This is a genomic window from Mesorhizobium sp. M0016 (assembly GCF_040324035.1).
GTDB lineage: Bacteria > Pseudomonadota > Alphaproteobacteria > Rhizobiales > Rhizobiaceae > Mesorhizobium.
In genome coordinates, this window is the sequence record NZ_JAMYVM010000003.1 from 1 (window position 1) to 111,818 (window position 111,818).

The window sequence follows — 111,818 nt, forward strand, 5'->3', positions numbered from 1 at the left end:
AGGCATTCCAGTCACCGTCGCAGTGGTCGAGCCGACCGGGTCGGAAGTGCAGATCATCGGCCGCACCGCCGGCGGCGACGAGATCGTCGCCAATTTCCGCGAACGCCATGCCTTCACACCGGGCGAATCCATACGGCTCTCTGCCGCGCCTGGCCTGATTCATCTCTTTGACGGCAAGACCGGAACACGATTTGAAGCGCGTAACGGATGGTAAGGACCGCATAGCGAGGAAGATAAACCGGAGGAGACGACCATGAAATTCACGAGACGCGATGTAATCCGCACGACCGCAGGTGCCGCGGCGGGAGCCCTGGGAAGCCGCTTCGTCGGCTCGCCGGCTTTTGCCCAGGAGGGCTTGAAATACAAGCCCGAGGAAGGCGCAAAGCTGCGGCTGCTGCGCTGGTCGCCCTTCGTCAAGGGCGATGAGGATCAATGGCTGGCCAACACCAAGCGCTTCACCGAGGCGACAGGTGTCGAGGTTCGTGTCGACAAGGAAAGCTGGGAGGACATTCGCCCCAAGGCAGCGGTCGCCGCCAATGTCGGTTCCGGCCCGGACCTCATGTTCGTCTGGTTCGACGACCCGCATCAATATCCCGACAAGCTGCACGACGTGACCGAGCTCGGCGAGTATCTGGGCTCGAAATATGGCGGCTGGCACGACGGACCAAAGCAATATGCGACGCGGGACGGCAAGTTCGTCGGCCTGCCGCTGGCCACGATCGGCAATGCCATCGTCTATCGCGAAAGCTGGGTGAAGGAGGCCGGCTTCTCCGAATTTCCGAAGGACACGGCAGGCTTCCTCGAGCTTTGCAAGGCGTTGCAGGCGAAGGGACATCCGGCCGGCTTCACGCACGGCCACGGCGTCGGCGACGGCAACAATTACGCGCACTGGCTGCTGTGGAGCCATGGCGGCCAGATGGTCGACGAGAGCGGCAAGGTGGCGATCAACAGCCCCGAGACGCTAAAGGCGATCGGATACGCGCAGGAACTCTACAAGACCTTCATTCCCGGGACCGAAAGCTGGCTCGACGTCAATAACAACCGCGCCTTCCTGGCCGGCGAACTCGGCGTCATCGCCAACGGCATTTCCGCCTACAATACGGCCAAGATCAACAAGGACAACGATCCGAAACTGGCTGAGATTGCCAAGGACATCCGCACCACCAACCTGCCGATCGGTCCTGTAGGGAAATCGGTCGAACTGTTCCAGGTGACCACCGCCGTCATCTTCAACTACACGCCCTACCCCAATGCGGCCAAGGCCTATCTGCAGTTCATGTTCGAGGATCCGCAGATGACCGACTGGATCACCTCCTCGGCGGGCTATTGCTGCCAGACGCTGAAGGCCTTCGACAACAATCCAGTGTGGACGGCCGACCCGAACAATGCCGCCTATGCCAAGGCCTCGGCGACGCTGCGCCCCAACGGCTATGCCGGGCCGCTCGGCTATGCCTCGGCGGCGACCATGGCCGACTATGTCCTGGTCGACATGTTTGCCAAGGCGGTGACCGGCCAGGCGACGCCGCAGGAGGCGATGGAGGAGGCGGAGAAGCGCGCCAACCGCTACTACCGCGTTTGATCACGGCACCGCCGGGCAGCGTCTAGTGCGCTGCCCGGCCCGTCGCACAATCCCATGGCGGCCGTTGACGCCGTGACCTGATTCCCCGATGAGGAGCCCTCGATGGCCGTGCCGTCCGTTGCCGCCCAGCCGCGTCCGTCGATGCTTTCGCGGATCTCCGAAAGCCGCAACGCGCTGGGCTTCGGCTTCATGCTGCCGGCGGCGGCGCTGCTGCTGGTCTTCCTGACCTATCCGCTCGGGCTGGGCGTCTGGCTCGGTTTCACCGATGCCCGGATCGGCCGCCCCGGCATCTTCATCGGCGTCGAGAATTATCAGTACCTTTGGAATGACACCGTCTTCTGGCTCTCCGTCTTCAACACGCTGCTCTACACGGTCAGCGCCTCGATCCTGAAGTTCGTGCTCGGCCTCTGGCTGGCGCTCATCCTCAATGAAAACCTGCCGTTCAAATCGTTCTTCCGCGCGATAGTCCTGCTGCCGTGGGTGGTGCCCACCGTACTGTCAGCCATCGCCTTCTGGTGGATCTACGATTCGCAGTTCTCGATCCTGTCCTGGGCGCTGCAGCAAATGGGCCTGATCGACCACCGCATCAACTTCCTCGGCGATCCGGAGAATGCGCGCGCTTCGGTTATCGCCGCCAACGTCTGGCGCGGCATTCCTTTCGTCGCCATCACGCTGCTCGCCGGCCTGCAGACCATTCCGCAGTCGCTCTACGAGGCGGCCACGCTCGACGGCGCCAGTCGCTGGCAGTTGTTTCGTTATGTGACTCTGCCGCTGCTGACGCCGATCATCGCCATCACCATGACCTTCTCGGTGCTGTTCACTTTCACCGATTTCCAGCTGATCTACGTGCTGACCCGGGGCGGACCGGTGAATGCCACGCATCTGATGGCGACATTGTCTTTCCAGCGCGGCATTTCCGGCGGCCAGCTTGGCGAGGGCGCGGCCATCGCGGTGGCCATGATCCCGTTCCTGCTGGCGGCGATCCTGTTCAGCTATTTCGGCCTGCAACGCCGCAAATGGCAACAAGGCGGCGGAGACTGACATGGTCAAGACGGCCGCGACAAGGAAGGCGAAACGTGGGGATATCGACGAAGGCGGCATGAGCTACCTGCAGAGCCTGCCGCGCCGCGTGGTGACGGTCTATCTGCCGCTGCTGGTGTTCGTCTTCGTGCTGTTGTTTCCGTTTTACTGGATGACGATCACGGCGGTTAAGCCCAATCTCGAGATGACCGACTATGCGCAGTTCAATCCGTTCTGGGTGGTGCATCCGACATTGGAGAATATCCGCTATCTCCTGTTCGAGACCTCCTATCCGGGCTGGCTGCTCAACACGATCATCATCTCGACCGCCGCTACTTTCCTGTCGCTGCTGGCGTCGGTGTTCGCCGCCTATGCGATCGAGCGGCTGCGGTTTTCCGGGGCGCGGCAGGTCGGCCTCGGCATCTTCCTCGCCTATCTGGTGCCGCCCTCGATCCTGTTCATTCCGCTGTCGGTAATGGTGTTCAACCTCGGGCTCTACGACACGCCCTTCGCGCTCATCCTTACCTATCCAACCTTCCTGGTGCCGTTCTGCACGTGGCTGTTGATGGGTTACTTCCGCTCCATCCCGTTCGAACTGGAAGAATGCGCGCTGATAGACGGAGCGAGCCGGTGGCAGATCCTCACCAAAATCGTGCTGCCGCTCTCGGTGCCGGGCCTGATCTCCGCCGGCATATTCGCCTTCACCCTGTCATGGAACGAGTTCATCTACGCGCTGACATTCATCCAGTCCTCGGAAAACAAGACCGTGCCGGTGGGTGTGCTGACCGAGTTGGTGCGCTCCGACGTCTACGAATGGGGGGCGCTGATGGCGGGAGCGCTGATCGGCTCGCTGCCGGTGGTGGTGCTCTATTCGTTCTTCGTCGAGCACTATGTCTCGTCGATGACCGGCGCGGTGAAGGAGTGACGCGCCGGCTCACGCAAGGCGACCGGCGCGGTCAGATCGCGCCGATGATGCCGCCGTCGACGCGGATGTTCTGGCCGGTGATGTAGCCCGCACCTTCGGAAGCGAGGAAGGCGATGGTCGCGGCGATCTCCTCCGACGTGCCGTAGCGCTGCATCGGCACGCTGTCGCGGCGCTCCTCGGTGGCCGGCAGGCTGTCGATCCAGCCGGGCAGCACATTGTTCATGCGCACATTGTCGGCGGCGTAGGTGTTGGCGAAGATCTTGGTGTAGGCGGCAAGCCCGGCGCGGAACACGGCGGATGTCGGGAACATCGGGCTCGGCTCGACCACCCAGGCGGTCGAGATGTTGATGATGGCGCCAGCCCTCTGCTTGACCATCTGCGGCGCCACGATGCGCACCGGCCGGATGACGTTCATCAGATAGACGTCGAGACCGGTGTGCCACTGCTCGTCGGTGATTTCGAGGATCGGCGCGCGTGGCCCGTGGCCGCCGCTGTTGACCAGCACGTCGATGCGGCCGAAGCGCTCGAGCGTCAGATCGGCGAGCCGCTGCAGATCGTCATTCGACTGGTTGGAGCCGGTGACGCCGAGGCCGCCAAGCTCCTTGGCCAGAGCCTCGCCCTTACCGGAGGACGACAGGATCGCGACCTTGAACCCGTCCGCTGCCAGCCGCTTGGCCGCCGCCGCGCCCATACCGCTGCCACCGGCGACGACGACTGCTACTTTTTCTACACTCATCTCGATTTTCCTTCGCACGGGTTGGCGGGACTCTGAAGCCCATGTTTCCGACCTTCGAGCAATGCTATAAACGGTGTTGCCATCTGGTTCGAACCAGAAAGCCTGAAATCAAGCTGTAGAAAAACTCCTGCATGCCTGAAGCCTTCCTGAGCCTGCCACCATTGAATGCGCTGCGTGCCTTCGAAGCCGCCGCGCGTCATCTCAACTTCCGCATCGCCGCCGAAGAGCTGAACGTGACGCAAGGGGCGGTGGCGCAGCATATACGCGGGCTGGAGGCCGATCTCGGCACAAAACTCTTCGACCGGCTGCCGCGCGGCCTGGCGCTGACCGATGAGGGCCGTGCCTATATGCCCAACATCCGCCGCGCCTTCGAGCTGATCTCGGAGGCCACCTTGCTGCTGCGGCCCGAACCGGCGCGGCTGACGATCAGCGTCACGCCGAGCTTTGCCACCAAATGGCTGATCCCCAAACTGCCGGAGTTCGTCGCGCACAACCCGCTGGTCGATTTGCGAATCCTGGCCAGCGAAAGCCTGTCGAGTTTTCAGGCCGATGGCGTCGACATTGCGGTCAGGCAAGGCCGCCTGCCCTCCGGCGCCGGCCTGATGGTGGATCTTTTGTTTCCACAGCAGATCATCGCCATCTGCAGCCCTGCCCTGCTGCCGACCGGCGCGAACGAGATCGCGGCGGCCGATATCCAGCATCACGTCCTGCTGCACGACGCGCACAATCTGTGGCCGGAATTCATGGAGAGAGTACTCGGCCTGAGGATGGCCACCGAGGCCAAACGCATGCGCTTCAACCAGACAGGCCTCGCGATCGACGCCGCCATTGCCGGCCAGGGCATCGCGCTGGCCAGCCGGTTTCTCGTATCCGCCGACATTGCCGCCGGCCGGCTGGTGCAGCCGATCAACGCGGAGATGCGGGGGACGCACGATTTCTATGTCGTGATGCCGCGCAAGCAACGGCACCCAGAACCGACGCAAGCCGTGCGGCAATGGCTGCTGGATGAGGGCGATGCGGCGCGGCTGTGATGGATAGCCGATCTCGCCGCAAGGCGGGAGATCCGCAGCTTGGCCGACGCCGCCCCTTCAGCCTCGCCGAGCAATGTCGGCCGCCACTGCCTTCGCCTCGCGTCCAATTTCCCTGAGCAGACCGGTGACCGGATTGTAGAAGCCGACGAGGTAGAGGCCGAGTTGCGAGGCGCGGGCGTTGACGCCACTGCGCTCCGGCTGCAATTCCACGGGCAGAAACTTTTCGTAGCCCGGGCGATAGCCGGTGGCGAGGATGACGGCGTCGAAATTTTCCTGACTGCCGTCGGTGAACGCAGCGCTGCGCTCGGTGAAGCCCGCTATGTCGGGCGCGATCTTGATGGCGCCTTTGGTGATGGCGTCGACCGTGCCGACGTCGATGACCGGGATGCGGCCGACTTCGTCGATCTGTTGCAGGATGCCCTGCTTCGGCCTGACGATGCCGTATTTCTCGAGCTTGCCCAGCGCGAAATCGAGGATGATCGGAAACATCCAGTCGTTCAGCGCCTGCGGCATTGGCCGGCTGGCGATGCCGACCATCTGGATCGGCACGCCAAACAGCTGGCGCGGCACGATGTGGACGCCCTTGCGCACCGAAATGGTCGGACGCGCGCCACTTTCCGCCAAGTCGAGCGCGATCTCGGCGCCGGTGTTGCCCATGCCGACGATCAGCACCGAGCGGCCGGCAAAAGGCGCCGCTTGCGTATAGTCGGCGCTGTGCAGCACCTCGCCCTTGAAAGCCTCGATGGCAGGGAGCCGGGGGATGATCGGCTCGGCATTGTTACCGCTGGCGATAACGACATGGCGCGCCTTGAGGTTGTCCGATCCTGTCTCGACCAGAAAACCGCCGTCCCCGAGGCGAATGGCTTTCACCGTCACACCGAAGCGCGGGCGCAGATCGAATTTTTCCGCGTAGTCGTCGAGATAGCGGACCACCATTTCGCGCGGCACGTAGCGCGGATAATTTTTGGGAAAGGGCAGGAACGGCAGCGACGAGAACGACTTGACCGTATGCAGATGCAGCCGCCGATAGTGCCGCCGCCAGGCGGGCGCGATCTCCTGCGATTTTTCGAGCAGGATGAAATCCACTCCTGCCCGCTTCAGGCAGGCACCGACCGCAAGGCCGGCGGGCCCGGCGCCGACAATAACGACAGTGGTGTCCAAGCGATTCTCCTCCCGCTAGCTCCTTAGGCTACGTGTAGAAGCGCAGGCGGGACAAGGCGCGCCTCACCTTCTCCCCTTGTTGGAGAAGGTGGATCGGCGCGCTAGCGCCGAGACGCCTTCGCATCGCGGCGCGCACGCTGCGCATCCTGTCCGGTCTCGGCTCACCCCCGGTGACGAATGTCTATCCCGGCAATCGCCCATGCTGTCGGACGGGCTGCCTGTCGCCGGCCGCACCGCGGTCGAAGAGCTCTACGTGCATGGCGGCATGGGGCCCAATCGGCATGCATGCCGCCCCCGCCACCGCGCGCTGGCTGGAAGAGGCCGTGGTTCGGGCGATGGCAATCCGAAGCAGACATGGCTCCGGCCACAGCGATTTGCGGGATGGGAAGGGTGAGGCTGCGCGACGTCGTGTCGATCTAGCCCGCCATCGGCCCGAAGGGAGGGCTGGCCTTGCTCGCTAGCCGATATGCTCGGCGCGCAGCTTCTTCTTTATCTGCTCCATGCCCGCCTCGCCGCCCGCGGCCAGTTCGTCGGCGATCCTTGCCAGCTCGTCATCGGCGTTGCGGTACTTGCTGCCCCAGGCGCCGAGCGTCGCCAGCACCGGCAACAGGTCGATGCCCGCCTCGGTCAGCTTATAGATCGCCTTGAGCTTGTGCGTGGGGTCGTCGCTTCTTGTGACGATGCCCTCATCCTGCAAGGTCTGCAGCCGCTCGGCCAGGGTGCGCGACGAGATGCCTTCGCCTGATAGCAGGAACTCCCGGAAGTGCCTTTTTTCCGCGAAAATCATGTCGCGGATGATCAGCAGCGTCCAGCGGTCACCGAGCAATTCGAGCGACAGGCTGATGGGACAGCCGGATCTTTCCCTGGTCGACATTTAAATGCTTCCATTTTTAAATCACTTTACTATTGACATCATTTTTCACTCATGTCAATGGTTCCGAAAGTAAAGCAATAACCAACGCCGCCTGACCTGGCGCTGGTGACACCAGAGCTCAATCAGGAGAACGACGATGAGAAAACTGATCCTGCAGATGCAGATATCGGTCGACGGTTTTGTCGGCGCGGCCGGCGATGAGCACTGGCAGCTCTGGGAATGGGGCGCCAACTGCCCGTGGGACGACGACTTGAAGCAGGATTTCAACGCGGTGTTCGCCGGCATCGACACCATTCTGCTCAGCCGCAAGATGGCCGAAGAAGGCTATCTAACCCATTGGGGCAATGCGGCAAAAAACTATCCGCGCGATCCCTTCTACGCCTTTGCGCAGCGCATCGTCGAGGCGCGCAAGGTGGTGCTGAGCGACAAGCTCGCGGCATCGCGGTGGGAGCGCACGACGCTTGCCAGCGGCGACCTGCCGCGCGAGGTCAAGGCGCTGAAAGCTGAAGGTGAAGGCGACATGGCGGTGTTCGGCGGCGCCGGCTTTGCCTCGGCGCTGATTGCAGCGGGACTGGTCGATGAGTTCCAGCTGTTCATCAATCCGGCCGCGCTGGGCGACGGCGAGCGGATTTTCGACCGTGGCGGCTTCCGGAAATTGCGCCTGCTCGGCTCTAAAGCCTATGCCTGCGGAATGGTGGTGAACCGCTACGCGCCGCCAATGTGAAGCAGTTCAGCGATTGAATCCGTGGACCGCTTCAACTCTTTGTTTTTACGAGAACTCCGGACGGATCACCGCAACCCACTCCTCGTGAACCTGCGCTAGAAATTGATCTCGACCGAAGCGGCACTTCGCTTTGCCGGCCCGTGAAACACCGCCTCGATGTTGTTGCCGTCGGGGTCGAGCAGGAAGGCGGCGTAATAGCCGGGGTGGTAGGGCCGCTCACCCGGCGCGCCATTGTCGGCCCCGCCGGCATCGAGGCCGGCCCTATAGAAGGCATCGACCATGGCGTTATCCCTGGCCTGGAAGGCCAGATGATGGCGCCCGGTCAGTTGTCCCCTCGCCGCCCGGCTGTCGAGGCTTGAGATGAACAGCTCGTCGGCCCAGAAATAGTCCTCGGCCTCGCCGCCGATCGGAATGCCGAGCATCTTGAAGACGGCTTCATAGAAGCGCCGGCTCGCCGCGAGGTCCCTGACCACCAGCTGGACGTGGTCGATGAGGCGGCCGCGATGCAGTTCCATGAGCGATATCTCCCGTCGCGAGACCACAAAGCTAGTGCCGCGGAGCGGCTCGTCAATTCGGCAGTCTATCTTGTCGGCGCGCTTGGCAGCCTTACGCCCCTGCTTTTGTCATATCCGCATGGACTTCCACGCAGACCGGATAAAAAATGCAACCGGATTGTCGGATTCGAAATCCCGCCAACGTCCTTCGGACGCAAGCGGCGCAACGGAGCTGGAGCGAGTGGCGCCGCATCGAAACCGATCTCGGGAGAAGAGCATGAACAATTCCTACCGTTGGGTGATCGTCGCGTGCGGCGCGCTGATGACCTGTGTGGCGCTCGGCGCGATGTTTTCGCTGGCGATCTTCCTCGAGCCGATGGCGCTCGACACCAACTGGTCGCGAACCGGCATTTCCAGCGCCATGACGCTGAATTTCTTGGTGATGGGTGCAGGCGGTTTCGCCTGGGGCGCCATCTATGACCGTGTCGGCGCCCGCCCGGTGGTTTTTGCCGGCGCGGTGCTGCTCGGCCTGTCGCTGGTGGTGGCGAGCCGAGCCCAATCGCTGCTAGTCTTCCAGCTGAGCTATGGCGTCATCGTCGGGCTGGCGGCCAGCGCCTTCTTCGCGCCGATGATCGCGCTGACCACCGCCTGGTTCGAGACCCATCGCAGCCTGGCCGTGTCGCTGGTCTCGGCCGGCATGGGCGTGGCGCCGATGACCATCTCGCCCTTCGCGCGCTGGCTGATCACCGCCTACGACTGGCGCACCGCCATGTTCGACATCGGCATCATGGCCTGGGTGCTGTTGCTGCCGGCCGTCTTCCTGGTGCGCCAGCCGTCGACGGCGGTCGCGGCAGCGGATGGCAGCGCGCCCGCGCCTGCCGCGGCCCCCGGCATGTCAGTCGGCCAGGCGCTGCGCTCGCCGCAATTCCTGGTGCTGGGCATGACCTTCTTCGCCTGTTGCGCGGCGCATTCGGGGCCGATCTTCCACATGGTGAGCTATGCCATGTCGTGCGGCGTGGCGCCGATGGCAGCCGTGTCGATCTACAGCGTCGAGGGCCTTGCCGGCCTTGGCGGGCGCGTGCTCTACGGCGTGCTCGGCGACAGGTTGGGCGCCAAGCCGGTGCTGATCGTGGGCCTCGCCATCCAGGCGGTGGTGATCGCCGCCTATCTCGCCGTCGGCAATCTCGAGCAGTTCTATCTCCTGGCGATCATCTTCGGCGCCACCTATGGCGGCGTCATGCCGCTCTATGCGGTTCTGGCGCGCGACTATTTCGGGCCGCGCATCATCGGCACGATACTTGGCGCCGCGACCCTGTTGTCCAGCCTCGGCATGTCGTTCGGCCCGCTCGCCGGCGGCATGATCTTCGACGCCTATGCCAGCTATTCCTGGCTGTTCATCGGCTCGGCGCTGATCGGCCTCGGTGCTGCCGGCATCGCCATCGCCTTCCCGCCGCAGCCCGGCCGAGAGAGGCTGCAGGCGGCATGAGCGAAATTTCCCCTCGAGGGGAAATACTCATCACCCTGTCCCCGTTCCCGAGCGCAGCTCTTCCCTGCCCTCGTCGTCGCGGCTGAGCCTGGCGTCCGAGATCAGCACCACCGGGCATTGGCAGCGCTGCAGCACGCCGGTAGTCGTCTCGCCGAAGAAGAGTTCCTCGCCAGGGCGCCGCGCCACGCCCATGACGATCAGCGCCGCCCCCCTGCCGGCCTGGCGGGCAATGGCATCGGCGGCGGCGGCCCGGCTGCGGATGGCCGTCTCGATCTCGACGCCATAGCGGTCGGCTAGTGCGACGGTATCCTTCAGCACCGCCTCCCTGCGGCGATGCGAGACAGTGTCGCGCGGTTCGTCGCGGCCGACGCGCGCGACATAAAGTATCTTGACCCGCGCACCCGTGACCGCTGCAATCGCCAGCGCCATTTCGGCACCCCGGCGGGCGATCGCGGTGCCGTTGACCGGAACCAGAATCTTCCCGCCTTCAGGTCCTAGCCTTGGCTGCTGGCGGCCGGCGCGGGGCGCCTTCAGCACCAGGCATAGCGGGCCCTCGAAGGCGCCGGCGATCTCATTGATGCGGCGGGCAAACCCACCTTTCGACGTGACCGCGCGGCCGAGCCCGATCAGCAGCAGCCCATAGCCTTTGCGCGCCTCCTTGGCAACCGTTTCGGCCGAAAGCTCGGCCTCGTGGCGCCGCGTGACAGGCGCCGCGCGGGCCAGCTCCTCGTCCGAACTCCTGGCGGCCTCGCGGCTGTCCTCGGCACCCTTTTCGATCGGCTCGAGCTTCGCATCCGTGCCGGGCTCGGCCTCCTCCCCCTCGCCTCGGGCATGCAGCACCGTCGTCGGCCTGCCGGCGCCCACGACTCCTGCGAGGTAAGCGGCAAAGCGGCCGACAACGCCCTCATCGGTCACCACCAGCAGTCGTTCCAGATTGGCGATGAAGCCGCGTTGGTCGATCTCCTCGCGCTCCAGACGCTTCTTCTCGTTCTCGCCCATCGGCAAGCGGCCGAGTGCCCAACGCAAGGTCGGCGGCATGGCGAGCGTGGTGATGACGGCCATGGTCACGATCATGGTGAAAAGATTGTGCGACAGAACGCCGATCGACAGGCCAATAGAGGCGACGATGACTTCGGTCGAGCCGCGCGCGTTCATGCCGCAACCGACGGCGATGCCTTCCTTGCGGCTCATGCCGGCAAGCTCGGCGCCGATGAAGGCGCCGGCGAATTTGCCGAAGCTGGCGATCAGCACCAAAGCGGCCGTGAGTAGCGCAAGCTCGTGGTCGACAAGCACGGTGAGATCCGCCGAAAGGCCGGCGACGCCGAAGAAAACCGGCATGAACAGCGCCATGATGACGCCGCGCAATTGCCCTTCGATATGACGCGACAGGATCGGCGATTCCCCAACCAGTATGCCGGCGACGAAGGCGCCGAGCACGGTGTGGACGCCGATCAGATCGGTGATCAGCGCCATTGCGCCCATGATGGCGAGAATGACGGTGACGACGGCGTATTCGCTGCGGAACGTATCGTTGGTCCAGCGGATGGCGTCGAAGACGATGCGGCGGCCAATCGTGAAGGAAAACCCCATGAAGGCGGCGACGCCGACAATGGTGAAGGCAAGGCTGCCGAGCTCGATGCGCCCCTTGGTGGCGATGCCGATGGTGATGGCGATGATCACCCAGCCGATCGTGTCCTCGATGATGGCCGACGAGACGATGATCTGACCGAGATCGCGGCGCATGAAGTTCATCTCGCGCACCACCATGGCGACGATCTTGACCGAGGAGATCGACAGCGCCGTGCCGAGGAAGAGGCCGGCGACAATGCGCTCGGTTCCGTCGGCCAGCAGCGAGGCCGGCATGAACTGTGCGGCGGTGAAGCCGAGCGCGAAAGGCACGGCGACGCCCGCGGCGGAGATGGAAAAGCACGCACGGCCGACCCTGCGCACCAGCCGCAGATCCGTCTCCATCCCGGTGAGCAACAGAAGCATCAACACGCCGAGCTGGGCGATGGCGCTGATCATGCTCTTTTGGGTGGCGTCGCCTGAAAAGATCACGCGTTCTGCTTCCGGCAATAGCCAGCCGAGCAGCGATGGCCCGAGCAGGATGCCGCCGATGAGCTGACCCATCACCGCCGGCTGGCCGAGACGCTCCAGCAATTCGCCGATGCCGCGGCCGACGAGAAGCAGAAGGAGGATTTCGAGAACGAAAATGCCCTCGCTGGACATGCCGGTCTTTTCGGCTGCCAACGATGCGGCCGGCATGAATGCGAAAGCTGCCGCGGCAAGCCCGATCGAGCGGCCCCGGTTGACCACGAAGGACATGCACCCCCTCATTGTGCCCGCTATAACGTTTTGAGGGCGAGATCGGTTGCACGCCACGCTCCCTTGGCGCGCCGCAGGTTCCTCCTTACCTGAATCGCATAACGGGCCTATCTGACTGCGGATAAACCGCCGAGACCCGGGCCGGCGACGGAACATTTTCAACCAATTGCGCGTTGCGCGGATGGGGATGACCGGCGTCGTTTCGGCCGGCCATGGCGTTGGGAGGCGCGTGGCAAGGGATGTCCCAGGTCAAGACCGTGAAAACCGACGAAGCGGCTGCAGCGCCGCGGGCCTCTGATGCGTTCGCGCTGAAGCTCACCTCATCGGAATTCGTGGCCACCATGTCGCATTTCCACCGCGCCGAAATCGCCCGCATGGCCGGCTGGCGCGACCGGCTGGACCGTACCAGCAACTGGGTGATTACTGTCGTCGCCGCCATGCTCTCAGTCTCACTCTCGACGCCCAGCGCCCATCACGGGGTGCTGCTCTTTGCCATGCTGCTGACCACGCTGCTGCTATGGATCGAGGCGCGGCGCTATCGTTTCTTCGACGTCTACCGGGCCAGGGTGCGCCAGTTCGAGCGCTATTATTTCGCGCAGATTTTCTCGCCGCAGCCCGACTACGCCTCCAACTGGCTGGCCATCGTCGGCGAAGGCCTGCGTTCGCCGCGTTTCCTGATCTCGCAACGCGCGGCGTTGGTGCGCCGGCTGCGCCGCAACTACATTTTCATGTACACGATCCTGATGCTGGCGTGGGTGCTGAAGATCACGACGCCCAGTCTGCAGCGCGAAGGGTCGCCGATAGGCTTCGGCGCGTCATTTCTCGACGCCGCGCGCGTGGCGCAGCTCGGCCCGGTTCCAGGCATCTATGTCGTGTGCATGGTCGGGCTATTCTATGTCGGCCTACTCGCAGCCGCTTTCCTCATCTCAAGCGACGAGGGCGAGCTTTCGCATGGCACCGTGCATGTCTAAGAGCGGCCTCGAAAAGCGCAATCTGCCGCGGTGATCTTCAGCAGACATTGTCGACCATCAGGGCGGTCGCTTCCGACCGGCTTGCGGCTTCCTCAACCGGAAGCCGTGCGCGATGGCGCTTGTAGGCGGTGAGCGCGATGACCAGCACGCAGCATACGGCGTTCAGCCAGTTGATCGCCGCCAGAGCGGGATCGTTCAGATTGATGTGGGCGTACAGTCCCGTCGTGGCGTTGGCGCCTGTCCACAACAGCCAGGAAGCGTAGGAAATCGCCGACGCCCCGTGCCTGTCCCGGGCCACCCGCACGATCTGCGGCAGGTAGGACACCACGCGCAAGCCATTGAAAATAGTGAAGAGATAAAAAGACAGATCTGCAAGTGTCATCCGAAACCCCTGTCATGGCCGGACGTCCCATAGCGTTCCTTGCAGTGGCGGCATGTGAGCCCGTTCACATGCCGGCTTCGATTTTCCTGTTGCGGCCCGGCACCCGGATTCTTTCGCCATGTGGGCGTTCGCCGTGAGCCAGCCCGACGAGGTCGACATGAACCAGATCCTGTTTCGGCCGACGGCGCGGGAGTACTAAACAGATCTCGTGCTTGGGCAAAGTTCGGGTTGACCGCTGCCAAGAGCGCGGCGACTATCCCTGCAACGTGCAGGAGGACATGAGAATGGACGAACCCGATCGCTGGCGGCACATGGCGAGCGCGCCCAAGGACGGCAGCCGCATCCTGGTCACGGTCAGGCCATCGGAACAGGGGCCGGCCGAGGTCGACCTCGCTTACTGGTCGCGCGCCGACCAGTTCGGCACGGAGGGCTGGCGCTCTTCCGATTCGTCGCCAGGACGGGTGATCGAATACCCCGAACCGGAGTTGAAATGCTGGATGCCGCTGCCGACGGCCAATCTGAGCCGGGCTTCAATGCCAAGTCCGTGGCAAGGCGAAGACGTCCCGCTGCTCGACGGCTCCGGGATATGATCTCGGCGGGATGACCGTAGGAAATACGCTGCCGGCCCAATACTTGACGGCCTTACTTCGGCCGACGCACTGATCGCACCATGCCGCCGGGGCCGCTGCCGCAGAAGAAGCGGTCGCCGCCGTCGGATTCGAGCCCGGAAACGCCCACCCCTGCCGGCATGTCGAGCCGTTCCAGCACCTTTCCGCTTTGCGGATCGACGCGCCGGACATCGCTCTGGTCGCCTTCCCAGGTGCCGTGCCAGAGCTCGCCATCGACCCAGGTCACTCCGGTGACGAAGCGGTTTGAGTCGATGGTCCGCAGGATTTTCCCGGTCTCGGGATCGATCTGGTGGATCTTGCGCTCCCGGTTCTGCCCCACCCAGAGCGTGCCCTCGGCCCAGGTCATGCCGGAATCGCGGCCGCCGCCGGGCGCCGGGATGGTGGAGAGCACCTTGCCGGTATCCGGGTCGATCTTCTGGATGCGGTCCCCGGCGAGCTGAAACAGATGCCGGCCGTCATAGGCGGTGCCGGCATGGGCGGCGACATCGATCGAGCGCAGCGTCTCACCGCTTGCCGGATCGAAGGCGGTCAGCCGCTCGCCCGCGGCAAACCAGACATTCTGCCCGTCGAAGCTCACGCCATGCACGGTGTCGACATCAGGAAAGGGCCCGTATTCGCGCAGGATTTCCGCTGATGAATGTTTCATGTCCTGGTCCTCGATCATGGTCACCTTTCCTACCCGTTCGGCAGCGGCGACGGGAGTAACAAGGTGGTCGTGAAACCAGCGACCGGCGGCGTCATCCAGCGCCGCGCCCGGCCGTGGCCGAAGGACTGCACTTTGCCGGTCTCGGCCAACTGCTCGAGCGCCCGCTGTACGCTGCGCTGTCCGGCGCCCAGCGCCAGCGCCAACGCCGAGCTGGCCCAGGATTCACCATCAGCCAGGAAGGCCAGCACCGCGGCGTGCCGCTCCTCGATCGGCCGCGCCAGCACCGCCACGGAGCCTGCTTCGCGCGGCTTTAGCGCAAAGCCCTGGCTGGTCGCGCCTATGCCCGCCAGCGGCCGCAATTCGGCTCGGAGCCGGCCGATCTCGACCCGCAGCCTGGCGCGATGCGATTCATCGGCATGCCGGCCGCCAAAGGCGCGGGCAATCAGCGTCGCCCTCGGCACATCCGCCGGCCAGGCTTCGGCAAGCGCGCGCGCCAGCGCAAACAGCACCGGCCGCGTTGCCAGCGAGATCGTTGCTTCCTGCTTGTGCACGATATAGCGGAACGTATCGACGACCAGCGCGCGTGACGCCTGCAGCGCCTCGACCTCTTCGAGCAACAGCGGATGCTCCTCGCCGCCTGCGATCAGCCGCGCCGCCGGCGTCTCCAGCGCCAGGAAGGCGCTGTCGACCTCCGCCATGAGACCCGGAATGCCGGCCCGGCGGGCGGCATGGCGCGCCCACTCAAGGGCTGCGCGCGCGGCCTTCGTCTTCAGGCGCCGCATGGCGATGCCGGCAACCGCGAGTTCATGCGCGGCGCGTGAGGCCGGCGGAAGCGGCGACGGATCGAGCCCAGCCAGCACGTCTTCAGCTTCGTCGAGGCGGCCGATCAGCAGCAGGCGGCGCACTTTGAGATGCCCGGCATGCGCCGCGTTCAGCCGGTCGCCATGCTTTTCCAATGTCGACCGCGCCGCGTCGAGCGCCTTGGACGGCCAGCCGAGATCACGCGAAACAAGCGCGATCTCGGCTTCGGCGACAACGCACCTGGCGCGCGCCACCGCCTCCTTTGGACCGAAGGCACGGCCGGCCCTACGCAACAGTACTTTGGCGCGATGGAAATCGCCGAGCTGCGCCATGGCAATGCCGCGCAACGCCAGCGCCGGGGCATCCTCGCGCAAGGCGACGCGGTCGAGTGCCGCCAGCGGGTTGCCCGCCGCCAGCGCCAGCCCTGCCGCGGTGATCAGCGAGTCCATGCAAATCCCGTCACATTTGTAACTCCCACCGCTCCCCTTACCGGCCCTAACTTAAGTCACCACCGCCAAGCAGCAAGCCGCGGACGGCGACCTAGCCATCTGGACTGGTTGAAGACGCCCAGGCCTGCGTTGGCGGCAATATTCGCATTCGCTAGCCTGAGCATCTCAGACAGTCGCGTTAAGCTTCTCAATAAGGAAAAACCGACCATGCCTGCTTCCGAGGACTTCGAGCCCACCGTGCGGCCTCGCCACCCCTGCTGCGGTGGCCCGCCTGCAAATGCCGTCACATTTGTAACTCCGCCCTCGCCGCCTCGCGGCCCTAGCCTGCCTCACGATCAACAGGCAACGACAAGCCACAACGGCTCAACAACTGGCAAAGGAAACAAGCAATGACCAAGCACGTGGCAATGAAGACCCCACCGGTCGTTTCAAGGCAGGAATGGGAAGCCGAGCGCGAAAAGATGCTGGTGAAGGAAAAGGCAACGATGCGCGCCAGGGACGCGCTGTCGGCCGAGCGCCGGCGCATGCCATGGATGGAAGTAGACAAGGCCTACGTGTTTGAGGGTCCCAACGGCAAAGCGAGCCTGCTCGATTTGTTCGAGGGCCGGCGGCAGTTGATCGTCTACCGCGCCTTCTACGAACCCGGCGTCCACGGCTGGCCCGAACATGCCTGCCGCGGCTGTTCGCTCGGCGCCGACCAGGTCGGCCATCTCGCCCATCTGAACGCCCGCAACACCACGCTTGCCTATGCCTCCCGCGCGCCGCAGGCCGACATTGCCAGCTTGAAGCAGCGGATGGGTTGGGAGATGCCCTGGTACACAATCACCGACAGTTTCGACAAGGATTTCGGCGTCGACGAATGGCACGGCCACAACGTGTTCATCCAGGACGGCAAGAAAGTGTATCGCACCTACTTCATCAACAACCGCGGCGACGAGCAGATGGGCACGGTCTGGAGCTACCTCGACGCAACGCCGCTCGGCCGCCAGGAAATCTGGGAGGATTCGCCCGAAGGCTATCCGCAGACCGAGCTCTACAGCTGGTGGAACTGGCACGACAATTACGACGCCGCACCCGACAAGACGTGGGAGGAAGTGTCGGCGGCTGGCGAAGCCGCGTTCCGCAACAAGGACGGCAAGTAAGGACCTGGAGCGGCGCCCATCCAGCTTGGTTTCCTGTCCCTCACGGGACAGGAAACCCGGGCATTGATCATCAAGGGATTACGACCATGAGCGATATCGGCACAGGCACCGGCAGTGAGGTCCCTCAACGCTCCGATGCAGTTTCTCTCCGCACCGCCGACTGGCTGTGCCTCGCCGCGGCCCCTGTTTTCGCCGTGATGGCGCTGCTTACCTGCATTCACGCTGGCGACGGCGCCATGTCGTGCCTGGGGGCCGATGCCTCCCCGCTCACCGGCATGCCGCTGATGTATCTCTTGATGAGCGCCGTCCATCTGGCGCCTTGGCTGCGCGTGATTTCCGGCCGGCCGGTCCGGCGATAGGCTGGACCGCCGCCGCCATGCTAACGCTCTTTACGTCGGAGAGAGACTATGAAGCTGGTCAGGCTGAGAGCGCCGGGCGGGTTGGACAAGCTCGACCTGGTCGAGGAGGATCAGCCCCGGCCTGGGCCGGGAGAAATGCTGGTCAGGATTCGCGCCTGCGCGCTGAACATGCGCGACGATTTCGCCGTACAAGGCAAGGTGCCGCTCGCCGACGGCCGCGTGCCGCTGTCGGATGGCGCCGGCGAGGTGATCGCGATCGGTGACGGCGTCGACACGTTCAAGCCGGGCGACAGCGTCGTCAGTGTTTTCTACCCCTGGTGGCTGGCCGGCGACATGAGATCCGATACAAGCCGCGACATTCCCGGAGACAGTTTCGACGGCTTCGCCAGCGAGTATGTGTGCATGCCGGCGCAGGCCTTCACCAAGGCGCCGGCGGGCTATACGCATCTCGAGGCGGCAACGCTGACCTGCACGGGCGTCACCGCCTGGCGCGGCCTGGTGACATGCGGCAAGGTAAAGCCCGGCGACACGGTGCTGATCCTTGGCACCGGCAGCGTGTCATTGTTTGCGCTGCAATTTGCCAAGGCCGCCGGCGCAAGGGTCATCGCCACGTCGTCCGATGAAGAGAAGCTGGAGAAGCTCAGACGACTCGGGGCCGACAGCGTCATCAACTACAAGGCGGTGCCGGAGTGGGGCGGCAAGGCCAGGGAACTGACGGACGGACGCGGCGTCGACCATGTGATCGAGGTCGGTGGACCGGCGACGCTGGCGCAGTCGATAGCGGCCTGCCGGACAGGTGGGCATATCGCACTCATCGGCGTCCTGACCGGCTTTGCAGCAGAAGTGTCAGTCCCGGCGCTGTTTTCAAACCAGATCCGCATCAGCGGGATTTCCATCGGCAGCAAAGCCGACCAGCAGGACATGATCCGTGCCATAGAGGTCAACCGCCTGAAGCCCGTCATCGACAGCAGCTTTCCACTGCAGGACATCGCCGCCGCCTTCAGGCATTACGAAGCGCAAAGGCATTTCGGCAAGATCTGCCTCGAGCTTTAGACCCTGCGATCGGCATTCCTACCCAGCGGCCGGCGCCAGCGTCCCGCTTGCCATCAGGCCCCAGAGTTGATCGGCCGTCAGCTGTTTGGCCGAGCCGTCGTAAGCCACCCTGCCGAGGCTGAGCACGACGATCCTGTCGGCCAGCGCCCTGACCGTCGACAGGTCGTGCGTGACCAGGATGACGCCGGTGCCGCTGGCGGCGATCGAACGGATCAGCTTGACGACCTGCGCGGTCTGCTTGACGCCGAGCGCGGCGGTGGGCTCGTCGAGGCAGATCAGCTTGACGTGATCGGCAAGCGCGCGGGCAATGGCGATGGACTGCCGCTGGCCGCCCGACAGCGAGCGCACCAGAACGTTTTCGTCGCGAAGCGTGACGCCCAGCGCGGCAAGCCGGGCACGACACTGCTCGGCGGCCTTTCGGTCGTCGCGAACCGGGAAGACACCGAGCCAACGCCGCGTTTCCTCACGCCCGAGGATCATGTTGTGGGCGACGCTGAGGTTTGGGCAGAGCGCCAAATCCTGGTAGACCGTCTCCAGGCCGGCGCCGCGTGCATCCTGCGGGCTCCTGAAGGAAATCGGCTGGCCCTCGAGGGTCATCGCGCCGGCATCGGGCTGGATGGCGCCCGAAATAATCTTCACCAGCGTCGACTTGCCGGCGCCATTGTCGCCGAGCAGACAGACGATCTCGCCTTTGCCGACCGTGAAGCTCGCCTCTTCCACGGCCGTCAGCGCGCCGTAGGATTTGCGGGCGCCGGCAATCGAGAATGCCGGACCTTGCGGGGCTTCTGCATTGCCCGCCGTCACGGCAGGGCCGGCCGAGGCGACGGCACCATTGTCCGCCACCGTGAAGTTGGTCGCGGCCGCCCGAGCGCGCCGGCCGCGAAAACCGATCGCAGCCTGGTCGGCCACCAACGCCAGCAACAGCATGCTTCCCACCGAAATGGATTGCCACCATGATTGCAGGCCGACGAAGATCAGTCCTGCATTGAGGATGCCGATGGTGGCAACGCCGATGGCGATGCCGAGCGGCCGTCCGGAGCCGCCGGAAAACGCAACGCCGCCGAGGATCGCGGCGGTGAGCACGTCGAGCTCGAAGCGAACGCCGATGGTCGGCGTGATGCTGCCGAGACGACCGGCGATCAGAACCGAGACCAGGCCGATCAGCAAGCCATTGGCCGCGTAGAGGCTAACCACCGTGCGTCCCACAGGAATGCCGCAGAGTTCGGCCGCGCGCGGATCTCCGCCTATGGCGTAAAGCCTCAAGCCGGTGATCGTGCTGGTCAGGACAAAGGCTCCGGCGACAAAGACAGAGGCGGCGATGATCACGGTGTACTGGATGCCGAAGATCTTGCCCCGCCCCAATTCGAGCAGAGCCTCGGGAAAACCATAGACCGCGGTGCTGGAGACGACGAAGGCAAGGCCGCCATAGAGCGCCAGCATCGCCAACGTGACGATCAGCGGCGAGATGCTCAGCCTGCGCACCAGCAGACCGTTGAGCAGACCGAGCAAAAGGCCCAGACCCAGGCCGACGCAGATTGCCAGCAGCGCGCTCTGCGTCGCCACCGCAACCTTGGCGGTGATGATGCCGATCAAGGCGACCATGCTGCCGATGGAGAGGTCGACATAGCCGGCGATCAGCAGCGCGGAGGTGCCGAGCACGGCGATCAGGATCGAGGTCGAGTTGACGCCGATGACGACGAAATTGTCGAGGCTGAAGAACGATTTGTTCAACAGCGAGAAGGCGACGATCAAGCCCAGCGCGACCAGCGCCAGCCCGATGCGGCCAGACGCTTCGCCCGGTGCCTTGACGCCCGGCAGCAAGGATGAAAACCGGCCCGTTTGCAGCGGTGTCGTCCCCGTTCGAAGGCTGTCTGTGCTCATGCTTGCCTCTGCTGAAGCGGGCGGTTTCAGGTCAGGCTGAACCCGCCCCTATCGCGGGAAAAACGGGCGCTACTTTGCCTCGGACGACCAGGGGAAATTCACATACTGGTCGCGCGTATCGTAGCAGATGTTGCCGTACATCCTGAGATAGATGTCGCGGCGCTTCGGGTCCTTGTAGACCGCGGCCGGATCGGCCACGTCGGCCTCGTATTGGGCCATGTAGTCGCTGGTCAGCGCCACGGGGAGGATATCCATCGCCTGCGGGATGCTCTTGCCCTCCAGCCAGTCGGCGGCGTGCTGGCCCATGGCGTAGGCGAAGACCGGCGACGCCAGGCTGATGCTTGCCTTGTAGGGACCGCCGCCTTTCTTGATCGCGGCGACCGCCTCCGGCTCGCCGTCGATGCCGCCAAGGAACTGGTCCGGCCGCGCCTTGCCCGCCGCTTCCAGCGCAGCCAGCGCGCCGAGCACGACGGTGTCGGCGCCGAGCACGACATCGACGTCGGGATGGGCCTGGAGAATAGTGCTCATCGTGGCAAAGCCGCCTTCCTTGTTGACGGGATTGGGCGAGATGTCGGCGACGATGGTGACGCCTGGCATGGCCTTGAAGATGTCGCGCATGGCGGCAAAGCGCGGCGCCAGGAATTCCATGCTGTCATGCGACAGGATGACGACATTGGCCTTGCCGCCGAGCTTGTCCTTTATGTAGGCCGCGGCCGCTTCGGCCAGCACCTTGCCGGTCTCGTATTGCGGCGCGTTGAGCAGCGACGTCGCCGGCGGCGGCACGATGGTGCCGACATAGGCGCCCGACCAGATAAGCTCCTGCAGGCTGCGGCTCATCGAGGCCGGGTCCACGGGGGCTGCGACCAGACCGCCGATCTTGGAGGCGAGAAACAATTGCACCTGCTCGACCCCCTTGGCGGCGTCATTGTTGGCAAGCGCGCGGCGATATTCCAGGCCGCGATCCTTGGCGGCGGCGGCCAGGCCGCGGTCGACGCCCTGCATGAATTCACGCTCGTTGTCCTGCGCGAAGGCCAGCACCTTGCTCAGGCCGGGCGGTGGGCTGCAGGCCGGCGCCTTCGGGTCGAACGGCGCAAATACCGCCGGCTTGGTGAGCCCGGCCGGGCCGTCCTGCGCGCTTGCCAGGACGGTACCGCCCGCGAGCACAGCGGCAACGCCGAGCAGCGTCGCCAGCATCATGTTCCTGTCAGATCGCATTTTACTTCCTCCCTGTCGTTGTTTGTTGCCGCGCTTCGTAAGCCTCGCGGTCGCTACTCTTCCCAGTCTCCCCAGATACCCACCTTCCCGCTTGCAAGTCAAAAGTTTTTCCAGTGGAATTAATTAATCAGAGATAGTCGGGTGACTCGCCCACGCGATCACGCCTTGGCGATCAGCGACTGGACGGCTTTGGCCAATTCCGTGCCGAGCACGCGATGCGCGTCGCTGTCGAGGTGAATGCCGTCTACCGCGCTCGATTCGACGACGTCGCCGGCGTTGAAGAAGGCGGCGCCGGCGCGCCGGGCCGCATCGCGGAACAGGCCGGCAAAGTGCATCGACTTTGAAGCGCCGCCCAGGAACATCTGGCCGAACCAGTCGACCTCCAGCATCGGCGGCGGCGCTACTATCAGGACCGCGGGCGCCACGCCCGCGGCGCCAGCTTCGCTGCGCAGCACAATTCTGGCCAAGATCTCAATAGAATCAGCGACATCATTCGGCGTTACCGAGAACCTATGCTTGAGATCGTTGGTGCCGAGCATCAGGATGACGAGGTCGAGCGGCATATGCGTTTCCAGGCACACCGGGAGCGATTTGAGCCCGTTCTTGTGGAGACCTTCGATCGGATCGTCGTGCACGGTGGTGCGCCCGCCCTGCCCTTCTTCGATCACATCCCATCCGCTGCCGAGCTGGCGGCGCATGATGCCCGGCCAGCGCCGGTCGGGCGTGAAGCGGCGCCGTCCGACGCGGGCCAGGGTGGGAATGGCGCCATAGGTATTGGAATCGCCAAAGCACATGATTGTCCGGGTCTGCGTCACGGCATTGCTCCTCCAGGCTTGCATACTTTGAACGACAGCAGGCCGGCCGGCGTCAACTACATTTTTCCATCGGGTGGATTTAAGTGTTGCCTTGCCGTGCCCGCATTGCTACGTCAGCGCCTTGATCGGCTCGCCTTGCGGCCAACCTCCTTGCGCAGGGGAAAGCGTGACCGGCACCAGCTTCTTCAGTCTCGAAAAGATCGCCGAAGGCCGCAGCGGCGGAACCACGCAGGCCGAGAGCCGCGTCTACAACGAACGCCTGATCGTCTCGCTGATCCGCCGGCACGGCCAGCTGGCAAAGACCGATTTGACGCGGCTGACCGGGCTGGCCGCGCAAACCATCACCACCATCGTCAACCGCGCCGCCGACAACAAGCTGCTGCTGCGCCTGGAGCCTTTGCGCGGACGGCTGGGGCAACCCTCGGTTCCCTTTGCGTTGAACCCGAAAGCCGCCTATGCCTTCGGCCTCAAGGTCGACCATCGCAGCGCCGATGTCGCGCTGGTCAATTTCGTCGGCGACGTGATCGCGTTCGAACGCACGCTGTTCGACTATCCGACGCCCGTCGAGGTGATGAAATTCGCCAGGGGCGCCATCGCGCGCATGTGCCGCAAGCACAAATCGATAGAGAAAGACCGCATCGCGGGTCTTGGCATCGCCTCGCCATTCCATCAGTGGAACCTGAGCGAAGAGGGCGCGGTGCCGGCGAGCAGGCTGGATGCCTGGAAGGAAATCGACATTCGCGCCGAACTGGACCGGGCGTTCGACTGGCCGGTGTTCCTCTACAACGACGCCACGGTGTCGGCCGCGGCCGAACTGATGTTTGGCGCCGGCGGATCCCGCGCCGACTTTCTCTACGCCTATGTCGGGCACTTCATCGGCGGCGGCCTGGTGCTCGATCATCACTTGTTCCCCGGCCGCAACAAGCTGGCCGGGGCGCTGGGCGACATGCCGGTGCCCGCGCCGGGGCGCAAGGGCGACCAGATGACGCCGTTGCTGCGCGTCGCTTCGCTGCATTCGCTGGCCGGCAAGCTCAACGTCCAGGACAATGGGGGCGAGGACGCCGGCCGCATCTGGTCGTCGCCCGACGACTGGGGCGACCTTGGAGAGCCGCTCACCGCGTGGATCGATGAGGTTTCGGACGGGCTTGCCTATGCCGCCCGCAGTGCCGTTGCCTTGCTCGACATCGACAATGTGGTGATCGACGGCGCCATACCGAATGGCGTGCGCAAGGAGATCGCCAAGGCCATGCGCAGAAAGCTGGCACGGATCCTTGTCGATCGCCCCGAGCCGTTCTCCGTCATCGAGGGGACGTTTGGCCATCTCGGCCCCGTTATCGGCGGCGCCAGCATTCCGTTGCTGGTGAAATATTCGAACGACAAGGAACTGCTCTTCAAGGAATAGGCGCGCAGCCGCCGGCACCAGGCATTTCCCCAAAGCAGCGAACTGTGAGACTTGTCACATACCTGCTCGTGAAGCGCGTGCTACTTGCACTCTGCGGTCGGTCGACGCCGAAAGAAATCGCCTGCCATGGTCTGGCGGTGACGGGCCTTTCACTTTATGCTGTGGCAGGTTGCATACTCTCAACGGACCTTGATGCCGCAAGCGGTGTTCTCGTCGGCGTCAGGCCGCGACCAGGAGTTTTGTCATGCTCCGACTTTGCGGATTCATCGCGGCCTTCATCCTTGCCGGCCTCACAAGCTTTGAGGCCTGCGCCGATCGAAGGGTCGCGCTCGTCATCGGCAATTCCGATTATCGCGACATCCCGGCGCTGAAGAACCCGGCCAAGGATGCCCAGGACGTATCAGCCACGTTCCGGCTGGCGGGCTTCGAGGTTTTCGTCGCCGAGAATCTCACCAAGCAGCAGTTCGAAGGCCAGTTCCGGGACTATCTGGCCGCCGCCGACGGCGCCGATCTCGCCGTCGTCTACTATTCCGGGCACGGCTTTCAGATCGGCGGCGAGAATTTCCTGATACCGGTCGACGCCTCGTTGAAGAAGGCGGCCGATATCGAGGTCCAGGCCATCAAGCTCAACGACGTGCTGGAGCAGCTGCGCTCGAAGTCGAAGATCCAGGTGATCATCCTCGATGCCTGCCGCAACAATCCCTTCCCGCGCAACAATTACTGGCTGCGCGACCAGCTTGTCACCGCCGGCAATACCGGGCTGGCGCAGGTGCGAAGCTCGCTCAACACGCTGATTGCCTTCGCCACCGAACCAGGTGCGGTCGCCTATGACGGCAGCGGCGACCTGAGCCCGTTTTCATCGGCGTTTTCGCGGCGCGCGCTGGCGCCGAACCAGGAGATCCGCACGGTCATGTCAGCGGTGCGCCGCGATGTCGTGCAGGCCACCAACGGGATGCAGGTGCCCTGGGAAAATTCGTCGCTGATCGATGACGTGGTGCTGGTGCGCCGCAACAACCGGCCTTCGCTGCCGCCAGTGCTGGAGAAGGTGGTGCTGTCGGGGGTCGGTCCTGTCGCTCTCGGCCTGCCGGAGCCGGTCGATGTCGATGGCGGCGCTATCAGCGTCAGCATCGAACGTCCGCCAGCAATGGGCCGTCTGGTGCTGGACGGCAAAGACGTCGCGGTGGGCGAACCGATCGCCGGCAAGGACCTGCCGCGCCTGCAAATGGATGTCCCCAAAGGGGCCGCCACGCAGGACGAGGTGGATATGCTTGCCTATGCCACGCATGACAACTGGGGCGGCGGAAGCCAGGGCATATTGGTGTTCCGCGTCAAGAGCGGCGAAGGTGCGGCGGGTCAGCAGATCATGGCTTCGCTCGAGGCCGAGCAGAAGCAGCAGGTGCTGGAGCGCGGCATCCACATCACCGGCGCTGCCGAAGCAATCGAGAACCGCAAGCTTGATATTCCCGTCGGCGTCGGCCCGGTCGCGCTCAATCTGGATTTCCCCACCGACGATCCGGCGGTCAGCCTGAAGGTCTCGGGGTATCCGGCAACGGGAACGCTGTCATTGCCTGATCGAACCTTGTCGCCGCAATCCAGCCTTCTGGCCGGTGAAGTCGACCATCTCCGTTACGAGCCGCAGATCGGCGCCGGCGCGCCGGTCGAGGTCGGCTTCGAAATCCGCGCCGACAGCAGCTCCGCCAAGCCGGCGACGATGAAACTGTCGCCGACGGTCGAGGCTTGCGACACCGCCGCCGGCGAGCCTCTCGACCTGCAAGGCGTGGTGCCCGGCCTGCTGCCGAACGAGATCGGCGCCGGTGCGGTGGCAGCCTGCGAGGCGGCGGTGAAAACCTATCCAGACGTCGCCCGCTTCCACTACGAGCTCGGCCGCGCGCTGCTTGCGGCAGGCCAGGTTAGAGAGGCCAGGACAGCCATCGAGGAGGCCGCCAAGAAAGGCCATGTCCGCGCCGTCTTCGAACTCGGCTATCTCAACGCAACCGGAACCGGAACGGCCATCGACCGCACCCAGGCCAACGCTCTCTACAAGGCTGCCGCAGACAAGGGCGATCCTTACGGCATGACCTCGTGGGGACGCGCGCTGTTCAATGGCTATGGCGTCAACCGCGATACGGCCAAGGGCCTCGACCTGCTGCTCAAGGCGGCGGCCATGGGGCACACCTATGCCATGAACGATCTTGCCGCCATCTTCACCGAGGGCCGCAACGGCGTGCCTGCCGATCCGGCCCGCGCCGTCGCCTTCCTGCAAGCGGGGGTGCAGCGCCAGGACATGTATTCGATGAACCTGCTCGGCCGCAATTACCTCGCCGGCCAAGGCATCGACAAGGATCCGAAGACGGCGCAGGCGCTGTTCCAGCAGGCCACCGATCTTGGCCAGCCCTACGCGCCCGGCAGCCTCGCCCGCATGTACAGGGATGGCGCCGGTGTGCGCCAGGACCCGGCGGAAGCGCAAAGGCTGTTCGAACTGGCGACCACGCGCGGCGATCCGTCGAGCGCCTATGATCGCGCGGCGCTCGAAATGGCGAAAGGCGACAAGGCCGATCAGGCTGTCGCGGTGCGCTTCCTGGCATTCGCCGTCGCGCTCGATCTGCGCAAGGAGCTGCCGGACGCCAAAAAGGGCCTGGCGCAGTTCGGCACCAAGCCGAAAACGGCAGCTTTGGACGCCCTGCGTCGAGAGCTCAAGTCGAAGATCCCCCCGTCCGGTTCGCTGGACACGCAACTGGTCAATGCGGCCCGGGGGGTCTGGGAAGAAGCCAATCCGCGTCGGGATTTGTTCTGAACAATAAGGAGGCCATGGTGGGCAAGGCATTCAAGCAGACATTCGGGCAGGCATTCATCGGGATAATTCTATCCGGCGTTCTGGCCGGGCTCATGGGCTGCACCTCGGTATCGCCGATGTTTGAGCCGGCACCGCCGGCGAAACACCGCAAGGTGGTTCGCGTAGCACCTCAGCCAAAGGTGGTCAGATACAACAAGGCGACCACCGGCAAAGTGATCAAGCCGGCGGAAGAGACCCCGCAAAAGCCGCCCGTGATTCCTTCTCTCGGCGGCAGCGGAGGCGGCGGTGGGGCTGGCGGCGGCGGCGGCGGTTGGGGATGAGATCGTCGACCAAGGGCGCTGCACTCAGCGGCCCCAAAGGTTCTTGCTAAGATCCGCATGAGCCTTGGACAACGTCAAGCCGAAATCGTCCATCCCTGTCGCGGCATCGGTTGGCCAGCGGACAATTCGGCGCAGCGCTGCACGGAAAAGGCAGCGGACGAACGCTGCCAGTGCAGAGGCCACGACCGCCGCCGGATCGAGTCTGCGAGCCGCCAATGCCCGATGGGCCTGTTGTGTTTCGAGATAGCGGGCCAGCGCAATATCGTGACGCGATGGTGCGCCAAGCTCCTGCCGGTCGCGCCCGGGGTCGTCATGCCAGATGGGCCACTCGGTCGGGCCAGGGTGATGCACGGTATCCTCCTGCGAAAAGAGATCCAGTGCGAACAATCTCCTCAAGCGCCGTGAGCAACGCGTGGGAACCTGCGTGATGGAATCGTGAAAAGCGCCTCGGCGGCGGAATAAGTGTTGAAATGGAGTGAGCTTGAGCGGATCGTCGTCGCGCTGTGACCGTGGCGGATCCGATGACCGGACCTTATCTTCACCTGCTGGGTGGTTTCGACTTTGCCGGCGTCGGGGCCACGGTTCCAGCCATCAGCCGCAAGGCGCGTGCGATGGTCGCCTATCTCGCGCTGCAGTCGGGGCATTCGCAGTCGCGCGAGAAGCTGGCGACCCTGCTCTGGGGCATCAACAGCGAGGCGCAGGCGCGAATGAGCCTGCGGCAAGCGGTATCGTCTGTCAGGAAGGCCATGCAGACGTGCGGCGGCGGCCGCTTCCTCACCGATGGCAACAGCGTCGCTCTGCATCTCGACGGCCTTGATTTCGACGTCGCGCGGTTCGAGGCGCTGGTCGCCAGCCCGGCACCCGAAGACCTCGAACTGGCGCTCAATGTCTACCGCGGCGACCTGCTCGACGGCTTCGGCCTGAAGGAGGAGCCATTCGAGGACTGGCTGAGGATCGAACGCGAGCGGCTGCGGGCACTGGCCGTCGTGGCGCTCGACAGGCTCGTCGCGCATTATGCAGCGACGAACGATCCTGCCGCATGCGTGCGCGCGGCGGCGCGCCTGCTGGCCATGGACCCGTTGAGGGAGGATGTCCACCGTGCCCTGATGCGCGCCTATGCGGCGCAAGGCAGGACCAATCTCGCGCTGAAGCAATATGAGCACTGCCGCACCGCGCTTCTACGCGATCTCAAGCTGCAGCCGGAGCCGGAGACGCGGCAATTGTTCGAGACGCTGCGCACACGCCGCACAATGGCGCCGGCACGGCCACCCACGACTGATGCGGATGACGCTACCGGCTTCAGCCACGAACTCGCGCCCCCCCCGACCCACTATGTCAAATCGGCCGGGATCAACATCGCGTATCAGGTGACCGGCGACGGTCCGGTCGACCTGATCCATGTGCCGGGATGGGTCTCCAACCTCGACCACGCCTGGGGCTCGCCGCGGCTTTCGCATGTGCACCGGCGGCTCGGCACTTTCTCGCGCCTAATCCGCATGGACAAGCGCGGCACCGGGCTCTCGGACCGCAATGTCGGTCTGCCGACCCTGGAAGAGCGGATGGAAGATGTGCGGGCAGTGCTGGATGCGGTTGGCTCGAAGCGCACGGTGCTTTTCGGCAGCTCCGAGGGCGGCCCGATGTGCATGCTGTTCGCGGCGACCTATCCCGAGCGCACAGCGGCACTCGTGCTCAATGGGGCCTACGCCCGCGGCAGGTGGTCACAAGACTATCCGTGGGCGAAGACAAGCGAGCAGGTGGAAGAGGATCTGGCGATCGTCGAGAAAGAATGGGGAGCGGCGGCGGATATGAGCAACGCGGCGCCCAGTCTGATGAGCGACACGTTCGAGACAGAATGGTTCGCCGCCTATCTCAGGAATTCTGCCTCGCCCGCCGACGCGATCGCCCTGTGGCGCTGGGGAGCCGAAATCGATGTTCGCGACATTCTGCCTGCTGTCCATGTTCCGACACTGATCATGCAGACGACTGGCGACGGCTGGGTGAAGCGGGAAGAAGGACGTTACCTGGCGACGCACATCGAGGGCGCCCGATACATTGAGTTCGCCGGCCGCGACCACGTCATCTGGGGCGAGAATTCCGATCGGATCGTCGACGAGATCCAGGCTTTCGTCACCGGCGCCTTGCCGGCGGCCCCAGGCGAACGGCTGCTTGTGTCGGTGCTGTCCCTCGACATGACGGGTTCGCCTTTCGGCATCGACCCGGCCGAGCGGCACGCCGAAGCGCTCCGTGGCGAACTCCTCGCGGCCGAAGGCAGAGAGATCAGCCGATCGGACGGCAAGGTGCTCGCGGTGTTCCAGCGGCCAACGCGGTCGATCCAGTGCGCGATCGCCATCCGCGATCGCTTGCGGCAATCCGGTGTCGAGGTCCGCTCGGCGGTGCATATCGGCGAGTGCGAGCAGCGGGGCCATCAATTTTCAGGCGCGGCGATCGAACTGTCATCGCGTCTGCTTGACCATGCGCGGCCGGGCGAAATCATCGCATCAAGGACGGTGCGCGATCTCGTGGTCGGCTCCGGCCTGCGGTTCGAGGAGCGTGGCGAAATGGCGGCAAGCGGGCTGCCCGGCGCGTTTCGGTTCTATGCGGTCGATGGTTCGGCTTGAGCCGCTAGGTCACCTCTTCCCTGCCCCGAACCGCAGCCCGTCCATCAGCAGCTTGACCAGCCGGCGCGAGCGGTCGCGCCAGTCCTTGGTGTCGGGGGCCGAGTAGATGCCGCCGAGTGCGTGCAGCACATCGGAGGCGTCGACGTCGCTGCGGATCGAGCCTTCGGCCACCGCCGCCTCGACCAGTTGCCGCAAGGCCAGCGACACCCGGCCCGACATGTCGGAGAACACGGCGGAATTGGTGTTGAACAGGATGCGCAGGCTGGCCGCAAGGCCGCGCTTGGTGGCGATGTAGTCGACGAAGCGCTGCATCCACTGTTCCAGCGCCACATCGGCCGAATGGTGGCTGGCGAGATCATCGGCCGCCGCGCAGAGCGCCTCGACTTCACGCCGATAGACCACCTCGACCAGATGCTCGCGGGTTGGAAAATGCCGGTAGAGCGTGCCGATGCCGACGCCCGCCTGGCGCGCGATCTCCTCCAGCGAGGCATCGACGCCGTGCTCGGCAAAGGCCGCTGCCGCAACCTCGACCAGCCGGTCGCGGTTGCGCTGCGCATCGGCGCGCAGCGGCCTTGGCGCTGCGGCTTCGCGCCTCTCGTCGGCAATTGCTTGCGACTGCTCGGTCAATTTTTTCTCCACTGTCGAAATATGGGGGCTTGAACCCAAATGGGTAAGCCCCCAACTGAATAAAAGGAGGCGCCTCCGTTTTAGTGGAGCAGCCTCATCATATAATCAGGGGAGCCGGTATGTCACGTGTTGAGATTGTGAAGACTGAAGCATCCCCTGCCCGCTGGAAAGTCAGGGCGGCCGAGCTGTCAATCTCCCCCCTCGTGGGGGAGATGTCCGGCAGGACAGAGGGGGGCCCTGTCCCGCCAGCCTATCGAGGCCTGACCAACACCCGCTTGGAAAAGGTCTATTTCGATGGATGTAAATCGGGAACGTCGCATTCCTTCGCGCCCCCCTCTGCCCTGCTGGGCATCTCCCCCACAAGGGGCGAGATTAGGCGCACCGTCGCCTCTTCCCTTTTCCTCTCCCACTCGGACGCCATTTCAATCCCCTAGCGTCAAGCAACTGGAGCCAGACGCCCATGAGCAGCCAGACCATCCACCTCACCATCAACGGGCACGACCATGAACTGCAGGTCGAGCCGCGCGTCACGCTGCTTGACGCCTTGCGTGATCGCCTCGACCTGACCGGCACCAAGAAGGGTTGCGACCAGGGCCAGTGCGGCGCCTGCACGGTGCATGTCGAGGGACAGCGCGTGCTGGCCTGCCTGACGCTTGCAGCACAAGCCGAAGGCCGCGAGATCACCACCATCGAAGGATTGGCCGGCGACGACGGCACGCTCAACGCGGTTCAGGCTGCTTTCCTCGACCAGGATGCTTTCCAGTGCGGTTACTGCACGCCCGGACAGATCATGTCGGCGGTGGCCTGCATCCGCGAGGGCCATGCCGGCTCGGATGACGAAATCCGCGAATACATGGCAGGCAATCTCTGCCGCTGCGGCGCTTATCCGCACATCGTCGCCGCCGTGCGCCAGGCGGCACTGGAGGTCGCGTCATGAGGGATTTTTCGTACATTCGCGCCGATACACTCGACGCCGCACGCCAGGCAGCCGCCGTGCCCGGCGCCATGCTGCTTGCCGGCGGCACGACGCTGGTCGATCTCGCCAAATGCGGCGTGGCCGAACCCGAGAGCCTGGTCGACATCACCCATCTCAAAGGGCTCGACGCCATCAAGGTCGACGCTGACAGTGCCATGATCGGCGCGCTGGCCAAGATGAGCCTCGTCGCCGACAATGCCGAGATCAAGAGCCGCTTTCCCGCGGTCTCCGAAGCGCTGTGGCAGGCGGCTTCCGCGCAGCTGCGCAACATGGCGACCATCGGCGGCAATCTGATGCAGCGCACGCGCTGCCCCTATTTCCGCGATCCCGCGAATTTTTCCGCCTGCAACAAGCGCTCGCCCGGCAGCGGCTGCTCGGCGATCGGTGGCGTCACCCGCGGCCATGCCGTGCTCGGCACCAGCGACGCCTGCATCGCCATGTATCCCGGCGATCTCGCCACCGCGCTGGTCGCCTTCGACGCCGTGGTTCATCTTGGCGAACGCCAGGTTGCCGTCGACGACTTCTTTCCCCTGCCCGGCGCCACGCCCGACAGGGAACATGCCATCCAACCGGGCGAGATGATCACGGCCATCAGCATCCCGGCTTCAGCCGCCGCCCGGCGGTCGACCTATCTCAAGGTTCGCGACCGGCAGTCCTATGAGTTCGCCGCTGCAAGCGCCGCAGTCGGCATCGACTTCGAAGCCGATGGCCGCACCATTCGCGACCTGCGCGTCGCGCTGGGCGGCGTCGCGACGAAGCCGTGGCGGGCGCACGCCGTCGAAGCGGCGCTGAAGGGCAAGGTGCTCAGCGAAGACAGGGTGCGGGCGGCCAGCTTGCTCGCCGTGGAAGGGGCCATCGACCACGGCGCCAACCACTACAAGATCGAACTGGCGCCGCGCGTCGTCGCCCGCGCCATCCTCAAGACGGGAGCCATGGCATGACCATTCACGACCCCAGGACACGGCACGGCGATGCTTCGGACGGCACTGCCGATCAGGTTGGCGGGCGGCTGTCGCGCGTCGACGGCCCGGCCAAGATTACCGGTGCGGCAAAATACGCCGTCGAGCAGCAGCTCGACGGGCTAACCTACGGCGTCCTGGTCGAAAGCACGATCGCGTCAGGCAAGGTGCGCTCGATCGACACGTCAGCCGCCGAGGCGGCACCTGGTGTGTTCAAGGTGCTGACGCCGGACACCATCATGCCGCTGAAGACTGCATCGGACTGGTTCGGCACGCCGCCGCCGGACAAACCCTACTGCCCGCTGGCGCGCGACATCACCTTTTCGGGCCAGCATGTCGCCGCGGTCATCGCGGAGACTTTCGAGCAGGCCGTCGCGGCAGCGGCGATGGTCAAGGTCAGCTATGACCAGACGCCGGCCATCGTCGACCTCAGCGACGCCAAGGCCGGCGACGGCATTCCGATCGCCGCCATGACCAAGGAATGGGGCGATGCGCAGGCCGCTTTCGCCGCTGCCCCGGTGCGCGTCTGCGGCGCCTATAACACGCCGCGCGAATACCAGGCGCCGATGGAGCCGCATGGCCTCATCGCGCGCTGGGAGGGCGATCGGCTGACCGTGTGGGAACCGAGCCAGTGGCTCGACGGCATGGCCCGCACCTATGCCGAATGGTTCGACGTGCCGTTCGAAAATGTACGGCTGGTCTCGCCCTATATCGGTGGCGGCTTCGGCTCCAAGGCATTGGCGCTCGGCCATGGCGCGGTGGCGGCTGCCGCAGCAAAAATGCTGGGACGGCCCGCGAGGGTGGTGATGACGCGGCCGCAGACTTTTACCGGCTATGGCGGCCGCGCCGCGACCCGCCAGACGGTGACGATCGGCGCCGACCGTGACGGAAAGATCCAGTCGATCGTGCATCGCGGCGTCAACGAAACATCCATAGACGGAATGTGGGTCGAGCCGTTGGGCGTCGTCACCTCGATCATGTATGCGACGCCCAACTTCTCCTCGAAGCAGAATGTCGTGCGGGTGAATTCGGTGGTGCCCGGCGCCATGCGCGCGCCGGGCGAAAACCCTAGCGCCTTCGGCATCGAAAGCGCCATTGACGAGCTCGCCTATGAGGTCGGCATCGATCCGCTGGAGATCCGGCTGAGGAATTACGCCGAGCAGGATCCGCACGCAAAAAAGGCTTGGTCGACGCGGCAGTTGCGCGAGGCTTTCGCGGCTGGCGCCGAACGCTTCGGCTGGGCCCAGCGCACGCCCAAACCGCGTTCGATGCGCGACGGCAACCAGCTGATCGGCTGGGGCGTCGCCGCCGGCACCTATCCCGTGCGGCGCGCTTACGGCGAGGCCATCGTTCGTATCCTTGCCAACGGCTCGGTCGAGGTCGAAAGCTCCTCGATCGACATGGGCCAGGGCACCTACACGATCCTGGCGCAGACGGCGGCCGAAACGGTCGGCGTGGCGGCCGACCATGTCGTGGTGAAGCTCGGTGATTCCCGGTATCCCCGCGCCGGCGTAGCCGGCGGGTCGCGGCTGGCCGGCGTGATGACGGGCGCGGTCTACAAGGCGGCGACATCGGCGCTCGACCAGCTTGTCGGGCTGGCGATCAGCGATCCGCGCTCGCCCTTCCACGCGCTGCAGGCCAACACGCTGGTCGTCGCCAATGGCCGCATCAGGTCGCCGCGCGGCGATGGTCCCGATGTCTCGATCGCCGACCTGCTGGCCAGCGTCGGCCGCGACCGCATCGAGGCCACAGGCGACACCATGCCGGCGAACTCGACCGCCGAGGATCGCTACAAGAACTACACCACCATCGCGGCGGCGCTGCCGCACACCGAGGGCGACTATTCGCGCCACTCCTGGTGCGCGCATTTCATCGAGGTGCGCGTCGACGAGGATTTCGGCACGGTGCGCGTGTCGCGCGTGGTATCGGCGCTGGATTCCGGCCGGCTCTACAACCCCAAGCTGGCCGAAAGCCAGTGGAAGGGCGGCATCATCATGGGCATCGGCCAGGCGCTGCTTGAAGAAGGCATTGTCGACCGCAGGCATGGCCGCATCGTCAACAACAATCTCGGCGACTATCTGGTGCCGACCAATGCCGACATCCCCGATATCGAGGTCATCTCGGTCGGCATTCCCGACCTGCACTCCTCGGTGCTCGGCGGCAAGGGTGTCGGCGAACTGGCCATCGTCGGCGTAGCGCCGGCGATCGCCAACGCGGTGTTCCACGCAACTGGAAAAAGGATACGCGACCTCCCGATCACGCTGGAGAAGTTGATCTAGGAAGCGGCGTGCGTAATCTCCCCCCTCGAGGGGGAGATGTCGCCGAAGGCGACAGAGGGGGTCGCCTCTCGTAGAGCGCCAACCTCCTTCCGCCGCAGTAGGTCGAGCCCGGTCGGACCACCCCCTCTGCCCTGCCGGGCATCTCCCCCTCAAGGGGGGAGATTGGCAGCTCGCGCGCCTCGGCTACCAGTCGAGCTTGAACGCAAGTTTGCCGAAATGCTGCCCGCCTGCCGACATGTGCGCGTAGGCTTCGGCCGCCTGCTCCTGGCTGAACACCTTGTCGACGACCGGGTCGATGCGGGCGGCGGCGATGGCGCGGACGGCGGCGCGAAGGTCAGATACCGACCCGGTGTTGTTGCCGACCACCTTCAGCGCCTTGATGATGATCGGCAGCAGGTCGACCGTGGCCTCGGCGCCGGTGACGAAACCGATGGTGAACAGCGTGCCGCCAGGCGCGGTGGCGTTGACGGCGCGGGCGAAGGTGGCGGTGCCGGCGGTCTCGACGACGAGGTCGGCGCCGAGGCCGCCGGTCAGTTCCAGCACCTTGCCGTCCCAGTCGGGCGTCGCGCGGTAGTTGATGAGATGATCGGCGCCGAGTGCCTTCGCCCGCTCCAGCTTCTCGTCCGACGAAGAAGTGATGATGACGGTTGCGCCGGCGGCTTTCGCCAGCTGAAGGGTGAAGATGGAGACGCCGCCGGTGCCGAGCAGCACGACGACCGAGCCCGGCCCGACATCGGCGGCGCGGACGGCGTTCCAGGCGGTGGTCGCGGCGATCGGCAGGGTCGACGCCGCCTCGAAAGAGAGACGAGCCGGTACCGGCACGAGCGAGTTGGCCGGCAGCGCGACATATTCGGCGAGCGACCCCGGCAGCGAAATTCCGCGCATCTGCGTCATCTCGTTAGGCCGGGGCGGACCGCCGATCCAGCGCGGCTTGGCATGGGCAACGACGCGATCGCCGACGGCGAAATCCGTAACGCCCTCCCCCAGCGCGACGATCTCGCCGGCGCCGTCGGCGACGGGAATGAGCGGAAAGCCGGGCACACGATAATTGCCGCTGGCCACCGCCACATCGACGAAATTCAGGCTCGCGGCGCGCTGGCGGATCAGCACTTCGCCGCGCTGCGGTTCAGGCGTGGCAATGGTGGTGGCGCGAAAGGCGTCCAGCTTGGCGGCGGTCAGTTCGATGGCTTTCATGGCTCACGCATTCCTGTTTAAGGGGTCAATCGTCAGGATTGAGTGAAGCTATCTGCTGCGCTACAAGCAGATAATCCGGAATTTTTACATTTGAGTCCTGTGCTTTATGCAGCAATCACACGACCCCGCCAGCCTTGCCGAAATGGCCGCCTTTGCGGCCATCACCGAAGCGCGCTCCTTCACCAAGGCAGCGTTGCGCGTCGGGCGCGACTCGACGGTTCTGTCACGCCGCCTGCAATCGCTGGAGCAGCGGCTCGGCGTGCGGCTGCTGCACCGGACCACCCGAAGCGTATCGTTGACGGAGGCGGGAGCGGAGTTCCTGATACGCGTCCGCGCCATCCTGGCCTCGGTAGACGAAGCCGAGGCTGCTGCTTCCGCGCATGCCAGCGGGACGCCGCGCGGCTTGCTGCGGCTGGCGCTGCCGGGAACCTTTGGCCGTATGTGGATCGGGCCGCTGCTGCCGCAATTTCTAGCGACGTTCCCGGATGTCAGCATCGAGGCCGAGTTCTCCAACCGGTTAGTCGATCTCGTTGCAGAGAACTTCGATGTCGCCGTCCGTCTCGGCGCGCTGGAGGACTCGCGCCTGGTGGCGCGCAAGATCGCGACACGGCGGCGGTTGCTGTGCGCTGCTCCCTCCTACCTCGCCCGCCGGGGCACGCCGGAAGCGCCGGAAGCGCTCACAGAACACGCCTGCCTCGGCTTCTCCGGCTTCCAGACCTTTCCAACCTGGGAGATGACCGACAGTTCGGGACGCCGCGTCAACGTCGACGTCTCGGGGCCGATGGTGTGCGACGATGCCGAGGTGCTGGTCGAAGCCGCGGTGCAAGGCCTCGGCCTGATGATGAGCACCGACTGGCTTGTCGGACGCGAACTCGCCGACGGACGGCTGGTGCCGGTGCTGGCGGACTGGACGCTGGCCGACGAAGGCGCGGTCTATGTCGTCATGCCCTCGGCCAAGGGACAAGCCGCCAAGACACGCGCCTTCGCCGAGTGGATCGGCAAGCGCTTCGCGCCGGAGCCGCCCTGGACGTCGAGGCCGGTCTCAAAGGCTTGATCAATGGGGCGCGCCGGGGGCTAAGACGGCATATGCCGCTGTCACCAGGCCTTTTGTCCTGTATGATCTCGTTGAATGTAGCTTGGGAGGGGATCATGCAAAGTGCATTGGCGAAGTTCATGATGGCAGGTTCCGTTCTGGCCGCGCTGCAAGCCGCGCAGCCGGCTTTTGCCGCGTCCTGCAACTGGAGCGCCAAGATGGAAGAAGACGAAGGCGGCAGCGTGCTGACGGCTTCGGTGTGCGGCGGACCGAAGGCCGATGCGCATCTGATGCTCGTCTGTTTCGACAAGCCGGTGCTGAGCTACGATCTGGGTGCGGCCGGCCAGCAGCTGGAACCCGGCATCAGCGCTTCCTTCACCTTCAAGGGCGGTGACAAGAGCGTGACCAAAAAGCTCGACCTCGAGGCCATGTATAATTACTTCACGGCTGAGCTGAGCAAAGACGATCCACTGCTCGGCCTGTTGCGCAGCAAGGGCGACGTCACGGTTACGGCCGACAAATATGGCGAGAACAGCTTTCCGCTGACGGGCTCGAGCGCTGCGATCGGTAAGGTGCTGGCGCAGTGCGGCAAAAGTTCGGCCGGCGAAGCGGACTGAAGCTCCCTACTTTCGACCACGCAGCTTGGTCCCGCGCCTCCATCAGGGCAAAGCCAAGCAGGTTCTCGCCGCGCCCGGTTTGCCGTTTCGCTCATCGACGGGGGCACGGGTTTGGAGGCGGCAATATGCGGCCTGAGTTTTCAACGCGAGCTGCGCTTTCCCTCCGGTGTCGCCACCAGCGAGGCGGCGGCGGCATTGGCCGTGGCGATCGCCGCTTCCATCGGATGGCCACGGGCGAGGCCTGCCGCGAAGGCGCCGACGAATTCGTCGCCGGCGCCATGGGTGCTGACGACCTTGACCGGGACGGCCGCCAGTGCGAAGGCCGCGCCGGTCCGGTCGCAATAGGCGACACCTTCGCCGCCGGCGGTGACGATCGCCGAGGGGTAGGCATCGATCAGCCGCCGCGCGGCTTCGGTTGCGCCGGCGAGCGTATCGACAACCGGAACGCCGGCCAAAAATTCCGCTTCGATGGCGTTGACGATGACGATGTCTATCAGCGCGGTCAATTCGGCCGACAGTGTTCGCGCCGGTGCGGCGTTGAGCACGACGCGGCCGCCGGATGCCTTCACCGCGCGCGCGGCAGCGATGTTTGCGGCGTCGGGCACTTCGTTTTGCAGCAACAGCACTGCCGTCTGTACCACCACCTCCCTTGCTGCCACGACGTCATCATCGTCCAGCGTGAGATTGCTGCCGGAGACGATCACCGCACCATAGTCGCCATCGCTGTCGAAGATCGCCACGCTCATGCCGGAGCCTGCGCCTGCCGCCACGCGCACGAAGCGGCGATCGAGGCCAGCGCGATCGAGATTGGCCAGCAGCGCCGTGCCGAAATCGTCGTCGCCGACGGCGCCGATCATCGCCGCGCGCACGCCGGCGCGTGCCGCCGAGACCGCCTGGTTGCCGCCCTTGCCGCCGCATTTCGGCTGCCAGGCATGGCCGGTCACAGTCTCGCCCTTGCGCGGACGGTCGGGCGCGTCGACCATGATGTCGTAGTGCAGGCTGCCGAAGACGGTGACCAGCGGAACCGTCATGTGCCCCGGTCTTTTCGTTTCGAGGTGACCGCCGACATGGTGCGGCCGAGATTGCGCTCCGCCGCCTGGTAGTCGCGCTGCGCCACCGCCACGAACAGCGCGTCGAGGATGTTGAGCTGCGCGATGCGCGCCGCTGCGTTTTCGCCCATCAGCGGCGATCCCTGCGCCGTCGAGCACAGCACGATGTCGGCAATCCGGGCCAGCGGCGAGTTGTCGTAGTTGGTGATGGCCAGTGTGCGGGCGCCGCTCTTGCGGGCAAGATGGATAGCGTCGATGACGGCCGACGTGTTGCCGGAATGCGAGAAGCCGACGGCGATGTCGTCGGCGCCGAGCAGCGAGGCCGACATCAGCATCATGTGCGAGTCATCATAGACAGACGCGCGGATGCCGATGCGCAGGAATTTGTGCGAGACGTCGCGGGCGATCTGGGCGGAGCCGCCGACGCCATAAAAATCGCGGTTCCTGGCGCGGTAGAGCAGATCGGCGGCACGGTCGAAATCGTCCATGTCGAGGATCGCGAGCGTCTCCTCCAGCGCCTGGATCGAGGTGCGGAACACTTTCTGCACGATCTCGGCCGAGCTGTCGTCGACCGACAGTTCCTGGTGCATCTCGGCGGTCGGGAGGCGGCTGTATTCATAGACGGCGGTGCGGAAGTCGCGGTAGCCGGAGAAGCCGAGTTTCTTGGCGATCTTGACCACCATCGCCTCCGACACGCTGGCCTCCTCGGCGATCTGCTTCAGCGGAATGGTCTGGTCGAAACCGCGCCGGCCGAAGACGGTTTCCACCACCTTGGCCTCAAGCGGGGTGAGATGCGGCATCATCATGCGGATGCGCGGCCCCACGGCTTTCAGATCGAGATTGCTCAACGTCATCCACGTCCCCTCGTCTCCGGCCCGAGCATGGCTTCCTGGACGATAGCCTGCGACGTCACGGCGTCCTGACTGTCCATGGCGGCGGACAGGCGGTTATCCTTCTCCAGCCGGTCGACAACGCGCAGCAGGCGCTTGACGGTGGCGATGTTGACTTCGCATTCGCGCACCGGATCGAGCCCGGTCATGTCGGGGAAGGTGTCGAAGTAGATGGCGCCGGCGTAGCCGTCGCGGCGGATCTGGCGCAGCAGTTCGATGGTCTGCAGCGTGTGCACCGCGCCGACCATCAGGCCGTCGTCGCGCTTGGCATAGCCATCGTTGAGATGGACGCCGAGCAGCTTGCTGTGGCGAGCGATCAGCGCCGCTGCGAAGGCCGGCTGTTCGTCGGCATAGAGCACATGGGCGAAATCAAGCGTGACGCCGAGATTGGGTAGGCCGACCTCGCGGATCGCCAGCAAGGTGGTCGCGGCATCCGGCATCAGCGAGTAGGAGCGCGGTTCGTTCGGCTTGTACTCCAGGCTGATCTGGCAGCCGGGATCATGCGCGGCAACTTCACGAACCCCATCGATTTCGTGTTGCCAGAGCGTCGCATAGTCAGTTTGAAATGCATAGTCGAAGCCATCCTGGCCCAGCCACAGCGTCATCAGACTGGCGCCGGCCGCGCGCACCGCATCGATACCGGCCTTGGTCAAGTCGATGGCTTCGCGGCGCACCGCCGGGTCCGGATTGGTGAAGGCGCCGAGCTTGAAGGCCGGATTGGAGTAGTAACGCATGGCAAAGCCATTGATGGAAAGCCCGAAATCGCCGAGCTTTAGGGCGATTTCAGCCGGCTTTTCACTGACATGGTCGGGGAAATTAAGATCAAGGTCGGTCAGCCCGTCGACCTTGGCCGCGCGGGCTGCCATCTGCAGCATGGACGGCTTGCCGGTAAGATCAGGCCATTCGGCTTGCGGCCGCGAGGCGAAGGAATTCAGGCGGGTGGCGAAGCGACTGTTTGTCATGATGGACCTTTCAGTGATTTACTTCATATAAATACGAATATTTGTAAAGTTCTCATTTGCGAGGCGGTTTGTAGCGCGCAACATCCTGCTTGGCCGAGATCTTCGGCTGCGCCTCTGCGTCCATGCCGGGAGTTTCGAGTCCCGCAACGGTGCGGATGCTGGTGCAAGCCCTTGCGCCCTGCCTGCCGATTGACCAATCTCGCCGACACTGTCATGAGCCGCGGTTGGGGGATCGCACATGCCAACGCTTTATCAACTGAAACCGGCCTTTCAGGCCAGGCTGCGGCCGCTGGCCGACCGGCTGGCCGATGCCGGCGTCACCGCCAACCAGATCACGCTTCTCGCCGCCGCGCTCTCCACCGCCACAGGCCTGGTGGTCGCGGCCTTTGCCTTCCATCTCCTGGTGTTCCTGTTGATGCCGGTGGTGCTGTTCGTGCGCATGGTGCTCAACGCCGTTGATGGGATGCTGGCCAGGGAACATGGACAAGCATCAAAACTCGGCATGTATCTCAACGAACTCTGCGACGTCGTCTCGGACCTGGCGCTGATCCTGGCCTTTGCCACCTTGTTCCCGGCCTGGGGTGTCGTCGCCTTCGCTATTACCGCCATGCTGGTCGAGTTCGCCGGCGTGCTTGGCGTTGCCGCAGGCAGCGGGCGCAACTATGCCGGGCCGTTCGGCAAGAGCGACCGAGCCCTGGTGCTCGGCGTCATCGGCTTTCTCCTCGCTTGCGGCCTGTGGGTGGCGGGGATCGCGCCGTTTGTGTTTCCGATCATGGCTACACTGTCGGGGATAACCGCCATCAACCGGATACGCAGCGGCCTTAGAGCGGGCGGCACCTGATGCCAAAGCGTCAGGCACCCGACCGCCAGAGGGAAACCATGATCCACCAGACCATCGCCGCCGTAGCACCGGCAAGCCTCGAGCGCGTCGCGCAGGAGCGCACCTTCAAGAGCCATGACGGCACCGAGATCTTCTACCGCTACTGGCCGGCCGTTGGGCAGACGCCAAAGGGTGCGATCCTTCTGTTCCATCGCGGCCACGAGCATGGCGGCCGCATGGCGCATCTGGTCGACGAACTCGCCATGCCCGATCATGCCTTCTACGCCTGGGACGCGCGCGGCAATGGCCGCTCGGCCGGCGAGCGCGGCTATGCGCCGTCCTTTGCCGCCCTGGTTCGTGACATCGACTGCCTGGTGCGTGAGATCGGCCGGGATTGTTTTGGCCAGCGCGACATCGCGCTGATCGCGCAGTCCTTCGGCGCCGTGCTGGCCGCTGCCTGGGTGCATGACTATGCGCCCGACATCCGCGCGCTGGTGGTGGCTTCACCGGCCTTTTCGGTCAAGCTCTACGTGCCCTTCGCCAAAGAGGGCATTGCGCTGTGGCAGAAGCTCAAGGGCCGCTTCTTCGTCAATTCCTACGTCAAGGCGAAGTTCCTGACGCATGATGCCGACCGCATCGCTTCCTTCGACGCCGATCCGCTGATCACGCGACCGATCGCCTCCAACATCCTGGTCGAGCTTTACGACCACGCTGCCCGCATCGTCTCGGACGCGCGCGCCATCACCGTGCCGACGCAGCTCTTGATCTCCGGCAGCGATTGGGTGGTGCGGCATGGACCGCAGCACGAATTCTTCGTCAATCTCGGCAGCAGCGCCAAGGAGCGGCATGTGCTGCCCGGCTTCTTCCACGACACGCTGGGCGAGCGCGATCGCAAGCAGGCGCTGGACTTGATCCGGCCGTTCCTCGAAAAGCAATTTGCCACGCCGGAGAAAACCATCGACTTGCTTCAGGCCGACCGCGCCGGCTACACCCGCGACGAGGCCGAGAGGCTCGCCTCGCCGCTGACGCTGTTGTCGCCCAAGGGAATTTTCTGGGCGATGAGTCGCGCCTCGATCCGCATGGGCGCCTGGCTGTCTTCGGGCATGAAGATTGGCATCGCCACCGGCTTCGATTCCGGCTCGACGCTCGACTATGTCTACGAGAACGACGCGCGCGGCACCGGCTTCATCGGCCGCATGATCGACCGCACCTTCCTCGACGCGATCGGCTGGCGCGGCATCCGCCAGCGCAAGCTGCATCTGGAAGAGCTGATCGGCAACGCCGCCGCCAGCCTGATGGCAGCCGGCCGTCCCGTCCACATGCTCGACATCGCCGCCGGTCACGGCCGCTATGTGCTCGATGCCGTCACCAAATGCACTGAACCGCCAGCAAGCGTGCGGCTGCAGGATTATTCCGAGCTCAATGTCGGGTTGGGTTCGAAGCTGATCGCCGAGCGGCAGCTGCCGACCAGCGTCACCTTCCATCAGGCCGACGCCTTCGATGCCGACATGCTGGCTGGGTTGACCCCGGCGCCGGACCTCGCCATCGTCTCCGGGCTCTACGAATTGTTCGCCGACAATGCGCTGATTTCCCGTTCGCTCGGTGGACTGGCCAGCGCCATGCAACCCGGCAGCCTGCTCGTCTACACCAACCAGCCGTGGCATCCGCAACTGGAGATGATCGCGCGCAGCCTGACCTCGCATCGCGGCGGCCAGGCCTGGGTGATGCGGCGGCGCACGCAGGGCGAAATGGACCAGTTGGTGACGGCTGCCGGTTTTGAGAAGATCGACCAGCGCATCGACCAATGGGGCATCTTCACCGTTTCGGTTGCACGGCGCGTCTGAGACCATGGCCCTGCCTGTCACTGACCCTGCCCCGGCGCGGGAACCCTATTTGGGCATCGTGCTGAGGGCCGCCCTTTGGCTGGCGCTGCTGGCGCCGTTCTTCTATTCGACCTATGGCTTTGCCAACTGGCTGGCGTCGCGGCGCGACCATGTCGGCAGCATCGTGTTTGCCTGGGAACACGCCATCCCTTTCGTCGCCTGGACGATCGTGCCCTATTGGTCGATCAATCTGTTCTACGGCCTATCGTTGCTGCTCAACACGACCAGGCGCGGTGTCGACCGGCTCGCCGGCCGTTATCTCTCGGCGCAGATCATTGCCGTCGCCTGCTTCATCGCGTTCCCGCTGACGGCGACATTCGTGCGGCCGGAAACCACCGGCCTGCCGGGTTTCCTGTTTGCAGTGCTCGGTGGTTTCGACAAGCCGTTCAACCAGGCGCCATCCCTGCACATCGCACTCCTGGTGATCATCTGGGACCATTGGCGTCACGTTCTGGCACGTCACCGTCTCGGCGGCATTCTCCGCCCGGTCTGGCACGTCTGGTGTTTTCTCATCGGCGCCTCGGTGCTGACGACCTGGCAGCATCATTTCATCGACATTCCGACCGGCGCCCTGCTCGGCCTGTTTGCGCTGTGGCTGTTTCCGTCCAAGGGCGAGCTGCCATTCTGGGGTTTTCGGTTGACCGCCGACCCAAGGGCGCGGCGGCTGGCGGGTTATTACGGGCTGGGGGCGGCCCTTGCCCTGACCGGCGCTGCCGAGGGCGCGTTGGTCTCCGCCGATTTTCTCATCCTGTTGTGGCCGGCATTGGCGCTGGCCATCGTCGCCTTCGGCTATGCTGGGGCCGGCGCCAAAGTGTTCCAGAAGGCAGCCGATGGTAGCGTCTCACTGGTCAACCGTATCCTGCTCCTGCCCTACCGGCTTGGCGCCCGGATCAATGTGTGGGTATGGACCCGCCAACTGGCGCCGCAAGCGGAGATCACCGACGGTGTTTTCCTCGGCCGGTTTCCGAGTGCCGACGAGGCCAACCGCTTCGGCACAGTGATCGACCTTGCCGGCGAGATGGAACGGCCGCGCGGCGTGACCTGCCGCTGGATCAGCTACGCGATGCTCGACCTCGTGGCGCCGCCTCACGACAGGCTGGAGCGAGCGGTGGCGGCGATCGAGCTGGCGCGCCGGCGCGGCACCGTCCTGGTCTGCTGCGCGCTCGGCTTCCAGCGCAGTGCAGCCGTCGTCGCCGACTGGCTGGTGGTGACGGGGCGCTCGTACACAGCTGCACAGGCGCGCAAGAAACTCGCCGCGTCGGGCAGGCCCGTGCACCTTCAGATCGGGCTGGATGAACCGGGGCTGGAAGAACCGGGGCTGGAAGAACCGACATGAGTTGGCCGGCATGAGTGGCGACAATTTTCCCGAGAAGGCCGAAATATTCGCCGCCGGGCTGATGGTGCAGGCGGTGTGGCCGATCCTGCTGGTGGTCGCGGCTGTGATGGCAGCGCCGGTCATCGGCCTGGTGGCCGGACCGCAGACGACAGCGCTGTCGGCGGCGGCCTGGCTGGTCGCGGCGGCGAGCGCCGTGGCCACGCTGGCTCTTTCGGCCTTGCTTTTGTTCGATGCGCTGCTGTTCCGGCTGATGGCAAGCCACGCCAGCGAGGCCGCCGGGGGTGCTGCGGTCGACGATGTGCTGACGCGCATGCGCCTGAAGCCCACCGCTGCCGGCGGCCGCTCGCTTGACCGTCGCATTGCAGGCACGCGCCGCCTGCTGACAAGGCAGCGCATAGCACTCGCCATGTTTGCTGCGGCATCCCTTTTCGCAGCGTTTGTTTGAGCCATGACAAAGCTCCACCTTCGCGCCAACACCTTCACCTTGCTGCAGACGGTGACCTCGGTCGGCCTGTCGGCGGCGGCCTGGGTGGTGACCGGCGTCAGGCCAATCTGGAACGGCAGCCAGCCGTCGGAGCGGCAGCGCATCTACTTCGCCAACCATGCCAGCCATGGTGATTTCATCCTGCTGTCGGCCTGTCTGAGCGAGAAGGTGCGCGCCCGGACCCATGCGATCGCGGCGGCCGAATATTGGGGCAAGTCGCGGCTGCGCCGCTTCATCGCGCAGGACATGCTGTCGTCCGTGCTCATCCACCGGCAGTGGACCGACGAAACGCAACACCCGATCTCGATCATGCTGTCGGTGCTCGACGACGGCCACTCGCTGATCCTGTTTCCCGAAGGCACTCGCAATACGACGGAGGCGGATCTGCTGCCGTTCCGCTCCGGCCTCTACAATCTGTCGATGGCGCGGCCCGATGTCGAACTCATCCCGTGCTGGATCGAGAACATGTCGCGCGTGCTGCCCAAGGGCCAGTTCCTGCCGGTGCCGCTTCTGTGCCGCGTCGTCTTTGGTCCGCCGGTGGCGATCGCGCCCGGCGAAGAACGCCGCACCTTCCTCGAGCGCGCGCGCCAGACGCTGCTGTCGCTCAACCCGCGTCCCGATCGGGACCACTAGCATGACCAGGCAAAGAGACTTCGTATGACACTGCCGCCAATGCATGAAACCGTCATCCTGCTGGCCGGCCTGATCTGCGTGCTGACCATGGCGAGCATCGTTGCCGGTATCCTCTCATGGCGGGCGCCGAAGCCGCTGCCCTCGACGCTCGTCAACTTGAACCAGCGCATCAACGCCTGGTGGGTGATGGTGCTGGCGATCACCGTCGCCTTCTTCTTCGGCCGCACCGGCATGACCATCCTGTTTGCGCTGATCTCGTTTGCCGCGCTGCGCGAGTTCGTGACGCTGACGCACAGCCGGCGCAGCGACCACTGGGTGCTGCTCGGCATGTTCGGCATCATCATTCCCTTCCAGTACTGGCTGGTGTGGACCGCCTGGTACGGGCTCTTCACCATTTTCATCCCCGTCTACTGCTTCCTCTTGATGCCGGCGGTCACCGCGCTCAACGGCGACACCGAGCGCTTCCTCGAGCGCGTGTCCGCGCAGCAATGGGCGGTCATGATCTCGGTCTACTGCGTCAGCCATGTGCCGGCGCTGCTGACCCTCAACGTGCCCGGTTTCGAGGGCCGCAACCTCCTGCTCATCGCCTTCCTGATCATCACCGTGCAAGGCAGCGACGTGCTGCAATACATTTTCGGCAAGCTGTTCGGCCGGCATCCTTTGTCGCCGTCCGTTTCGCCATCAAAGACTTGGGAAGGGCTGATCGGCGGGCTGGTGTCATCGAGCCTGCTCGGCGCCCTGCTGTCGTTCCTGACGCCGTTCTTGCCGCTTGCGGCGGCAGGCGTCGCCCTCATCGCCTGCCTGATGGGGTTCCTCGGCGGGCTGGTGGCGTCGGCGATCAAGCGCGACCAGGGCGTCAAGGACTGGGGTCACCTGATCGAGGGTCACGGCGGCATGATGGACCGGGCCGACAGCCTGGTCTTCGCCGCCCCGGTGTTCTTCCACATCGTCCGCTATTTCTGGACGTGAGCTAAGCCGTTCAACCGCGGATGGCGCGGCCTGCCTGCTGCAGCAATTCGAAGGCGGCGAAGCGCTTGTCGTGCCAGGGCACGAGGTCGCCACCGGCCGGGCGATAGATGTCGCCGATGCGCGACATGCCGGTCATCGCCGCGATCGCATCGGGAAATTTTTGCGCCGCCACCGCAGCCAATATGGCTGAGCCGAGCAGCACCGGTTCGGGCGAGGTCGAACCGGCGACGGTCAGGCCTGTGGTGTCGGCCAAAAGCTGACGTACCAGCTCGCTTTGCGCCGCACCGCCGCTGACGACGATAGTGTCGATGGCAATGCCTTTTTTGGCCATCGCCGCCAGGATCTGGCGAACGCCGTAGCCGATGCCCAGCAGGCCGGCGACATAGAGCGCGACCAGACTGTCGAGGGACGTGTCCATGCCAAGCCCGGCGATCAGGGCCTTGGACTCGGGATCGGCGAAGGGCGAGCGGTTGCCGAGGAATTCCGGCACGACATGCAGTCCATCGGCTAGGTGCGCTACTGCGGACAGGTCGGTGGACTGTTTCGCCGCCTGCTGACCAAGCCAAGCGGTCAGGCCGAGACCTTCCGCCTTGGCTTTTGCGGATGCCTCAGCCGTGGCCGGATGGAAAGCGACGAGGTGGTCGATTGCAGCACCCGCCGCCGATTGCCCGCCTTCATTGAGCCAAAGCCCCGGCACCATCGAGGAAAAATACGGACCCCAGACGCCGGGCACGAAGGCTGGCTCGCTGGTGCTGGCCATGGTGCAGGCCGAAGTGCCGAACACATAGGCCATGCGCGACTGCAAGGTGCCGACCGAGCCCTGCCCGCCAACCGTGCCGACGCCGCCGGCATGGGCATCGATCAGGCCGGCCGCAACCGGCGTTCCCGGCAGCAGGCCGAGATCGGCCGCGGCGGCCTCAGTCAGGCCTTGGGCAAGTGCCGTGCCGCCTTCGACGATTTCGGTGCCGATGCGGGCAAAGCCTTCATCGGCGAGCGCGCCGAGGCCGACGGCACGGAAATAGGCGTCGTCCCAGCGCCGCTCATGGCCGAGATAGGTCCATTTGCAGGTCAGCGTGCAGATCGAGCGGGCCAGGCTGCCGGTCGAGCGCCAGGTCAGATAGTCGGTCAGGTCGAAGAAATGCTCGGCCGCGGCAAAACTTTCGGGCAGGTTTTCCCGCAGCCACAGCAGCTTCGGCGTCTCCATCTCCGGCGAGATGGTGCCGCCGACATAGTCGAGCACGGCGTGCTTGCCGGCATTGATGCGCTGCGCCTGGTCGAGCGCGCGGTGATCCATCCAGACGATGATGTTGCGCTGGCTGTCGCCGGAACTGCCGACCGGCAACGGCGCGCCGTCCTTGCCGACCACGACCAGCGAACAGGTGGCGTCGAAGCCGATGCCGGCAATGTCGCGCCCAGCGAGCCCCGACTTCGTCACCGCCTCGCGCACGCTGGCGCAAACCGCACGCCAGATGTCCTCGCTCGACTGTTCGGCGATTTCACCCGGCTCGATGAACAAAGCAATGTCGCGCTTCGCCGAGGCAAGCATGGTGCCCTTGCTGTCGAACACCCCCGCCCTGGCACTGCCAGTGCCGACGTCGATGCCGAGGAAGTGGGACATGGGGAACCTCAGAAGTTAGGCAGTAGGCAGTAGGCAGTAGGCAGTAGGCGAGATGGTCAGCAGTGAACCGTCAGTTGCAAGAGCCTCTCCCCATTCCCTGCTGCCTAATGCCTATTGCCTCACAAATCATTGCTCTGCGGCAGGATCACCAGGTCCCGGATGGTGACGTTGCGTGGCCTAGTCAGCATGAACAGCACGGCTTCGGCGACCTCGACCGGTTGTATCAGGCCGCCCTTGGCCAGTTCATCCTCAAGCTTGTCCTTTGGCCAATCGCTGATCAGCGCTGTCACCACCGGCCCCGGCTGCACCGCGCCGACGCGCAGGCCATGCGGGGCGACCTGGCGGCGCACCGTATGCACGAAGGCCTGCACGGCGTGTTTCGAAGCTGTGTAGATCGGCTCCCAGACCACGGGCACCAGTCCGGCGATCGAAGACGTGACGATGATGTCGCCGGTCTTGCGCTCGACCATGTGCGGCAGCACGGCGTGTATGGAACGGAACACCGCATTGATGTTGAGATTCAGCATGCGGTCCCACACATCGGGGTCGCCTTCGAGCACCGGGCCTCCGACATAGGCGCCGGCATTGGCGTGGAAGATATCGAGCTGGCCGGCCTTGTCCAGGATTTGCGGCATCATCGTCGCGACGCTGGCCGGCTCCATCAGATCGATCACCAGCGGGATCGCGTTGGGACCGAGTTCGGTGCAGACGCTTTTCAGCGCGTCGGCGGCGCGGTCGACGAGCACAACGCGAACGCCGGCGGCAATCAGCGCTCTCGCGCATTCCAGGCCTATGCCCGACGCGGCGCCGGTGATCGCCGCGACCTTTCCACTCAAATCCTGAGCCATTCTATCCTCGTATCGATTGCGGTTGCGTTCAGGCGCGGCCGTGGGAAACCCGCGAGCGGCGTGCCAGGGAGTCGACGATGACCGCAATTGCCAGAACGGCGCCGGTGATCATGTAGCGAAGCGACGATGACAGATCGAGCAAGGTCAGCCCGCTGGCGATCGACTGGATGACGATGATGCCGAGCAGCGCGGAATAGGCGCTGCCACGGCCGCCAAACAGGCTGGTGCCGCCTATGACCGCCGCCGCAATGGCGTTGAGGTTGACGTCGCCGGTGCCGGCCTGCTGGCTGGCGGAGGCCAGCCGCGCCGCCGACAGGACGCCGCCGAGGGCGGCAAACATCGAGCACATGACGAAGGCGCTGAGGTAGATCGAGCGCACCTTGATGCCGGCCCGGCGCGCCGCTTCGCGGTTGCCGCCGACGGCGGTCATCGAGCGGCCCCATTGGGTGCGGGTCAGCGCATAGTTCATCGCCACCACCAGGCCGACGAACAGGCCGAACATCCACGGTATGCCGCGCGCCTGGTTGAGATAACCGACGATCAGTTCGAGCAGGATGGTCAGGGCGGCGACGCGCACGATGAGGCCGCCGACAGACGGCGCCGACAAATTGACGGCCCGGCGGCGGCTGACGGTGCGCAGGCCGCTGATCAGCATGATGATGCCGGGCAATGCCGCCAGTGCATAGGACAGCCAGTCCGGCATGACCAGCAACTGGCCGAAATTCACCAGGTTCGAGCCATAGGGCAGATTGATCGAGCCGGTGGAGCCCAGAATATACAGCTGCAGGCCGAGCACGGCGAGCAGGCCGGCGAGCGTCGAGACGAAGCTTGGCATGCCGAGCCGGTTGAACAGCAAGGCATAGAGCGCGCCGATGAAACCGCCGACGGCAACCGCGGCGAGGATGGCGAGCGCCACCGGCCAGCCCTGGTTGACCCACAGCGTGCCCACCATGGCCGAGGCAAAGCCGCTGATCGAGCCGACCGACAGGTCGATCTCGCCGACCATCAGCACGCAGACGATGCCGAGCGCGATGACGCCGACGGTCGAGCAGTCGAACAGGAGATTGACCAGATTGCTTGACGAAACGAACACCGGGTTGAGCGCGGTGAACACGCTCCAGATGATGACCAGGCCGACGATGACCGGCAACGAGCCGAGGTCGCCGGAGCGGACTCGGTCGAAGAAGGCGCTGATGGCGCCACCGACGCCGGCCTGGTGCTTGACGCGGACGTCGCTGCGGTCGAGCGCCGTCGACGAAGAGGTGTCCTGCTTGGGCTCCGCGCTCATGGCCGCTGCTCCTGGTTGTGCGCTTGTTCGGCGGCCTTGCGCCGTTCGGCGCGGCGCGACACTGCATTGTTGGCGGCGCCGGTGATGGCGCTGACCAGTTCCTGGTTCGAGGCGTCGGGTTCGAAGACGCCGTTGTTGCGGCCGAGCCTGAGCACCACGATGCGGTCGGCGACGGCGCGCACGTCCTCCATATTGTGACTGATCATCAGCACGCCGAGCCCACGCTCGCGCACCCGGTCGATGAGGTTCAGCACTTCCGCCGTCTGGGCGACGCCAAGAGCGGCGGTCGGCTCGTCGAGCAGGATGACCTTGGGGTCGAGCAGCAGCGAGCGGGCGATCGCCACGGTCTGGCGCTGGCCGCCGGACAGCGAGGCGACCGCCTCGCGGACGCTTGGAATACGCGCCGACAATTCGTTGAGCAGCGTCCAGGCGCGAATTTCCATCGCCACCTCGTCCAGCCGCAGCGGGTTGATCTCCTTGCCGAGAAAGATGTTGGCGACGACGTCGAGGTTTTCGCACAGTGCGAGATCCTGGAAGACGGTGGCGATGCCGAGCGTCAGCGCCGCACTCGGGTCAGGCATGGTCACTTGCTTGCCACGGAAATTGATGGTCCCCGAGCTCGGCTGGTGAACGCCGGCCAGAATCTTGACCAGCGTCGACTTGCCGGCTCCATTGTCGCCGACCAGCGCCACCACCTCGCCGGCATGGACATCGAGATCGATATCGGTGAGCGCCGAAACGGCGCCGAAATTCTTCGAGATGCCGCGCAGGCTGAGCACCAGCTCGCCTGCCGAAACCGGTCCGTCAGAGATGTCAGACATGGTGGCAAACCTTTCCGGATGGGCGGTCAAGAGTGACTGCGGACTTCCGGCCGCCGCAAGGGCGGCCGGAAAGCAGGATCAGGATTCTAGGTCATCTTTTATGCATGTCGTTATCCCAAAACCGCTGCGCGATTTTGGGCGACCTGCATTGTCACTTTGTGATGCCGAGCTTCTTGCAGCCTTCGGCATAGCGGTCGACGCAAAGCTCTTCGGCGGTGTTGATCTTCTTGTCGATGATCTCGGCCTTGAGGTTTTCCTGCGTCACCACCGCCGGCGTGAACAGCTGCGACGGGGTGTCGTAGAGGGTCATTTCGGCCTTCGGCGTCTCGCCCGACAGAAGCTGGACGGCGACGTTGGCGGCAGCCGCCGCAACGATCTCGCTCGGCTTGGAGATGGTGTTGTACTGGTCGCCGGCGATGATCAGCTGCAGGGCGGCGATGGTCGCGTCATTGCCGGTCACCGGCGGCACCGGATCGACTCCGGCGGCCTTGAAGGCGGCGATGGCGCCACCACCGGTGCCGTCATTGGCCGCAACAACGCCGACGATCTGCGTGGAGAAGCGGGTGATCTGGCCGCTTGCCCATTGCTGCGCCTTCGGCGGCGCCCATTCCGGCGTGTCGTATTCGGCAAGGATCTTGTAGCCGCTGTTGTCGAGGCTGGAATGGATGCCCTTCTTGATCAGCCCGGCGGCCGCGTCGGTCGGCGATCCGTTGATCTGCAGCAGGCCGCCGCTGGCGGGGTCGACCTTCAGCGCCTTGAGGTGTTCGACGAGCGAGTCGGCAATGGCCTTGCCGATGCCTTCATTGTTGAACGAGACGTAGAAGTCGGCAGGTGCGGTCGGGATCGGGCGATCATACGCGATGACCTTGACGCCCTGGCTCTGCGCCAGCTTGACCAGCGAGGCGGCGGCAGTCGAGTCGACAGGGTCAAGCACGATCGCCTTGGCGCCTTGCGAGATCACCGAGTTGAACTGCTGCTGCTGGCGCGAGGCGTCGGCATCGGCGTTCTGGTAGATCACCTTGCAGCCGGGGCAGAGTTTTTTCATCTCGGCGACGAAGCCGGGATAGTCGTGCTGCTCGTAGCGCGTCGAGGCCTGGTCGGGCATCAAGAAGGCGACCGTGGCGTCGGTAACCGGGGCGGCAAAGGCAGCGGTGCCGCCAAGAAGAGAAAGAGTGAGCGCGATGGCTCCCGTCGATTTCCAGGCAAATCTGGTCATTTCGATAGCTCCGTTTCAAGGAATGGTTTCATGAAGCCCTGGACACCACATGGCGCCGGGCCTTGACTGCAGTCGGGCTGTTGCGAGGAACAACGGAGCACTTGATCCGTGCTGCGCATCCTCTTGATATCTCTGGATTTCGGGACAAGCGATCTCCAGCACGGGACGCCTCCAACGCACCCCGCGTTCTTACCTCAGTAAATGTCTAGGCTCCTCCCGGTCCTCCCTGTTAGGCGGCAATCTCCGCGCTGATGTTTTCCGCCAGCAGGGCCCTGAAGCGCGAAGGCGACATGCCTTTCTGGGTCAGGAACTGGCGGTTGAAATTCGAGATGTTGTTGTAGCCGGCGGCATAGCAGATCTCGGTGATCGGCATGTCGGCCTCACTCATCAGCAGCTGGCAGGCAAGGTTGATGCGCAGCCGGTTGACGTACTGAACCAGCGCCATGCCGGTATGACGGCGGAAGCTGCGCGAAAACGCGCTCGGGCTGCGCCCGGCAATCGCCGCCAGATCGCTTTCGCTGAACGGCTCGGTCAGGTTGGCGTTGATATAGGCAAGCGCCTTGTTGACGCCGGCCGACATGAAGCCTGAGGGATCTGGCAGATAGCTGGCGCTGGTGAGCGTCCGCACATCGGCGGCGCGGCTCAGAATGTCGATGAGCTCCATGAACAAAGCGATGCGACGCACGCCTTGCGCTTCGACCAGTTCGGCCAGCACAGGTGCGGTGAGCTTGGCGGTAGCGATGGAGAACAGCGCGCCGCGGCGGCTGAGCTCGAGAATGTTTTCACAACCGGCAAGTTCCGGCAACGCGGCGGTGGCGTCGGCAATGAACTCTTGCGAGAACTGCACGACGCGGCCGCGCAGCGGCACGCTGGCGCCTGCCGGCACGTCGCTGACCCAGTTGTGCGGCAGGTTCGGGCCGGTGAGCACGAGATTGCCGGGCTCGAACTCGCCGATGAAGTCACCGACGAAATAATGGCCCGTGGTGGCGACGACGTGATGGATTTCGTATTCGGGGTGGAAGTGCCAGCGCACCGTGTGGAAGGGGTAGCCGTGGGCCCAGGCCTTGAACGACTCGCCGCGTCTGATCTGGACGACTTCCAAGTCCGGATTCATGTCAGTTCCTCCCGGCGCCGGTCCGGTCATGCGACCAGTTGCAGTGCCATCTCCCGCAGGCCGCGTTTGCCGCTCTCTGCAGTGATCGAAGCTTAGGCGGCAATTCATGCAGCCGCCACCACGGTGTGTCCACCTCACTGATACTTTTTTGACGTTTTTGTAGTCAAGGCGATACGTTTGCGAGTACGCGGGAGAGATCAGGCCCCGCTTGCGAGACGGTGACGACGCAAACGATGTCGCCGGCGGCGAGAGCTGGTCGCTCGATTTCGGCTCCGTCACAGTGATAATATGCAAAGGGAGCGGATCGGCATGACAAGGACGTTCACCTATTCCGGCAGCCCTGCGCATATTGTCTTCGGCAATGGCGCGTCGTCCGAGGTGGGCACCTGGATCGAAAAACTCGGCTGCAATCGCGCGCTGGTGCTGTCGACGCCGCATCGGGCTGCCGACGGCGAGGCGCTTGCCAAATCCCTCGGCGCGCTGGCGGCCGGCACCTTTTCGGGCGCCGCCATGCACACGCCGGTCGAGGTAACCCAAACGGCAATGGCCAAGGCGACCGAGGTCAACGCTGACTGCGTTGTCGCGCTTGGCGGCGGCTCGACCACCGGTCTCGGCAAGGCGATCGCCTGGCGCACCGACCTGCCGCAGATCGTCATCCCGACCACCTATGCCGGCTCGGAGGTGACGCCGATCCTCGGTCAGACCGAGAACGGCGAAAAAACCACAATGCGTGACGCAAGGATCCTGCCGGAAGTGGTGATCTACGATCCAGAGCTGACCGTCGGCCTGCCGATAGCGATGAGCGTCGCGTCAGGACTCAACGCCATGGCGCACGCGGCCGAAGCGCTTTACGCGCAGGATCGCCATCCGATTTCCACCCTGATGGCGAAAGAAGGATTGCGCGCCATGACGGCGGCGCTGCCGGTGTTGACCAAGGAGCCTGGAAATATCGATGCACGCGGCGATGCGCTTTACGGCGCCTGGCTGTGCGGTACGGTGCTCGGCGCCGTCGGCATGGCGCTGCATCACAAGATCTGTCACACGCTCGGCGGCTCTTTCGACATGCCGCATGCCGAGACGCATGCGGTGATGTTGCCGCACACGATCGGTTTCAACGCCGTCGCGGTGCCCGACTTGTTGAAGCCGGTCGCCGACTTGTTTGACGGCAGCGCCGGTAGCGGTCTCCAGGATTTCGCCAAGGCGGTCGGCGCGCCCCTTACATTGAAAGAACTCGGCCTCAAGCAGGCCGATCTCGACCGCGCCGCCGAGATTGCGACCAGGAACCCATACTGGAATCCGCGGCCTTTCGACCGCGCCGCAATCCGCGCCCTGTTGCAGGACGCGTGGGAGGGAAGGCGTCCGCAAAACTGACGGCAACAAGCAAGGAACTTACCCGCCGCGAATTCATCAGGATACCGCCACGACCGGTGTGCTCGCGGCGGCCTCGCGGTGCCGGCGATCGCCTGCCCTTTCGCATATAGCCGACAGGCATGAGTGGCTCCGCCTGAACGGCGCAGGCCGCTCACGGTTTTGTGCGCGTGAAAAACTGCGCGGCTCGAAAAGCCCATTGACATCAGCCGTATTTTCGACGCAAACGTTATATTGTTACTGTTATACAGTTACACAGCCCGCCTCTCCGGCGACATACATTTCAGACTGCAAGGAGACCACGGATGCGTCGCATTCCCTTTCTCGCCGCGCTGCTCGTCGCGGTGCCGCTTTTGACCGGCACGGCTGCCCGCGCCGAAGACAAGCTGACCATCGTGGCGGCCGAGAATTTCTATGGCGACCTTGCCCGCCAGATCGGCGGCAGCAACGTCACCGTCACCAGCATCCTGGCCAATCCCGATGACGATCCGCATCTGTTCGAGACCAGCCCGTCGACGGCGCGCACCATCGCCGACGCCAAGATCGTCATCTATAACGGCGCCGACTACGATCCGTGGATGGACAAGCTGCTGTCGGCCTCGACAGCCAAGGATCGCACGACCATCGTCGCCGCCGACCTGATCGGCAAGAAGTCGGGCGACAACCCGCATCTGTGGTACGACCCGGCGACGCTGCCGGCCATCGCCAAGGCGCTGAGCGCCGACCTTGCCAAGCGCGATCCGGCCAATGCCGTGTATTATGAGACGAACCTGAAGGCATTCCAGACCTCGCTCGAGGCCATTGACAAGGAAATCACCGACGTCAAGAACACCTATGCCGGCACCGAGGTGACGGCTACCGAGCCGGTCTTCGGCTACATGGCGGAAGCGCTCGGTCTCAAGATGCTGAACTACGATTTCCAGGTGGCCTTGATGAACGATGCGGAGCCGAGCGCCACGCAGGTGGCGGCGTTCGAAAACAGCCTGAAGGACGGCTCGGCCAAGATCCTGTTCTACAATTCGCAGGTGACCGACGAGGCAACGACAAGGCTGCTCGACATCGCCAAGCAGAACAAGGTCACGGTCATCGGCGTCACCGAGACGGAACCGGCGGGCCAGACGATCCAGACCTGGTTCGGCGGCCAGATCGACGCGGTCCAGAAGGCGCTCGCCGCCCGCACACAATGAATGTGACTGCGAATGAATGTGACTAAATGAACGCAATCGAATTCGACAAGGTCACGCTGACCTATGGGGGACGCCGGGTTTTATCCGACGTCTCCTTTTCTCTACCGCAAGGCGCCTTTGTCGGCCTGCTCGGCGCCAATGGCGCCGGCAAGACGACGATGCTGCGCGCCATTCTCGGCCTGATCAAACCGGCCGGCGGCGCCATTTCGGTGCTTGGCAAATCGCCGACGCGCGGCAACGCCGACATCGGCTATATGCCGCAGGCGCGGCGCGCGCTTGGCGATGTCGGCGTCAGCGGCCTCGACTTCGTGCTGAGTGCCGCCGGCGGGCATCGCTGGGGCTGGCCCGTCGCATCGGCTGCCGAGAAGGAGGCGGCGTGGAAGGCTCTTGAAGAGGTGGGCGCCGGCGACCTTGCGCGGCGGCCGCTGGGCGAGCTTTCCGGAGGCGAGCGCCAGCGCATCCTGATCGCGCAATCCTTGATCGGCAATCCGCAACTGCTGCTGCTCGACGAGCCGCTGATCAGCCTCGATGCAGGCCATCAGCGCGCGATCATCGACCTGGTGCATCAGATCGGCGAGCGGCTCGGCATTGCCGTGCTGTTCTGCTCGCACGAGATCAACCCGCTGCTGCGCGCCGTCGACCGCGTGCTCTATCTCGGCAACCGCAAGGCGGCGATCGGTTCCGTCGACGAGGTCATCAGCGGTCCGGTGCTGTCGAAACTCTATGGCACGCATATCAATGTGGTGCGGGTTGCCGGCCGCATCTTCGTCATGGCCGACGATGTCGAACTGGAGAGCGGGGCGCATGTCCACGATCTTTGACTATGAATTCATGCGCAACGCCTTCTATGCCTGCACCATCGTCGGCATCGTTTCGGGCGCGGTCGGCTATTTCCTCGTGCTCCGGGGCCAGACCTTCGCCGGTCATGCGCTCTCCCATGTCGGCTTTCCCGGCGCCACCGGCGCCGGCCTGATCGGGCTGTCGCCGTTTCTCGGCCTCACCGTGTTTACCGTCGCCGCCGGCATCGGCATCGGCCTGCTCGGCGAACGCGCGCATCGCGACGTCGCCATCGGCATCGTTTTGACGCTGTCGCTCGGCTTGGGCTTGCTGTTTCTGCATTTCTACACCGCCTTCGCCTCGCAGGCGACCAACGTGCTGTTCGGCAATGTGCTGGGCATCAGCCTGCGCACCGTTATCGTGCTTGCGGTGCTGGCGGTGGCGATCCTTGTCGCGCTTTTGCTGATCGCGCGGCCGCTGCTGTTCGCCAGCCTGCAGCCGGAACTCGCCGAAGCGCGCGGCGTGCCGCTCACTCTTGTCTCGACCCTGTTCATGGTGCTGGTCGCCGTCGCCACGTCCGAGGCGGTGCAGATCGTCGGCGTGCTGCTCGTCTTCGCGCTGATGGTGGCGCCTGCAGCCACCGCGCTCAGGCTTACTAGCGGCGTCGGAGCCGGCGTGCTGACGTCCATCGCGCTTGCCGTGATCATCGCCTGGATCAGCCTGACGCTCGCCTTCCTGACCGACTGGCCGACGAGCTTCTGGATCACGGCGCTGGGCGCGGCGGCCTATGTCGTCAGCGGCATGGTCCGGCGCCCGTCGGTCCGAGAGACTCAGAGCGCCGACGCCGGCCCCTGAGGCTTGCCCTCCGGCGGGTCGATCGGGCCGGCTGGAGTGCAAAACTGACGTGAGGGAAATACACCCAAAAAAAGTCAGGTTTACAAATCGGCTCCTGAAACGTTTCAGCCGCGAAAGACAAATTCATCCAATCGCCTAGATCGCGACCTCTGTCGCGCCAAAGGGCCGCTCCGGAGCGGCCGGAACACCCGGAAAACCGCCATTTCAAGCGCATTTTGTAGCGGCGAATGGCGTCCGCGCGGCCGGTTGGAAGCTGGCCGGGAGGTGCAAAGGCGACCCCCCGCGGCCATCGCGGGCGGCGTTGACAGACCGCGGTGCTGCATGCGTATAGCAAGCCATGGGTCACGCCATGGCCGTGGCGGTTGAGACGGGGCTGGGGGGTTTCGTAACAACAGCATTGACGGCCCGGCGCCGGACGGGCGGCATGCACTCTCGAAGTGCGCCGCTCGCTCTTGGCTGACGCGCCGGCGACCCGGCAGCAGTCCTGGCCTGCGTTATCTCGACCAGGCTCCGCAGAACGCCATCGTCTCAGCTTTTCGATCCGCATCGGTTCGAAGCGAACGAGGTGACGCCCTCTTAACCGATATTCGCTTCGCTACGTCCCCCTCCCCCTGCTGGGCGAGGGGGACGCTGGCGATGAACCGCGCCGGCCGACGTGTATCGGCACCGATCAGGCACTCCTGACGACGCGATCAAGCAAGCCTGACGACGAGCCGATCAGGCGACCCTGGCGACGTCGATCAAGCAAGCTTGACTACGTCGATCAAGCAAGCTTGACGACGAAGTGCTTGGTTACCGGCTCGAGGATCTGCCAGGTGCCCTTGAAATCGGCTTCGACCACGAACGCATCGCCCGGACCGACCTCGACAGGCGTGCCGCCATCGGGCGTGATGATGATGCGGCCGGCGATCATGTGCACGAACTCATAGTCGGTGTAGGTGGCGTGATAAGTGCCGGGCGAGGCCCGCCAGGTGCCCGACAGCACCTTGCCGTCGGCGGTGGTGTGCTGCACGGCGGTCTGCATGGTCGGCCGGCCCGCGACAACGATCCAGCCCGGTAAGTCGCCGCCCTCGGCATGCTCGACAGCGCCGAATTTGAAAATGGTGGTGTTGGTCATGGGAGGCTCCGTTTGAATTGCATGGCTGCCGGTTGGATAGCCGATGCGTGTGACGGGGGCAACGCAAGGGCCGACCCCGGATGTCGGAGATTTGGCGAAGGAGGCGGGGACCTAATCTCCCCCATCGAGGGGGAGATGTCGCCGAAGGCGACAGAGGGGGTCGCCGCGCGTGGAGCGCCTGCCTTCACTTGCAGGATTGGGCCGAGTCCGGTCGAACCGACCCCCTCTGGCCTGCCGGCCATCTCCCCCTCAGGGGGGGAGATCAGCGGCGTCGCCTCCTCCAATGTTGCACTGCGTTAGATTTGTTGCATTGCGATATCGACCCATAGGGCGGAGTCTTGGTCCGACTGTGAACGGTTGCAGCGCCGTGTCCCGTTGGGCGCAAAGCTGCCGCACGTATGATCCCGGCGCGATCGTTACTCGCCGAGGCGGGGTCATGCACCAGCACGAGGTGGCAAATCGTGTCAGCATCGTTCCGGCCCGATATCGAAGGACTGCGTGCCTTGGCGGTGGCAGGCGTGATCGCCTTTCATTTCGGCTTCACCGGCCTGCCCGGCGGCTTCACCGGCGTCGACATCTTCTTCGTCATCTCGGGCTATCTGATCACAAAACACCTGCTTGCCGAAATCACCGAGACCGGGCGGCTCAACCTGTGGCGCTTCTATGCCAGGCGCGCTCGGCGGCTGTTGCCGGCGTCGCTGTTCGTCATCCTCGCCACACTGGTGGCCGGCGCCTTCATCCTGTCGCCGGAGGAACAATCGCTCTATTCCAAAGGCGCCATGTTCGCCTCGGCCTACATGATCAATCTGTGGCTGATCCGCTGGTCGTTTGATTATTTCGCCGCCGATGCGGCCAGCAACCCGTTTGTCCATTTCTGGTCGCTGTCGGTGGAGGAGCAGTTCTATGTCGCCTGGCCGGCGCTGCTTGTGCTGGCGGCATGGCTGCGCCCCGGCAAGCGCGGCGCGATCCTGGTGATCGGCATTGCCGGCCTCGTCTCGTTCGCCGTCTGCGCGTGGCTCACCACGGTCTCGCAGCCCTGGGCCTTCTATTTCTCGCCGCTACGCGCCTGGGAGTTCGCCGCCGGCGGGCTGGCCAGCATGGTGCCGCAGCAAGTCTGGCAAAACCGCCCGCGGCTCGCCACGCCGCTGGCGTGGCTCGGCCTAGCGCTGATTGCCGGCGCCTATCTTTCCTTCAGCGACGAAACGCCCTTCCCGGGTTTCCTCGCCCTGGTGCCGGTGGCCGGCACCGTGCTGTTGCTGCTGGCAGGAGCGGCGCACGCGCAGCAGGAGAGCGCTAAGAAAAGCCCGATCGAGGCACTGGCGCTGGCGCCGCTGCAATGGGTCGGCAAACTCTCCTACTCGCTCTATCTCTGGCACTGGCCGGTGATCGTGTATGCCACGATGCTGACGCCGGAACTTTCGCCGCTGCAGCGGCTCGGCTGCTTGGCGCTGACGCTGGCGCTGTCGGGGTTCACCTATCATGTCATCGAAAACCCGATCCGCCGCAATGGCTGGCTGATGGCCAGTGCGGCGCGGGCGCTGGTGCCGGCCGTCCTCCTGACCGGCACCGGCGTCGCAGCCGCCTACGCCAATGCCAGGCTTGCCGTCCACGATCTGGACCCTGAGCAGCGCAGCATTGCCGCCAGCGCCGCGCAGCCGTCCACGGCGCGCGCGGCCGGCTGTATTCTCTCCTTTGAGACGGTGACGCCGAAGGCCTGCGTGTTCGGCAACAAGGACGCCGGGCGCTCGATTGCGCTGTTCGGCGATTCGCATGCCGACCACTGGTCGACGCCGCTGATCGACGCGGCGGCCAAGAACAATTATCGCCTCGTCACCTATCTCAAATCGTCCTGCCGTGCCTCGCGGGTGACGACCTGGAACTGGCGGCTGAAGCGCGACTACACCGAATGCGACCAGTGGCGGGAGCAATCGGTCAAGGACATTATCGCGTTGCACCCGCACATGGTGGTGATCTCGGAATTCTCGATCGGCAATGTGATGAAGGAATCGCCCGAGGAACTGAAGCACGCCGATTGGAACGAGGAGTGGAAGGCCGGCCTGCGCTGGACGCTGGCGGCATTCAGCCGGGCCGGGATCAAGGTCGCGGTAATCCGGGACGTTCCCTACAATGGAAGCTATGCCGACAAATGCGTGGCGCGGGCGCTGTGGCGCGGGCAGGTGCCTGAAGTCTGCGACACGCCGAGGGACGCGGCGGCGAACGACGACATCGCCGCGGCCGAGCGCGACGTCGTGCGCAGCGTGCCCGGCGCCACCTATGTCGACCTGACCAGCCAGTTCTGCGACGCCCAAACCTGCCACGTGTTCATCAACGGCCAACTCGCCTTCCGCGACCGACACCACCTGGCGACGCCATTTGCTGAATCACTGGAGCCGGTCTTGGAGAAGGCGGTGTTTTAGGGGGCGGCGAGGTAGGGGGACCTGACGGCTGACCGCTCAGTTGATGCGAGCTATGCCACAAACACATCCTCTCGATGGTGAGCGAGGTAAGCCTGTGCGGCGGGGTGAAGGTGCTAGTGCGCCAGACGGCGGGGGCTTCGGCAAAGCCGAAACTCTGCATCACCAATTGCTCGAAACCGAGCCGCCGCAAATCAGTCTTGTCGACGCGCTGGGATATGAGGACCTGCCCGCTATCTTCAAAACTGATGAAGCCACGGTCAAAGAGGTGGTCGGCATCAGGCGTGAGGAGCAGCCCGTTCATGCCGTCCAAGCGCTCCTGCGCGGAAGCGCATAAGCGCCAAGGCTTGATGTGGCTTGCAATCAGCAACGAGGGATTGGTGACCCCTGTGAGTCGGCACGAGCGCTCCATGGCTTCGACATTGGAACGAAATTTACCTTGGCCGCGACGAGCTTGAATGACGCTCGTCTTTACAGTGTCCTCGAGTTGGAGGTCGTCTCGGATACGGCGCTCAACGACGTCCTCTAAAATTTCATTGACGACTTCGAAAGTGAGACTGTTTGCGCCACCACGCCTCAGAGCTTCGCGGTCGAAAGCTGTACCCGCGACAATGGTGTGAAACACCTCTTGCGATACGCTCGCGAGATAGGCGTTTTGACGGCCTGATCCGGAGTTTGGGTCGATGGGCGAATATCGGGGAGGCAGAAGCGGACCCAATTCGCCAATTATGTCCGACGGGCGCACCGTCGGCAGGAGCGGCGCCCAATACACCGGGAGAAGCCAACCTTCCTCGTTCCAATTGGCTCCAGTGTTCTTGAACTCCGGTGGTTTCGGTGCTGTGAATGCATACTCCGCTACCCGACCAATATAGCGCACGGCTTGACCGAAAAAAGACAACACGAGGTCACCAGGTGTCGCCCGACGCATATTTTTGTAGAACTCGCTGCGTGCCCCATTCTTCTGAGTTTTGGGCGACCAGAGATATTGCCCGTCGATCTCTTGGCAGGCGGTCTGACTGTGATTTACCCACCAGAATTGCGACATCGTTTTTGATTTTAATAGTTGCCGTCGGCTGGGTAAGCTCTATTCGAGACCTGTCTCGCCTACAAGCATGGAGCCGACCTTATTGCCAGGTGCGACAGGCGGCGTAACTGCATCTTTCGGCGAGACGCCAAGAAGAGCGTAGGGCGACGATAGTCGCCGCCCCCACCCCACTTGCAAATCGCCCCCCAAATGCCATCTAGATCACAGGCGCACCGCCGGTGCGCCTTAGCCACGGAGCTTTCACTTGACGCAGCGAAGCGGCAGTGCGGATTTGCCGCTGCATGGCGGGCGGGTTCCGAACTGGCTGGGCGATCGCATGACGCGGCTGGGCGCTGTGCTGTGCGAGGCGATCATCCATCACTATGGCCGCGACGAGCTGTTGCGGCGGCTGGCGCATCCGTTCTGGTTCCAGTCTTTCGGCGCCGTCATGGGCATGGACTGGCACTCCTCGGGCATCACCACCTCGGTCGTCGGCGCGCTGAAGCGCGGGCTGAACCCGATGTCGCGCGAGCTCGGCATCCATGTCTGCGGCGGGCGCGGCGCGCATTCGCGCAAGACGCCGCAGGAGCTGACCGCGATCGGCGAACGCGTCGGCATCGATGGCGCGGCACTCGCCACCGCCAGCCGCCTGGTCGCCAAAGTGGACAGTGCGGCCGTGCAGGACGGCTTCGACCTCTATCTGCACGGCTTCATCGTCACCGACGACAGCCGCTGGGTGGTGGTGCAGCAAGGCATGAACGGCGACAGCCGCCAGGCGCGGCGCTATCACTGGCTGTCGGAAGGGCTGACAAGCTTCGTCGACCAGCCGCATGCGGCGATCGAGGGCGAGCGGCAGGGCGAGATCGTCAACCTGACCGACCATCGCGCCGCGCCGTCACGTAGCGGCCAGATCGACCTGTTGAAGACCATGAGCCCGGAACGGATCCTCGACGAGCTTGCCGTGCTGGAGCCGCCGCCGAAAGCAGCGCCTGCGAAACCGGCGGCGCAGCCGATGCTGCCCAATCTGGTGATGCCGGCGCATCACGACGTGCGCGAGAGCGACATCGTCATGCACCGGCTGCACGGCAACATTTCCGCCGCCATCGAAAGCGGGCCGGCCGACTTTCCCGAGCTGCTGCTGGTGCCCGGCGTCGGCGCGCGCACGGTGCGGGCGCTGGCCATGGTGGCGGAAGTGGTGCATGGCGCGCCCTGCCGCTTCTCCGATCCGGCGCGCTTCTCGCTCGCCCATGGCGGCAAGGACCGCCACCCCTTCCCGGTGCCGCTGAAAGTCTATGACGAGACGATCGCGGTGCTGAAATCGGCCGTCGGCAAGGCCAAGCTCGGCCGCGAGGAAGAGCTCGGCGCGCTGCAGCGGCTGGATGGCGAAGCGCGGCGGCTGGAGCGCTACGTCACCGGGCCAAGCCTTAAGGAGATCGTCGCCGGCGAGTTCGACCAGTCGCATCTGCTTGGAGGGCGCAGTGTGTTCGGGTGGGAGGGGGCGGCGGAAAGCGACGACGGTTCAGACAGGGGCCGCCAGTAGCTGCCTGTCCATCATGCAGAGATAGTGCGCGGCCCATAGAAACACGTGCTCGGCTTGTTTTGATAATGCTTGCAAAGACCCATTTCTCAAGTGATGCTCTGCCAGGCGAGGCTCGGCATGAAGACATTCGCATGGACGTTGGTTTTCGTGCTGCTGGCGATTGGCGGCGCGATCGCCCAAACGACGCCTGAGCCTGCCATACTGGCATATACACCGCCGATGCACTTCGTCGTTGTACGCAACAGCACGCCAGGATGCGAGCCGACATGCCCGGAATGGATTTCGGCGGAAGGTCACATCGTGGCCGGCACGCCAGCTTTGCTGAAGGCTTTGCTGAAAAAACTCGGCCCCCGCAAATTGCCTTTGGCGTTGAATTCCCCGGGCGGCGAGACCGATGCGGCGATGGCGCTTGGCCATATGATCCGCGCCAGCGGGCTCGACACGATGGTTGGCAAGACGGAGTTCTCCGAATGCGCGCCAGACACAAAAGCCTGCGGGCCGGGCGACCTCCGCTTCGGCGTCGCCAACCCCGTCGGCGCAGTCTGTTCGTCAGCTTGTACGATGGTTCTTGCGGGCGGCGTACGGCGCCTGGCAGACAGCCGCGCCTTTGTCGGCATTCACCGGATCATGCTGCCGGCCGCCAAGAAGATCCACGGCAAGAAGACCATCGTCCTCGTTCCGATACCCAAATGGTATGAACGCAAGGTCGACAGCTATTTCACCGAGATGAAAGCAGGTTCGTGGATCGTATCGGCCATGCAAAAAATACCCGACGACAGCATACGATACCTCGTGACATACGAACTTTTGGACCTGAATCTGATAACCGAAACCGGTCACGGCGACACCCGCACCTCCATCGATATCTGCAAGACCACGCCGCCGGCGGGCAACTGCCGAACGGTCAGGCAATAGGAATAGCGGGCCACGTAGGTCGTCGAAGCGCCTGTTTCTCAACAGCAACCCTTCACTTTACGCTGCGCCCTTCAACAGGTCTTCCGGCCGGCCCTCGACGAGCGCAGCAATATAGCTTTCCAGGCTGGTCGTGCCGCGCTCCGGGTTTTCCGGCTGCATCGGCTTGTCCTGCGTGGCCCCGGTCATGCGGGCATAGGACTCGGCCGCCGCTTTGGAGAAGCCTAGTTTTTCGTAGGTTTCTGTCCAGCGCTCCCGCGGCACCGTGACCACGCGCACGTTTTTGCGCAACGCCGCACTGAAGGCTGCGGCGACATCGGCGGCGGAGTAGCGCCGAGGACCCTCGATATAGTGCGTGCCGGTCTTGTCCGCCGGCTCCAGCAGACGTCTCGCCGCAGCCTCGCCGAGATCCTGCGGCGCAACCATCGGCAGCTCGAAATCCGCCGGGAAGAAGGAGGTGATGACGCCGTCGCGCCGCGCCGTCTCCAGGGCCTGATCCCAGTTGCTCATGTAATAGGCGGCGCGGTTGATGCTTGCCGGAATGGCCTGGGCCTTCAGCTTCTGCTCGAGGCCGTAAAGGACGGTGAGATCGCCGACACCCTCGCCGGCCTGCGCGCCATAGGTCGATTCCGCTACCACTTTTTCGAGGCCGGACCCCTCCAGTGCCGTCGCAATGGCGCCAACCGTCTTGCGCTCCTCGGCGTCGGTGTCGGTCGATGGATCGGCCGGCGGGTTGAGCAGAAACGCCCGCTTGCCGCGCCGCAAGACTTCACGCAGCGCCTCGACATCGAGCACATCGGCAACCGCGGCCTCCGCGCCCTGTTCAACCAACCATGCGGCCTTCGACTCGTCGCGCGTCACCACCGTGACATCCTCGCCCTGCCGCAACAGCGCCATTGCCGCCGCCGAGCCGACATGGCCGGTACCTCCAAGAATGACATGCATGGTCTCGTCCTTCCCTTGCTGATTCATGCCGGATTAATGGCTGGGGCGGCGAAGGGTTCAAAAATCGGGGGATGATGCTGACAGGAGGTGACGCCGGCCTTCCTCGCAATGCACGGCGCAGGGGTCGTTCGCATCTTGCAAAATTATGGAACGAGGTCGTGCCCAGCGAGTTATATTAGCGCAACCTTGAATAGGAGGCAGCTATGAGAAAGCTCCTGCTTGCTTCGGCTATCGCTATCACTTCGGCGGCGGCGACGATCGCCCCGGCGAATGCCGGCGGGCGCGTCGTGATCGGCATCGGCAACGGCTACTATGACGATGACTACAATGACAGCTATGGCGACCATTACGATCGCTACGCTCCTCGCCCCTACTACCAGTATAATGCCTACGATAACGGCTTCAGGTACCACAGGTATCACAGGCACCATCGCCATTGCCGCATAGAGTTGGTCAAGCATTGGCGCCATCATCACAGGATCGTCGAGGAAATTCGCGTTTGCGAACGGTGATCCGATAGGGTGAAACCGGTTCGGCCGGCATCTGCCGGCCGGCGGCTTCACTACGCGGCTGCCGGCCTTATCGCGGCTTCCGCATCATCATCATCCCGTAATCAACGGCCAAAAGGTCGAGCCCGACCTTCAACAGCTTCACCACCACATCGCGTCCCTCGCCGGTGCGCTCGGCGAGCGCCTTCACCGACTGGCCTTCGAGACAGATCTGGCGGACCACCTCCGCCACTTCCCAGTGGGCCATGGCGGCGATGGCGTGGGTGTGGGCGCGGCCGGCGTTGAGCACGCGGTCGGGGATGCCGCCATTGATGCGGCCGCCGTCGATGCGCTCTTCCCACGGCATCGGCCGCAGCCCGTCACGCGAGGCGCGCTCGAAATCGTCGCGAAACCGCTGGCCGGCCTCGCGCTGCTGGCGGGTCAGCGAGGTGATGCCGACCAGCGGATCGACATTGCGCACCCGCACGATGCCGCCGGTCGCGGTGTAGCCGTCATTGGAGACCTCGTAGACGCGCCGCGCCTCTTCGGTGCCGACGCTCAACCGCTTGCGGCCGAAGCGATCGTCCTTCAGCGCGAAATCATGGCCGATCTCGCGGCGGATGCGCACCTGCTCGGCTTCGCCTATGGGGAGTTTTGGTGGCTGCCGTTTCTGCGCGGTGTTTTTGCTCATCGGGGGATCCTTGTGGGATTGGGTTGTTGAGCCGGAAGGTTGGCGTTCCTTCGCGCCCCCCTCTGCCCTGCCGGGCATCTCCCCCACGAGGGGGAGATTGGCAGTTTCGGCGGCTGCGCCTCTGCAACGTTGGCAATTGGGGAAATCGGCGGCGATATCCGATCGCCCCCCTCGTGGGGGTTGAGGAGTGGTCCGCGAAGCGGACGGAAAGCCAATTGCTTGGCTTTCCGAGCGACGAACGTCCGGCAGGACAGAGGGGGGCGCTGTCCCGCCGGCTTTCCATCATTGGTGGGGTCGTCCGGAGGCGAGGAACGGAGCCCAGCCGCTCACACCACCTCGCTCACCGGTCGGTGGAAGCGCGCCTGGTGGTATTCGCAGTAGCTTTTCAGCGCCCTTGTGCGCAGGCCGCAGCACAGCATCTCGAGCCCCGGCCGACTGCCGGGAGCATCGTTGTCGGGGTCTTCCTCCAGCGTCAGGTCGAGCGGCGCGCGGCAGCGGTCGAACAGGCAGTCGATGAAGCGCATGGCGGCGACATGCGGCTGGCGCCCGAGCGAGGCAGGGCGCGGCGCCGGCACATTGAAGCGGTAGATTTCGCCGTCCACCACCAGCCGTCCTTCGGCCGGGGTGGAGCGCGCCGGACGGGCTGGCAACAAAGGCCTGGCCGGCGTGTGTCTGGCTTGCCTGGCGACCGGTGTGGCCGGTGCGGCCTGCTTCGAAACTGCAGGCCACCTTACCGGCTTGCTCGGCTGAACCGGCAGAATCCCGGCCGTGTTCTCGTTGGCTGCAGTCTTCCCCGTCGCATTCTTCCTCGGTCGGCCGCCGGACCTGCCGCCTCTAGGGTTGGCGAAGCCGATGGTCTTCAACGCGCTGTTGCGGTGGACGATGCCGATGATGGCATTGCGCGAGACCGGGCTGCCGCGCAGCGCCGTGAAGCGGACGGCGATCCCTGTGGCCGACAGGCCATCCCTCAGCCAGACGGCGATCTCCTGCAATTCGGTGTCGGAATAGGCAGTCATGTCGGTATCCATTGATTGCGCGCGCAAAGACCGAGCGCCGGCCCCGAGGGCCCACGGGAAAAATCAGAGCGGATGGTCGGTGCGGTCAGCCGATACTGACGGCCGGCAGCGAGCCGGCGAGATGCCGCAAGGCGGCTTCGGCGGCAGCTTTGGTGATGGCGGAAACTGCCCTGCCCGTCAGCCGGTCGAACAGGATGACGGTGCCGTCTTCCGTGCGGATGCAGGAAAGGCCCTGCCCGCCGGAAACAGCCCTTGGCGCACCGGCGGCGCCATGGGCTGAAGAGGTGGCCGGAGCCGGGAGAGGAGCGGCTCCGGCCGTTCCGGTCGATCGGGGGGACGACGGTTCGACCGGATCCGGGGCAGAAGCCCCGGTTTGCGTCCGGACCGGGGAGGAGGACAGCCCGGACGATGGGAGAAAGCTGAGGATGTCTGCGGAAACGCTTGCGATTTGTTCGATCATGCGCTAAGCGTACGATATGTACGAAACGTACGCAAGCGAAATCGTACATATTGGACGATAAGTTTCAGGCAATTTGTACGATGCAGGAACCGAGGCACAGATTGCAGCAGGCACGGGCGGAGGCGGGTTATGCCTCGCCGAGCGACGCTGCGCGGGCATTGCGCGACATCAACAAGAACACGCTGATCAGTCACGAGAATGGCAACCGGCCGCTGTCGCGCAAGGCGGCGGAGAAATACGGCCGCTTGTTCGGCGTCGATCCCGGCTGGCTCTTGTTCAACGGCGACGGCGGCAGCCTTTCGGGTGGCCATTTCGGCTTTGACGAGTCGGGCCGGCAGATCCCGATGCCGTCGCTGGCCACCGTCGACGTGCCCATCGTCTCATGGATCAGCGCCGGCGAACTCGGCAGCCAGGACATGGTGGTCAATCTCAGCGACTATCCGACCATCCCCACCACCGATCTGGAGCAGGGCCAATGGATTGCGCTACGCGTCGACGGCCCGTCGATGAACAAGATCTCGCCACCGGATTCGATCATCTTCGTCAACCTCAGGGACAAGCGGCTGGTGACTAATGGCTGCTACGTCATTTCGGACGAATCCGGCCAGGCCACCTACAAGCGCTACCGCCCCAACGAGAACCCGCCCTTCCAGCCGGCCTCCTACATGGACATCCCGCCGCCGGCGCTCGAAGGCGCCATCACCATCATCGGCCGGGTGAAGCGCTCGATGATCGATATGTGAGGGAGAAGGCGGTGAGGCGCAATCTCCCCCCTCGAGGGGGAGATGGCCGGCAGGCCAGAGGGGGTCGCCGCGCGTAAGGCGCTGACGTCCTCTGTCCGCGATAGGAAGTCGCGTCAGGACGTACCCACCCCCTCTGTCGCCTTCGGCGACATCTCCCCCTTGAGGGGAGAGATTACGCGCCCAAAAACTCGTTCGTGAAATACGCTCCAAAATCCGGCTTCTCCTTCAGAACCTTGCCATCGCCATCGAGCAATATGCCGGCCCTGAAGAGGTAGGTTCCGATCGCCTCGATCTTGGCCCTGTCGATGGTGCCGATGACGCCGTCCTGGCTGCGCAAGAAGTGTCCGTCGACCAGCATTTTCAGCGAAGCGTGGATCAGCGCCGGGTCGGTCAGCGCATCCCTGTTGGAAGCGATCAGCAGATCGCCGGCTTCCTGCGGGTGATCGCAGGCAAATTGGTAGCCGCGCCGCGTTGCCTCGACGAAGGCCGATGCGGCCTTCGGGTTTGCCTGGAGATATGCATTGCTGGAGGCGATCAAGGTGGTGTGCTCGTCGGGGACGCCGTAGTCGGCGTAGCGGAAGCTGCGCTGCCTGACGCCTTTCAGCTCGGCAGCGACGCCTTCCCAGGTCGAGACCTCGAGCGTGAAGTCGACCGAGCCGTTGGCCAGCGCCTCATAGGCCGAGGTGCCTAATGTCACCGTCTCGAAAACGCCCTTGCCGCCATCGTGGCGGATGATGGTCGAGATCAGCGTGTTTTCCCAGGCGCTGCCGAAGCCGCCATAGGTCAGACCGTCGAGATTCCTGGGACTCTTGATCTCGCCGCGATCCGCGTTGAAGACCAACCGGCCGGTCTCCTGCTGGACCACGGCGTAGACCGCCTTGAGATCGGCGCCGGCAGCCCGCTGGGTAAACAGGCCGACGCCGGCAATGCCGAAATCGGCGATGCGGTTGGCGACCAGCGTGCCGGCGCCAGTATCGCCATAGGGCAGGATCTCAACGCCGAGCCCAGCCTCGCCGTAAAACCCTTTGTCGCGGGCAACGAACAGGCCGACATGGTTGGTGTTGACCGTCCAGTCGAGCGCGACGGTGATTTTTTGCGTAGCCGCATGAGCGCGCGAGGCCAGCGGCAATCCGGCGGCCAGCGTCAGCAGCAAAGCCTGCCGGCGTGTGAATTCGGTCATGAAAAACTCCTTTGAGCGGTCTGCGGAAACAAGCCCCGGTCAGTCCCGGGATTGAGCAGCGTGTCGAGGATGTCGGCTTCGAGCGCGGCGGCCTGGCGCGCGGCATCGCTGCCGGTGGTGCGCGGGCGCGGCAGCGGCACGGCAATCTCGCCGATGATGCGGGCCGGCCGCGCCGACATCAGATAGATTCGATCGGAGAGGTAGGCGGCTTCGCGCACGTCATGGGTGATCAGCAGCGCGGTCCAGCGGTGGCGCTGCCACATGCCTTCCAGCCAGCGCTGCACACCCGCGCGGGTCAGTGCATCCAGCGCGCCAAAGGGCTCGTCGAGCAGCAGCATGTCGCGCTGCTGCACCACGGTGCGCAAAAGCGCCGCGCGCTGGCGCATGCCGCCGGAAAGTTCCGCCGGCCAGGCGCGCTCAAAGCCGGCAAGGCCGAACTCGGCAAACAGCGGCGCGACGTGCTCGCGTGCCGCCTTGCGGCCAAGACCCTGAACTTCCAGCCCCAGCGTCACATTGTCGATGACGCGCCGCCACGGCATCAGCGCGTCGCGCTGCGGCATGAAGGCGAAGGGGCTGCCCTGCAATGGCGCGCCGTCGAAGCGCATGTCGCCCTCACCTTTCAGCGCGCCGGTCAGCAACTGGAACAGCGTCGACTTGCCGGCGCCGGAAGGGCCGAGGATGGAGACGAACTCGCCGGCCGCGACATGAAGCGAAATGCCGGCGAGCACCTCAAGCGCGCCGAAGTTCTTCCTGATGTCCCGGAGTTCGAGCCGCGTCATTGACGGTTCTCTTCTGCAGCTTCAACCTTGCCGTCGCGGCTTTCGCTCCCTGCATTCTCCCAAGGCATGGCGAAGCGCTGGACGAGCACGACAATGCCGAACAGGATCAGCGTGAGCGCGGCGCTGACGGCGACGGCAGCGAGCACCAGATCGGGCCGAAAGTTGTTCTTGGCATTGAGCATGTAGATGCCCAGCCCCTTCGCCGCCCCCGCATATTCGGCGAAGATCGCGCCGACCACGGCGTAGGTGACGGAGATGCGCAGCCCGGCGAAGAAATAGGGCAGCGCCGAAGGCAGGCGCGCCAGCCAGAAGATACGCCAGCGCCCTGCCCCCATGGCGGCGAGCATCTGCGAAATCTCCTTGCTGGTCGCAGCAAAACCTTCGACCAGCGCGACCATCATCGGGAAGAAGGTGACGAGCGCCACAAGCAGGATTTTTGGCATCAGCCCGAAGCCGAACCACAGCACGATGAGCGGCGCGATCGCGACCAGCGGCAAGGTCTGGCTGACGATCAGCAGCGGAAACAGCGCGCGGCGCAGCGGGGCCAAGAAATCGACCAGCGCCGAAAGCACGAAGGCAGCGACCAACGAGCAGGCGAAGCCGGCTGATGTGGCGCGGACGGTGGGCATGGTGTTGTCGGCGAGTGCGGCGCGATGCTCCCAGGCCTGCTGCAGCACGCGCGACGGCGGCGGCAGCATGATGGGGGCAGCGCCGCCATAGCGGGCGTAGAGCTCCCACGCCGCGAGGAGCAGGGCGGAGGCGCAGGCGGCGGGGATGGTCTTGGCGAGGGCTGCGGCTAATCTCCCCCCTCGAGGGGGAGATGTCGCCGAAGGCGACAGAGGGGGTCGTCTCGCATGGAGCGCCCACGCCTTGCCGATGCGAAAAGGACGTCGGCGCTCCACGCGCTGGGACCCCCTCTGGCCTGCCAGCCATCTCCCGCTCGAGGGGGGAGATTCGTGGGCATCGCGGTCTTCGCCAATCGCCAATGGCTCCCCTCCTCTTTGTGCTGAGGGGTCAGGGGCATCTCCTCCACGCAATGGGTCAGATAAACCAGCCACGGCAATATCCTCAAGGAACGACGCTTGAGCCGCGGCTCAGACGGCGCTCGGGCTGTTCGCCGAGATCGTGATGTCGAGGGTGACGTGGCCGGCGCCGGGGCCGAAGCGGCAGAAGGCCTCGTTGAGCGTGGCAAACACGGCACCGGCATCGCCGCGCAGTTTGGTGCAGAAGTTCTTTGAGCGCTCAAAGACGCCGGACTGTTTCAGGAAATCGATGCAGCCGTAGATCTGGTCCATATGATCGCCCGTGCCCATGACGTAGAGCGAGAACTGCGCCGCCACCGGCTGGCCGGTCGACGGCGTGGCCTGGACGGCGCGGATCGCGGCGATCTTGCGCTCGTCCAGCGAAATGGCGGGGCCGCCGGTCTCGTCGGAGCGGCAGATCGGATCGTCGGGCTCGCCCGGACAGCCGCGCGAGACCGCTGCCGAAAGCACGCAGTGCTTGCCGCTTCTGGCCGCCGCGACGAACAGGTCGCGCATGGCGGGAAACAGCACCTCGGGCGGCCCGACCATAAGCGTCGAGATGTCGTCGGTTTCGATCCGCAGCCGGTCGCGCCACGGATCGAGCGCGCCGAGCGCGCCAAGGATGACGCCGACGAAATCGCCGGTCATGGGATAAAGGGAAATCTGTGCGCCTGAAAACATCGCCCGCCTCGCTCCGCTGGTATTATCCAGATCAGCTTTAGGGTCCGAAGGCTTGCCGCCCTCATCTCAGCCCCGACCATACGGAGCACCCCTGTGGATGAGCGGGTTAAAGCATTGTTCGCGACATTGGGGAAGCCGTTTGTTGAAGGCACTGCGGCAACGTGTTTTGGGCCAGACGGGCCGGGCGCCCGGGCGTTCAGAGCGACTCGTCAGTTCGTTGCGTTATAAGGTTTCCACGAATTTCTTATAACTGCGTTGAAATTCAAGCTGATAAACGTAATTATAAGAAAACGGCAGAGACTCCGCGCAGCCCTTACGGTTTCTGGATCTCCTTATCCGCGACCCCATCCGGACTGCGCTCCTGCATCGCTCGGGCTTGCCTGTGCTGGTCCCCTCGCCCCAGCGCTACGCCATCCACAAGCTGATCGTCGCCTCGCGACTCGGGCCGAGCGCTGGGGCCAAGCGGGAGAAGGATCTCCATCAAGCGCGCCTGCTGACCCAAGCGCTCGAAGCCACGCGTCGCCAGGACGACCTTGCCTTCGCCTTCATGGAAGCGTGGGACAAGGGCGAAAACTGGCGCGAGACGATCCGGCGCGGCCTGAACCTGTTCGACGCCGACACGAGGGAAACAGTCAACACCATCCTGGGAAAAGCCCTCCGCGAGATTGGTGCGACTCCTGAAGGATTCACGATGCGTGATTAGCTGAAGCGTCCGCTGCTATATTCATTGCCATCGTCCCAATTGTACGAAATTGGCTTGACGCTGATTCGTACATAAAGTACGATATCTCTTTTTGCAGAGAGGAATGTCCTTGAGCACAGCGAACCATGTTGCCTTCGCCGATCTCTCTCGTCCTTTGCCGTCACCCCCGTCGTTGCCGCCGCCTTTGTTGCCCTTGTCATTCGATCAGTGCCAACGTCTCGCCGGGGCCTGGCGAATGGCCAGCCAGGACATTGCCGACGACATCCGCTTCATCCGCCAATATCTGAAAGTCGTTGCCGAGAAGGACGAGAGGCTGTCGACCGGCACCCTTGTTCACAGCCGCGCCTATGTCGAGGCCTGCGCCGGCTGGCTGCCACAGACTGTAACGCGCTATCTGCGCCACCTGCGCCAGATCACCGAATGCGAACTGGCTATGACAGCTGCCGGGATTCGCTTTGCGCTGTCGAGTTATGCCTGGGAGGCATGAGGGGCGGCTGTCGCCAAACACAAGGAATTGCGCTGCCCGTCGCAGGCGCAATTCGTCAGGTTGAGAGGCTCGGGCGCGCCTGAACGGCGGGCGCCAAGGATGGCCCGGCCAGCGAATTCCGGCCTTGCTTTATTTCGACTGGCCTTATTTCTGGCCTTATTTCGATTTGGCTTTGCCGGACTTTGCGGCGGCAGGCTTCGCGGCCTTTGGCTTGGCGGCTGCCTTGGCGGGCTTGGCGTCAGCTTTCTTCGCCGCCTTTTTGGGCTTGGCGACCGCGCCATCGACTTCAGCCGTGGCCTGCTCCCAGTGTGCCTGATGCGCGCCTTCAGGCCGGCCGGCCTTTTCCCAGATCTCGTGCGCGCGCTGACGAATGCGGTCCTGTTTGTCGTCCGTCACTTAAGCCTCCGTGGTTGGGTCCGGTCGGTTGGTCCAGATTCCACGAAAACATTAGCCGAAAATTCGGCCGGCGTCTTGAGTGACGAGACATCTCAGCGCGGGTCGGAAATCACCGCAACGCCGAGCAGCGCCGCCTTCTTGACGATCAGCCCCGCGAGGTCGGCATCCGAACGATCGGTGCCGGTGCGCTCCCGCAGGAGCGCGATCGCTTCCTTCATCGATAACAGCGCCGTGTTGCGCTCGGCCAGCAACTTGTCGCAACACGCCGCAACATTGGCGGAGTTCGGGGTCTCGACATGCGGCAACATGGCAATTCTCCTTCATCATGTTCATCATTCGGCCCTGCCGCCCTTTAGGAAGAACGACAGGGCCGTATCACCGATGAATGGTTATGTTGTCGAGCGTTACTCGACCACCTCGACAATCCTGCGCGTGCTGGGGTCGACCAACACGGTATGGTTGTCGACGACGGCGTATCTGTACTGAACGTCGGGAACCTCCTGCAGCTCGACAGTGTCAGGCAAGGCAGTGCCGACATTCAATTCGACGCCGAGCAGATTGACCGAGGCAAGCGGATGTTTCTTTACGTACTGGTGCACGACCGTGCGCTGTTCCGGGGTGATGATCACCTGCTGCTGTGCCGGCTGCGTGACGATGACCTCGTCGGCGGCGGCAATGCCGATACCAGCGATCATGGCGAGCCCGGCGACGGCGGGAATAAGGATGGTTTTCATCTTCGTCTCCTGTCGTTGTTGGCGAGCTCCGCCGTGTTCCCGCATGAGGCGAAAACAGCGCAGATCGAGGTGGCGGGCTCCTGGAGGCAAACGCAGCCGGTACGGTCTTGTTCCGCAAGCGGAGACTAAATTGATCGGCTTCCCGGTCATGCCAGCAGAACCCGCACCCGCAAGATTCGCATTGAAGCACAATCCCTCAGGAGACCTTCGACATGGATGATGCACGGCTCCAATTCCGGGCGATTGCGGCCGGCGCCGGCATTGATCCGGTGACCGCGTCGCCCGGCCAAGACGGGAACCGACCGCCTTCGTGCCACGCCGTGAAGTTTCAAGCAAAGGTCATTGCTTCGGCGGCTGCGCAGGCACCTCGCCAGGCTTGATCACCGGCGTCTTGCCCTGGTCCGGCGGCGGCTGCGTCATACCCTGGTCACCACTGGGCGGCGGCTGCAGCACGCCGCCGCAGGGACCGAGCGTGCTGGTCGATTCGCCACCGCCATTGGCGACCGGCGGCTTCTGACCATCGTCCTGAGGCTGCGCCTGGCAAGGCGCGGCACGGCCGTGCTGGTCGCCATTGTCCTGCGCAGCCGCCGGGTCGGCCAGCGCCAGGAGCAGCACGCATGGGATGAGGGGGAAAGTCTTCATGGTCCAGCTCCTCTGGATTCATCTCCTTGGCAAAGCAGACTAGTCCTTGGCAAAGCAGACTGGCGGCAATTGGTTCCACGGAGATGGAGTGGTTGCCGGAACCTGACAGCCGGGAAGTGAGTTCCACCTTCTCGACGCAAAGCCGCCCGGAGGAGGCAATCATGGAAGAACGAAACAGAAAACCCAATGACGAGGTCGAGGCGCCACCGAGCAAAAACGATGCCCGCGACAGGATCGCCAATGACGAGGTGGAAGCGCCGACGCCGCGCCGGCAGGATTGGGATGCGCTGCGTGGCGCAACGGTCCTGCCCGACGGAGCAGATGAGGAAAGCCTGCCGGACACCACCGGTGTCGAGAAGGAAGGCGAATTGCCCGAGGAGGATGACGACAACCCCTACCAGGACAGTGACGATGCCTTGCCCGACGACGCCGAGGAAGCCGCCATTGGTCACGACCTGGCGAGGCGCGGCGGCCCGTTCGACGAGGTGTAAGGCAGCGACCGCGGACTTTCGAGAGGTTTCCCGGGACGTCCACGCCGTCACCAGTTGGACCAAGGATGAGCTGAAGGCGATGCCGGAGCATCGCGATATTTCGAAGGATCCGGCTGGCCGGATCCTTCGTTTAAGGCGCCTTGGCGGTTTGGCTTAGCCCTTGTGGTCAAGGGCTGGACGGCAACAATCTCGGCACCTTCGACAGCCGAGAAGCAGCCGAGAAGCACAAGGCGAAGCCCAATATTCAAGCGCCGTCGAGGCCGCTCGCCTGAAATCTTCAAAGTGCGCAAGAAATCCCCGCCGCGGGCGGTGCAGACACGCTCCAGCATCGCAACGCTGCGAACCGGGCCATCGCCCGCCGGCACTTGAGTGCCGACGGGCTCTGACCTTCAGTTCGACCCGGGATCGCCGAGCGCCTCGGTGACGAAGGACGCCGCGATCAGGTCGTCGGCGTCGAGGCGTAGGGAGCCTTCGACACCCCCCATGATGGCCGCGACCTTCTGGAAGGTCTGCATCTCGTGTTCAGTAACGCTGGCGTCTCGCATCCTGGCTTTCAGATCGGCGATGCGTCGGCCCAGTGAGGCCGACGTTCCGATTTCTCTGTTCGACATGGTGGCCTGCTCCTCCCCCAACCCATGCTGTGGACGTACTCAAGTCTGCCTATATATAAGGCAGCGCGAATACAGTCGCCGCAACGCGCGATATCTGGGAAGGTTCCGGCGCCAAATAGTCACGAAATAATACGTGGTGGGACTCGGGTATGTTGAGCGCCGACGCGGCGATAGACACCGCAGCCAGCGGCTGCGGCCATCGGCCTGGCCAACCCGTGTCGCGGGTCGCGAATGCGGGTCGGACTTTGATCGCCGCGCGCGAACAGTCAGCGAGAGGCCGGAACCACGCCGGACACCGAGCGCGCCGTTTCGGGCGAAAACACCACGAAAGCAAAAACCAGAACGGCAGCGGCGACGATGAGCGAGCCGCCGGCGACGATCGGTTCAAGCGCCGGGTTTCCCTGCAGCATCACATACAGCGCCGGCAGCATGATCACCAGGCCGAGTGTGTAGAGCCCGTAGTGGATCATGGCGATGCGACGCGCCGCCTTTTGCGGATTGAGCGCGTAGTAGCCGCCGAAGATGGCGCTCGTCACCCAACCGAGCAGATTGATATGCGCGTGCGCCGGAAAAGCGGCGTGGTCACCCGAGATCGCCATCTGCAGGCCGGCCGCAATCCCCAACATCAGGAACAAGATGGCAGTTTTGAAAAAGAGTTCTGAAACCCTCGGCATGTCATTTCTCCCCCTATGCGGTCTGCGACCGCTTGCGACCTGGAGAATACACCCACGCGCAGAACTTTTCCACGCCCCGGTTATGGGGCCATGCCTGCACAGCTTTTTGCACGCTGTTCGACTTTTCTGGCTGCCACAACCCGGCGCCGCCGCGCTACGGCGTCAGCAAGATGTCGGCGCCCGCTCGCTCGTCGAACACCACCGCGCAGCCGCGCCCCAGCGCCACTGCCGACAGCGCGTTGGCCACCGTCTCGTCCGGCGATACGAAATCACCGGTCAGCACTCGCAACTCCTCCACCGCCCTGGCCATTGACACGCAGTGCCCGGCAACGCGATCGCTCGTGCAGGCGTCAATGACGCTGACGAGGTCGATCATCTCGAACTGGCCCATACCGGCCTCCACAAAAACAGCGTCCCGTCGCGGATATGAACGCCGAGGCGAGAGACAATGTTCCGCAGGTCCGATGCCCAGGCGGAGCACTCGACAGCCCGACCTGGAACGGGCCGGCCGGCGACAACCGCTTCGCTTGACAATAGGCCCTGTTTGTTCTCTATTTGTTCGGCAAAAACGCCTCTCACAACAGACGCGGCTAATGCTGCAACGCCGCAAAGGGAACGGTCGGGATGGAGCCCACCATCCTGCATGCGGATCTCGACGCCTTCTACGCCTCGGTCGAGCAGTTGCTCGACCCGGCGCTCAGGGGCAAGCCGATCGCCGTCGGCGGCGGCGTCGTGCTTGCCGCCTCCTACGAAGCCAGGGTTTTCGGCGTGCGCGGCGGCATGCCCGGACGAAGTGCGCGCGAGCTTTGCCCCGGACTGATTTTCGTCGGCGGCCATTTCGCCGACTATCAGCGGCTGGGCGACGCCGCCATCAAGGTGCTCGACGATTTCACGCCGCTGGTCGAGCGGATTTCCATCGATGAAGCCTTTGCCGACGTCGCCGGCTGCACGCATCTGTTCGGGCCGCCGGCCGAGATCGCCGCCACGGTGCGTCGGCGCGTCCGGGCAGAGCTCGGCCTGCCGATCTCGATCGGCGTGGCGCGCACCAAGCATCTGGCCAAGATCGCCTCGCAGGTGGCCAAGCCCGACGGGCTGGTGGTGGTCGATCCGGACACCGAACTTGCCTTCCTGCATGATCTGCCGGTCGGGCTGATGTGGGGCGTCGGCCCGGCGACCAGAGCGCGGCTGGCCGAGATCGGCATCGAGACCATCGGCCAGTTGGCAAAAACGCATAGCGGGGCGCTGCGAAGGTTGCTCGGGCCCGCCGCCGGCGAAAAGCTGGCGTCGCTGGCATGGAACCGCGACCCGCGAAAGCTCGAAACCCACAGGCCGTCGCATTCCGCCGGCGCGCAGTCGGCGCTTGGCAGACGGCCGGCCGAGGCGCGTATCTTCGGACCCGTCCTGCTGCATCTGGCAGACCGGGTCGCCAGCCGGCTCAGGGCGAAATCACGGCCCGGGCGCACGGTGACGGTGCGCGTGCGTTTCGCCGATCTGCACGCTGTCACACGCTCGCTGACGCTCGATCAGCCGATTTCGGCAACCGCGATGCTGGCCGAAATCGCCGGGGAGCTGGTGCGCGGCGTGCTGGCCGCCAACCCTCGGGAGAAGACCATCTCGCTGCTGGCGATCTCGGTGTCGCAGCTAGAAGAAAGTGCCGAGCTGCAGCTGGAGCTGCCGCTCGGGCTTGCCGATGAAAAGCAGCGGCCCGGCAGCAGGCAAGGCCTGGCGCGCTTTGGCACCGACCGCGCCATCGACAAGATCCGCCAGCGCTTTGGCAGAGAGGCTGTCGGCTATGGCGCCGTGGCGCTGGAAGCCCGGCGCTCGGTTCCCGATGCCTTCCGCGAACTGGCGGAGAAGGAACTGTGAGTGCGGCGCGACGGCAAGGCCAATGTTTAGGCTGGGCCAGTCCGCGCTGCATTGCCGCTCTGTTTGAGCAGGCCGACCAACCAGGCCAGACCCGCATCCATCAGCGCAACCTTCGGCACGATGCTGTTGATGTTGAAGTGGCCGAGCCGGATGGGCGCATCGACGCCGACGACACCGAAACGGCCGCCATACATGGCGAGGAACCGGCGCGGATAGGCCGATATCAGATCAGTCTGCGCAAGCACGGCCAGTCCGAACATGAAGTTGGGGACAGTCAGCGCGACGCGACGCGACGGGCCGCGTTCAGCCAGCACCCTGTCGACAAACCCGTTCGGATCGCCATTGCTCGAGACGACCATATGCTGCACGCTGCAATAGGCGTCGAGGCACGGATCGCCGGCGAAGCGGTGGCCGGCGCGCATGGCGACAACGAAATCCTCCTCATAGAGCTTGTCGACGGTGAAGCGTGCCGGCAGGCCGTCGAACGGAATCACCGCGACATCCATGGCGCGCGCTTCGAGTTCGGCGACACAGTCGCTCCAGGCAGTAGTGGGCGACGGTTCACCTTGGCGTGGCAGCAGTTGCCGGATGCCGATGTCGATGCCGGGGGCCAAAAGGCGGATCTGGTCGAGCAGCGGCGGCAGGAGCACGGACGACACCGCATCCGGCGCACCGATGGTGAAGCGGCGCGTCGAGCGGGCCGGATCGAACGGCTCGGCGCTGGCGATCACCCGGCGCACCCGCGCCAGGATCTCGGCCACCGGTTCGGCAAGCTCCGTTGCCCGGTCGGTGGGCACGACGCCGCGCGGCGTCTTCAGGAACAGCGGATCGCCAAGCAGCTTGCGCAGCCGGCCAAGGCCATGGCTGACCGCCGAGGCCGACAGGTTTAGCCGCTCCGCCGAGCGACCGACATGCCGCTCCTCCATGATGGCCTGGAACAAGACCAGCAAATTGAGATCGGCGCGCGCCAGGTCAATTTTGTTCAGCACATTCCTGAAATCATATCACTGGATTCAGCAGAGTAAAGTTGCGAATGCCTTCTTCGACGCGAAGACGGTGGTGCCGGTTTCGTCGGCACTCATTCAGAGAGGAGCAAATCCATGCCAAACTTTCCCAATTCGGTTCTGGTCACCGGCGCCTCCGGCGCCCAAGGGTCGGCCAATTGTCAGCGCTTGCCGCGCCGTCGGCGCCACGGTGCGTGTCCTGTTACGCAAGGGCTCGCCCGATCCGTTCGGCGATGGGGTCAGCATCGTGCGCGGTGATCTCGCCGACCCCGGCCGACTGGCCCTCGCCTGCCTCGGCGTCGATGCGGTGGCGCTGACCCTGCCCGTCGATGCAAGCCCTGAAGAGATTCTGCGCTACGGCCGCAACATTGCGGATGCGGCGCAGCAAGGCGGCGTCAAGCTTCTGGTGTTCAACACCAGCGGCCATGTGTCGGGCCATTCCGGCACGGCGGTGATGGACGCCAAGGCCGAACTCATCGACTACATCAAGACGTTCGGCCCGCCATCCATCGTCCTCAAGCCGACGCTGGCCATGAGCAATATCGCGGCGCCCTGGAGCGCGCCGGCGATCATGCATCAGGGCGTCCTCGCCTATCCGCTGCCGGCCAACTTCCAGACCTCCTGGATCTCCTGGCAGGATATGGCGGCCTACGTGGTCGAAGCGCTGCGGCATCCGGAGCTTGCCGGTGCCAGCTTAGACATTGGCGGGCCGCAGGCGCTGACCGGACCGGAGATGGCCGTCATCCTGTCAGGCATTGTCGGCAGCGAAGTCAGCTATTATCCGGTGCCGCTGGCGGACTTCGCCGCCGCGCTCGAAACCATGCTCGGCAAGGACGCCGCCGAACAGACTGCCGCCAGCTATGCCTGGATCCGCAGCCAGAAGCAGACCGTGCTTGCCGTCGATCTCGGCCAGACGACCCGTCTGCTGCCGGTGAAGCCGACCTCATTCGCCGAATGGGCAAGAGCGCTGGACTGGGCGGCACTGGCTGGCGATGCGAAGGCGGCCTGACAATGGACGCCATCGCAACCGTCGAACCGGGCGGCCTCGCCGCCCGGAAGAATGTGCCGGATGCCGCTGCCGCCGTGGTCGGCTTCTGGTGGCAGGCAGGACCTGCCGCGTGGTTCGCCAAGGATGCGGCCTTCGACCGCGAGTTTCGCGATCGCTTCCTGCGGCTGCATGAGGCCGCAGCGCGCGGCGACTGCGATGGCTGGATGGCGACGCCCTACGGGGCTCTGGCGCTGCTCCTGCTGCTCGACCAGTTCCCGCGCAACGCCTTTCGCGACACGCCGCGCATGTATGCCAGCGACGGGAAGGCCCGCGCGATCGCTACTGAGGCGATCGATGCCGGGTTCCAGCGGATGGTCGATCCCTCGCTGCGGCTGTTCTTCGGGCTGCCCTTCGCGCATTCCGAAGCGATTGCCGACCAGGACCGCTCGGTGGCGCTATCGCGCGACATCGGCCCGTCCGACCTGAAGCGGGCCGAACATCATCGCGACATCATCCGCCGTTTCGGACGTTTTCCGCACCGCAACCCGATCCTCGGCCGCGCCATGCACGCCCAAGAACAACGCTTTCTCGATGAAGGTGGATTTGCGGGTTAGAGCATGATTCCAAAAAGCGGGTCTGGTTCTTGGAGAGGATCCTGCTCCAACAAAGGGTTAGATCATGATGAGATTGCAACCAAATCTCATCATGATCTAGTGCATCGGGACCAAGAAAACCCGGGACGGGACGACGGCGCCGCGAAGGTTGACAGTGCCGATCCGTCTGGCATTATCGCGTAAGCTTGGAGGATTCACTATGAAGAAAACCTATTCGAAGCCTGTTCTGGTCAAAAAAGGCAAGCTTTCGCAGGTTACGGCGCTCGCCAATGGAGCGGGTTCCGGCCCGATCGAGTGAAGTCGTTGAGTCGGACTGTCGCCTGATCTGGCGGCCTCGCCTGACACTGGAGATGCGGCATGAAGAAGACCTATTCGAAGCCGGTGCTGGTCAAGAAGGGCAAGCTCTCGCAGGTTACAGCCGACAATGGTAACGGCTCCGGGCCGGTCGCCGTCTAGCAGCCGATTATCCGACGCCTCGTGCCGTCTGGCCGGGAACGGGGCTTTGGGTGCCCGACGTGGAGAGTGGAAATGAAGAAAACCTATCTGAAACCGGTGCTGGTCAAAAAAGGCAAGCTCTCGCAGGTCACCGCGAACGGTGCTTCCAATCCGCGATAAACCCTTTCACCCCGATTAATCGCGACACGCTTCAGCGCACAACCATCAGATCGTCGAGCACGAGCTGCCAATAGTGGCTCGTGGAGAGGCGCACGCGCGTCACTGCCGCCAGCATCGGCGCATAGTGGACGGGCGCCAGTGCCGACAGGACGATCGTGTCGCTGGCGATCAGCCGGTCGCCAAGCCAGCTCTCGACCAGTGCGGTTTCGCCTTCGGACTTCAACCATGCCGCTGTCAGCATCACGGAATGGAACCCGAACGGTTTGTCGCTCGAGAATTCGGCCGGGTGTCCGCTGCTCGTATAGCAGACATGGTCTCCCGAGATATTGCCGTTGACGTAGCCTTCGCTGCCTTCGGTATGATCGCGCGCCAGTGCGTTCAGGTTGAACCAGGTCAACCCGGCATAACCGGACGGCACCTTGCGCAGGCCGCGCGTCGTGACATCGTCGAAACCGATGGCCTGCAAGGACGCGGCGCTGTCGACAGCCGCGTTCTCGGGCGACAGCAGGCCGAGCTCGGTCGGGTAGGCCGACAAGGCCAGTCGTCGTTCCATGCCATCGCCGGTGACTTCGATCGCGTCGGCGTCATCGGGCAGATCGAGACGGAAGCCAGCCCCAGCACTTAGCGGATGCACTGCCACCTCTTGCCCTTTCGCCATCACCGAGATGCTCGCCGAAGCACCGTCCGCTACGCGGCCGCTGAGCCGGCGTATCGCAAACAGGCCGACCGGCTGCAGCATTGCTTCCGAGGCCAGCCCGGTGGGCGAGCCCGGCAGCGGCCGGAGGTGCTGCGACTGGACCTCGTTGGCGCTGCTGGAGCGCCAGCCGGGCGGAACCGACACGGTGAAGCGGTAGCTGCCCGGCACATGGATGGGCGCGGCCCGACGTTTCGCCGACGCCAGGAAATTGGCAAAGCCGCCGCGGTTGCTCCGCGCCGCGGCGACGAAGCGGCCGTCGCCATCATGCAGTCTGACCATGATGCCGGCCATCGGGCGGTCGCCGAGCCCGTAGCGGCCGTCGCGATCGGCATCGAAATAGACAAAGGACGAATGATTGAGCTTGCCGTGGTTGCCCGACCAGTCCCGGCGCACGGCGTAGTCGTTGGCCGGATCTTCACGAAGCCGGGCTCTGAGACGAGACCGCGCCAGCCGCCAGGCGAGAGCCGCAACGACAGCGGCGAACCCGACAAGGAGTATTGCCTTGATCACGGACGGCTCAAGCAATGCTGTCGGCCCTGCTCATCTGGATCTCCTGCACATACATCGATCCATATATCGATGCTGCAGGCGCTTGAGCAACCGGACACGGGACCGGCGGACCACGGCATCGGCGTCACATACCCATTTCAGGCACCTATTCCGGCGATGGCACCGGCGGCTTCGTGGTCAGCGCGGCGCCGAAGGCGGCGACGACCACGGCGGCGATGCCCGCGCATTGCAGCGGGCTCAGGGTCTCGTGCAGGAACAGGAAGCCGGCCAGCGCGCCCAGCGCCGGCTCCAGACAAGTCAGCGTGCCGTAGAGCCTGGCCGGCATCCGGGTCAGCGCCACCATCTCCAGCCAGAACGGCAAGGCGCTGGAGAACAGCCCGACCAGCAGCGCGCTGACCAGGATCGCGGGTGCGATCAGGCCGGTACCCGCCTCGGCTAGGCCGAACGGCAGGGCGAGAGCAGCGGCAATGACCAGCCCGTAAGCCGTGGTCTGGCTGCCAAGCTCGGCGCCGGCCTTTTGCGCAAAGACGATGTAGAGCGCCCAGCAGCCGCCGGCGGCCAGCGCCAGCATCACGCCGATCGGGTCGAGTGCACTGCCGGAGTGGATGAAGGGCGACAACAGCAATATGCCGGCAACGGCCAGCACCACCCAGACGAAGTCGGTGGCGCGCCGCGACGACAGCGTCGCCACGAGCAGCGGGCCGCAGAATTCGAGCGCCACCGCGACGCCGAGCGGAATTCTGGCGAGCGCTGCATAAAACAGCAGGTTCAGCGCCGCGAGGTTGACGCCGTAGGCGATGAGCCAGGGCAGCACGGCGCGCGACGGCCGCACCCGCCACGGCCTCAGCACCGCCGCCAGCATCAGCGCCCCCACGACCAGCCGCAGCGCCGTGGTGCCGTTGGCGCCAATCAGTGGAAACAGGCCCTTGGCGAAGGTGGCGCCGATCTGGATCGACACCATGGCGCCAAGCAACGCGCCGATCGGCAAGCCCTTCGCTTCAGCTGCGGCAATCGGCGTCGACGTCAATTCCAGTCCCTCCCCGCGCGACCAGCCGGCCGTAGCGCAGGCCGGAGATAGGGATAAAGGGCCTGGCTGTCGTGTGGCACGAGCGGGCTGTTGATAGGGCAAGGGTGGGAGGCGAACGCCGACGCATTTCCTCTCCCCGTCGATCAGGGGAGAGGTGTCGAGCGTAGCTCGACGGAGTGGGGGTCGACCGTTCATCCGCCTGATTGCCTGCTTGCAGGCGTTTCGCCCCTCGCTCCGTCGCTCCTGTTTTGCGGCGACCGTGGGTTTCATGAGCGCCTTCCCCCACTCCGTCGCCGCTTCGCGGCGCCACCTCTCCCCCTCGGAGGGAGAGGAAAAGAGGCTAGCTCGCCAGCCCATACACCAGGCTCACACGTCCATCCGAAAGCGCCTCGGCCTTGCGCAGTTCCAGTCCGTGCCGGGCGTGCACCGTGCCGAACAGCGCCTTGCCGTCGCCGGCGAGCAGCGGATAGACGATGAGCCGCATTTCATCCACTAGCCCCGCCTCGATCAGGCTGGCGGTGATGCGGGCGCCGCCCATGAGATAGATGTTCTTGCCGGGCTCGCGCTTCAGCGCCGCGACGTCGTCGAGGCTGCGCAGGAAGCGCGTCGAGGCCCAGGCGGCCGAAGTCATGGTGTTCGACAGCACATAGTGCGGGGTTTTCGCGGCAAAGCGCGCCCATTCGAGTTCGGCCGGGTCGACCAGTCTGCCGGTCATCGGCAATGGCTGGTCCGGCTCGTTCTCAAGGATCGCGCTCCAGTAGCGCTCATAGCCGGCATACATGACGCCGCCGAGCAGGCAGGCGTCGATCTCAGGCATCAGGCTGTATTCCTCCGACCAGTTGTCGACCCAGTCGGCGAAGCCTTCGGGGCCTTCCATCTTGCCGTCGATGGAGATCTTCATTCCGGTGATCAATTTACGCATGACTTCCTCCTTCGGGCTTGCGGGATGCAAGCACGTTGCCTGGTTTCACTTCCGATGACGCGCCGCGGTGTCTGGCGAAGGCGCGTGTTTCGCCGGCCCTTGCGCCGGCATCCGATGCAAGGGATCGATGGGGCCCGGTCGGACCGGGCGACGCGTCAGGTCAGGGTCAGGCCGGCAGGCGCCGGTCGTATTCCGCCACGATACGGCTAAAGCTGTCCCAGAACGGTTCGGGCTTCTCGGCCGCCACGCGGGCAACCAGGAGGTCGAGATGCACGTGCCAGCCGGCGGCATGCATCATCAGGCTCGAGCGGTCCGGCAGGCGGCGGTGGACCAGGGTGAGCAAGACGTCGTCGCCGCGCTGCGCCAATTCGAAGGTGACATTGCCGCTGCCGTTCCAGGTGATGGTGAGCTTGCGCGGCGGATCGCACTCGACGATCTGGTTGTGCATCCGCTGCTCGCCGCCACCGAAGCTGGCCGGCCTGTCGCCGGGCGGGTCGGTCAGTTCGTCGTTGCGCCAGACCAGTTCGAAGGAAGAGCCTTCCTCCATCTCCATGTCGCCGGCCGCCAGCCATTTGCGGCGCAGATCGCTCTGCGTCAGATATTCCCAGACGCGCTCCCTGGTTCCGGGCAAGAGCCGTTCGATCCTCAACGTGGCCGGCTGGATCAGCTGGGCGTAGCCGTCGAAGCTGTTCATCTGATTCATCGGTCGTCTCCCTTGGAAGGTGTTGGCCTGGGTGATTCCGGCTTGGATGGTTCTGGATTTGCCGGTGCCGGCATTGTCTGCGTTGTCGACGTTTTGCGCCCCGCCTCCTCGCGCAAAAGCTGTTCGAGGACATCGAGGCGGCTGTTCCAGAAACGCGCGTATTGGCCGAGCCACTGATAGGCGGTGGCCAGCGGGCGTGCCTCGAGGCGGCAGACATGGGTGCGGCCGCGCACTTCACGCCGGATCAGCCCGGCATGCTCCAGCGCCTTGATGTGCTTGGAGGCGGCGGCCAGCGACATGGCAAAGGGCTGTGCCAACTCGCTCACCGTACGCTCGCCGCCGGCGAGGTGGTTAAGCATGTTCCGGCGCGTGGCGTCGCCAAGGGCGTGAAAAACCTGGTCCATCTGGGGCGTCTCTAATTCAACCATGTAGTTGAATATAGAGGCGAGATTTTAGATAGTCAACTAGTTGGTTGAATGTTTTTTGGCGAGAGGAGCTGGCCCCCTACCTCCCCCTTGTGGGGAGGTCGGACCGCAGGTCCGGGCGGGGGTGCTTGGCGCAGGCGAGCGCGAGGAGCGCAATCTCCCCCCTCGTGGGGGAGATGTCCGGCAGGACAGAGGGGGGCGCGAAGGATCGCTACGTCTCAGCGAATCCAGATCTTCGGCAAAGCCGTTGCTACATGTAATTGACAGGCCAGCGGGACAGCGCCCCCCTCTGGCCTGCCGGCCATCTCCCCCACAAGGGGGGAGATCAGCAGCTTCAATCTCACCCCGCCATGGCCAGCGGCACCGCGCTCTTGTTGGGGATCTGGATGTCGATCTCCAGCGTCGACATGGTCTCGCCGCGGTCCATCGAAACTTGCAGATAATCCTGGTCGATCTGCACGTGCTTGGCGATCACCGCCATGATCTCCTCGCGCAGGATGGAGACGAGATCGGGCTGGCTGCGGTTGCGGCGCTCATAGGCAAGCAGCACTTGCAGCCGTTCGCGCGCCACCGGCGCGCTGGTGCGCCGCTTGAAGATGTCGAGCAGGTTCATGCCGCCCTCCTTCCCAAAAGACGATCGAGGAAGCCCTTGCGCTCGAAGGGCACGATGACCGGCAGCTGTTCGCCCTCGAGGCGCTTGGCGGCGTCGATGTAAGCCTTGGCGGCGGCATTGAGCGGCTCCGACAGCGTCACCGGCGAACCGAGGTTGGAGGCGCGCAGCACATCCTGGCTTTCGGGAATGATGCCGAGCAGCGGCACCGACAGGATCTCCAGCACATCGTCGATCGACAGCATTTCGCCCCGCGCGGCGCGTCCCGCATCATAGCGCGTGACCAGCACATGCTTGGCGATCTGCTCGCCCTCCTCGGCCCGCAAGGTGCGGGAATCGAGCAGGCCGATGATGCGGTCGGAATCGCGCACCGACGACACTTCCGGATTGGTGACGATGACCGCCTCGTCGGCAAAGCGCATGGCGAGCTGCGCGCCGCGCTCGATGCCGGCCGGGCTGTCGCAGAAGACATAGTCGAACACCGAGCGCAGCTTGCCGATGACCTCGGCCACGCCCTCCTCGGTCAGCGCATCCTTGTCGCGCGTCTGCGAGGCCGGCAGCAGGAACAAGGTCTCGACCCGCTTGTCGCGGATCAGCGCCTGCGACAGCTTTGCCGAGCCTTGGATGACGTTGACGAGGTCGAACACCACGCGCCGTTCGGCGCCCATGATCAAATCGAGGTTGCGCAGGCCGACATCGAAATCCACCAGCGCCACCTTCTTGCCGGTCTTGGCGACCGCCGCCCCCAGAGCCGCGGTAGAGGTCGTCTTGCCGACGCCCCCCTTGCCCGAGGTGACCACCACTACCTTGCCCATCAATAAAGCCTCCGTTGTTGTTCGTTATGTCGTTGTCGGGCGAGACGCATTAGCTGAAAGGGGCGATGCGCAGCATGCCGTTGTCGAGAAATGCCTGCACAGGCTTGCCCCGGACTGACGGGTCCATCTCCTCGGCCGTGCAATACCAGCCATCCACCGAGAGAAGTTCGGCTTCGTTCCTGCGGCAGAAGACACGCGCCGCCGTGTTGCCTTGAGCGCCTGCCGAAGCGCGGCCGCGCAGCGTGCCATAGACGTGGATCGAGCCGGTGGCGACGATCTCGGAGCCGGAGGCGACGGAGCCCAGCACGATGACGTCGCCATGCGGATGGAAGATCAGCTGGCCCGAACGGATCGGCGAGCGGATCATCAACGTGCCGGCGTCCGGGGCCTTGGTGTCTCGAGGCTGCGTCTTGGCATCGCTCGCCGGTTTCAGATCGCCCGTCTTCAAATCGCCCGCCTTCAAATCGCCGGCCTCTGCCTTGATGTCACCGGCCGCCTTCGTATCGCCTGCCGGCGTGGCGTCCTCCGCCCTGCCCGCCTTGCGGCTGGGCTGCAGCAGCCCGTCGGTGGTCGCCTCCTTGGCGCCAACCAGCACCGGCGGCAGGTGCGCGCCAAGCTCAGTGCCGCCGTCGAGCTCGATGGCATAGATGCGAATGCCGCGCTGGCCGAGTAGATCGACCAGCGCTTCGATGGCCACGACATCGGGCTTGAGCACGTTCAGATCGAGCACCACCGGGCGCCCGGCAAAATAGCCCGGCGAATTGCCGACCCAGCGATCGAGGCTCTCCAGCCAAACATCCAAAGGCGCCTCCGGCGTCAGCGTGAACGCGACGAAGGAGCGGGCGCGAAAGCGAATGGATTTGGCCTCGAGGGGAGCGGCAAAGGTCACGGCGGGCGATTCCTTACTGAGAGGTAAACGCTAGCGGTGGTATGGTTAACGAAAGGTTAATGAAGGGGTCTGAAATGGGCAGAAGGTGAAAACCGACGTGGGATTGGCGCGCTTGCGGCGGCAACATTTTCGGCTGGTTCGCTATGGACTGAGATAGCCGTGAAAGGCACAAGTGGGTAGACACACTAAAGCACTGACGGGCATATGGACGGCGCGTCAGAAATCCGAGGAACTATGCCTCCAAGACCACTAATAAAAAAGGGTGTCGCGGAGCTTGAAAAGCTCTTCGACCGCCAACGCGATGATCCGGATTTTCTGAAGGTCCTAATTGCTGAACTTTCAGAGAGAAAAGTACCTCGTGCGCAGGAACTAAAGCGCCGAGCGATCCAGGCTGTTGGGATCAATTCAAGGACCACACCTCAACGGCGCAACCGAAGCCAAGATCAGGACGCTACAGCCACCGTCGCTGTGCCCACCCCCGGTGTGGCAACGCCACTGCCGCAACCTGATGCCGAAGAGCACTCCCTACCGGAAAAAGAGACGATCCCGCTGGTGCCGCGCCTCGCTCTGGAGCGGCCGCCTATCACGAACAAAGCAGCTGATGTGCTGTCAACCTGGACCGCAATGGAGGTGTTGTCGCCTCCATCCTTCCGCAAACCTGAGGACCTGACGAGCGGCGATCGTTCCCGAATTGCACCTTTGGATAAGGCTTACCTTCCATGGGAGAATGAAGGAGAACGCAGTCGGCCAAAGCAGAAACTCTACTATCAGATCATTCTAGGCAGCGTTGATATGGAAGCCGCCATTTCCGCACTGCTGCAGGTCTACACCGATAGCCGAATTGAGAGGCCGGCGGCGCGGGGCGAGGCTGTGCTTGCAACCATCATGGTGGATCGTGAGGGTCGCCCCGTCGAAGATGAGTGCGTGGCTATCTCCAGTTTCGGCTGGGGTGTGCCGGTGGCACTAGCCGGGCGACTGAGTGACCTCGGCACGTGGTCCCAAGTCGAACGGCATTTGGTCGAGGAACTCGGTCAGAAAGTTGTAGCCAAGGACAAAGAGGGCCGGCCGAAGCCCCTAACGCGAAAAGCGATCGAGGCGGCCCATCGCTGGCTGGTGGCAAAGATCGGAATCGACTCGCACTTTACGAACGCTCCAGCCTTTGCCGTTCGCTCGTATCAGTATTTCAAATTGCAGGATCCGCCGGAAGCGATCTTACTAAATTCGTTCTTTCTCGAAGACCTTGCCCGAGCACAAGCGCTGGTCACGGATGGAAAGGCTACTGGCAATTTCAAACGGTACATCGGAACCACAAAGCCGAAAGCACGGCGAAATTTGATGAGCGACAGCCGCGCTATTGCAGACGCGTTGGAGCCCGCGAAGTTTCCTTTAGGCTCTTGGCCCGGCAACGGACGACACCCTTTGTCGATGCTTCAGCAATGTGCCGTCAATCTTACCCTTCACGATTTGAAAACAGAAGGAATTGTTGCCGTCAACGGTCCGCCAGGTACAGGCAAAACAACCCTGCTACGGGATGTAGTAGCGGCCATCGTTACGAATCGCGCAGAGCTTCTTTGCTCGTTCAGCGACCCCAAAGACGCGCTGTCGGCTTCTGGCCAAAAACTCAAAAGAGGGAATTCGTTTATTCACCGCTACAAGTTGGACGACAAGCTTCGCGGACATGAAATCATTGTCGCCTCCTCTAACAACAAGGCAGTAGAAAATGTAAGCGCTGAGCTGCCGGGGATAGGCGCCATCGCTGAGGACGCGACCGAGTTGCGGTACTTCAAAACAGTTTCGGACGCGCTGTTGGCGCGCGATAGTTGGGGTGTTATTGCGGCGGTGCTCGGCAACGCCCGAAACAGAAGCGATTTCCGTCAAACCTTCTGGTGGGATGAGGATGTTGGGTTTCAGCGTTATTTGCAGCAGGCAAGCGGAAATCCGCAGCTAATCGAGCAAAAGACTGAGACCGGAACACGGCAGAGACCGCCTCGTATCGTCACGGAGGAAAACGCGCCTGAAGATCATGACGAAGCATTGCGGCGGTGGCGTACGGCGCGTCAGCGGTTCACCAAGGCACTCGCACAGGCGAAGACTGCTCTCAAAGATTTGCAGGAGATCCACGATCTTCTGATTGCTGTTGCAAAAGGGCATGCTGCAATCGCCACCGTTGACGCGGAGATCGCATCCCTTCAGCCACTTCTGGAACGTGCTGCCCACCTTGCTCAAGCCGCAGCTCTGCTACACCAAAAACAGCAGTCAAATATGGAGAGATTCCAGCACGAGGCCACCGAAGCCTTGCGCTCGCGCCCGGGCTTTATAGGCCGCCTTTTCCGAACTGCGGCATCCCGCGAATGGCAAGCGAAGCACGGTGCTTTATTGACAAGTTTGGCTGAAGCGAGAAGCAAACTAGCTTTGCTGAAGAACGCCGCCAATGCCAACAGCGCTGAACATTCTCGGTTGGCGGGTGATGTCGAAAGGAAGCGAAGGTCGCATACGAGCCTGTTAGCCGCGCTTGAGCAGAACAGAGAACGTCACGCATCTCTTGTAGGCCATTATCCCGGAACTCCTATATCGGAGGATTTTTTTAAGCGACGGCACGCGGACAAGCAAAAGACCGCGCCCTGGTTGGATGAAAAAGGTGCTCGGCTTCGTAATGATGTTTTTGAGGCGGCGATTGCGCTACATCGCGCATTTGTCGACGCGGCGGCCCAGCCAATTCGGCATAACCTTAATGCATTGATGGATGGATTCGGGACTCGCTCACTTGGCAGTGAGGAGAAGGACGCGCTCATTCCACACCTGTGGTCGACTCTTTTTCTGCTCGTGCCAGTGGTCTCCACGACGTTCGCGTCAGTCTCCCGCATGTTCCCCAAGATTGGGCCAGAAGAATTTGGCTGGCTTCTTGTCGATGAGGCCGGTCAGGCACTGCCGCAGGCCGCTGTCGGTGCGTTGATAAGAACCAAGCGTGCAGTCATTGTAGGCGACCCGATTCAGATCGAGCCTGTTGTGGTTTTACCAGACCAACTGACCGAAGCGATGTGTCATCAATTCGGGATCGATCCCTTGATCTACTGCCCGCCCGGGGCGTCTGCCCAGACGTTGGCAGACAGCGCCACAGAATATTACGGCACCTTTGAAACCAAATTTGGCACACGTGAGGTCGGGGTGCCTCTTCTGGTTCATCGTCGATGCGAAGAGCCGATGTTCAGCATTTCAAATTCGATTGCCTACGAAAACCTAATGGTCCAGGCGAAAACTGCCAAGACCTCAGCTATCCGGGATGTCCTCGGTCCTTCACGCTGGATCGATGTGGAAGGACCCGGGCAGGAGAAGTGGTGTCAGAGAGAGGGCGAAGTGCTGTTGGATATGCTCCGGCAGCTACGCCAGCAAGGGATTGCGCCTGACTTCTACATTGTGACGCCGTTTGTAGTGGTGCAGGACCGTACACGTGACATGCTGCGTTCAAGCGGACTGCTTGATGAATGGGTCCAGAACCCTTTCACCTGGGTGTACGAGCGTGTCGGAACAGTCCACACGGTCCAAGGGCGGGAAGCCGAAGCGGCCTTTTTCGTCCTTGGAGCTCCCAATGCCGAGCAACGCGGGGCGCGAGCGTGGGCCGGTGGACGGCCTAATCTGCTGAATGTCGCCGTCACCCGGGCGAAGGAAGCCGTATATGTTATCGGCAACCGAACCCTCTGGAAAAGTGCAGGCGTGTTTCAGTCGCTTGATAACCTTATGCCGTAGGAAGCGGCGATGCACCCCTGAAAAGTTGCCGCCTCGCGCGAATGAACGCGTTCCCGGCCGATCATGCCTTTGCCCGCCTCTTTCCCTCAATCCCCCTCGCCGCCTGCTCAACCGCCGCCCTGTCCGTGTCCAGTCTGTCGATCAGCTCCTGCGCCTCGTCGCCCGATATGCCGGTGCGCACGGCGAGTTCCTCGACGGTCAGGACGTCGGTGCTGGCGATCTCGCGCGGCAGGGCGTCGTCGGCGGTCAGCGGCAGGGCTGCTTCGCGGTCGATTTCGGCCTCGGCCCGGTGCCAGTGGTGCTCGGGGTCACCAGTGCCTTCGCGCTCCCAGATCTGGTAGGCGCGCTGCTGTATCTTGTGATGCCGGTCGTCTTCCATGGTGGTTCTCCCCTGGGCTTTGAGGACGATCCGAACGATCCCAGAAATCGCGCGGTCGCAATGGTTGCGGCGCCCTTCGCGCTGGCTATTCGCATTGCCGTCTCGGCCCGCCGGAATATGGCTGGTAGCTGTTGTCTTCCGGACGGTAGGAGCGATAGCGGCTGAAGCAGGATTCGACATGGTCGCCGCCGGCGGCCGCGTAGGCGCCCGCGCCCTCGACATAGCTTGCCTCTCGCGGCGCGACGCGGTCGGCGGCGAGATAGGGCGATACGCAGGTGCGCTGCTGTCCGCTATAGGACATGTAGCTGTTGTCGTCGGGATCGTAGGAGCGGTATCGGCTGGCGCACCAGGCGAGATGCGGCGGCGGCAGTTCGGTCCGCGCGATGGCGCCGGTGACTGTGGGATCGGGCTGCTGCCTGGCCGGGTCCTGGGCTGGCTCCTTGGCGGCGATGTCGGCAGGCGCGGACTGCTCGGGCGGCACACGTTCGAAGTCCTGCGCCGTCTTGTCCACCGGCCGCGCTTTCCGGGTCCACAGTTCCGCCACGCTGACGGTCGGCCTTGCCTCCCGCACAGGCTTGGCGGCAAGCAGCCAGGCTGCGAAAACCAGCCCGCTGCCGAACACCGCAAGGGTCAGCACGAAGCCGCCGACCAGTCCCAAAATCGCTTTCACTCGACACTCCTTGTGTCCCTGCCAATAAAATGCGGGACATCACGGCTTGTTCCAGAAAAGCAGGCGCGAGGGACCTAAGTCTGACCGACCGACAACCGGCAGCTCGCCGAGAACCGGTGCGGCGCGATTTTTTTCGACGGTGAAAAATCAAGGGAGCGGTCGAGCAGCCATTGGGCTAGATCACGTCCCGGCTATTCCGCCGCCTCGGCATAATCCACGGGCACATAGTTGAGGATCGGCCCAAGCCAGCGCTCGACATCGGCCAGCGGCATGGCTTTGCGACGTGCGTAGTCCTCGACCTGGTCGCGCTCGACCTTGGCGACGCCGAAATAATAGCTTTCGGGATGTGCTAGATAGATTCCTGATACCGACGAGCCCGGCCACATCGCATAGCTTTCGGTCAGGCTGACGCCGGCATTGCGCTCGCCGTCGAGCAGCCGGAACAAGGTCGCCTTCTCGGTATGATCGGGCTGCGCGGGATAGCCGGGCGCCGGGCGGATGCCGCGATAGGGCTCGCCGATCAGTTCGTCGGGGGCCAGCTTCTCGTCTGATGCATAGCCCCAGAATTCCTTGCGCACCTTCTCGTGCATGCGCTCGGCAAAAGCTTCGGCGAAACGGTCGGCCAGCGCCTTGACCATGATCGAGGAATAATCGTCATTGGCGCGTTCGAAGCGCTCGGCGATCGCCATCTCCTCGATCCCCGCGGTGACGATGAAGCCGCCGATATAGTCCGGCTTGCCTATGTCCTGAGGCGCGACGAAATCCGACAACGCGACATTAGCCTTGCCGTCGCGCCTGGTCAGCTGCTGGCGCAGCGTGAAGAAGGTGGCCAGATCCCGCGAACGCGCCTCATCCGTGAACAGCCTGATGTCGTCGCCGACGGTGTTCGCCGGCCAGAAGCCGATGACGGCGCGCGGCGCGAACCATTTTTCCGCGATGATCTTTTTCAGCATCGCCTGCGCGTCCTCGAAAAGCTGGCGCGCGGCGGCTCCCTGCTTCTCGTCATCGAGGATCTTGGGGTAACGCCCCTTCAGCTCCCAGGTCTGGAAGAACGGCGTCCAGTCGATGTAGCGCGCGAGCTCCGTCAGGTCCCAGTTGCCGAAAACCTTGACGCCGGTGAAGGACGGCTTCGGCGGCTCATAGGTCGACCAGTCGACCTTGTGCGCATTGGCCCTGGCCTTGGCCAGCGGCAGCCGCTGCTTGTCGGCCTCGGAGCGGGCATGCGCGTCGGCGACCTTTTTGTACTCGGCCCGCACTGTGTCGACGTAGCCGCCCTTGGTCTCGTTCGACAGCAAGGATGACACGACGCCGACGGCGCGACTGGCGTCATTGACATAGACCGTCTGTCCCTTGGAATAGCGCGGGTGGATCTTCACCGCCGTGTGCACGCGGCTGGTCGTGGCGCCGCCGATCAGCAGCGGAATGTCAAACCCTTCACGCTCCATCTCGGCGGCCATGTGCACCATCTCGTCCAGCGACGGGGTGATCAGGCCGGACAGGCCGATGATGTCGACATTTTGCTCACGCGCCGTCTGCAGGATCTTTGCCGCCGGCACCATGACGCCGAGATCGATGATCTCGTAATTGTTGCAGGCCAGAACGACGCCGACGATGTTCTTGCCGATGTCGTGGACATCGCCCTTCACCGTCGCCATCAGGATTTTTCCCGCTGTCTGGCGCTCGCCATTGTCGATGCCGTTGGCGGCGTTGGCCAGCTTTTCGGCCTCCATGTGCGGCAACAATCCGGCCACCGCCTGCTTCATCACGCGCGCCGACTTCACCACTTGCGGCAGGAACATCTTTCCAGCGCCGAACAGATCGCCGACGACATTCATGCCGGCCATCAGCGGGCCTTCGATGACATGCAGAGGCCGCTCGGCCGCATGCCGCGCCTCTTCGGTGTCGGCGTCGATGAATTCGGTGATGCCGTTGACCAGCGCATGCGAAATGCGCTGCTCGACCGTCCAGTCGCGCCAGGCGAGATCGCGCTCCCTGGCTTCCTTGCCGGCCGTGCCCTTGAAGCGTTCGGCGATCTCCAGCATGCGCTCGGTGGCGGTGCCGCCGGCCTTGGGCATGCGGTTGAGCACGACATCCTCGCACGCCTCGCGCAGCCCCGGCTCGATCGTGTCGTAGACGGCGAGCTGGCCGGCATTGACGATGCCCATATCCATGCCGCGCTGGATGGCATGGTAGAGGAACACCGCGTGCATGGCCTCGCGCACCGGCTCGTTGCCGCGGAACGAGAAGGACAGGTTCGAGACGCCGCCCGAGATATGGACATGCGGCAGCGTGGCGGTGATCTCGCCGGTGGCCTCGATGAAGTCGACGCCGTAATTGTCGTGCTCCTCGATGCCGGTGGCGACCGCGAAGACATTGGGGTCGAAGACGATGTCCTCGGGCGGGAAACCGGCCTGTTCGGTGAGCAGCTTGTAGGCGCGGGTGCAGATCTCGACCTTGCGCGCCCTGGTGTCGGCCTGACCGGCCTCGTCGAAGGCCATGACGACCACGGCCGCGCCATAGGCGCGCACCAGCTTCGCGTGATGCAGAAAGGCTTCCTCGCCTTCCTTCATCGAGATGGAGTTGACCAGCGGCTTGCCCTGCACGCATTTCAGCCCGGCCTCGATGATCTCCCATTTCGAGGAGTCCACCATCACCGGGACCCGCGCGATGTCAGGCTCGGCGGCGATCAGGTTTAGATACTCGACCATCGCCTTCTTCGAATCGATCAGGCCTTCATCCATGTTGATGTCGATGATCTGTGCGCCATTGGCGACCTGGTCGCGCGCCACGTCGAGCGCCGGAACATAGTCGCCCGCCGTGATCAGCTTTCGGAACTTGGCCGAGCCGGTGACGTTGGTGCGCTCGCCGACATTGACGAAGGGAATCTCATCGGTCAGCGTGAACGGCTCCAGCCCGGACAGGCGCATCTTGCGCTCGATCTCGGGAATCGCGCGCGGCGGATATTTTTTCACGGCCTCGGCAATGGCGCGGATGTGGTCCGGCGTCGAGCCGCAGCAGCCGCCGACGACATTGACCAGCCCTTCCCGCGCAAAATCCTCGATCTGCGCGGCCATGAAGTCCGGGCTCTCGTCGTACCTGCCGAATTCATTGGGCAGGCCGGCATTCGGATAGGCGCAGACAAAGGTGTCGGCGGCACCCGATATTTCAGCCAGATGCGCGCGCATGGCGTTGGCGCCGAGCGCGCAGTTGAGGCCGATGGTGAAGGGGCTCGCATGGCGCACCGAATGCCAGAACGCCGTCGGCGTCTGGCCCGACAGCGTGCGGCCGGAGAGATCGGTGATGGTGCCGGAAATCATCACCGGCAGGTGCACGCCCTTTTCGATGAATATCTCGTTGCAGGCGAAGATCGCCGCCTTGGCGTTCAGCGTGTCGAAGATGGTCTCGATGAGAATGATGTCGGCGCCGCCGTCGATCAGGCCGCGCAGCTGCTCGCCATAGGCCAGGCGCAGATCGTCGAAGGTGACGGCGCGGTAGCCTGGATTGTTGACGTCGGGCGACATCGAGGCGGTGCGGTTGGTCGGCCCGAGCGCGCCGGCGACGAAGCGCCGCTTGCCGTCCTCCTGCTGTGCCCTCGCCGCTGCCCGACGCACCAGCCGCGCGCCGCCGCGGTTCAGCGCGTAGACGGCATCCTCCATGCCGTAATCCGCCTGGGCGATCGAGGTCGAGGAGAAGGTGTTGGTCTCGAGGATATCGGCGCCAGCGATGGCGTATTGATAATGGATCTCCTCGATCGCCTTCGGCTGCGTCAGGATCAAGAGGTCGTTGTTGCCCTGCTGGTGGCAGGCGCAGCCGGCAAAAGCCTCGCCGCGGAAATGCTCCTCGTCGAAACCGAGACCCTGGATCTGCGTGCCCATGGCGCCGTCGAGGATGAGGATGCGTTCGCGTGCCGCCGCGGTGAGCGCCGCAAGCACTTCCGAACCGTCGGGCTTGGCCGCGACGGGGCCGAACATTGCGTCCAGCGATGCAGAATTCTGCGACATTTTTTATCCTTGAGGCGACAACCATCACATAAGGATATCTTTATGTCAACATACGGAATGCAGGCGAACGCGTAGTGGCGAGAGTTTGGTGCGATGGTCATCCCGATCGACAATGTGACGGCGGCGGTCATCGTCGCCGCTGCGCCCTGCCTACACCACGACGTCCCGATACAGCCTCACCTCGCCGTCCTGGCCGCGGATGCGCCAGTCCTGCCCGTCCCGGCCCTCGACATGGCATGGCCCGAGCGGCACCTTGCCACCGCCTTCCGGCAGGTCCAGCACATAGACGGGATTGCAGATGCCCGACAGGCGGGCGCGCAACGCACCGGCCAGCGCCTGTCCCTGCGCAATCGTGGTGCGCCTGTGCGCCATGCCGCGCGCGAGGTCGCCATGGTGCAGGTAATAGGGTTTGACGCCGAGCCGGTACATCAGTTCGCGGCAGAGTTCCTCCAGCACCTCGACCGTGTCGTTGACGCCCTTGAGCAGGACACTCTGGTTGAGCAGCACGAAGCCTGCCTGGCGCATGACGCGGCAGGCCAATTCGGTGGCCGGCGTGATCTCCCGCGCATGGTTGAAATGGGTGACGATTGTGACCATCAGCCGGCCCTGCAAGGCGCCAACCAGCCCCGGCGTGATGCGCGCGGGCAGCACGACAGGCACGCGTGTGTGGATACGCAGCAGCCTGACATGCGCGATCGCCTCGATGCGGGCGCGGATTTCGGCCAGCGCCTTGTCCGGCAGCGACAGCGGATCGCCGCCGGTCAGGATCACTTCGCGGATTTCGGTATGGCCCTCGATATAGGCAAAAGCCTCTTCGAGCGCTTCTCGCGTATAGCCGCGGCCGATCGAGGTCAGGGATTCCTTGCGGAAGCAGAAGCGGCAATAGACCGCGCATTGGTAGGTCGCAAACAACAGCACGCGGTCGGCGTGGCGGTGCGTCAGTCGCGGCACCGGACTGAAGGCATGGTCGGCGATCGGATCGTCGAGCTCGCCTTCCGTTTCCGTCAGCTCATCCGGCGATGGAATGATTTGGGCGCGGATCGGGTCGGCGGGATCGTTCCAGTCGATCAGGTCGAGATAGGTTTTGGGGGCACGCACCTTGTGGCGTACGGCCGCCTCCTGCGCCGCCGCGCGCTCGGCGGGTGACAGCGGCAGCGAGGCGAGATCGCGGACGTGGCGCACGCCCGCGCGGATGTCGTTTTGCCAGGCGGTGTCGGCATCGCGTCCTTCGTCGGCGATGGCCGCGTCATCGAAAGTTGAGTCTGGGGTCATTGGGGCCTCGGGGCAATTCTGGCGGTGCTATCGGCCGGATGGATGGTTCGGTCAACAGCAGTGGCTCGGCGCGGATTGTCGCTGCGCTGCGATCCTTCGCATCCCCCGACTATCGCCGTAATCGACCAGCGCAGCAATTTCAGGCAATCTGACCGATAAGGCGCTCCAAGGGGAGATGGGCGCCGCTTAGGGAGGACCGCAATGAGCAAAATGCCGCGCTATGAGGATGCCGCTCAGCGCTTTCGCATCGAAGATGAGATCGCGTGGTTGTATGGCAACCCTGGAACCGGCATCAATGCCTATGTCGAATGCTGCGGCCGCTACACCGGACAAAACCGGCTGGCGCTGCGCGCGATCTCGGCCGGCGGTGAGCTTCGCGAATTCAGCTTCGACGATCTCGCCGACATGTCGGGGCGCGCCGCCAATGTGCTCAAGGCCGCCGGCGTCCGTGCCGGCGATGTCGTCGCCGGCATGCTGCCGCGCGTCCCCGAACTGGTGGCGCTGATCCTCGGGACGTGGCGCATCGGCGCGGTCTACCAGCCGCTGTTCACCGCCTTCGGTCCGAAAGCCATCGAGCACCGCCTCGGCTATAGCGGCGCCAGGATCGTGGTGACCAACCCGGCCGATCGCGGTAAGCTCGACGAGGTCGAGACATCAGCGCAAATCGCCACCATTCTTGGCAATGGCGATGTGCTGCCTGCAGGCGACATCGATTTCCGCGCCGCGCTTGCCGCCGCCTCGCCCGACTGCCAGCCGGTGATGCGCAAGGGCGACGACTTGTTCATGATGATGTCGACGTCGGGAACGACCGGCCTGCCCAAGGGCGTGCCGGTGCCGCTCCGCGCCCTGCTCGCCTTCGGCGCCTATATGCGCGACGCGATCGGCTTGCTGCCCGACGACATCTTCTGGAACATCGCCGACCCCGGCTGGGCCTACGGCCTCTATTACGCCATCACCGGCCCGTTGCAGCTCGGCATCGCCACGACCTTCCATGAAGGCGCCTTCAACGCCAAGAGCACTTACGACATCATCGAGCGGCTCGGCGTCACCAGCCTTGCCGGCTCGCCGACCGCCTATCGCCTGCTGATGGCGGAAGGCGCGGAAGCTGCGGCCCGTGTCAAAGGCAGACTGCGCGTGGTGAGCAGCGCCGGCGAGCCGCTCAACCCGGAAGTCATCCGCTGGTTCGACGCAAATCTCGCCGCGCCCATTCACGACCATTACGGCCAGACCGAGAACGGCATGATGGTCAACAACCATCATGGGCTCTCGCATGTCGTGCGCGCGGGCTCGGCCGGTTTCCCAATGCCGGGCTTCCGCATGGTGGTACTGGACGAGGCCGGCAACGAGCTCGGCCCCAACCAGCCCGGCATCCTCGCCGTAGATATCGCCAACTCGCCGCTGCGCTGGTTCGACGGCTATCACCAGGCGCAAACGCCGGCGATCACGGGCGGCTACTACCGCACCGGCGACACGGTGGAGTACGAGCCGGACGGTTCGGTTTCCTTCATCGGCCGCGCCGACGATGTCATCACTTCGGCCGGCTATCGCATCGGCCCGTTCGACGTCGAAAGCGCGCTGATCGAGCATCCGGCGGTCAACGAGGCGGCTGTCGTCGGCGTGCCCGATCCGCAGCGCACCGAGATCGTCAAGGCCTTCGTCGTTCTGGCGCCGGCTTACAAGGGCAATTCGGAGCTCGCCGAAGAGCTGGCCCAGCACGTCAAGAAACGGCTGTCGGCGCACGCCTACCCGCGCGAGGTCGAGTTCATCACGGAACTGCCGAAGACCCCAAGCGGCAAGATCCAGCGCTTCCTGCTGAGGAAGGCGGAGGTGGAGAAGCGCAAGGCGTGATTAGGCGCCAATCTCCCCCTCGAGGGGGAGATGTCGCCGAAGGCGACAGAGGGCGTCGTTGCGCGTGAAGCGCTAACGTCGTCTCGCGCTGAAAAAGGAGTCAGCGCTTCACGCGCGGCGCCCCCCCTCTGGCCTGCCGGCCATCTCCCCCTCAAGGGGAGAGATCTGCAGCTCCAACGCCGTCTTTTTTCAGCCCAATGTTGTCATGTATCCTTGGAATCGAACGTAGGGCAGGGTTTATATCATGCGGTGGGTCTGGACGTTTCTGTTTGCGCTGGTGAGCAGCGTGGCTTTCGCGGCCTCGCCGGAGGACGACTATGTCGCCGCGCGTGACAAGGCGATGGCTGATATCGCGGCGCTGAACAGCGCGAACGCGGCAATCGAGACCATCGACGCTGAGAACGAGAAGGCGCTGGCCGACCTCCAGCAGCGTCTTGCCGGCATCATCGGTCCGTTGGCGGTCAAGGACTTCCCCCCAACCGGCACAATCAATATCGAAAGCCTCAGCGACTCCGATATCGGCTATGGCATGCTCGATGGACTGCGATACACCAAGGACGACGACGGGCCTAGCCTGATGGCAACGACGCGAGGGCTGCTGGAGCGCTGGCTCCAGTCCAGAACCGCCGAGACCGACGAGAGTTTCAAACTGCCCGCCGGCATCGATGAGGCGCTTAAGCTCGATGCCTTCTACACCCAGGCGATCAACAGCGACGCCGCCTTCGAGGGAACGCTCGACTTTCCGTTGAAGAAACCCGAGGGCGCCGACATCGCCTTCGCACGGCTCGGCGGCTGGACGCAGGATGTCGGACCGATCTACGAGCAGGAAGTCGTCGTTACGCTCGTCAAAGGCAACAGCGTGAGAATTATCGCAGCGCCGGCAGCCCCTGCAGTTCCGAAGATCGCCGCCTGCGACGCAGTGTGGGCTGCTGCGGACGCCGCAGCGCAGAAATTCCAGGCGGCCTACCAGGCATCGGACCTGAAGGACGAAAAAGCGTTCGATTCCTCCAACGCCGCCTGGGACAAGGGCGACAGCGACTACCGGGCCTGCATGGCGCAGCGCCTGCCGGCTGACCCGGCTTTCCCGGCGCTGCTGGCCCAGGCGCAGGCACTGGCCGATCAAATGGCTGGGAAGTAAGCCTCCCGCAAGAGCCCACGCGGCAAGATCAGGCGGCTTGTTGCAATCTGAGGCGAATATGACTTCGCCGCCGGGTTGCAGAACTCTGCAACCTGGCGTCCTACTTTCGGACACTCATTCAGATTTCGGCTGGACCCTGGCAGCCAAAAGCTTACCGTTTGTTCTCGGATTCGTCTCGAAGCTCAAACTTAAGCTTTAGCTACTATGGTCGACCGAAGGACTACTGTCCTGGAAAGGTCTTCGGATCGAGTTGGCAGGTGCAATGCTCAATTCCGGCCGGTTGAAACGGGCCGTTTTTTCTTCCGCCAACTTGCCGGCGGCGATTGCCTTTGTCGTGCTTCTCGTCTGCGCCCTGGTTGCCGACCAGAGGAACAGAGAGGTCTCCGATCAGCTGGCGCGCGCCGACGTCCTGGCCAAGGTCAACATCATACGCGCCAAGCTCGAAGGCAACATAGGCGGCAATCTCCAGCTGGTTCAGGGTCTCGTTTCGACAATCGTTACCGAGCCCTATATGGGCCAGCAAAGATTTGCGGCACTCGCCCGTAATTTGTTGGAGCAAAAATCGCAGTTGCGCGATATTGCCGGCGCCCCCGACCTCGTCATCGCGCTGATATATCCGCTGGAAGGCAATGAAAAAGCCATCGGGCTGGACTACCGCAAGAGCGATACGCAACGCATGGCCGCGCTTCGCGCCCGTGACCAGCGCGCGCTGGTGCTCGCCGGGCCGGTCAAACTGGCGCAAGGCGGACGTGGCTTCATCGGCCGTATCCCGGTCTTCGTGCCGACGGCGGGTGGCGGCGACCGTTTTTGGGGTATCGTCTCGGCCGTGATCGATGTCGATCGGCTCTACGCTGCCAGCGGACTGACCGACCCTGATCTGGATATCGATGTGGCGCTTATCGGCAAGGATGCGCTCGGCGGCGGCGGGGAACTGTTCTTCGGCGGCGATAATGTCGTGTCCGGCAATCCGGTGATGGCAGAGGTGCAATTGCCTTCAGGCTCCTGGCAAATTTCAGCCATACCGAAGGGCGGCTGGCCGACCGCTCCGAAAAATGAGTGGCTGTTGCGTCTGCTCATGGCGCTTGCCGGCGCGCTGGTGGTGCTGCCGATCCTCGTGGCAGGACGTCTTTTCGGTGAGAGGCAGAAAAATGACGCCGAGTTGAGGCGCCTGTCCCGGCGGCTGGAGCTGGCGTTGGAAGCCTCTGCTATAGGCGTGTGGGAGCACGATACCGTCAGCAACGAACTCGTATGGGACGACCGCATCAACGAAATCTATGGCAAACCCGCCGGCGGCAAGACCCGTAGCTATGACGACTGGGCCTTGGCGATTCATCCCGAAGACTTCGAACGGGCTAAAGCAGATTTCGATTCGGCTGTTGCAACACAAGGCCCCTACTCTTCGCAGTATCGGCTCCTGCGGCCGGACGGCACCATTCGCCATGTGCGCACCCGCGCCAGTTTCTTCCGGGACATCAACGGCACGCCAAAAATGATCGGCGCCGAATGGGATGTGACAGGCGACGTGCTGCTCAACGAGAATCTCATGCGTGAACGTCGCCTTTCAGAATCGAAAAATGCCGAACTGAACCTGGCCAAAGCCCGCATCGAGCATGTCGCGATGCATGATTCGCTGACCGGTCTGCCCAACCGTCGGTATCTGGACGAGATGCTTGCCGAAAACCGCGAAGCCGACGGCCGTGCGGCGTTGCTGCATCTCGACCTTGACCGGTTCAAGCAGATCAACGACACGCTCGGCCATGCAGCGGGCGATGCTTTGCTGGTGCATGCTTCGAAAGTCATCAAGGCCAGCGTCGGCAGTGCCGATTTCGTTGCGCGCATCGGCGGCGACGAGTTTGTCGTGCTGAGCCATGGACGCGACGACAAGGAACTCGCCGCGCTGGCCGACCACATTATCGATGCGATGCGCCAGCCGGTCGACTATCTGGGTCACCAGTGCCGGTTCGGCGTCAGCATCGGCATTGCGGCCAATAGCGGCGTCGATGCAAGGCAGTTGCTTGTCAATGCCGATCTGGCGCTGTACCGGGCGAAAGGCCGCGGCCGCAACCGCTACGAGTTTTTCAACGAAGAGCTGCAGAGCGAGATCGTGCGGACCAAGCAGACCGCCGACGAGATTCTGGGCGGGCTCGAGCGGAACGAATTCATCGTCTACTATCAGCCGCAGTTCGACGCCAAGACGCTGGAGATCGTCGGCGTCGAGGCGCTGTCGCGTTGGGATCACCCGCAACGCGGCATGCTGACCCCCGACGCCTACATCAAGGTGGCTGAAGAACTCAATGTCGTGGCGCTTATCGACCGCACCGTCCTGGAGCAGGCGCTCGATAATTTCGAGCGTTGGTCGCGCAGCCACCTCAACATCCCGCGCGTCTCGGTCAACGTTTCCGCACGGCGCCTGGAAGACAGGGACCTGATCAAGGGTTTGCGCAAGCTTCCGATCAAGGAAGGGACCGTGTCGTTCGAACTGGTGGAGTCGATTTTCCTCGACGAAAACGACGAGCTGGTCAGCTGGAACATCGAACACATCAAGGGGCTCGGCATCGACGTCGAGATCGACGATTTCGGCACCGGGCATGCCTCGATCGTCTCGCTGTTGAAGTTGCGGCCCCGTCGCCTCAAGATCGACCGCCAGCTGGTCACCCCCATCACCAGCTCAACCGCACAGCGGCAGCTTGTGTCGTCCATCATCGACATCGGCAAGTCGCTCGGGATCGAAGTGATCGCCGAGGGCGTCGAGACGATGGAGCACGCGCGCATCCTGAAAGAGCTTGGCTGCGACATCCTGCAAGGCTTCCTGTTCGGCTACCCGATGGATGCCAAAGCCTTCAAGGCCTTCGCGCAGTCGCGCAAATGGCTGGCGGCGAGCTGACAAATCCTGGCTTTGCCGGACGCAAATGCGGACGCAGGACCTGCGTCAGGTCCGCAGCCCCGGCGCCTCGTGCCCGGTCCTCTCCACATATTCGGTATAGCCGCCGCCATAGGTGTGGATGCCTTCTGGCGTCAGTTCCAGCACGCGGTTGGAGAGTGCGGCCAGGAAATGGCGGTCGTGCGAGACGAACAGCATGGTGCCTTCGTATTGCGACAGCGCCGTGATCAGCATCTCCTTTGTGGCGATGTCCAAATGGTTGGTCGGCTCGTCCAGCACCAGCAGGTTGGGCGGGTCGAACAGCATCAGCGCCATTACCAGGCGCGCCTTTTCGCCGCCCGACAGCACCCGGCATTTCTTCTCGATCTCGTCGCCGGAAAAGCCGAAGCAGCCGGCGAGTGCCCTGAGCGGCGCCTGGCCGGCTTGCGGAAACGCGTCCTCCAGCGTCTGGAACACGGTGCGTTCGCCCTCCAACACCTCCATGGCGTGCTGGGCGAAATAGCCCATTTTCACACTCGGCCCCCGAGCAACTGTGCCGGCATCCGGGTCAGACGCGCCGGCCACCAGCTTCAGCAGTGTCGACTTGCCGGCGCCGTTGACGCCCATGATGCACCAGCGCTCGCGGCGGCGGACCTGGAAGTCCAGCCCCTCATAGATCGAGCGGCTGCCATAGCCCTTGTGGACGTTCTTCAGCGTCACGACATCCTCGCCGCAGCGCGGCGCCGGCTGAAAATCGAAATTCACGATCTGACGGCGCTTGGGCGGCTCGACACGATCGATCTTGTCGAGCTTCTTCACCCGGCTCTGCACCTGGGCGGCGTGTGACGCCCGCGCCTTGAAGCGCTCGATGAAAGCGATCTCCTTGGCCAGCATGGCCTGCTGGCGCTCGAACTGCGCCTGCTGCTGCTTGTCGGCGATCGCCCGCTGCTGCTGGTAGAATTCGTAATTGCCGGAATAGGCGGTGAGCGAACCGGCGTCGATCTCGACCACCTTGTTGACGATGCGGTTCATGAACTCGCGGTCGTGCGAGGTCATCAGCAGCGCGCCCTCATAACCTTTCAGGAACTGCTCCAGCCAGATCAGGCTTTCGAGATCGAGATGGTTGGACGGTTCGTCGAGCAGCATGACATCGGGCCGCATCAACAGGATGCGGGCCAGCGCCACGCGCATCTTCCAGCCGCCGGACAGTTTGCCGACATCGCCGTCCATCATTTCCTGGCTGAAGCCCAGGCCGTCCAGCACTTCGCGGGCGCGGCCATCGAGCGCATAGCCGTCGAGTTCCTCGAAACGGTGCTGCGCCTCGCCATATTTCTCGATGATCTCATCCATCCGGTCGGCCTGCTCGGGATCGGCCATGGCCGCCTCGAGTTCGGCCATTTCGGCCGCCACGTCGCTGACCGGCCCGGCGCCGTTCATCACTTCGGCCACAGCACTGTGGCCGGCCATGTCGCCGACATCCTGGCTGAAATAGCCGATGGTGACGCCGCGATCGACCTGCACCTGGCCCTCGTCGGGCTGCTCCTGGCCGGTAATCATGCGAAACAAAGTCGTCTTGCCGGCGCCGTTCGGACCGACAAGGCCGATCTTCTCGCCCTTCTGTAGCGAGGCCGAGGCCTCGATGAAGACAAGCTGGCGGCCGTTCTGTTTGCTGATGCTTTCAAGACGGATCATGAGGCGGTCCGGGGGAGTTGGTGCAAAGTTGAGGGATTTGCCCGGGGCCATACGCGAATGAGCGCAAGGAGGAAAGAGGCAGAAGCGCCACAGATGGTGGCGAGGACCCCGTCATCGCGCTCGAAAACAAAAATCCAGCGATTGTCGAAAACCGCCCTCGCGGACCGACATTGGCACGGCGGCCTGCATGGCCCCCAAACAGCGACACCAACAGGCAGGAATATGACGATGGCCAAGATGCTCGTGATCTACAAAACCCCGGCTGATCCGGAGGCGTTCGACCGGCACTATTTCGAGGTTCATGTGCCGCTGGCCAAGAAGCTTCCCGGCCTGCGGCGCTACGACATCAGCAGGCGGCCCATCATCAAGCGCTCGGCGGGCGAGATTCCGTATCTGGTCGGGACACTCTATTTCGACAGCCTCGCCGATATGCAGAGCGCATTTGCCACCGAAATCGGCATTGCCTGCGCCGCTGACCGGCGTATACTCGCCCCAGGAGACGATGACTTGACGATGCTGCTGTTCGACGTCGACGAAGTGTGAATCTTAGCCGATCTCGGAGTGGAACGAAGGAGCCGCGCCGAAGCGGACGACGTTACTTCGCGTCGTGGAAGATGATCCCCACCGTATGCCGCCGTCCCGAGCGCAGGCGGCTGACGCCGTGCCGGAGATTGACGCGGTAGTGCCCTTTCGTGCCTTGCACCGGGCGATTGTGGACAGCAAAGATCACTGCATCGCCTCGGGTCAGCGGCACCACTTCGGCACGGCTTTGCATGCGCGGGCGCTGCTCGGTCAGCACGAATTCGCCGCCGGTGAAATCCTCGCCGGGCTGCGACAACAGGATCGCCACCTGCAGGGGAAAAGCGAGATCGCCGTAGAGGTCCTGATGGAGGCAGTTGAAGTCGCCGGGGCCATATTGCAGGAGAAGCGGCGTCGGCCGCGTTTGGCCGCTTTCGTGGCAAAGCTGGAGGAAGGCGGCGTGGTCATCGGGATAGCGCCGTGCCGCGCCCATGCGTTCGTTCCAGTCGTTGGCGACGCCGGCCAGCCTGGGATAGAGCGCGGTGCGCAGGCCACCGACCAGATCCGGCAGCGGATAGCGGAAATAGCGGTACTCGCCCTTGCCGAAGCCATGGCGGGCCATCACCACATGGCTGCGGAAATGGTCCTCATGCGGATAGAGACCGGCGATCTCGGTGCACTCCTCGGGTGAAAGCAGCGCCGGCATGACGGTGCTGCCGTGGCTGTTCAGTTCGCCGATCAGAGCACTCCAGTCCTGCGCTGCGATGCGCGCTTCGGCCGAATGGGCTGCGCGTTTGGTGCTTATCGAATGGATGGTCATGGATGCCTCCTTTGCTTGCGGTCAAAGTGGGGCGAACGAGGCGCCTGGGCCACCCGATTCCTGCGATGAACATTGTCATCTGCTGCCGGCAGCGATTAACTGTGTACATGCATCTTTCGATCGAACCGCTAAATGGCGTCAAAGGGCTTCCTCTCGGATCGTCTAAGGCGACTGTCAGATCCTTCTTTTCAGGAGAGCTCAAGGTCTTCCGGCGGAGCCCAACCAGCGTTCCGGCCGACTATTGGCCGGACCTTGGAGTATTCGCCTATTACAAGGCCGATGGCGCACTCGAAGCGCTAGAATTCACCTCGCCTGCGATCTTGGAACTGGGTGGCGCGTCGCTGTTTCCGATTTCCATGGAGGTTGCGCTGAGGTTCTTGAGACAAACCGACCCCAATGTGAAGGTCGAGATCGATAGCGCGATTTCGAATGCTCTCGGCATCAGCATCTGGACAGCCATAGGAAAAGAAGCGGACTCCCAGGTGGAAACACTTTTGCTGTTTGGAGCCGGCTACTACGGCTGATCCTTCCGGGCGATATCCACTGCAGATCGACTGCGTATCGATCGCATCAGACCGGATCGGCACCCTTGCGGCGATACGCCTCCAACTCAGGGTCCAGATCGACCCTCACCGCGTTTGTGAACAGGCAGGTCGCCACCATGATGCCGGCGAAGGCGACGAGGTTGACCAGCAGCGTGTCGTCATAGCGAGCCTTCAGCGCTGCCCAGATGTCGTTCGGAATGACATTGGCATCGGCGGCGACTGCCTTGCCAAATTCGATCAGCAACGCCTCGTCGGAGGTTGGCTGGATTGCCTCGGGATCAAGGCCACCATCGATCAGCGCGCGGCGGAAGAAGGTAAGCGGTATCTCGGCGCGGCATCTCTCGGAGATCGCCAGCGACAACAGCCAGAAAGCGCGGTCGTCGAGTGCGGGCTTGAGCAGATCGCGCAGGGTGAACCATTCGGCATAGATGCGGTGGGCCGCCGGTGAATGCAGCAGGATGCGCTTCATGTTGGTCATGCGTCTGCGCAGGCCAAGCTCCCTGTCGTGCTCGGCGCGGATGTCATGCGATGCCGAGGCGTAGTCGATCGGCGGGATCATGGCCATGGGACGGTCCTTGGTTGGTGGCAGCGAGGCATTCTGCGAAGCCCTCACCCAAGCGTCGTATGCAATTGCGGCGCGGCGCGCAGCGTGTTGGACACCGTGCAGATCGCTTCGGCGTCCTCGACGATCCGCTGCTTGGTCGCAGCGTCGAGATCGCCTGAGATGTCGAGCCTGATGTTGAGCCTTTCGACGCGCGACGGCTCGTCCTTGGCCTTCTCGCCGCTGACCTCGGCGCGCACCTCGCCAAGCGCGGCGGCAACCCCGAGGCGGGAGGCGGCGATGCGCGCGCTCAGCACCATGCAGGCGGCGAGCGAGGCGTATAGCAGGTCGAGCGGATTGAAGCCCGGCGCGCTGACACCGGTGACGACATCGACTGCACCGCCGGTCGGAGTGGTGATGGAAGGCAAGCCGCCGGGCTGCAGCGTCGCCGTCGCGCCGGTGACGCGGGTTCTGACCTTCAACTCAGCCATCGCAAAAACCTTTCAGCCGGCAGCCCGGCAAAGATCAGGGGCACTGTGGCGCGCACACGAGTGCGATTTGCACACGCGTTGCGGTGCCGAACAACATGCATGTGATTAGACACTACCGGCAAACAGGTGCCTACTGCATTGTCCACGGGGATGCGGATAACCGAGGAGAGGCCCATGATTGCGCTCAATGTAAACGGCGAGGATCGCAGTGTCGACGTGCCGGACGATATGCCATTGCTGTGGGTGCTGCGCGATGTCATCGGCCTGACCGGCACGAAGTTCGGTTGCGGCATCGCCCAGTGCGGCGCCTGCACGGTGCAGCTTGACGGGCAACCGGTGCGATCCTGCGTGTTGCCGGTCGCGTCGGTTGGGTCGCGCCATGTCACCACCGTCGAGGCGATCGATGCGACGCCATCGGGCAAGAAAGTGCAACAGGCATGGCTCGACCTTGAAGTCATCCAGTGCGGCTATTGCCAGTCCGGCCAGATCATGTCGGCCTCGGCGCTGCTGGAGCGCAACCCCGACCCGAGCGACAGCGATATCGACGCCGCCATGTCCGGCAATATCTGCAGGTGCGGCACCTACACGCGAATAAGAGCGGCCATAAAACAGGCCGCGAAGGCCTGAGGGAGATAGCCAGCCATGAGCAAGCCGTCCTCCTCCCCCACCCAAAAATTCACCTCGCGCCGTGCCTTCCTGCAGGGCAGCGGCCTTCTGCTCGGCTTCACCATGCTGGGCGCCGGCACCAGGCCCGGTTTTGCCGCCGCCGAACCCGTCGAGGGCGACGTCACCGCCGCCTTTTCACCCGATGCTTTTATCCGCGTCGACAGCGACGGCAAGATCACTTTCATCCTGCCCAACATCGAAATGGGCCAAGGCACGCACACCGGCGAAGCGACGTTGATTGCCGAGGAACTGGAAGTCGGCCTGGACCAGGTGAAGGTCGTCGACGCGCCGCCCAACGACAAGCTGTACGCCACCGCTGCGCTTGGCGGCCAGGCAACGGGCGGCTCGACCTCGATGCGGGCAACCTGGGAATCGCTGCGCAAGGCAGGCGCCGTTGCCCGCACGATGCTGGTTGCGGCAGCAGCCGCGCAATGGGCGGTTCCGATTTCGGAATGCAGCGCCAAGCTTGGCGTGGTCACGCATCTGCCGACAGGCCGGCAGCTGGCCTATGGCGCGCTCGCCGACGCAGCCGGCAAGCAACCGGTGCCGAGCGACGTCAAGCTCAAGGACCCCAAGGATTTCCAGCTAATCGGCAAGTCGCTGCGCCGGGTCGACACGGCGGGCAAGGTCAATGGCGCAGTGGTCTACGGCATCGATGTGCGCGTGCCCGGCATGAAGGTGGCGACGGTCGCCGCCTGTCCGGTGATCGGCGGCAAGCTCGGCGATGTGGACGAGACGGCGGCACGCGCCGTCCCAGGCGTGCGCGATATCGTCAGGCTGGACAATGCGGTCGCCGTGATCGGCGATCATTTCTGGGCGGCCAAGAAAGGCCTCGAGGCCCTCACCATCACCTGGGACGAAGGCGCCAACGCCAGGCTTTCAAGCGCCGATATGATGAACACGCTGAAGGCTGCGTCCAAAAACAAGACACCGATCATGGCGCGCCAGGAAGGCGACGTCGCCGGCGCGCTGAAAGCCGCCGTCAAGACGGTCGAGGCGAGCTATGAGCTGCCGTTCCTGGCCCATGCGCCGATGGAGCCGGTCAACTGCGTCGTGCATGTGCGCGCCGATGAATGCGAGATCTGGCTCGGCACCCAGGTGCCCACCCAGGCGCAAGGCTGGGCGGCACAGGTCACGGGCTTTCCGCTCGACAAGATCATCGTGCACAATCACCTGATCGGCGGCGGCTTCGGCCGCCGGCTGGTCGCCGAATATGTCGGCCAGGCGGTGGCGATCGCCAAACAGGTGAGCTACCCGGTCAAAGTTATCTGGACGCGTGAAGAAGACATCCAGCACGATCTCTACCGGCCGACCTACTACGACCGGATATCAGCCGGTCTCGGCGCCGACGGCCTGCCAACGGTGTGGATCGACCATGTCGCCGGCGGTTCGGTGTTGGGCAATTACATCCCCGGCGGCTGGCCTCAGGACAAGCTTGACGACGATGCCGTCGAGGGCGCCGCCAAACCGCCCTATGATCTGCCGGTCATCCAGGTCGACTGGGTGCGCGAGGATCCGCCGGTGCCTATCACCTGGTGGCGCGGCGTCGGACCGACGCACAA

General features: G+C 64.1%; 108 protein-coding genes, 1 pseudogene and 1 riboswitch (1 of these 110 running past the window's edge). Of the genes and pseudogenes, 52 read left to right on the forward strand and 57 right to left on the reverse strand.

Annotated features, from left to right (window positions below; translation table 11 throughout):
* The 4 genes from NKJ88_RS04995 to NKJ88_RS05010 all read left to right on the forward strand — a co-directional run.
* A partial coding sequence (locus NKJ88_RS04995; RefSeq protein WP_352443649.1) for a TOBE domain-containing protein occupies window positions 1-214 on the forward strand: 214 nt, incomplete at its 5' end.
* Window positions 215-253: 39 nt separating this feature from the next.
* Window positions 254-1,579 carry an ABC transporter substrate-binding protein gene (locus NKJ88_RS05000; protein WP_023693796.1) on the forward strand — a complete coding sequence of 442 codons (1,326 nt, stop codon included), beginning with the start codon at window positions 254-256 and terminating at the stop codon, window positions 1,577-1,579.
* Between the two features lie 141 nt (window positions 1,580-1,720).
* Window positions 1,721-2,620, forward strand: a complete 900-nt coding sequence (locus NKJ88_RS05005; RefSeq protein WP_460221873.1) for a carbohydrate ABC transporter permease — start codon at window positions 1,721-1,723, stop codon at window positions 2,618-2,620.
* Between the two features lies 1 nt (window position 2,621).
* Window positions 2,622-3,524: a carbohydrate ABC transporter permease gene (locus tag NKJ88_RS05010; protein ID WP_352443650.1), complete on the forward strand. Its 903-nt coding sequence runs from the start codon at window positions 2,622-2,624 to the stop codon at window positions 3,522-3,524.
* Window positions 3,525-3,555: 31 nt separating this feature from the next.
* On the opposite strand, the gene NKJ88_RS05015 is transcribed toward NKJ88_RS05010, so the two are convergent.
* Window positions 3,556-4,260, reverse strand: a complete 705-nt coding sequence (locus NKJ88_RS05015) for an SDR family oxidoreductase (protein WP_023673468.1) — start codon at window positions 4,258-4,260, stop codon at window positions 3,556-3,558.
* 131 nt (window positions 4,261-4,391) lie between these two features.
* On the opposite strand from NKJ88_RS05015, the gene gcvA reads away from it, so the two are divergent.
* Window positions 4,392-5,291, forward strand: coding sequence for a transcriptional regulator GcvA (gcvA, locus tag NKJ88_RS05020; RefSeq protein WP_023693798.1), 900 nt, complete (start codon window positions 4,392-4,394; stop codon window positions 5,289-5,291).
* Between the two features lie 57 nt (window positions 5,292-5,348).
* On the opposite strand, the gene NKJ88_RS05025 is transcribed toward gcvA, so the two are convergent.
* A complete protein-coding gene (locus NKJ88_RS05025) occupies window positions 5,349-6,452 on the reverse strand; it encodes a flavin-containing monooxygenase (protein ID WP_023699144.1) in 1,104 nt (367 codons plus the stop codon).
* 457 nt (window positions 6,453-6,909) lie between these two features.
* The gene (locus NKJ88_RS05030; protein WP_023712523.1) at window positions 6,910-7,326 is read right to left on the reverse strand and encodes a winged helix-turn-helix transcriptional regulator; all 417 of its coding nucleotides are present in this window, start codon (window positions 7,324-7,326) and stop codon (window positions 6,910-6,912) included.
* Between the two features lie 136 nt (window positions 7,327-7,462).
* Between NKJ88_RS05030 and NKJ88_RS05035 the strand changes: the two genes are divergently transcribed.
* Window positions 7,463-8,050 (forward strand): dihydrofolate reductase family protein, encoded by a 588-nt coding sequence (locus NKJ88_RS05035; RefSeq protein ID WP_023699142.1) that lies wholly within the window; start codon window positions 7,463-7,465, stop codon window positions 8,048-8,050.
* Between the two features lie 95 nt (window positions 8,051-8,145).
* On the opposite strand, the gene NKJ88_RS05040 is transcribed toward NKJ88_RS05035, so the two are convergent.
* Window positions 8,146-8,574, reverse strand: a complete 429-nt coding sequence (locus NKJ88_RS05040; RefSeq protein WP_155923302.1) for a VOC family protein — start codon at window positions 8,572-8,574, stop codon at window positions 8,146-8,148.
* A gap of 247 nt (window positions 8,575-8,821) precedes the next feature.
* Here NKJ88_RS05040 and NKJ88_RS05045 point away from each other — a divergent pair, with 247 nt between their 5' ends.
* On the forward strand, window positions 8,822-10,030 hold the full coding sequence (locus NKJ88_RS05045) for an MFS transporter (protein WP_023824461.1): 1,209 nt from the start codon (window positions 8,822-8,824) through the stop codon (window positions 10,028-10,030).
* Window positions 10,031-10,060: 30 nt separating this feature from the next.
* Here NKJ88_RS05045 and NKJ88_RS05050 read toward each other — a convergent pair whose 3' ends face one another.
* Window positions 10,061-12,355: a cation:proton antiporter domain-containing protein gene (locus NKJ88_RS05050; protein ID WP_352443651.1), complete on the reverse strand. Its 2,295-nt coding sequence runs from the start codon at window positions 12,353-12,355 to the stop codon at window positions 10,061-10,063.
* 239 nt (window positions 12,356-12,594) lie between these two features.
* Here NKJ88_RS05050 and NKJ88_RS05055 point away from each other — a divergent pair, with 239 nt between their 5' ends.
* Window positions 12,595-13,326, forward strand: coding sequence for a DUF2270 domain-containing protein (locus NKJ88_RS05055; protein ID WP_352443652.1), 732 nt, complete (start codon window positions 12,595-12,597; stop codon window positions 13,324-13,326).
* Window positions 13,327-13,363: 37 nt separating this feature from the next.
* Here NKJ88_RS05055 and NKJ88_RS05060 read toward each other — a convergent pair whose 3' ends face one another.
* Window positions 13,364-13,708 carry a hypothetical protein gene (locus NKJ88_RS05060; protein WP_352443653.1) on the reverse strand — a complete coding sequence of 115 codons (345 nt, stop codon included), beginning with the start codon at window positions 13,706-13,708 and terminating at the stop codon, window positions 13,364-13,366.
* A gap of 284 nt (window positions 13,709-13,992) precedes the next feature.
* Here NKJ88_RS05060 and NKJ88_RS05070 point away from each other — a divergent pair, with 284 nt between their 5' ends.
* Window positions 13,993-14,298: a hypothetical protein gene (locus tag NKJ88_RS05070; protein ID WP_023689804.1), complete on the forward strand. Its 306-nt coding sequence runs from the start codon at window positions 13,993-13,995 to the stop codon at window positions 14,296-14,298.
* Window positions 14,299-14,350: 52 nt separating this feature from the next.
* Here the strand turns inward: NKJ88_RS05070 and NKJ88_RS05075 are convergent, their stop codons facing one another.
* Together NKJ88_RS05075 and NKJ88_RS05080 are read right to left on the reverse strand one after the other, a co-directional pair.
* On the reverse strand, window positions 14,351-14,983 hold the full coding sequence (locus tag NKJ88_RS05075; RefSeq protein WP_352443654.1) for a Vgb family protein: 633 nt from the start codon (window positions 14,981-14,983) through the stop codon (window positions 14,351-14,353).
* A gap of 29 nt (window positions 14,984-15,012) precedes the next feature.
* Window positions 15,013-16,233 (reverse strand): hypothetical protein, encoded by a 1,221-nt coding sequence (locus tag NKJ88_RS05080; protein ID WP_023712517.1) that lies wholly within the window; start codon window positions 16,231-16,233, stop codon window positions 15,013-15,015.
* Window positions 16,234-16,622: 389 nt separating this feature from the next.
* Here NKJ88_RS05080 and NKJ88_RS05085 point away from each other — a divergent pair, with 389 nt between their 5' ends.
* The 3 genes from NKJ88_RS05085 to NKJ88_RS05095 all read left to right on the forward strand — a co-directional run bounded on the left by NKJ88_RS05085 (window position 16,623) and on the right by NKJ88_RS05095 (window position 18,787).
* Window positions 16,623-17,375 (forward strand): DUF899 domain-containing protein, encoded by a 753-nt coding sequence (locus NKJ88_RS05085; protein WP_023695474.1) that lies wholly within the window; start codon window positions 16,623-16,625, stop codon window positions 17,373-17,375.
* An 86-nt stretch (window positions 17,376-17,461) separates the two neighbouring features.
* Window positions 17,462-17,734, forward strand: a complete 273-nt coding sequence (locus tag NKJ88_RS05090; protein ID WP_023727050.1) for a hypothetical protein — start codon at window positions 17,462-17,464, stop codon at window positions 17,732-17,734.
* 48 nt (window positions 17,735-17,782) lie between these two features.
* The gene (locus NKJ88_RS05095; protein ID WP_352443655.1) at window positions 17,783-18,787 is read left to right on the forward strand and encodes a zinc-dependent alcohol dehydrogenase family protein; all 1,005 of its coding nucleotides are present in this window, start codon (window positions 17,783-17,785) and stop codon (window positions 18,785-18,787) included.
* Between the two features lie 18 nt (window positions 18,788-18,805).
* Here NKJ88_RS05095 and NKJ88_RS05100 read toward each other — a convergent pair whose 3' ends face one another.
* The 3 genes from NKJ88_RS05100 to NKJ88_RS05110 form a co-directional block, all read right to left on the reverse strand.
* A complete protein-coding gene (locus NKJ88_RS05100) occupies window positions 18,806-20,668 on the reverse strand; it encodes an ATP-binding cassette domain-containing protein (RefSeq protein ID WP_352443656.1) in 1,863 nt (620 codons plus the stop codon).
* Between the two features lie 69 nt (window positions 20,669-20,737).
* Window positions 20,738-21,883 (reverse strand): sugar ABC transporter substrate-binding protein, encoded by a 1,146-nt coding sequence (locus tag NKJ88_RS05105; RefSeq protein ID WP_352443657.1) that lies wholly within the window; start codon window positions 21,881-21,883, stop codon window positions 20,738-20,740.
* A gap of 158 nt (window positions 21,884-22,041) precedes the next feature.
* A complete protein-coding gene (locus tag NKJ88_RS05110) occupies window positions 22,042-22,698 on the reverse strand; it encodes an SGNH/GDSL hydrolase family protein (protein ID WP_352443658.1) in 657 nt (218 codons plus the stop codon).
* 166 nt (window positions 22,699-22,864) lie between these two features.
* On the opposite strand from NKJ88_RS05110, the gene NKJ88_RS05115 reads away from it, so the two are divergent.
* From NKJ88_RS05115 to NKJ88_RS05125, 3 genes are all read left to right on the forward strand, one after another.
* On the forward strand, window positions 22,865-24,100 hold the full coding sequence (locus NKJ88_RS05115; protein WP_352443659.1) for an ROK family protein: 1,236 nt from the start codon (window positions 22,865-22,867) through the stop codon (window positions 24,098-24,100).
* Between the two features lie 244 nt (window positions 24,101-24,344).
* The gene (locus NKJ88_RS05120; protein WP_023824458.1) at window positions 24,345-26,894 is read left to right on the forward strand and encodes a caspase family protein; all 2,550 of its coding nucleotides are present in this window, start codon (window positions 24,345-24,347) and stop codon (window positions 26,892-26,894) included.
* A gap of 14 nt (window positions 26,895-26,908) precedes the next feature.
* Window positions 26,909-27,214, forward strand: coding sequence for a hypothetical protein (locus NKJ88_RS05125; protein WP_023824457.1), 306 nt, complete (start codon window positions 26,909-26,911; stop codon window positions 27,212-27,214).
* A 24-nt stretch (window positions 27,215-27,238) separates the two neighbouring features.
* Here the strand turns inward: NKJ88_RS05125 and NKJ88_RS05130 are convergent, their stop codons facing one another.
* A complete protein-coding gene (locus NKJ88_RS05130) occupies window positions 27,239-27,601 on the reverse strand; it encodes a hypothetical protein (protein WP_023824456.1) in 363 nt (120 codons plus the stop codon).
* Between the two features lie 134 nt (window positions 27,602-27,735).
* Between NKJ88_RS05130 and NKJ88_RS05135 the strand changes: the two genes are divergently transcribed.
* Window positions 27,736-29,832, forward strand: a complete 2,097-nt coding sequence (locus NKJ88_RS05135; protein ID WP_032886696.1) for an alpha/beta fold hydrolase — start codon at window positions 27,736-27,738, stop codon at window positions 29,830-29,832.
* A gap of 9 nt (window positions 29,833-29,841) precedes the next feature.
* Here the strand turns inward: NKJ88_RS05135 and NKJ88_RS05140 are convergent, their stop codons facing one another.
* Window positions 29,842-30,459: a TetR/AcrR family transcriptional regulator gene (locus NKJ88_RS05140; RefSeq protein WP_032886693.1), complete on the reverse strand. Its 618-nt coding sequence runs from the start codon at window positions 30,457-30,459 to the stop codon at window positions 29,842-29,844.
* A 460-nt stretch (window positions 30,460-30,919) separates the two neighbouring features.
* On the opposite strand from NKJ88_RS05140, the gene NKJ88_RS05145 reads away from it, so the two are divergent.
* The 3 genes from NKJ88_RS05145 to NKJ88_RS05155 are packed head-to-tail and all read left to right on the forward strand — an operon-like array spanning window position 30,920 to window position 34,673.
* Window positions 30,920-31,396 (forward strand): (2Fe-2S)-binding protein, encoded by a 477-nt coding sequence (locus NKJ88_RS05145; RefSeq protein WP_352443660.1) that lies wholly within the window; start codon window positions 30,920-30,922, stop codon window positions 31,394-31,396.
* Complete coding sequence (locus tag NKJ88_RS05150) at window positions 31,393-32,376, forward strand: FAD binding domain-containing protein (RefSeq protein ID WP_023805585.1); 984 nt, start codon at window positions 31,393-31,395, stop codon at window positions 32,374-32,376. Before NKJ88_RS05145 ends, NKJ88_RS05150 begins: the two co-directional genes overlap by 4 nt.
* Window positions 32,373-34,673, forward strand: a complete 2,301-nt coding sequence (locus NKJ88_RS05155; RefSeq protein WP_023824454.1) for a xanthine dehydrogenase family protein molybdopterin-binding subunit — start codon at window positions 32,373-32,375, stop codon at window positions 34,671-34,673. Before NKJ88_RS05150 ends, NKJ88_RS05155 begins: the two co-directional genes overlap by 4 nt.
* Window positions 34,674-34,856: 183 nt before the next feature.
* Here NKJ88_RS05155 and NKJ88_RS05160 read toward each other — a convergent pair whose 3' ends face one another.
* A complete protein-coding gene (locus NKJ88_RS05160; RefSeq protein WP_023712504.1) occupies window positions 34,857-35,867 on the reverse strand; it encodes a zinc-dependent alcohol dehydrogenase family protein in 1,011 nt (336 codons plus the stop codon).
* A 106-nt stretch (window positions 35,868-35,973) separates the two neighbouring features.
* Between NKJ88_RS05160 and NKJ88_RS05165 the strand changes: the two genes are divergently transcribed.
* Both NKJ88_RS05165 and NKJ88_RS05170 read left to right on the forward strand, forming a co-directional pair.
* On the forward strand, window positions 35,974-36,921 hold the full coding sequence (locus NKJ88_RS05165) for a LysR family transcriptional regulator (RefSeq protein ID WP_023743889.1): 948 nt from the start codon (window positions 35,974-35,976) through the stop codon (window positions 36,919-36,921).
* Window positions 36,922-37,016: 95 nt separating this feature from the next.
* Window positions 37,017-37,517 (forward strand): hypothetical protein, encoded by a 501-nt coding sequence (locus NKJ88_RS05170; protein WP_245260094.1) that lies wholly within the window; start codon window positions 37,017-37,019, stop codon window positions 37,515-37,517.
* Window positions 37,518-37,657: 140 nt separating this feature from the next.
* Here NKJ88_RS05170 and NKJ88_RS05175 read toward each other — a convergent pair whose 3' ends face one another.
* The 3 genes from NKJ88_RS05175 to NKJ88_RS05185 are packed head-to-tail and all read right to left on the reverse strand — an operon-like array spanning window position 37,658 to window position 40,418.
* The gene (locus tag NKJ88_RS05175) at window positions 37,658-38,548 is read right to left on the reverse strand and encodes a ribokinase (RefSeq protein ID WP_023824452.1); all 891 of its coding nucleotides are present in this window, start codon (window positions 38,546-38,548) and stop codon (window positions 37,658-37,660) included.
* A complete protein-coding gene (locus NKJ88_RS05180) occupies window positions 38,545-39,420 on the reverse strand; it encodes a MurR/RpiR family transcriptional regulator (protein WP_023824451.1) in 876 nt (291 codons plus the stop codon). The genes NKJ88_RS05175 and NKJ88_RS05180 overlap by 4 nt, the downstream gene beginning before the upstream one ends.
* Window positions 39,417-40,418 (reverse strand): TIM barrel protein, encoded by a 1,002-nt coding sequence (locus tag NKJ88_RS05185; protein ID WP_352443661.1) that lies wholly within the window; start codon window positions 40,416-40,418, stop codon window positions 39,417-39,419. The genes NKJ88_RS05180 and NKJ88_RS05185 overlap by 4 nt, the downstream gene beginning before the upstream one ends.
* A gap of 238 nt (window positions 40,419-40,656) precedes the next feature.
* On the opposite strand from NKJ88_RS05185, the gene NKJ88_RS05190 reads away from it, so the two are divergent.
* The 6 genes from NKJ88_RS05190 to NKJ88_RS05215 are packed head-to-tail and all read left to right on the forward strand — an operon-like array spanning window position 40,657 to window position 46,543.
* Entirely contained in the window at window positions 40,657-41,259 is a 603-nt protein-coding gene (locus NKJ88_RS05190; protein WP_023824449.1) for a CDP-alcohol phosphatidyltransferase family protein, read from the forward strand.
* A 41-nt stretch (window positions 41,260-41,300) separates the two neighbouring features.
* The gene (locus NKJ88_RS05195) at window positions 41,301-43,082 is read left to right on the forward strand and encodes a bifunctional alpha/beta hydrolase/class I SAM-dependent methyltransferase (protein ID WP_502904737.1); all 1,782 of its coding nucleotides are present in this window, start codon (window positions 41,301-41,303) and stop codon (window positions 43,080-43,082) included.
* A 4-nt stretch (window positions 43,083-43,086) separates the two neighbouring features.
* Window positions 43,087-44,457 (forward strand): phosphatase PAP2/dual specificity phosphatase family protein, encoded by a 1,371-nt coding sequence (locus tag NKJ88_RS05200; protein ID WP_023824447.1) that lies wholly within the window; start codon window positions 43,087-43,089, stop codon window positions 44,455-44,457.
* A 10-nt stretch (window positions 44,458-44,467) separates the two neighbouring features.
* Window positions 44,468-44,902 (forward strand): hypothetical protein, encoded by a 435-nt coding sequence (locus NKJ88_RS05205; protein ID WP_023751873.1) that lies wholly within the window; start codon window positions 44,468-44,470, stop codon window positions 44,900-44,902.
* A gap of 3 nt (window positions 44,903-44,905) precedes the next feature.
* Complete coding sequence (locus NKJ88_RS05210; RefSeq protein ID WP_023672504.1) at window positions 44,906-45,574, forward strand: lysophospholipid acyltransferase family protein; 669 nt, start codon at window positions 44,906-44,908, stop codon at window positions 45,572-45,574.
* Between the two features lie 39 nt (window positions 45,575-45,613).
* On the forward strand, window positions 45,614-46,543 hold the full coding sequence (locus tag NKJ88_RS05215; RefSeq protein ID WP_031199577.1) for a phosphatidate cytidylyltransferase: 930 nt from the start codon (window positions 45,614-45,616) through the stop codon (window positions 46,541-46,543).
* A gap of 10 nt (window positions 46,544-46,553) precedes the next feature.
* Here NKJ88_RS05215 and NKJ88_RS05220 read toward each other — a convergent pair whose 3' ends face one another.
* From NKJ88_RS05220 to NKJ88_RS05245, 6 genes are all read right to left on the reverse strand, one after another.
* Window positions 46,554-48,161: an FGGY-family carbohydrate kinase gene (locus NKJ88_RS05220; protein ID WP_023824445.1), complete on the reverse strand. Its 1,608-nt coding sequence runs from the start codon at window positions 48,159-48,161 to the stop codon at window positions 46,554-46,556.
* Between the two features lie 119 nt (window positions 48,162-48,280).
* On the reverse strand, window positions 48,281-49,009 hold the full coding sequence (locus NKJ88_RS05225) for an SDR family oxidoreductase (RefSeq protein ID WP_023672501.1): 729 nt from the start codon (window positions 49,007-49,009) through the stop codon (window positions 48,281-48,283).
* 28 nt (window positions 49,010-49,037) lie between these two features.
* Window positions 49,038-50,297 (reverse strand): sugar ABC transporter permease, encoded by a 1,260-nt coding sequence (locus NKJ88_RS05230; protein ID WP_023742395.1) that lies wholly within the window; start codon window positions 50,295-50,297, stop codon window positions 49,038-49,040.
* Complete coding sequence (locus tag NKJ88_RS05235; protein ID WP_023824444.1) at window positions 50,294-51,118, reverse strand: ATP-binding cassette domain-containing protein; 825 nt, start codon at window positions 51,116-51,118, stop codon at window positions 50,294-50,296. The genes NKJ88_RS05230 and NKJ88_RS05235 overlap by 4 nt, the downstream gene beginning before the upstream one ends.
* 151 nt (window positions 51,119-51,269) lie before the next feature.
* A complete protein-coding gene (locus tag NKJ88_RS05240) occupies window positions 51,270-52,334 on the reverse strand; it encodes an ABC transporter substrate-binding protein (protein ID WP_023672498.1) in 1,065 nt (354 codons plus the stop codon).
* 229 nt (window positions 52,335-52,563) lie between these two features.
* Complete coding sequence (locus tag NKJ88_RS05245; RefSeq protein ID WP_023824443.1) at window positions 52,564-53,448, reverse strand: AraC family transcriptional regulator; 885 nt, start codon at window positions 53,446-53,448, stop codon at window positions 52,564-52,566.
* 309 nt (window positions 53,449-53,757) lie between these two features.
* Here NKJ88_RS05245 and NKJ88_RS05250 point away from each other — a divergent pair, with 309 nt between their 5' ends.
* The 4 genes from NKJ88_RS05250 (at window position 53,758) to NKJ88_RS05265 (ending at window position 57,635) form a co-directional block, all read left to right on the forward strand.
* Window positions 53,758-54,819: a maleylacetate reductase gene (locus tag NKJ88_RS05250; protein ID WP_352443662.1), complete on the forward strand. Its 1,062-nt coding sequence runs from the start codon at window positions 53,758-53,760 to the stop codon at window positions 54,817-54,819.
* A gap of 302 nt (window positions 54,820-55,121) precedes the next feature.
* Window positions 55,122-56,003 (forward strand): metal ABC transporter solute-binding protein, Zn/Mn family, encoded by an 882-nt coding sequence (locus tag NKJ88_RS05255; protein WP_023712495.1) that lies wholly within the window; start codon window positions 55,122-55,124, stop codon window positions 56,001-56,003.
* A 26-nt stretch (window positions 56,004-56,029) separates the two neighbouring features.
* Window positions 56,030-56,824: a metal ABC transporter ATP-binding protein gene (locus NKJ88_RS05260; RefSeq protein ID WP_023685455.1), complete on the forward strand. Its 795-nt coding sequence runs from the start codon at window positions 56,030-56,032 to the stop codon at window positions 56,822-56,824.
* Window positions 56,808-57,635 carry a metal ABC transporter permease gene (locus tag NKJ88_RS05265; protein ID WP_023685454.1) on the forward strand — a complete coding sequence of 276 codons (828 nt, stop codon included), beginning with the start codon at window positions 56,808-56,810 and terminating at the stop codon, window positions 57,633-57,635. The genes NKJ88_RS05260 and NKJ88_RS05265 overlap by 17 nt, the downstream gene beginning before the upstream one ends.
* Window positions 57,636-58,398: 763 nt before the next feature.
* On the opposite strand, the gene NKJ88_RS05270 is transcribed toward NKJ88_RS05265, so the two are convergent.
* A complete protein-coding gene (locus NKJ88_RS05270) occupies window positions 58,399-58,752 on the reverse strand; it encodes a cupin domain-containing protein (RefSeq protein WP_023688994.1) in 354 nt (117 codons plus the stop codon).
* Between the two features lie 461 nt (window positions 58,753-59,213).
* On the opposite strand from NKJ88_RS05270, the gene NKJ88_RS05275 reads away from it, so the two are divergent.
* Window positions 59,214-61,169, forward strand: a complete 1,956-nt coding sequence (locus NKJ88_RS05275; RefSeq protein WP_023712494.1) for an acyltransferase family protein — start codon at window positions 59,214-59,216, stop codon at window positions 61,167-61,169.
* On the opposite strand, the gene NKJ88_RS05280 is transcribed toward NKJ88_RS05275, so the two are convergent.
* Window positions 61,078-62,211: an HNH endonuclease gene (locus tag NKJ88_RS05280; RefSeq protein ID WP_352443663.1), complete on the reverse strand. Its 1,134-nt coding sequence runs from the start codon at window positions 62,209-62,211 to the stop codon at window positions 61,078-61,080. The two genes, NKJ88_RS05275 and NKJ88_RS05280, sit on opposite strands and share 92 nt — an antisense overlap.
* A gap of 244 nt (window positions 62,212-62,455) precedes the next feature.
* Between NKJ88_RS05280 and NKJ88_RS05285 the strand changes: the two genes are divergently transcribed.
* Together NKJ88_RS05285 and NKJ88_RS05290 are read left to right on the forward strand one after the other, a co-directional pair.
* Window positions 62,456-63,730, forward strand: a complete 1,275-nt coding sequence (locus NKJ88_RS05285; protein ID WP_352443664.1) for a DUF763 domain-containing protein — start codon at window positions 62,456-62,458, stop codon at window positions 63,728-63,730.
* A 147-nt stretch (window positions 63,731-63,877) separates the two neighbouring features.
* Window positions 63,878-64,645 carry a COG3904 family protein gene (locus tag NKJ88_RS05290; protein WP_155923295.1) on the forward strand — a complete coding sequence of 256 codons (768 nt, stop codon included), beginning with the start codon at window positions 63,878-63,880 and terminating at the stop codon, window positions 64,643-64,645.
* Between the two features lie 57 nt (window positions 64,646-64,702).
* Here NKJ88_RS05290 and NKJ88_RS05295 read toward each other — a convergent pair whose 3' ends face one another.
* Window positions 64,703-65,587, reverse strand: a complete 885-nt coding sequence (locus NKJ88_RS05295; RefSeq protein WP_352443665.1) for an NmrA family NAD(P)-binding protein — start codon at window positions 65,585-65,587, stop codon at window positions 64,703-64,705.
* A gap of 203 nt (window positions 65,588-65,790) precedes the next feature.
* Here NKJ88_RS05295 and NKJ88_RS05300 point away from each other — a divergent pair, with 203 nt between their 5' ends.
* On the forward strand, window positions 65,791-66,099 hold the full coding sequence (locus NKJ88_RS05300; protein WP_352443666.1) for a hypothetical protein: 309 nt from the start codon (window positions 65,791-65,793) through the stop codon (window positions 66,097-66,099).
* 67 nt (window positions 66,100-66,166) lie between these two features.
* Here NKJ88_RS05300 and NKJ88_RS05305 read toward each other — a convergent pair whose 3' ends face one another.
* From NKJ88_RS05305 to NKJ88_RS05315, 3 genes are all read right to left on the reverse strand, one after another.
* Entirely contained in the window at window positions 66,167-66,766 is a 600-nt protein-coding gene (locus NKJ88_RS05305; RefSeq protein ID WP_352443667.1) for a DUF6456 domain-containing protein, read from the reverse strand.
* Window positions 66,767-67,092: 326 nt separating this feature from the next.
* Window positions 67,093-67,782: a GcrA cell cycle regulator gene (locus NKJ88_RS05310; RefSeq protein WP_352443668.1), complete on the reverse strand. Its 690-nt coding sequence runs from the start codon at window positions 67,780-67,782 to the stop codon at window positions 67,093-67,095.
* A gap of 85 nt (window positions 67,783-67,867) precedes the next feature.
* Entirely contained in the window at window positions 67,868-68,242 is a 375-nt protein-coding gene (locus NKJ88_RS05315) for a hypothetical protein (protein WP_023831085.1), read from the reverse strand.
* Between the two features lie 80 nt (window positions 68,243-68,322).
* Between NKJ88_RS05315 and NKJ88_RS05320 the strand changes: the two genes are divergently transcribed.
* The gene (locus tag NKJ88_RS05320) at window positions 68,323-68,985 is read left to right on the forward strand and encodes a LexA family transcriptional regulator (RefSeq protein WP_023689008.1); all 663 of its coding nucleotides are present in this window, start codon (window positions 68,323-68,325) and stop codon (window positions 68,983-68,985) included.
* 172 nt (window positions 68,986-69,157) lie between these two features.
* Here the strand turns inward: NKJ88_RS05320 and NKJ88_RS05325 are convergent, their stop codons facing one another.
* The 4 genes from NKJ88_RS05325 to NKJ88_RS05340 all read right to left on the reverse strand — a co-directional run bounded on the left by NKJ88_RS05325 (window position 69,158) and on the right by NKJ88_RS05340 (window position 72,647).
* The gene (locus NKJ88_RS05325; protein WP_352443669.1) at window positions 69,158-70,165 is read right to left on the reverse strand and encodes an ABC transporter substrate-binding protein; all 1,008 of its coding nucleotides are present in this window, start codon (window positions 70,163-70,165) and stop codon (window positions 69,158-69,160) included.
* A complete protein-coding gene (locus tag NKJ88_RS05330) occupies window positions 70,162-70,944 on the reverse strand; it encodes an ABC transporter ATP-binding protein (protein WP_352443670.1) in 783 nt (260 codons plus the stop codon). Before NKJ88_RS05330 ends, NKJ88_RS05325 begins: the two co-directional genes overlap by 4 nt.
* Window positions 70,941-71,783: an ABC transporter permease gene (locus tag NKJ88_RS05335; RefSeq protein WP_352443861.1), complete on the reverse strand. Its 843-nt coding sequence runs from the start codon at window positions 71,781-71,783 to the stop codon at window positions 70,941-70,943. The genes NKJ88_RS05330 and NKJ88_RS05335 overlap by 4 nt, the downstream gene beginning before the upstream one ends.
* Before the next feature lie 255 nt (window positions 71,784-72,038).
* The gene (locus tag NKJ88_RS05340) at window positions 72,039-72,647 is read right to left on the reverse strand and encodes a YkoF family thiamine/hydroxymethylpyrimidine-binding protein (protein WP_352443671.1); all 609 of its coding nucleotides are present in this window, start codon (window positions 72,645-72,647) and stop codon (window positions 72,039-72,041) included.
* A riboswitch (TPP riboswitch) is annotated at window positions 72,638-72,750 on the reverse strand. It overlaps the preceding gene by 10 nt.
* 210 nt (window positions 72,751-72,960) lie before the next feature.
* Here NKJ88_RS05340 and NKJ88_RS05345 point away from each other — a divergent pair.
* Window positions 72,961-73,350, forward strand: a pseudogene (locus tag NKJ88_RS05345) (GSU2403 family nucleotidyltransferase fold protein); the annotation flags it as partial.
* A 235-nt stretch (window positions 73,351-73,585) separates the two neighbouring features.
* The gene (locus NKJ88_RS05350) at window positions 73,586-73,837 is read left to right on the forward strand and encodes a hypothetical protein (protein ID WP_023684826.1); all 252 of its coding nucleotides are present in this window, start codon (window positions 73,586-73,588) and stop codon (window positions 73,835-73,837) included.
* A gap of 156 nt (window positions 73,838-73,993) precedes the next feature.
* Here NKJ88_RS05350 and NKJ88_RS05355 read toward each other — a convergent pair whose 3' ends face one another.
* The 4 genes from NKJ88_RS05355 to NKJ88_RS05370 form a co-directional block, all read right to left on the reverse strand.
* Window positions 73,994-74,233, reverse strand: a complete 240-nt coding sequence (locus NKJ88_RS05355) for a DUF2934 domain-containing protein (RefSeq protein ID WP_352443672.1) — start codon at window positions 74,231-74,233, stop codon at window positions 73,994-73,996.
* Window positions 74,234-74,325: 92 nt separating this feature from the next.
* Window positions 74,326-74,541, reverse strand: a complete 216-nt coding sequence (locus NKJ88_RS05360) for a hypothetical protein (RefSeq protein WP_023670360.1) — start codon at window positions 74,539-74,541, stop codon at window positions 74,326-74,328.
* A 96-nt stretch (window positions 74,542-74,637) separates the two neighbouring features.
* Window positions 74,638-74,967 carry a DUF1236 domain-containing protein gene (locus tag NKJ88_RS05365; protein ID WP_023670359.1) on the reverse strand — a complete coding sequence of 110 codons (330 nt, stop codon included), beginning with the start codon at window positions 74,965-74,967 and terminating at the stop codon, window positions 74,638-74,640.
* A 339-nt stretch (window positions 74,968-75,306) separates the two neighbouring features.
* Window positions 75,307-75,609, reverse strand: coding sequence for a hypothetical protein (locus tag NKJ88_RS05370; protein WP_023693864.1), 303 nt, complete (start codon window positions 75,607-75,609; stop codon window positions 75,307-75,309).
* 161 nt (window positions 75,610-75,770) lie between these two features.
* Between NKJ88_RS05370 and NKJ88_RS05375 the strand changes: the two genes are divergently transcribed.
* The gene (locus tag NKJ88_RS05375; protein WP_023805607.1) at window positions 75,771-76,100 is read left to right on the forward strand and encodes a hypothetical protein; all 330 of its coding nucleotides are present in this window, start codon (window positions 75,771-75,773) and stop codon (window positions 76,098-76,100) included.
* Window positions 76,101-76,489: 389 nt separating this feature from the next.
* Here the strand turns inward: NKJ88_RS05375 and NKJ88_RS05380 are convergent, their stop codons facing one another.
* From NKJ88_RS05380 to NKJ88_RS05390, 3 genes are all read right to left on the reverse strand, one after another.
* The gene (locus tag NKJ88_RS05380; RefSeq protein ID WP_023670355.1) at window positions 76,490-76,711 is read right to left on the reverse strand and encodes a hypothetical protein; all 222 of its coding nucleotides are present in this window, start codon (window positions 76,709-76,711) and stop codon (window positions 76,490-76,492) included.
* Between the two features lie 266 nt (window positions 76,712-76,977).
* Window positions 76,978-77,385, reverse strand: a complete 408-nt coding sequence (locus NKJ88_RS05385; protein ID WP_023684822.1) for a heme-copper oxidase family protein — start codon at window positions 77,383-77,385, stop codon at window positions 76,978-76,980.
* Window positions 77,386-77,539: 154 nt separating this feature from the next.
* A complete protein-coding gene (locus tag NKJ88_RS05390; protein WP_023670353.1) occupies window positions 77,540-77,776 on the reverse strand; it encodes a hypothetical protein in 237 nt (78 codons plus the stop codon).
* A 233-nt stretch (window positions 77,777-78,009) separates the two neighbouring features.
* On the opposite strand from NKJ88_RS05390, the gene dinB reads away from it, so the two are divergent.
* Entirely contained in the window at window positions 78,010-79,251 is a 1,242-nt protein-coding gene (gene dinB, locus NKJ88_RS05395) for a DNA polymerase IV (protein ID WP_352443673.1), read from the forward strand.
* Window positions 79,252-79,277: 26 nt separating this feature from the next.
* Here the strand turns inward: dinB and NKJ88_RS05400 are convergent, their stop codons facing one another.
* Window positions 79,278-80,240, reverse strand: a complete 963-nt coding sequence (locus tag NKJ88_RS05400) for a LysR family transcriptional regulator (RefSeq protein WP_352443674.1) — start codon at window positions 80,238-80,240, stop codon at window positions 79,278-79,280.
* A gap of 205 nt (window positions 80,241-80,445) precedes the next feature.
* Between NKJ88_RS05400 and NKJ88_RS05405 the strand changes: the two genes are divergently transcribed.
* The 4 genes from NKJ88_RS05405 to NKJ88_RS05420 all read left to right on the forward strand — a co-directional run bounded on the left by NKJ88_RS05405 (window position 80,446) and on the right by NKJ88_RS05420 (window position 82,313).
* On the forward strand, window positions 80,446-81,264 hold the full coding sequence (locus NKJ88_RS05405; RefSeq protein ID WP_352443675.1) for an SDR family oxidoreductase: 819 nt from the start codon (window positions 80,446-80,448) through the stop codon (window positions 81,262-81,264).
* A gap of 2 nt (window positions 81,265-81,266) precedes the next feature.
* Window positions 81,267-81,857, forward strand: coding sequence for a DUF924 family protein (locus NKJ88_RS05410; protein WP_352443676.1), 591 nt, complete (start codon window positions 81,267-81,269; stop codon window positions 81,855-81,857).
* Window positions 81,858-82,056: 199 nt separating this feature from the next.
* On the forward strand, window positions 82,057-82,155 hold the full coding sequence (locus tag NKJ88_RS05415) for a hypothetical protein (protein WP_023670351.1): 99 nt from the start codon (window positions 82,057-82,059) through the stop codon (window positions 82,153-82,155).
* Window positions 82,156-82,214: 59 nt separating this feature from the next.
* Complete coding sequence (locus NKJ88_RS05420; RefSeq protein WP_023684816.1) at window positions 82,215-82,313, forward strand: hypothetical protein; 99 nt, start codon at window positions 82,215-82,217, stop codon at window positions 82,311-82,313.
* A gap of 190 nt (window positions 82,314-82,503) precedes the next feature.
* Here NKJ88_RS05420 and NKJ88_RS05425 read toward each other — a convergent pair whose 3' ends face one another.
* From NKJ88_RS05425 to minC, 8 genes are all read right to left on the reverse strand, one after another.
* On the reverse strand, window positions 82,504-83,679 hold the full coding sequence (locus tag NKJ88_RS05425; RefSeq protein ID WP_352443677.1) for a hypothetical protein: 1,176 nt from the start codon (window positions 83,677-83,679) through the stop codon (window positions 82,504-82,506).
* Window positions 83,680-83,824: 145 nt separating this feature from the next.
* Window positions 83,825-84,706: an EamA family transporter gene (locus NKJ88_RS05430; protein ID WP_033000723.1), complete on the reverse strand. Its 882-nt coding sequence runs from the start codon at window positions 84,704-84,706 to the stop codon at window positions 83,825-83,827.
* A 340-nt stretch (window positions 84,707-85,046) separates the two neighbouring features.
* Window positions 85,047-85,628 (reverse strand): dihydrofolate reductase family protein, encoded by a 582-nt coding sequence (locus NKJ88_RS05435; RefSeq protein ID WP_031199569.1) that lies wholly within the window; start codon window positions 85,626-85,628, stop codon window positions 85,047-85,049.
* A 166-nt stretch (window positions 85,629-85,794) separates the two neighbouring features.
* Window positions 85,795-86,331, reverse strand: a complete 537-nt coding sequence (locus NKJ88_RS05440; protein WP_023824426.1) for an SRPBCC family protein — start codon at window positions 86,329-86,331, stop codon at window positions 85,795-85,797.
* Window positions 86,328-86,759 carry an ArsR/SmtB family transcription factor gene (locus NKJ88_RS05445; RefSeq protein WP_023743859.1) on the reverse strand — a complete coding sequence of 144 codons (432 nt, stop codon included), beginning with the start codon at window positions 86,757-86,759 and terminating at the stop codon, window positions 86,328-86,330. The genes NKJ88_RS05440 and NKJ88_RS05445 overlap by 4 nt, the downstream gene beginning before the upstream one ends.
* A gap of 337 nt (window positions 86,760-87,096) precedes the next feature.
* Entirely contained in the window at window positions 87,097-87,369 is a 273-nt protein-coding gene (gene minE / locus NKJ88_RS05450) for a cell division topological specificity factor MinE (protein ID WP_023684809.1), read from the reverse strand.
* Entirely contained in the window at window positions 87,366-88,181 is an 816-nt protein-coding gene (gene minD, locus NKJ88_RS05455) for a septum site-determining protein MinD (protein WP_023670342.1), read from the reverse strand. Before minD ends, minE begins: the two co-directional genes overlap by 4 nt.
* A 49-nt stretch (window positions 88,182-88,230) precedes the next feature.
* Window positions 88,231-89,070, reverse strand: coding sequence for a septum site-determining protein MinC (gene minC, locus NKJ88_RS05460; RefSeq protein WP_352443678.1), 840 nt, complete (start codon window positions 89,068-89,070; stop codon window positions 88,231-88,233).
* A 204-nt stretch (window positions 89,071-89,274) separates the two neighbouring features.
* Here minC and NKJ88_RS05465 point away from each other — a divergent pair, with 204 nt between their 5' ends.
* On the forward strand, window positions 89,275-92,814 hold the full coding sequence (locus NKJ88_RS05465; protein ID WP_352443679.1) for a DEAD/DEAH box helicase: 3,540 nt from the start codon (window positions 89,275-89,277) through the stop codon (window positions 92,812-92,814).
* Between the two features lie 61 nt (window positions 92,815-92,875).
* Here NKJ88_RS05465 and NKJ88_RS05470 read toward each other — a convergent pair whose 3' ends face one another.
* The 4 genes from NKJ88_RS05470 to NKJ88_RS05485 all read right to left on the reverse strand — a co-directional run bounded on the left by NKJ88_RS05470 (window position 92,876) and on the right by NKJ88_RS05485 (window position 99,136).
* Entirely contained in the window at window positions 92,876-93,193 is a 318-nt protein-coding gene (locus tag NKJ88_RS05470; RefSeq protein ID WP_352443680.1) for a DUF2934 domain-containing protein, read from the reverse strand.
* A gap of 85 nt (window positions 93,194-93,278) precedes the next feature.
* On the reverse strand, window positions 93,279-93,863 hold the full coding sequence (locus tag NKJ88_RS05475; protein ID WP_023738670.1) for a BA14K family protein: 585 nt from the start codon (window positions 93,861-93,863) through the stop codon (window positions 93,279-93,281).
* Between the two features lie 191 nt (window positions 93,864-94,054).
* Window positions 94,055-97,864 (reverse strand): methionine synthase, encoded by a 3,810-nt coding sequence (gene metH, locus NKJ88_RS05480; RefSeq protein WP_352443681.1) that lies wholly within the window; start codon window positions 97,862-97,864, stop codon window positions 94,055-94,057.
* A gap of 150 nt (window positions 97,865-98,014) precedes the next feature.
* Window positions 98,015-99,136 carry a KamA family radical SAM protein gene (locus tag NKJ88_RS05485; RefSeq protein WP_352443682.1) on the reverse strand — a complete coding sequence of 374 codons (1,122 nt, stop codon included), beginning with the start codon at window positions 99,134-99,136 and terminating at the stop codon, window positions 98,015-98,017.
* 201 nt (window positions 99,137-99,337) lie between these two features.
* On the opposite strand from NKJ88_RS05485, the gene NKJ88_RS05490 reads away from it, so the two are divergent.
* The 3 genes from NKJ88_RS05490 to NKJ88_RS05500 all read left to right on the forward strand — a co-directional run bounded on the left by NKJ88_RS05490 (window position 99,338) and on the right by NKJ88_RS05500 (window position 105,006).
* A complete protein-coding gene (locus NKJ88_RS05490; RefSeq protein ID WP_352443683.1) occupies window positions 99,338-100,984 on the forward strand; it encodes an acyl-CoA synthetase in 1,647 nt (548 codons plus the stop codon).
* A gap of 244 nt (window positions 100,985-101,228) precedes the next feature.
* Window positions 101,229-102,122 carry a hypothetical protein gene (locus NKJ88_RS05495; RefSeq protein WP_352443684.1) on the forward strand — a complete coding sequence of 298 codons (894 nt, stop codon included), beginning with the start codon at window positions 101,229-101,231 and terminating at the stop codon, window positions 102,120-102,122.
* A 262-nt stretch (window positions 102,123-102,384) separates the two neighbouring features.
* Window positions 102,385-105,006 (forward strand): bifunctional diguanylate cyclase/phosphodiesterase, encoded by a 2,622-nt coding sequence (locus tag NKJ88_RS05500; RefSeq protein WP_352443685.1) that lies wholly within the window; start codon window positions 102,385-102,387, stop codon window positions 105,004-105,006.
* A 45-nt stretch (window positions 105,007-105,051) separates the two neighbouring features.
* On the opposite strand, the gene NKJ88_RS05505 is transcribed toward NKJ88_RS05500, so the two are convergent.
* On the reverse strand, window positions 105,052-106,674 hold the full coding sequence (locus tag NKJ88_RS05505) for an ABC-F family ATP-binding cassette domain-containing protein (RefSeq protein WP_023689031.1): 1,623 nt from the start codon (window positions 106,672-106,674) through the stop codon (window positions 105,052-105,054).
* A 222-nt stretch (window positions 106,675-106,896) separates the two neighbouring features.
* Between NKJ88_RS05505 and NKJ88_RS05510 the strand changes: the two genes are divergently transcribed.
* Window positions 106,897-107,217: an EthD family reductase gene (locus NKJ88_RS05510; protein ID WP_245272119.1), complete on the forward strand. Its 321-nt coding sequence runs from the start codon at window positions 106,897-106,899 to the stop codon at window positions 107,215-107,217.
* 52 nt (window positions 107,218-107,269) lie between these two features.
* Here NKJ88_RS05510 and NKJ88_RS05515 read toward each other — a convergent pair whose 3' ends face one another.
* Window positions 107,270-108,013 (reverse strand): 2OG-Fe(II) oxygenase, encoded by a 744-nt coding sequence (locus NKJ88_RS05515; RefSeq protein ID WP_023684794.1) that lies wholly within the window; start codon window positions 108,011-108,013, stop codon window positions 107,270-107,272.
* 65 nt (window positions 108,014-108,078) lie between these two features.
* Here NKJ88_RS05515 and NKJ88_RS05520 point away from each other — a divergent pair, with 65 nt between their 5' ends.
* On the forward strand, window positions 108,079-108,537 hold the full coding sequence (locus NKJ88_RS05520; protein ID WP_050586866.1) for a hypothetical protein: 459 nt from the start codon (window positions 108,079-108,081) through the stop codon (window positions 108,535-108,537).
* Window positions 108,538-108,583: 46 nt separating this feature from the next.
* Here NKJ88_RS05520 and NKJ88_RS05525 read toward each other — a convergent pair whose 3' ends face one another.
* Window positions 108,584-109,123, reverse strand: coding sequence for a carboxymuconolactone decarboxylase family protein (locus NKJ88_RS05525; RefSeq protein WP_352443686.1), 540 nt, complete (start codon window positions 109,121-109,123; stop codon window positions 108,584-108,586).
* Between the two features lie 44 nt (window positions 109,124-109,167).
* Complete coding sequence (locus NKJ88_RS05530) at window positions 109,168-109,590, reverse strand: OsmC family protein (protein ID WP_023670326.1); 423 nt, start codon at window positions 109,588-109,590, stop codon at window positions 109,168-109,170.
* Between the two features lie 174 nt (window positions 109,591-109,764).
* On the opposite strand from NKJ88_RS05530, the gene NKJ88_RS05535 reads away from it, so the two are divergent.
* Window positions 109,765-110,217, forward strand: a complete 453-nt coding sequence (locus NKJ88_RS05535; protein WP_031197152.1) for a (2Fe-2S)-binding protein — start codon at window positions 109,765-109,767, stop codon at window positions 110,215-110,217.
* 15 nt (window positions 110,218-110,232) lie between these two features.
* On the forward strand, window positions 110,233-111,818 hold the 5' portion of the coding sequence (locus NKJ88_RS05540) for a xanthine dehydrogenase family protein molybdopterin-binding subunit (protein WP_352443687.1). It continues 718 nt past the right edge of the window; 1,586 of the gene's 2,304 nt are visible here — the first part of the coding sequence; the start codon lies at window positions 110,233-110,235; its stop codon lies beyond the right edge, outside the window.

Excerpts from the sequence above, each read along its gene's own strand:
- NKJ88_RS05255 (WP_023712495.1), top strand. The coding sequence starts at position 55,122 with ATGCGTCGCATTCCCTTTCTCGCCGCGCTGCTCGTCGCGGTGCCGCTT.
- NKJ88_RS05305 (WP_352443667.1), bottom strand. The coding sequence starts at position 66,766 with ATGAGCAAAAACACCGCGCAGAAACGGCAGCCACCAAAACTCCCCATA.
- NKJ88_RS05145 (WP_352443660.1), top strand. The coding sequence starts at position 30,920 with ATGAGCAGCCAGACCATCCACCTCACCATCAACGGGCACGACCATGAA.
- NKJ88_RS05100 (WP_352443656.1), bottom strand. The coding sequence starts at position 20,668 with ATGAGCACAGACAGCCTTCGAACGGGGACGACACCGCTGCAAACGGGC.
- NKJ88_RS05225 (WP_023672501.1), bottom strand. The coding sequence starts at position 49,009 with ATGGCTCAGGATTTGAGTGGAAAGGTCGCGGCGATCACCGGCGCCGCG.
- NKJ88_RS05485 (WP_352443682.1), bottom strand. The coding sequence starts at position 99,136 with ATGACCCCAGACTCAACTTTCGATGACGCGGCCATCGCCGACGAAGGA.
- NKJ88_RS05095 (WP_352443655.1), top strand. The coding sequence starts at position 17,783 with ATGAAGCTGGTCAGGCTGAGAGCGCCGGGCGGGTTGGACAAGCTCGAC.
- NKJ88_RS05325 (WP_352443669.1), bottom strand. The coding sequence starts at position 70,165 with ATGACCGAATTCACACGCCGGCAGGCTTTGCTGCTGACGCTGGCCGCC.
- NKJ88_RS05530 (WP_023670326.1), bottom strand. The coding sequence starts at position 109,590 with ATGGCTGAGTTGAAGGTCAGAACCCGCGTCACCGGCGCGACGGCGACG.
- NKJ88_RS05120 (WP_023824458.1), top strand. The coding sequence starts at position 24,345 with ATGCTCCGACTTTGCGGATTCATCGCGGCCTTCATCCTTGCCGGCCTC.
- NKJ88_RS05155 (WP_023824454.1), top strand. The coding sequence starts at position 32,373 with ATGACCATTCACGACCCCAGGACACGGCACGGCGATGCTTCGGACGGC.
- NKJ88_RS05435 (WP_031199569.1), bottom strand. The coding sequence starts at position 85,628 with ATGCGTAAATTGATCACCGGAATGAAGATCTCCATCGACGGCAAGATG.
- NKJ88_RS05330 (WP_352443670.1), bottom strand. The coding sequence starts at position 70,944 with ATGACGCGGCTCGAACTCCGGGACATCAGGAAGAACTTCGGCGCGCTT.
- NKJ88_RS05410 (WP_352443676.1), top strand. The coding sequence starts at position 81,267 with ATGGACGCCATCGCAACCGTCGAACCGGGCGGCCTCGCCGCCCGGAAG.
- NKJ88_RS05390 (WP_023670353.1), bottom strand. The coding sequence starts at position 77,776 with ATGGGCCAGTTCGAGATGATCGACCTCGTCAGCGTCATTGACGCCTGC.
- NKJ88_RS05295 (WP_352443665.1), bottom strand. The coding sequence starts at position 65,587 with ATGCATGTCATTCTTGGAGGTACCGGCCATGTCGGCTCGGCGGCGGCA.
- NKJ88_RS05265 (WP_023685454.1), top strand. The coding sequence starts at position 56,808 with ATGTCCACGATCTTTGACTATGAATTCATGCGCAACGCCTTCTATGCC.
- NKJ88_RS05415 (WP_023670351.1), top strand. The coding sequence starts at position 82,057 with ATGAAGAAAACCTATTCGAAGCCTGTTCTGGTCAAAAAAGGCAAGCTT.
- NKJ88_RS05180 (WP_023824451.1), bottom strand. The coding sequence starts at position 39,420 with ATGACGTTGAGCAATCTCGATCTGAAAGCCGTGGGGCCGCGCATCCGC.
- NKJ88_RS05055 (WP_352443652.1), top strand. The coding sequence starts at position 12,595 with ATGTCCCAGGTCAAGACCGTGAAAACCGACGAAGCGGCTGCAGCGCCG.
- NKJ88_RS05010 (WP_352443650.1), top strand. The coding sequence starts at position 2,622 with ATGGTCAAGACGGCCGCGACAAGGAAGGCGAAACGTGGGGATATCGAC.
- NKJ88_RS05370 (WP_023693864.1), bottom strand. The coding sequence starts at position 75,609 with ATGAAGACTTTCCCCCTCATCCCATGCGTGCTGCTCCTGGCGCTGGCC.
- NKJ88_RS05035 (WP_023699142.1), top strand. The coding sequence starts at position 7,463 with ATGAGAAAACTGATCCTGCAGATGCAGATATCGGTCGACGGTTTTGTC.
- NKJ88_RS05250 (WP_352443662.1), top strand. The coding sequence starts at position 53,758 with ATGACAAGGACGTTCACCTATTCCGGCAGCCCTGCGCATATTGTCTTC.
- NKJ88_RS05365 (WP_023670359.1), bottom strand. The coding sequence starts at position 74,967 with ATGAAAACCATCCTTATTCCCGCCGTCGCCGGGCTCGCCATGATCGCT.
- NKJ88_RS05080 (WP_023712517.1), bottom strand. The coding sequence starts at position 16,233 with ATGGACTCGCTGATCACCGCGGCAGGGCTGGCGCTGGCGGCGGGCAAC.
- NKJ88_RS05380 (WP_023670355.1), bottom strand. The coding sequence starts at position 76,711 with ATGTCGAACAGAGAAATCGGAACGTCGGCCTCACTGGGCCGACGCATC.
- NKJ88_RS05125 (WP_023824457.1), top strand. The coding sequence starts at position 26,909 with ATGGTGGGCAAGGCATTCAAGCAGACATTCGGGCAGGCATTCATCGGG.
- minE (WP_023684809.1), bottom strand. The coding sequence starts at position 87,369 with ATGAACCTGCTCGACATCTTCAAGCGGCGCACCAGCGCGCCGGTGGCG.
- NKJ88_RS05525 (WP_352443686.1), bottom strand. The coding sequence starts at position 109,123 with ATGGCCATGATCCCGCCGATCGACTACGCCTCGGCATCGCATGACATC.
- NKJ88_RS05535 (WP_031197152.1), top strand. The coding sequence starts at position 109,765 with ATGATTGCGCTCAATGTAAACGGCGAGGATCGCAGTGTCGACGTGCCG.
- NKJ88_RS05440 (WP_023824426.1), bottom strand. The coding sequence starts at position 86,331 with ATGAATCAGATGAACAGCTTCGACGGCTACGCCCAGCTGATCCAGCCG.
- NKJ88_RS05215 (WP_031199577.1), top strand. The coding sequence starts at position 45,614 with ATGCATGAAACCGTCATCCTGCTGGCCGGCCTGATCTGCGTGCTGACC.
- NKJ88_RS05060 (WP_352443653.1), bottom strand. The coding sequence starts at position 13,708 with ATGACACTTGCAGATCTGTCTTTTTATCTCTTCACTATTTTCAATGGC.
- NKJ88_RS05360 (WP_023670360.1), bottom strand. The coding sequence starts at position 74,541 with ATGTTGCCGCATGTCGAGACCCCGAACTCCGCCAATGTTGCGGCGTGT.
- NKJ88_RS05505 (WP_023689031.1), bottom strand. The coding sequence starts at position 106,674 with ATGATCCGTCTTGAAAGCATCAGCAAACAGAACGGCCGCCAGCTTGTC.
- NKJ88_RS05515 (WP_023684794.1), bottom strand. The coding sequence starts at position 108,013 with ATGACCATCCATTCGATAAGCACCAAACGCGCAGCCCATTCGGCCGAA.
- dinB (WP_352443673.1), top strand. The coding sequence starts at position 78,010 with ATGGAGCCCACCATCCTGCATGCGGATCTCGACGCCTTCTACGCCTCG.
- gcvA (WP_023693798.1), top strand. The coding sequence starts at position 4,392 with ATGCCTGAAGCCTTCCTGAGCCTGCCACCATTGAATGCGCTGCGTGCC.
- NKJ88_RS05085 (WP_023695474.1), top strand. The coding sequence starts at position 16,623 with ATGACCAAGCACGTGGCAATGAAGACCCCACCGGTCGTTTCAAGGCAG.
- NKJ88_RS05470 (WP_352443680.1), bottom strand. The coding sequence starts at position 93,193 with ATGGAAGACGACCGGCATCACAAGATACAGCAGCGCGCCTACCAGATC.
- NKJ88_RS05045 (WP_023824461.1), top strand. The coding sequence starts at position 8,822 with ATGAACAATTCCTACCGTTGGGTGATCGTCGCGTGCGGCGCGCTGATG.
- NKJ88_RS05465 (WP_352443679.1), top strand. The coding sequence starts at position 89,275 with ATGGACGGCGCGTCAGAAATCCGAGGAACTATGCCTCCAAGACCACTA.
- NKJ88_RS05510 (WP_245272119.1), top strand. The coding sequence starts at position 106,897 with ATGACGATGGCCAAGATGCTCGTGATCTACAAAACCCCGGCTGATCCG.
- NKJ88_RS05310 (WP_352443668.1), bottom strand. The coding sequence starts at position 67,782 with ATGACTGCCTATTCCGACACCGAATTGCAGGAGATCGCCGTCTGGCTG.
- NKJ88_RS05350 (WP_023684826.1), top strand. The coding sequence starts at position 73,586 with ATGGCCAGCCAGGACATTGCCGACGACATCCGCTTCATCCGCCAATAT.
- NKJ88_RS05185 (WP_352443661.1), bottom strand. The coding sequence starts at position 40,418 with ATGACAAACAGTCGCTTCGCCACCCGCCTGAATTCCTTCGCCTCGCGG.
- NKJ88_RS05520 (WP_050586866.1), top strand. The coding sequence starts at position 108,079 with ATGAACATTGTCATCTGCTGCCGGCAGCGATTAACTGTGTACATGCAT.
- NKJ88_RS05190 (WP_023824449.1), top strand. The coding sequence starts at position 40,657 with ATGCCAACGCTTTATCAACTGAAACCGGCCTTTCAGGCCAGGCTGCGG.
- NKJ88_RS05070 (WP_023689804.1), top strand. The coding sequence starts at position 13,993 with ATGGACGAACCCGATCGCTGGCGGCACATGGCGAGCGCGCCCAAGGAC.
- NKJ88_RS05075 (WP_352443654.1), bottom strand. The coding sequence starts at position 14,983 with ATGAAACATTCATCAGCGGAAATCCTGCGCGAATACGGGCCCTTTCCT.
- NKJ88_RS05165 (WP_023743889.1), top strand. The coding sequence starts at position 35,974 with ATGCAGCAATCACACGACCCCGCCAGCCTTGCCGAAATGGCCGCCTTT.
- NKJ88_RS05135 (WP_032886696.1), top strand. The coding sequence starts at position 27,736 with ATGACCGGACCTTATCTTCACCTGCTGGGTGGTTTCGACTTTGCCGGC.
- NKJ88_RS05090 (WP_023727050.1), top strand. The coding sequence starts at position 17,462 with ATGAGCGATATCGGCACAGGCACCGGCAGTGAGGTCCCTCAACGCTCC.
- NKJ88_RS05015 (WP_023673468.1), bottom strand. The coding sequence starts at position 4,260 with ATGAGTGTAGAAAAAGTAGCAGTCGTCGTCGCCGGTGGCAGCGGTATG.
- NKJ88_RS05205 (WP_023751873.1), top strand. The coding sequence starts at position 44,468 with ATGAGTGGCGACAATTTTCCCGAGAAGGCCGAAATATTCGCCGCCGGG.
- NKJ88_RS05490 (WP_352443683.1), top strand. The coding sequence starts at position 99,338 with ATGAGCAAAATGCCGCGCTATGAGGATGCCGCTCAGCGCTTTCGCATC.
- NKJ88_RS05340 (WP_352443671.1), bottom strand. The coding sequence starts at position 72,647 with ATGTTTTCAGGCGCACAGATTTCCCTTTATCCCATGACCGGCGATTTC.
- NKJ88_RS05230 (WP_023742395.1), bottom strand. The coding sequence starts at position 50,297 with ATGAGCGCGGAGCCCAAGCAGGACACCTCTTCGTCGACGGCGCTCGAC.
- NKJ88_RS05030 (WP_023712523.1), bottom strand. The coding sequence starts at position 7,326 with ATGTCGACCAGGGAAAGATCCGGCTGTCCCATCAGCCTGTCGCTCGAA.
- NKJ88_RS05005 (WP_460221873.1), top strand. The coding sequence starts at position 1,721 with ATGCTTTCGCGGATCTCCGAAAGCCGCAACGCGCTGGGCTTCGGCTTC.
- NKJ88_RS05170 (WP_245260094.1), top strand. The coding sequence starts at position 37,017 with ATGCAAAGTGCATTGGCGAAGTTCATGATGGCAGGTTCCGTTCTGGCC.
- NKJ88_RS05300 (WP_352443666.1), top strand. The coding sequence starts at position 65,791 with ATGAGAAAGCTCCTGCTTGCTTCGGCTATCGCTATCACTTCGGCGGCG.
- NKJ88_RS05445 (WP_023743859.1), bottom strand. The coding sequence starts at position 86,759 with ATGGTTGAATTAGAGACGCCCCAGATGGACCAGGTTTTTCACGCCCTT.
- NKJ88_RS05200 (WP_023824447.1), top strand. The coding sequence starts at position 43,087 with ATGGCCCTGCCTGTCACTGACCCTGCCCCGGCGCGGGAACCCTATTTG.
- NKJ88_RS05235 (WP_023824444.1), bottom strand. The coding sequence starts at position 51,118 with ATGTCTGACATCTCTGACGGACCGGTTTCGGCAGGCGAGCTGGTGCTC.
- NKJ88_RS05220 (WP_023824445.1), bottom strand. The coding sequence starts at position 48,161 with ATGTCCCACTTCCTCGGCATCGACGTCGGCACTGGCAGTGCCAGGGCG.
- NKJ88_RS05175 (WP_023824452.1), bottom strand. The coding sequence starts at position 38,548 with ATGACGGTTCCGCTGGTCACCGTCTTCGGCAGCCTGCACTACGACATC.
- NKJ88_RS05375 (WP_023805607.1), top strand. The coding sequence starts at position 75,771 with ATGGAAGAACGAAACAGAAAACCCAATGACGAGGTCGAGGCGCCACCG.
- NKJ88_RS05420 (WP_023684816.1), top strand. The coding sequence starts at position 82,215 with ATGAAGAAGACCTATTCGAAGCCGGTGCTGGTCAAGAAGGGCAAGCTC.
- NKJ88_RS05500 (WP_352443685.1), top strand. The coding sequence starts at position 102,385 with ATGCTCAATTCCGGCCGGTTGAAACGGGCCGTTTTTTCTTCCGCCAAC.
- NKJ88_RS05050 (WP_352443651.1), bottom strand. The coding sequence starts at position 12,355 with ATGTCCTTCGTGGTCAACCGGGGCCGCTCGATCGGGCTTGCCGCGGCA.
- NKJ88_RS05270 (WP_023688994.1), bottom strand. The coding sequence starts at position 58,752 with ATGACCAACACCACCATTTTCAAATTCGGCGCTGTCGAGCATGCCGAG.
- NKJ88_RS05210 (WP_023672504.1), top strand. The coding sequence starts at position 44,906 with ATGACAAAGCTCCACCTTCGCGCCAACACCTTCACCTTGCTGCAGACG.
- NKJ88_RS05385 (WP_023684822.1), bottom strand. The coding sequence starts at position 77,385 with ATGCCGAGGGTTTCAGAACTCTTTTTCAAAACTGCCATCTTGTTCCTG.
- NKJ88_RS05315 (WP_023831085.1), bottom strand. The coding sequence starts at position 68,242 with ATGATCGAACAAATCGCAAGCGTTTCCGCAGACATCCTCAGCTTTCTC.
- NKJ88_RS05280 (WP_352443663.1), bottom strand. The coding sequence starts at position 62,211 with ATGTCGCAATTCTGGTGGGTAAATCACAGTCAGACCGCCTGCCAAGAG.
- NKJ88_RS05105 (WP_352443657.1), bottom strand. The coding sequence starts at position 21,883 with ATGCGATCTGACAGGAACATGATGCTGGCGACGCTGCTCGGCGTTGCC.
- NKJ88_RS05495 (WP_352443684.1), top strand. The coding sequence starts at position 101,229 with ATGCGGTGGGTCTGGACGTTTCTGTTTGCGCTGGTGAGCAGCGTGGCT.
- NKJ88_RS05245 (WP_023824443.1), bottom strand. The coding sequence starts at position 53,448 with ATGAATCCGGACTTGGAAGTCGTCCAGATCAGACGCGGCGAGTCGTTC.
- NKJ88_RS05260 (WP_023685455.1), top strand. The coding sequence starts at position 56,030 with ATGAACGCAATCGAATTCGACAAGGTCACGCTGACCTATGGGGGACGC.
- NKJ88_RS05320 (WP_023689008.1), top strand. The coding sequence starts at position 68,323 with ATGCAGGAACCGAGGCACAGATTGCAGCAGGCACGGGCGGAGGCGGGT.
- minD (WP_023670342.1), bottom strand. The coding sequence starts at position 88,181 with ATGGGCAAGGTAGTGGTGGTCACCTCGGGCAAGGGGGGCGTCGGCAAG.
- NKJ88_RS05150 (WP_023805585.1), top strand. The coding sequence starts at position 31,393 with ATGAGGGATTTTTCGTACATTCGCGCCGATACACTCGACGCCGCACGC.
- NKJ88_RS05240 (WP_023672498.1), bottom strand. The coding sequence starts at position 52,334 with ATGACCAGATTTGCCTGGAAATCGACGGGAGCCATCGCGCTCACTCTT.
- NKJ88_RS05000 (WP_023693796.1), top strand. The coding sequence starts at position 254 with ATGAAATTCACGAGACGCGATGTAATCCGCACGACCGCAGGTGCCGCG.
- NKJ88_RS05160 (WP_023712504.1), bottom strand. The coding sequence starts at position 35,867 with ATGAAAGCCATCGAACTGACCGCCGCCAAGCTGGACGCCTTTCGCGCC.
- metH (WP_352443681.1), bottom strand. The coding sequence starts at position 97,864 with ATGTCGCAGAATTCTGCATCGCTGGACGCAATGTTCGGCCCCGTCGCG.